The following is an 86,617-nucleotide window of genomic DNA, read 5'->3' on the forward strand; positions in this document are numbered from 1 at the left end:
GGGCGCGCCGCGCGGAGGTCGCGGGCCGCCCCGCGGGCGCCGCCTCCCCCCCCCCCGCCTGCCACGACGCCTCCTCCCGCCCCCACCGCGATCACGGCCAGCGCGCCGGCCGTCAGACGCACAGAGCGTCGCTTCGAAACTGACATCGTCGTCATCCTTCTGTCGGCGCGGACACCGTCCGCCGAGAGGCGGGCCGGCCGGGGCTCGTCCGCGAAGCCCCGGCCTCGAGGGTCAGGCGGAGACGGACACCGCCTCTCGGCGGACGAGCCGCCCGCCGTCCCACCGCACCGGCATCGGATCGGTGATGCCACCCACGAACCGTCCGTCCTGGCCGATGTTGCGGAACGCGAACAGCAGCCATTGACCGTCCGAACGGCGCTGCAGCAGGCGCCCGACGTACAGGTCCTCATCGGTCAGCGGATACGCGGCGTCGATGTCGAACGGTCCGAGGAGGCTCTCCGCCGGAACCGCCCAGGTGCCGGCGCCTGCGGCGCGCCGGGAATCGGTGCTCTGCTCCTTCAGGCAGGAGAAGATCACCACCGGACGCCCGTCGACGATCTCTGCCTGCAGAACCTCCAGCTGCCCGAAGCCCTCGACGCTGGGCGCACTGAGCGGTCCGCGCAGCTCCCAGGTGCGCAGGTCCGCCGACCAGGCGTGCCCGATGACGCCGCGCCCGTCCACCGGTCCCTCGGGGGAACGGGCCGTGATCAGCATGTGCCAGCCGTTTCCGTCCGGGTCGGCGAACACCCACGGATCGCGGAAGGCCTCGTCGTGCCACGCGCCGCTCGAGAGCTTCTCGTACCAGGGCCCCTGCGCCTCGAGCACCGGTCCGCCGGCCTTCGTCCACGTGAAGAGGTCCGGAGACGTCGCGTAGCCGATCCGCTGGACGTTCTGCCCGCCGGGGGCGAGAGTGGCGCCCGTGTAGAACATGAACCACGTGCCGTCCGGGTGGCGCACCACCGATCCGGTCCAGGTGGCGAGCTCGTCGAAAGCGGGGGCGTCGCTGCGGACCAGCGCATCCGCGACCTGCGTCCACTCGACGAGGTCCGTCGAGACCGCGTGCCCGATCGAGGCGCGGTAGTGGCGGGCTTCCGGGTCGTGGAGCGCCCGCGAGGCGTAGAGGAAGAAGAGGTGGTAGCGCTCGCCGTCGTCGGCGAACCAGTAGTCCCATACCCAGGAATCGGGGAGGTCGAACACGCGAATTCCTTCAAGAGTCGTGCGCGGGAGATCGCGCGATGGTGTGCCCCTCCGCCCGGCGGGCGGGGAGAGCGAGTGTGCGAGTTCGGCTTACCGAGCCGTCGCCGGTGCGGCGAGCTCGGCGCGGCGGGGCGGGTCGGCCCCCGGTCGCGAGACGGTGATCGCCGCGGCGAGCGCTGATCTCTGCAGGAGCGATTCGACGGCAGACGACGGGATGCTGCCACCCGCCGTCGCGAGCGACGCCCGCAGACCGTCGCTGTCGACGATGCCGTCGATGAGCACGCCCATGAACGTGTCGCCGGCGCCGACCGTGTCGACCACTTCGGTCACGACCGCGGGCACGGTGACCTCGCCATCGGCGGTCACGCCGATCGCACCGTCCGACCCGAGGGTGACCACGACGAGTCGCGGGCCCCGAGCGACCCACTCCCGGGCGACTTCCACGGGATCCCGCGCCGGGTGGAGCCAGCGGAGGTCTTCGTCGCTCGCCTTCACGACGTCGGCGAGCTCGACCACCTCGGCGACACGCTGCCGCACGCGGTCCTCGTCGTCGACGAGCGACGGACGGATGTTGGGGTCATACGTCACGATCGCCCTCCCCCGCGCCGACCGCACGAGCGCGAGGACATGGTCCGCGCCGGGTTCGAGCACAGCGGCGACGGAGCCGACGTGCACGACGTCGGCGGCGCTCGCGAGTTCCTCGAGGCGGGCGGTGTCCGCCCCGAGGTCCCACTCGAGGTCGAAGTCGTACGTGGCGGCACCGCTCGCATCGAGATGGGCGGCGGCCGTCGACGTGCGCGCCGACGCGACGGCGATCACCTCGACATCCGACTCCCCGAGCCACCGTCGCACACGGCCGCCCCGGTCGTCCTCCGCCAGGCAGGTGATCAGCGTCGGGCATCGTCCCAACCGTCCCAGCGTCAGCGCGGTGTTGGCGGGGCTGCCGCCGGGCGCCTCTTCGACACGGCCATCCGCGCGATGGACGATGTCGACGAGGGCCTCGCCGACGACCACGAGGCGCAGCATCCCATCCGTCATCCCTTCACCCCGCTCGCCGCGATGCTGCTGACGAACGCCCGCTGGAACACCAGGAAGACGATGAGCACCGGGATCGTGATGAGCGAGGTGTAGGCCATCACCTCGCCCCACGCGGTGTTCAGCTGGAAGAAGTACTGCATGCCGACCATGACCGGCCGCAACTCCTCCTTCTGCACCACCATGAGGGGCCAGAGGTACTGGTTCCACGCCGGCAGGAAGGTGAGGATCGCCACGGTCGCGAAAGCCGGACCCGACAGCGGCACGAGGATGCGCCGGTAGATGGTGAACCAGCTCGCGCCGTCGATCCGGGCCGCCTCGTCGAGCGACTTCGGGATGGTCGAGAAGTACTGCGTGAACAGGAAGATCGAGAACGCGTTCGCGATGAACGGGACGATCTGCACCTCGTACGTGTTGAGCCAGCCGAAGTCGTACTTCAGCACGCCGCCCTCCATCACGAGCGTCGGAAGCTGGGCGACCCAGTAGACCATCGGCACCGCGATCGTCTCGAACGGGACGATCAGCGTCGCGATGATCAGCGCGAGCACGACGATCCGGCCCTTCCACGCCAGCCGGGAGAGCGCGAAGCCTGCCATCGAGTTCACGATGAGCCCGAGCCCCACCGTGAGCACCGTCACGAGCACCGAGTTGAACAGGAACTGCGCGACGGGTACGCGGTCGAACACCCCGAAGTAGTTGTCGAGGCTGATGTCGCCCACCGGGAGGAAGGCCGCGGGCGAGTCGATGTCCTGCAGGATCTGGCTGTCGGGCTTGAGGCTCGACACGAACATGAACACCAGCGGGAACAGGAAGATGATCCCGAACAGCGACAGGGCGATGTAGAGGAACACCTTGCCCCTGATGCGCTGCGCCTTCTCGCTGCGAGCCGGCGCCGGGCGCGCGGCACGGCGCGAGTCGGCAGGTGCCGTCGTCAGAGTCTGGGTGGCGGTCATGTCAGTCCTTCTCTCGCGTGAGCCGGCGCTGGATGAGCGCGATGGCGAGGACCGCGACGAAGAAGATCAGCGAGATCGCAGCGGCGTAGCCGATCTCCTGCTGCTCGTAGCCCTTGCGCACGGCGTGGAACACGATGGTCGAGGTCGAGTTCACCGGGCCGCCCTGGGTCATGACGTCGACCTGCACGAACAGTCCGAGGGCGGCGATGGTGATCGTGACGAGGACGAACACCATGGTGGGCCTGAGGCCCGGCCACGTCACGTTCGTGAACTGGCGCCACGGGCTCGCGCCGTCCATCTTGGCGGCTTCGTAGAGCTCCTCGGGGATCGTCTGCAGGCCCGCGAGCCAGATGATCATGTGGAACCCGACGGCCTGCCAGATCGACAGCACGATGATCGCGCCGAGCGCCGTCTTCGGGTCGTTCAGCCAGTCGACGTTCGACCACGCCCCGAAGGTGAGCGCATCGAACATGGCGTTGATGAGGCCGTCCTTCTGGTACATGAACTTCCACAGGATCGAGACCACGACGATCGAGGTCACGACGGGGACGAAGAAGATCACGCGGAAGGCGGTCACGCCGCGCATGCGCCGGTTGACGAGCACCGCGAGGAGCAGTCCGAGCGCCGCCTGCACGGGCACCACGACGAGTGCGAACACCGCGGTGTTGCCGACCGACTGCACGAACACCGGGTCGGCGGTGAAGGCTCGGATGAAGTTGTCGAAGCCGACGAACCGCGGAGGGTTCGGCGAGATGAGACGCGCGTTCGTGAAGGACAGCCCGAAGGCGAGGAACACGGGGATCACGAGGAACAGCACGAGGAGGACGGCCGCGGGGGCGATCATCCCCAGTCCTGCCCAGGTCTCGCGACCCTTGATGGAGCGGAAGCGACGGTAGGCGCGCCGAGGCTCTTCGGCGGCGACCGTCGGAGGAGTGACAGTCATGACAGATCTCTCGGGGAGTGCGCCGGCGAGGGCTCGAGGCCCTCGCCGGCACGATGGATCACTGGAAGCCGTAGCCGTCGTTCGACTCGATGTTGGCGTCGATCTCAGAGACGGCACGGTCGAGCGTCTCCTGGACGTCGGCGCCGTTCATGATGTCCTTCGCCGCCGTCTCGAACGTCGTCGAGATGACTGCGTACGCGGGCGTCTCGGGGCGCAGCACCGCGTACTTCTGCGAGAACTCGACGAACGGGCGCAGGGCGCCGTCATCGCCGAAGTACTCCGACGCCTGGGCGGCGGCATCCGTCGCGGGAATGACGACCTGCTTGTCGGCGAACTCGGTGATGTACTTGTCCTGGAAGCTGAACTCGAGGTACGCACGCGCGCCGTCGGCGTCGTCGCATTCGGATGAGATCGCCCACTGCCACGAGCCGCCGCCGATCTTGGGGCCGTTGCCGAGGTCCGGCGGGGGCAGGATCAGCAGGTCGTCGCCGACCTCGTCGAGCGCGGCCACCGCGTTCCAGACGCCGGTGTAGCTGAGCGCCACGTCGTCGTCGATGAACTCCTGATTGCCGACGGTGCCGCTGTTGCCGGCGTAGCCGTCGGCGAAGAGGCCGGCGAACCAGTCGCCCCACGCGACGGCGTCGGGTCCGTTGAGGGCGCCGTCGGCCGACAGCATGGTGTCGCGATCGATGAGGTCGCCGCCGAAGCTCTGCAGGAACGGCGAGTAGGCGTACGGCCACCACTCCCCGGTGTCCTCCGCCCCGATGTCGATCGGCGTCTCGTAGCCGTCGTTCTTCAGCGTGGCGAGCGCCGCGTCGAACTCGTCCGCGGTCCACGGCTCGTCGACCGTCGGGATGCGGATGCCGCTGGCGTCGAGCACCGATTTGCGGGCGAAGATGCCGAGTGCGGCGTCCCAGTAGCCGGCCGAGTAGATCTCGTCATCCCACACGCCGACGGCCGTGGGCAGCAGGGAGTCGGTGATCTCGGTGGGAAGGTCGAGCGGCTGCAGGTAGCCCGCCCAGGCCCAGTTCGGCATGATCGGGCCGTCGAGGTCGAGAAGGCACGGAAGATCACCGGATGCCGCGGCCGCGACGATCGCGTCGTTGTAGGCGCCCTGCGGGAACGACTCGTGCACGACCTCGTAGTCGTCCTGCGACGCGTTGAAGTCGGAGATGATCTGCTCGTAGACCTCGAGCTCGGCCGGGTTGCCCGCCGAGTGGGTCCACATCGTCAACTGTGTGCGGCCGTCCGCGGTGGTGGTGTCACCTTGGCCGGCTTGCCCGCACCCGGTCAGGGCGATCGCCGTGACCAGGCCCGCGGACACGAGGATCGGGGTCCTTGTGCGCATTGTTGTGGTTTCCTTTTCTTGGTGACTCACGCCCGCGTGGGTCACCGATCGGGGGCCGCCTGCGGCGGCCGCTCGGTGTGTGAAGCCCGTCGCCGGTTCGGTTTGGCGACTTGCGCCGGCGGCGGGCCTACGGAGTCTCGTCGGATGACGGGACACTCCATCAGGTGCGTGGCGTCCTCATCCCCTTCCGCGCGGACGCCGAGCGCGACCTCCATCGCCCAGCGACCCATGGCGTAATGGGGCAGGGCGACGGTGGTGAGTGGGGGATCCTGTTCCGCGGCGATCAGCTGCTGGTCGTCGTAGCCGACGACGGACAGATCGCGCGGGATGTCGAGGCCGCGGCGGTGCGCGGCGATGTACACGCCGGCCGCCATACGGTCGTTGAAGCAGAAGATGCCGGTGGGGCGCTCGTCGTCGGGGAGATCGAGGAGGACCTCGGCCGCCGCGCGACCGCCGTGGGCCGAGGTGTCACCGGTGATGTGGAGCGCCGGGTCGGCCGGGATCCCGGCCTCCGCGAGCGCCTCGAGATAGCCCTCGTGGCGCAGCCGCGAGGCGATGGGGCCGTCGTCGGTGTCGATGTAGGCGATCCGCCGGTGGCCGGCGGCGACGAGCTCGCGCACCGCGGCCGCGCCTCCGGCGCGGTCGTCGGGGACGACGCTGCGGTAGCCCCCGTTCGCCGGGCGGCAGTCGAGCAGCACGGTCTGCGCCGAGACGCCCTGCGGGACGTCGACCACGCGGTGCCACATGCACGCGTAGATCATCGCGTCGACCTGCTGCGCGGTGAGCGCGTCGATGGCCTCGCGTTCGATCTCGGCGTCGCCGCCGGTGTCGATCAGATAGACGAGGTGGCCGTTGTCGCGTGCGGCGTCCTGCGCACCCGCGAGCATGCGACCGGCGAACGGCGTCGTCGCGATCTGGTCGGAGATGAGTCCGACCGTGCGCGTGCGCTGCGTGCGAAGCCCCCGGGCCACCGAACTCGGAGCGTAGCCGACCGCCCGGGCCGCCTCCCGGACTCGCTGACGCGTCTCCTCCGAGATGCGCGATTCGACGTCGTTCATGACGAGCGAGACCGTGGTCACCGAGACGCCGGCCGCTGCCGCCACGTCTGAGATCCGAGCCCTCGCCATCAGTGACACTCCCTCGTGCTAAATCGATTTATCGAGCGGATCCGATTATGGACCGAGCGACAGCGAGCCGTCAAGTGCGACGTTCCGGCGAAGTCCATGCGCCTGGATCCACATGTGCGTGTTCGACTTCCACATGCAACGATGAGTTCGCAATGCAAATCGATTTGCATTGCTGAGAATCCAAGGAGCGAATCAGAAATGCACACTCCCCCGAAGAAGGTCAGGCGCGTCCTGACCGGCGGCCTCACCGCCGCTGCGGTCGCGGCTTCCGTGCTCGTCGGCCTGCCCGCGGCAGCCCTTGCGGCACCTAACGCACCGGCGACGCCCGAGCTGCAGGACGGCCCCCAGCCGACGACGCACTCGCAGCAGGCGTACGCCCCCGAAGACGACTTCACCGCGAAGTGGACCCGCGCGGACGCCCGGCAGCTCAAGCGCCTGTCGGACCCGACCGCGGGATCGAAGCAGAACTCGATGCCCGCCGAGCTCACCATGCCCGCGGTTTCGCAGGACTTCCCCGACATGAGCAACGAGGAGGTGTGGGTGTGGGACTCGTGGCCGCTGACCGATGAGGACGCCAACCAGTACAGCGTCAACGGCCAGGAGATCATCTTCTCGCTCGTGGCCGACCGCAACCTCGTGTTCGACGAGCGCCACGTGTTCGCGAAGATCGGCTACTTCTACCGCCCCGCCGGCGTCCCCGCCGATGAGCGACCGGCGAACGGCGGCTGGACGTATGGCGGCCTCGTCTTCGACGAAGGGGTGACCGGCAAGATCTTCCCCGACCAGTCGTACAGCCACCAGACCCAGTGGTCGGGTTCGGCGCGCATCTCGAAGGGCGGCGAGATCAAGCTGTTCTTCACGGACGTCGCGTTCTACCGCAACGAGGACGGCAGCAACCGCAAGCCCTACGACCCGCGCATCGCACTGAGCGTCGGCAAGGTGCACGCCAACAAGAACGGCGTGAAGCTGACCGGATTCGACAAGGTCACCGACCTGCTGCAGGCCGATGGCACGTACTACCAGACCGGTGCGCAGAACGAGTTCTTCAACTTCCGCGACCCGTTCACGTTCGAGGACCCGGCCCACCCCGGTGAGACCTACATGGTCTTCGAGGGCAACTCCGCCATGCCCCGCGAGACCGCGACGTGCAACGAAGAGGACCTCGGCTACCGCGAGGGAGATCCCTTCGCAGAGACGGTCGACCAGGTGAACGCCTCGGGCGCCACCTACCAGATCGGCAACGTCGGTCTCGCGAAAGCGAAGAACAAGGACCTCACCGAGTGGGAGTTCCTGCCGCCCATCCTGTCGGCGAACTGCGTCACCGACCAGACCGAGCGTCCGCAGATCTACATGAAGGACGGCAAGTACTACCTCTTCACCATCAGCCACCGCGGCACGTTCGCGAACGGCATCGACGGCCCCGAGGGCGTCTACGGGTTCGTCGGCGACGGCATCCGCAGCGACTACCAGCCCATGAACTCCGGCTCGGGCCTGGCACTGGGCAACCCGACGAACCTGAACTTCGCGGGCGGACAGCCGTTCGCGCCGGACTACAACCAGCCGATCGGACACTTCCAGGCGTACTCGCACTACGTGATGCCTGGCGGACTGGTGCAGTCGTTCATCGACACGGTCGGCACGGAGGGCGACTTCCGCCGCGGCGGCACGCTCGCCCCGACGGTCAAGATCGACATCGACGGCGCCTCGTCGGCGGTCGACTACTCGTACGGTGACGGCGGCCTCGGCGGCTACGCCGACATCCCGGCGAACATCAACGTCAACAACGGCGGCAAGGTCACCCCGCTGCCGTGACCTGACGACCGTCGAGCGGATGCCTCGGCACGACCCCGTGCCGAGGCATCCGTTCGTCCCGTTCCGAGCCGAAGGAGACCGAATGCACACGCAGAACACCCGATCCGCGTCGCCCCGGCGGCGCCTCCTCGCCCTGCTCGCCGGCGCGGCGGCCGCGATCGTGCTCGTGGCGGCGATCGCCGTCGCGCTGTCGCAACGGAGCGGGACGGATGCCGCGCCCTCGCCGTCTGCGACGACCGACGGGTACGAGCGGCCCGCGGACTGGTCTCCGCACCGCCCGAGCGTGCACCTCACGCCCGAGGCGAACTGGATGAACGACCCGCAGAAGCCGTTCCTCCTCGACGGCATGTGGCACTACTACTACCTCTACAACGCCGACTACCCGGACGGGAACGGCACCGCGTGGTACCACGCGACCTCGACCGACCTCGTGCACTGGAAGGACGAAGGAGTCGCGATCGACAAGTACGCCAACGGGCTCGGCGACATCTGGACCGGCACGGCGGTCGTCGATGAGCATGGCACCGCAGGGTTCGGCGAGGGCGCCGTCATCGCACTCGTGACGCAGCAGGTCGACGGGGTTCAGAGGCAGTCGCTGTTCGTCTCGCGCGACGGCGGCTATCGCTTCGAGTCGTTCGACGGCAATCCCGTGATGGAGAACCCCGGTGTCGCGGACTGGCGCGACCCGCGCGTGTTCTGGGACGACGCGGCCGGGCGCTGGGTGATGGCCCTCGCCGAGCACGACCGGATCGGGTTCTACACCTCGCCGAATCTTCGCGACTGGACCTATTCCTCGGACTTCGTCACCACCGGCCTCGGCGTCCTGGAGTGCCCCGACCTGTTCCCCCTGGCGGTCGACGGCGATCCCGACGACGTGCGGTGGGTGCTCGTCGCGGGTGCGAACGGCGCCGCGGAGGGGATGACGACAGGCACCGCGTACTGGGTGGGCGCGTGGGACGGCGAGCGCTTCACCCCCGACGGCGCCGGCCACCAGTGGCTGGACCACGGCCCCGACTACTACGCGGCCGTCACGTGGGACGACCCACGCCTGGATGAGCACGATCGCCTCGCGTCGCGGTACGGCATCGGCTGGATGAACAACTGGGCCTACGCGGGCGGGTTCCCCACCGAGGACTGGCACGGCGGGTCGGACTCCCTCGTGCGCACGATCACCCTGAGCGACGACGAGGGGCGCGCGACGCTGCACTCGGAGCCGGCGGCCGAGCTGGGTTCGCTGGAAGGCGAGGCCGAGCACCTCGACGATGCGCGGCTCGCCGACGGCGAGACCGTGGACGTCGCTGTGCCCGCCTCGGGCGCGTATCGACTGCGATTGGATGCTGCGAGCCCGGCCGGCGAGCTTCGGGTCAAGGTCCTCACGGGGGACGGCGGCTTCGCGACGGTCGGCTACGACTTCGCGGCGCGGTCCGTGTTCGTCGCACGGGATGCCGACGCTGTCGCCGACACGATGCCTGAGGCGTACCGCGAAGTGCGCACGGCGGCGGTGGAGCCGGAAGATGGGCGCATCGCGCTCGACATCGTCGTGGACGCTTCCTCGATCGAGGTCTTCGCGGGCGGCGGTCGCGCGGCGCTGACGATGGCCACGTTCGGGACGAGCGGCGCGCGAGGGCTGCAGATCGAGGGCACGCGGGAGCCGGTCGCCGTCACGAGCGCCAGCCTCACCCCGTTGCGGGTTGCCCCGGTCGAACGGGAATCGCGCCGGTAGCGCCCCTAGCGAGCGAGCGGCACCCCGACGGACTCGCGCTCGACCAGCCACCCGCGGAGCAGGTGGATGCCGTCGCCGACCGGCGGCGCGGTCCCGTCGATCCGGTCGAGCAGGCGGGTCATGCCCCACCTCCCCATCTCGTCGTGGGGCAGCGCGACAGTGGTGAGCCCGGGGTCGAGAGCGTCGGCGACCGGATGCAGATCGTCGATCCCCACGACGCTGAGGCCGTGCGGGACGGGGACGCCGCGCCGCGCCGCGGCCTGCATCACGCCCATGGCGATCTGGTCGTTGAAGCAGATGACGGCTGTGGGCGGGACGAGCTGATCGAGGAGCCGTCCTCCCGCTTCTCGACCGCCTGCCGCATCGGAGGTGCAGAAGTCGAGGCGACCGTCGGCCAAGGCGATCCCCGTGTCGCCCAGAGCGGATCGCACGCCGATGAGGCGGCCGCGAGCGGCGCGGGACTCGTCGCTGGTCCCGACGTAGGCGATGTCGCGGTGCCCCTCACGCGTGAGCCGCTCGCAGGCGAGGGCCGCGATCTGCGCCTCATCGGGCACGACGGCGTCGACTTCCCAGCCGGGTTGCGGCGCAGCATCCACGAGTACGACAGGCACGTCCTCGGGGACGTCGGGCTGCTCGACGCGCTGGTGGTACATGCGGGCGATCAAGAGGCCGTCGACCCGCTGGGCGAGGAAGCGCGCGACGAGGTCGCGCTCCGCCTCGGCATCGCCGCCGCTCTCGGCGACCATCAGCAGCACGTCGCGTTCGAGCCCGGCTCGACGGGCACCCTCGATGATGCGGCCCGCGAACGGGGTCGCCGCGAGGTCATCGCCGATGAGCCCGACGACACCGGTGCGCCGGCGGCGCAGTCCGCTGGCCACCCGGTCGGGGACGTACCCGAGTTCACGGGCGACGGCGAGGATCCGCTCGCGGGTCTCGGCGTTCACCGCCCGCGCGCCGCTCAGCGCGTGCGAGACCGTCGTCGCCGAGACGCCCGCGGCGGCGGCCACGTCGCTGACGCGCGCGCGCCCGCCGGTCTTCCCAGACATACGCCCAGCCTATGGGCCGAGCCCCGGTCGGATGGGCTCTCAGCGCACGACGGCGGTCGCGGTCTCGAGTCGCGCGAGCACTTCCTGGCTGATGGAGCCGAGGAGGAAGCGCGCCAGCGCGCCGCGCCCGTGCGAGCCGACCACCGCGAGGCGTGCCGTGCCCGCGAGCTCGTTGATGATGTGCGACGGATACCCGCGCTCGACGCGGCGCACGATCTCCAGATCGGGGTAGCGCGAGGCGAGTCCGGCGAGCGAGAGCCCGAGCGCCTCGCCCGTGAGCTTCTCCATGTTCTCGAGGTACTGCACGGGGTATGCGCCCATGTTGCGCGGCACCTCGAGCGGCGTCCACACCGCCACGGCGATGAGCGGCTCGTGGAGCCGGTCGGCCTCGGCGGCGGCGAACGCCACGGCCTTCTCCGACACCGGCGAGCCGTCGACGCCGACCACGACCCCGGTGCGGCCTGCGACGTCGAAGTCCGGGATCACCACGACCGGCGAGTGCGCGCCCGCGGCGATGCGCAGGCCGTGGGCACCGCGGTGCGCCCGCGATCCCGACCCCTGGTAGTCGCTGCCGATGACGAGCAGCGCGGCGTCGTTAGAGGCATCCAACAGTTTCGCGACCGGGTTGCCCCGTTCGACGCGGGTGCGCACGTCGACACCTGTCGACGCGATGCGGGATGCCTCGGCCTCGGCGAGCTCGACCGCTTGGGCGAGTGCGGCGTCGACCAGGGAGTCCTCCCCCACCGCGCCGAACGCTCCTCCGACGACGGCGAACAGCTCGATCGGCTGTCGCCTCTCGACCGCGCGCTGCGCCGCCCAGTCGACTGCTCGACGCGTGACCGCAGCATCCGTGATTCCGACGACGATCGCTTCACCCACGATTGGCTCCTCTCGGATGCCCCCAGGCTAGCCCCGCCGCCGGTCCCGGCGCAGGGTGGCGGGCCGTGACAAACCGCAGGCCTGCATTCCTTTCGCGGAATATCGATGGAGGGGCGAAAGTCACCCGCGCACGGGCGGGAGCGAGCGCATCGCCCTCGGGCGCGTCACTGCGGCGCAACAGTCCGACACGATCCGGAAACACGCAGTTGAAAGGGTCGGAGCATCCGACCCCACCCCGCCCCGACGGCGCTGCGAGGAGGGCTGTCATCTCCTCCGAAAGGACGTGCTTTCGCATGCCTGAAACCATTCATCGCGCGCGGCCGGGGCGTGGCCGTGGCCGCGCGCTCGCAGTGCTGGTCGCGGCAGGGGCGCTCTTCGCCTCCGGCGTCGCGCTGGCCCCGGCCGCCGCTGCCGCACCGCCCACCGTCGGCGAGGCGACGATCGATGCTCCTGCCGACGTGGCGGTGGGCGACCCCGTCGTGGTGTCGGTGGCGCTCGCCGGTGCGGTGGACGTCTTCGCGTTCGATCTCGCCGTCGCGTACGACCCGGCGCTGCTCGCTTTCGACGAAGCGGCGACGACGTTCCCCGCTGGCGGCTTCGACGCGGTCGACGGCGACCCGGGGGCGTTGGAGATCACGCACACCCGCCTGGGCACGTCCCCCGGCCTTGCCGGCGACATCACGCTTGTGACCCTTCACTTCACCGCGCGGGCGTCCGGCTCTGCCACCGTGACGATCACCGCGGCGACCCTCGCGAGTTCGTCGACCGAGACGGCCTCGCTCGAAGAACCGCTCGTCACGACCACGGCCATCGCTGCCGCCCCCACCCAGGAGCCGAGCCCGGCGCCGAGCCCGTCTGGGACGACCGATCCGGGTCCGACCCCGAGTGCCACGGGCGCCGCGGCTTCGGCAGGATCGCTCGCTGTCACCGGCGCCGACGCCGCCGTGTGGGGCGTCGCCGCGGCCGTCGCTGCTGCGCTCGTCGCGCTCGGCGTCGTGTTCGTGCTCCGCCGCCGGGCGGGGGCGACCCGATGAGCGCTCCTGTTTCCCCCACCCGACCGACACCGTCCAGGAGGATTCTCACGGTGAAGACCCCCACCTTCCGCCTGATCGCCGGCGCCACCGCCGTGGGCACGGTCGCCGCGCTGACCGCGGCCCTTCCCGCCGCGGCGGAGTCCGCGGCGCCGGCGGCTGCCTTCCTGGCTCCGCACTACACCGAACTCGACCTCACGGGCGACGCACAGGTGACCACCGCTGATCTGGATGCCGCAAGCGACGCGCTCGGTGCGACTAGCGCGGACCCGTCGTGGAGCGACATCGCGCTGATCGATCTCGACGCCGACGGGGTGATCACGGTCTCCGACCTCGCTGGACTCTCACAGCGGATGATCTACGACGACGGACCCTTCGAGCTGCTCGAGGCCTCAGTGATCGACATGCAGGCGGCGATGAACGCCGGTGTGACGACCTCGGTCGAGATCACGCAGGACTACATCGACCGGATCGCAGCGTACGACCGCGTGAAGCAGGACCCGGCGGCCAACGGGCGGCCGCTGAACTCCATCGTCACCGTGAGCGACGTCGCACTGGAGGCGGCGGCCGCGGCCGACGCCTCGCGCGCCCAGAACGGACTGACGAGCATGCTGCTCGGCGTGCCGATCGCGGTGAAGGACAACTACAACACCTCCGACATGGTCACCACCGCAGGCTGCGGATGCTGGAACCTCAACCAGACCGACAGCGACGCGACGATGGTCGCTGGTCTGCGCGCGGAGGGCGCGGTGATCCTCGCGAAGGCGAGCCTCGACGAGTTCGCGTATGGATTCGTCTCGGAGTTCTCGTCGTTCCAGCAGCCCGGCTCGACGCTTCTCGTCGCCAGCCCCTACTCGACCTCCCGCTCCGCGGGCGGATCGAGCGGTGGGACGGGCGCGGCGATCTCCGCCAACCTGGCGGGAATCGGGTTCGGAACCGACACCGGCGGCTCGATCCGGGTGCCGTCGTCGTACAACCAGCTGGTCGGCATCCGGCCCACGGTGGGCCTCGCCAGCCGCGACGGTATCGTGCCGCTCGCCCTCAGCCAGGACACCGGCGGACCGATGGCGCGCAGCGTCGTCGACGCGGCCGTCGCCCTGGACGCCGTGGTCGGTGTCGATGAGAACGATGCCGTCACCGCACGCCAGCAGGGTCTCGTGCCCGAGTCGTACACCTCGTTCCTCGACGCGGACGCCCTCGACGGCGCCCGGATCGGCTACGTCGCCTCGATGATCGGCACCAACGCAACGACTGTGCGGCTGTGGAACGAGACGCGTGCGAAGCTCGAGTCACTGGGCGCGACCGTTGTCGAGGTGGCGGGTTCGCCTGCGTTCAACACCGTGCTCAACGAGGGCAGTGGAAGCACGAACGAGTTCAAGCACGATCTCGCCGAGTACGTGGACGCGCATCTGGGCGACCAGGTGACCCAGCGCACGATCCAGGACATCATGACCGGCGGCAACTACGTCACCTCGCGTCAGTCGGTGTACCGCTCCCGGGATGCCGTCACAGAGGAGGTCTACCAGGCCTGGGCCGGCCCCAGCGGCAGCCACACGAAGGTGCTCGCCGACGGCAAGGTGCTCGTCACCGGCATGCTGGACGCGAACGACCTCGATGCTCTCGTGTACCCGTCGGGCAACCCGTACGGCACGCAGGGCACGAACCTTCGGCTGAGCCCGAACACCGGGATGCCGTCGGTCACGGTTCCGATGGGTCAGGCGCTCGCGACCGAGGCCATCCCCGGTGCGAACGTGAACCTCGAACTGCTCGGCCGTGACTTCGATGAGGGCGGTCTGCTCGCCCTTGCCTACGCTTTCGAGCAGGCGACTCACGCGCGCACCGCACCCGCGCTGTACGGTCCGCTGCCGTAAGCACAGAGTGAGGAAGCCCCGGGCGTCTCTCGACTCCCGGGGCTTCCGTCGCGCGGACCCAACGGTCCGGAGTTACAGCGAGAGGCGCTCGCGCACGACGCCGGCGAGCTCGTCGGCGTGGCGGCGGGCTTCATCCTCGGAGGACGCCTCGACCATCACGCGCACGAGCTGCTCGGTGCCCGACGGGCGCAGCAGCACGCGCCCCGAGAGGCCGAGCTCTGCGGATGCGCGGGCGACAGCATCCTGAACTCCCTCGTCGGTGGCCGCGCGGGTACGGTCGACGTCCTTCACGTTCACGAGCACCTGCGGGTACACGGTCATGATCGACGCGAGCTCTTCGAGCGTCTTGCCGGTGCGCGCCATCTCGGCGACCAGGTGCAGGCCGGTGAGCAGACCGTCGCCGGTCGTCGCGTAGTCGCTCATGATGACGTGGCCCGACTGCTCGCCACCCAGCGAGAAGCCCTGCTCGTTCATGCGCTCGAGCACGTAGCGGTCGCCGACCGCGGTGGTCTCGACGTGGATGCCGTGGGTCGACATCGCGCGGTGGAGTCCGAGGTTGCTCATCACGGTGGCGACGAGCGTGTCGTCCTTGAGCTCGCCGCGGCCCTTCATCGACACCGCGAGAATGGCCATGATCTGGTCGCCGTCGACGACCTTGCCGGTCGCGTCGACCGCGAGGCAGCGGTCGGCGTCGCCGTCGTGCGCGATGCCCACGTCGGCACCGACGCGCACCACGTGCTCGGCGAGCTTGTCGAGGTGCGTCGAGCCGACGCCGTCGTTGATGTTCCAGCCATCGGGATCTGCGCCGATGACGGTGACCTTGGCGCCGGCATCGGCGAAGGTCTCGGGCGACACACCGGATGCCGCGCCGTGCGCGCAGTCGAGCACGACGTGGATGCCGTCGAGGCGATGCGGGAGTGACGCGAGCAGGTGGACGACGTAGCGGTCCTCGGCGTCGGCGAACCGGCGGATGCGGCCTACCTCAGCACCCGTGGGCTGCAGCTTCGGGCCGGCCATGGCAGCCTCGATGCGCTCTTCGACGACGTCGGGCAGCTTCACGCCGCCGCGGGCGAAGATCTTGATGCCGTTGTCAGGAGCAGGATTGTGGGATGCCGACACCATGACGCCGAAGTCGGCATCCATGTCGGCGATCAGGAACGCCGCCGCGGGGGTCGGGAGCACGCCGGCGTCGAGGACGTCGACGCCCGACGAGGCCAAGCCGGCTTCGACCGCGGCGGAGAGGAACTCGCCGGAGACGCGCGGGTCGCGGGCGACGACGGCGGTGAGCCGCTTGCCCGCGGCGCGGCGCGCCTCGGCGGAACGTCCCTGGCCCAGGACGACGGCGGTCGCCTGGGCCAGGGACAGTGCGAGATCGGCGGTGAGGGGGCCGTTGGCCAGCCCCCTCACCCCGTCCGTGCCAAAGATCGGCATACGGGATGGAAGCCGATCAGCGCTTCGAGTACTGCGGCGCCTTGCGGGCCTTCTTGAGACCGGCCTTCTTGCGCTCGATGACGCGGGCGTCGCGCGAGAGGAAGCCGGCCTTCTTGAGGGTCGGGCGGTTGTTCTCGACGTCGATCTCGTTCAGCGCACGGGCGATGCCGAGGCGGAGCGCACCGGCCTGGCCCGAGGGGCCACCACCCGAGATGCGGACGATGACGTCGTACGCACCCGTGAGGTTGAGGACCGTGAACGGGTCGGTGATGAGCTGCTGGTGGAGCTTGTTCGGGAAGTAGTCCTCGAACGCACGGCCGTTGACCGTGATCGTGCCCGAGCCGGGGATGACGCGCACGCGGGCGATGGCCTGCTTGCGGCGACCGACAGCGGCGCCCGAGACCGAGAGCACGGGGCGCTCGGCGGCGACGACGGTCTCGTCGACGGTGGACTCGGTGGAGTAGCTCGTGGGGGTTTCTTCGATGTTCGCCATCAGTGTGTCCTGTTCTGTGCGGCGCTTACTGGGCGACCTGGTCGAAAACGTACGCGGTGGGCTTCTGCGCGGCGTGCGGGTGCTCAGCACCGCGGTACACCTTGAGCTTCGACAGCTGGTTGGCGCCGAGGCTGTTCTTCGGGAGCATGCCGCGGACGGCCTTCTCGACGGCGCGGACCGGGTTCTTCTCGAGGAGCTCCGAGTAGGTGACCGACTTGAGGCCGCCCGGGTAGCCCGAGTGACGGTAGGCCTTCTTCTGCTCGAGCTTCTGGCCCGTCAGCGCGACCTTGTCGGCGTTGATGATGATGACGAAGTCGCCCATGTCGATGTGGGGGGCGAAGGTCGCCTTGTGCTTGCCACGCAGGAGCGCGGCAGCGTGCGAGGCGAGGCGGCCGAGGACGACGTCAGTCGCGTCGATGACCAGCCACTCGCGCTGGGCTTCGCCAGCCTTGGGGGTGTAAGTGCGCGTCACAGTAGTGCTGCTTTCTTGATTCGAACGGAGAGGTTCGTGAATCCCACTCCGGGGTGGTTCCCCTCTCGATAAGAGGAGGAACACGCCAGTGGAGGGCTCACGTTCGCGGCGCCGGGTCAGCTGAGCCGGACACCAAAGATCAATAATACGCGACGCGGGTGCCTCGTCCAAACCGGCCCTCTAGCCGCAGCTCTCCTCAGATCACAAGCGCCACGCCGAGACCACCGAAGATGTCCCTCTGTATAAGAGAGGAATGGATGCTGCGCCCCGCGGCCTCACCAGAGCAGCAGCGCCGCCCCGATCGCGTTGAAGACGACGTGGGCGATCACGGCCCCTGCGAGCCTTCCGGTCAACAGGGTCAGCGCACCGCAGCCCAGCCCCACGGCCACGGTGCCGATGAGCAGACCGACCGGCACGAACTCCCCCGCCGCGAGCACGTGCAGCCCGGTGAAGATCGCCGTTGCGACCAGCACGGCCACCACGCCCGCGACGAGCCGGCCCGCTCCCGCGAGCGCATCACCGAGCGCCCGCTGCAGCAATCCGCGGAAGAACAGCTCCTCTATCAAGGGAGTCACGAGCACGGCCCCTGCGAGAGCCACGATCGTGGCCACCATCGCGTCCGATGCACCCCCCAGGAACCCACCACCGGCGGAGGGCGCAACGAGCTCCACCAACCCTCGCGCCACCAGCCCGACACCCAGCCCCGCGACGAGGTCGATCCAGGAGAACCCACGGAGTCCCACCGCAGCGGCGAACCGGTCGCCCGACACCCGCACGGCGACGATGACCGCCGCGAGCAGCGGCGCCGACAGCAGCACGAGGTCGACGGCCCCGACCACCACCGCCGGCCACCGCAGCAGCGCCGAATGCAGGGACGGCAGCCACAGCATCACGACCGCGAGGAGGAGCGCTCCGACCGCGGCGACCGCGACGGCCACCCACGGGTGTCTCCACGCACGCGCGTCCGATTCCTCCACCATCACAACTCCCGAGGTGTCCGGCTTAAGACGAAGACCCCGGGCGGGAGCCCGGGGTCTTCGAGGAGTTGGTGATCAGCGATTGCCGGCCGCGCGACGACGGGCGACGGCCGCCGCGACCGCGATGCCGCCGAGGCCGATCGCGCCGACGCCGAGCCAGATGATCGCGCCGGGGACCTCGCCACCGGTCGCGGGGAGCTGGCCCGAGCCGCCGGTGCCACCCGAGCCGGAGCCCGCGGCGGCGACGTTCAGCGTGACCGAGCCGATCGTGGTCTCGCCGTCCGAGACGCTGACGACGTAGGTGCCGGCGGTCTGCGCAGTGAACGAGGCCGAGGCCGAGCCGTTCGTGACGGGCTTCTCAACCGAGCTGCCGCCGCTCGACGCGACGACGATCGACGCCAGCGTGGCGCCCGTGCTGGGCGTGACCGAGAAGAAGACGGTCTGGAGGTCACCGAGTTCGGTGAACGTGACGGTGACGGACTGCCCCACAGCCGGCGTCGTGTCACTGACGGTGCCGGGAACGCCGGCGGGGTAATCAGCGGAGGCTGCCCCAGCGCCTCCGAGGACGAGCAAGCCTGCCACGGCGAGCGCGGCTACGGTCTTCTTGAACATGGCGTAGATCTCCCGAGTTATGTGCGCGTCATCGGCGGATTCTTTGTCGGCAAACGTTCGCCCGAGGGGCCGACTTGGAACACCATATCCCATTCTGAGAGTTCGATGAGAGGTCGAGGCGTTTCCAGAAGGTAACAAGTTGTCGCATTTGTCCCCTCTTTGGGGGACAAAACCGAGCAGATTGCTAGCCCGCCTGCACTAAGACGCTCGCAACCGCCATGAGAGCGATGTAAGAGGCGTTGTAGACGAGGTGTACCAACACGGCGCCCCAGATGCGACCCGTGAGAAGCACGAGCAGCGCGCACACCAGCCCGAGCAGTGAGAGCGACACCACCCCGCTCACATCGGCGGCACCCGAGATCCCGTGCACCAGCACGAACAGCGCGGTCGACCCGAGCGCGCTCACCGTCCCCGCGGTGAGCTTCCCGAATGGCCGACGCAGCACCGTGTACAGCGACACCAGCACGACGGCCCGGAAGAAGAACTCCTCGATCACTGGCGCCACCACCACCGGCCCCACGACATCGAACAACACCGACGACAGCGGCACTGATCCACCCACCTGCACGAGGCCGGGCCACTCGGCCGGTGTCCCGTCGAGTCCTTCGATCCATCCCTGCGTCGTCCGCAGCAGCGCGCCGAGCACGAGTCCGTACAGCACATCCACCGCACGCAGGCGCAGCAGCCCGATCGGACGCGACCGGGTGAAGGCCCACACGATGGGCAGCAGCATCCCGATCCAGACGATGGCGGTGGCGGATGCCGCGGCCCATGGCGAATCCCACACCGCGGCCACGAGCGACCCGAGCAGCACACCGGCGCCGAGCGAGATCAGTGCGATCGCCAGCAGGCCTTCGCGCCACCGGAAGACGGTGCGTCCGCCGAGCCGCCAGTCCGTGCGGGCCTCGTGCGAGCTGCGCCTCGACCGACGCGGCGCCTCCTCTTCGACGGGCACTTCGTCCGAGGCGACAGCGGCCGAAGCCCATGCCGGCGGCTGCAGCGACCACAGGTCGACCGTGGGTGCGGCGTCGCTAGGCTGGTCGGGCACGCGCCTACGTTACCCCGCCGTGTGGAGGCACCTTCTTGTTCGACATCCTCACGGTGTGCACGGGCAACATCTGCCGCTCACCCCTCGCGGAGCAGCTGCTGCGGGCTCGTCTGGCCGATCTGGCACCCCATGTCTCGAGCGCCGGCACGCGTGGCCTCGCCGCCGCGCCGATGACTCCCGAAGCCGCGCACATCGCCGAGGCGCTCGGCGTTCCGGCGACCGACACCGCCGAGCACCGATCGCGGTTCCTCACCGAGCAGCACCTCGTGAAGCCCGACCTGATCCTCGCGATGACCCGCACGCATCGCCGTGCGATCGCCGAGCTGGCGCCGTCGCGCCTGCGCTCCACGTTCACGATCCGCGAGTTCGCGCGCATCGCCGCGGCCGTGCCCGACGACGAGATCAAAGCGGCGACGGATGCCGCCACCTCCCCTTCCGAGAAGCTCAGGGCGGCAGCATCCGTCGTCGCGTCCTACCGGGGTCTCGTTCCGCCTCCGGAAGACCCGGAAGACGATGACGTGATCGACCCGTACCGGCAGCCGTGGGAGACGTATCTGCTGTCGGCACGGCAGCTCGAACCGGCGGTGACTGCGGTCGCGGCGACGGTGCGGCTGGCCGTCGTGTAACGCTTTCCGGGCTCCGACCAGGGCCTGTGGAAGAATGCACGGAGCAATTGCCACCCCGCGAGAAGGGCGACATGGAGCTCACGGACTACATCCGGATCCTGCGCAAGAACTGGGTCATCATCGTGGTCGCCACCCTGGTCGGGATCGGGGTCGCCGCCGCATGGTCGCTCACCCGCACCCCTCAGTACGAGGCGCAGAGCACGGTTTTCGTGTCGACCCAGTCGGGTTCGACGATCCAGGATCTGCAGCAGGGATCGAACTTCACGCAGTCCCGCGTGCAGACGTACACGAACCTCGTGACGACGCCGATCGTGATGAACCCGGTGATCGCCGAACTCGGGCTCGGCATGACCGCGAGCGAGCTGTCGGCCGAGGTCGAGGCATCCGCAGCTCTCAACACGACCCTCATCACGATCACCGTGACTGGTCCGGATCCCGTGCAGGCGGCCGATGTCGCCAACGCCCTCGGCGCGTCGCTCAAGTCCGTGGTCGAGCGGCTCGAGACCCCGAACGGCACGGACACGAGCCCTGTGCGGGTCGAGCGCGTGAAGGATGCGCTGCCCCCGCTCAGCCCGTCGAGCCCGAACGTTCCGCTGAACCTGGCGCTGGGTGCGCTGGTGGGTCTCGCGATCGGCATCGGCACGGCCGTGCTGCGCGCGGTGCTCGACACGCGCATCCGCACGCCGCGCGACGTGGAGCAGGTCACCGACCGCCCGCTCATCGGCGCGATCGCCTTCGATCCGAAGGCGAAGGAGCGGCCGCTCATCGTGCACGCCGATCCGCTCAGCCCGCGGGCCGAGTCGTTCCGCGCGATGCGCACGAACCTCCAGTTCCTCGAGACCGACGAGGGCCGCGCGTCGTACGTCATCACCTCGAGCGTGCCGAGCGAGGGCAAGTCGACCACGACCATCAACCTCGCCATCGCCCTGGCCGACGCCGGCAAGCGCGTCGCGCTCCTCGACACCGACCTGCGCAAGCCCAAGATCGCCGAGTACCTCGGCATCGAGGGCGGCGCCGGCCTCACCGACGTGTTGATCGGGCGCGCCCGCCTGAGCGATGTGATGCTCCCGTGGGGCAACCGCAGCCTCTACGTGCTGCCCGCCGGCAAGATCCCGCCGAACCCGAGCGAGCTGCTCGGCTCGAAGAGCATGCTCCAGTTGCTCGAGGCCCTCGAGCGGGATGTCGACATCGTGCTCTGCGACGCTCCTCCCCTGCTTCCGGTGACGGATGCTGCGATCCTCGCGAAGGCGACCAGCGGGGCGATCCTCGTGGTCAGTGCCGGCCACACCAACCGCCACCAGCTGTCGGGTGCGGTCGACGCGCTGAACACCGCCGGTGCCCACATCGCCGGCATCGCGATGACGATGGTTCCGACGCGCGGCCCGGACTCTTACGCCTATGGCTACGGGTACGGCACGTACGGCTACGGGTACGTGGAGGAGAAGCCGGCCAAGAAGGCCAAGAAGGCCAAGGCTGCGCCCGCGGCGCCCGCTCCTGCGCCGACTCGGCCGGCGGCCGGCCCCGTGCGAGCCGCTGCACCGGCGGCGGCCCGGCAAGCGAAGGCGACGGCACCCGCTGCGAGCCCGTTCGCCCCAGCGGACACGACACGGTCGATCCCCGCGCCCGCAGACGAGGCTGGTTCGGACGCCGGGCTGACGATCGACGAGATCGTCCGCCAGGCGGGTGGAGCGTCGGCCACACCCGGTCGCAACGATCCCCTCCCCTGACCTGATGCAACGTCTCGGCGCCCCGAGGTGGATTCTCGGCGCCCCGAGGTGGATCGCGATCGCCGGGGTCGCCGTGCTCGTAGCGGCGGTCGTGGTCCTCGTCGGGGCCGCCCTGCAGCACGCGAACCCGGAGTCCGCCAGCGGCGAGGCCGAGCCGGTCCCGACCTTCACGCTCGGCGCGCAGACCCAGACACCGACCCCGACGCCGATCGCAAGCTCTGTGGCCCTCGAGCAGACCCGCTTCCTGTCGATCGGGTCCGAGGTCTGGTGGCGCGCGACGGCGGGTTCATGCGCCGGGCCCGCGCCGGTGGTGGAGCGCTCCTCCGACCAGGGCGCGACCTGGACCGACGTCACCCCGGCCTACCTCGGCATCGCCCAGGTGCAGACCCTCGAGGCCTTCTCGCCCCGCGACGCCGAACTGGTGGCCGCGGCGACGGGTTGTGAGCCCGCAGCGTCGCGCACCTACACGCGTGGCGAGTTCTGGGACTCGTATCCCGACGTGCTGGCGGCGTCGCGGTACATCGATCCCCAGGACCCGGGCTCGGTTCACCTCCCGGCGGGCCCCGTGCCCGCGCCCTGTCCGACAGCCCTCGGCCTTCACGCCATCGGAGACGTCGTCGCGCTGGTGTGCGATGCGCGCGCTTGGTCCTGGTCGGGCAAGGAGTGGGTCGCTTTGACGCCGGAGGGAGTGCTCGCCGTCTCAGTCGATGACTCCGACGTCCTCGTCGCTCATCGTGCCGACGATTGCGCTGGGGTTGCGGTGTCGCGGGTGTCGTCGGCCGAACCGGCCTCCACGACTTCCGCTGGCTGCGCAGAGGGGACGGATGCTGCGGCTCCCGCCTCAATTGACACCACTGGTGACGCAATTGTGGTATGGGCGGGAGACGCATTGGTGACCATCGGGCCCTGAGCCAATCCTGAGCCGGCGTGCCACAGGACGAAACATGGTCATGGGCATGATGAGGGGTCTCTCATAATGGGAAGGCGTTTCCTCCAACCCCAGGATTTGGATGCCGACCTCGTATATTCCCCCAACACGACCAACTGGTACTCTGCCCCTGGTGGCCGGGAAATCCACCACAAAGCGAGAAGGCATCGTGACGTCGAATCCCCAGATCGACGCGCCAACGGAGTCGCCGTCTAGTAACCAGGCTCGGGCAGCCGCTTCTTCGGCGAGCCCCGCCACGCCCTCGAACCCGACGTCTTCGCCGGTCGTCGAGCGAGCGAGGAACAAACGAGACGCAACGCCCGACCTATCCGAGCAAACCCTCACCGCGGTCAGTAAGCGCGCCGAACCGCGCCGCGCCTCCTGGCGCCGCAACTACGCCACCCGACTCTGGATCAGCGATCTCTTTGTCCTCGTCTGGGTGGCTTACGGTACACAGCTCCTCTGGTTCGGCTGGGGTAACGCGCAGGTGGCCATCCGCGAAGACTCCCGCTTGAACGAGGTCTCGTACTGGGCCTTCTCGGCGGGCTTGGTCATCGCCTGGATGTGGGCCCTGTCCCTGATCGACTCGCGCGACCACCGCATCATCGGCGCCGGAAGCACTGAGTATGTGCGCGTCGCGCGTGCGAGCTTCACCTTCTTCGGTGCGATCGCGATTCTCGCGTTCCTTCTCCGCGTCGACGTCGCTCGTGGGTATCTGCTCATCGCTCTGCCGCTCGGCATCTTCGTTCTTCTCCTCGAGCGCTGGTTGTGGCGTCAATGGCTCATCGCGGAGCGTTGGCAGGGCAAGTTCTCGGCCCGGGTGCTGCTCGTCGGGTCATCCGATTCCGTCGCCACGATCGCACGTGAACTGCACCGCTCCCCAACTGCGGGCTATCAGGTGGTGGGCGCGTGCGTTCCGTCCGGAAAGGTCACCGACACGGTCCCTGGCACTTCCGTCCCGGTGATGGGAAGCGTCGACAACGTGGAGCGTGCCATCGCCGCCACGCGCGCCGACACTGTGGCCGTCACCAGCACCGACGATCTGCCGCCCCTGAAAGTGAAGCAGATCTCGTGGGCCCTCGAGGCAGGCCGCCAACACCTCGTGCTCGCACCGAGCATCGTCGATATCGCTGGCCCGCGCATCCACACCCGTCCCGTTGCCGGCCTGCCGTTGATCCACGTCGAGACCCCGAAGTTCAGCCGCGGCCAGCGCATCGCGAAGCGAACGATGGACCTCGTTGTCTCGATCGTGGGGTTGATCCTGATCAGTCCGCTGGTCGCGTTCCTCGCCATCAGCGTTCGGCTGACCTCCGAAGGTCCGGTCCTGTTCCGACAGAAGCGGATCGGCCTGAAGGGACGGGAGTTCGAGATGCTCAAGTTCCGCTCAATGGTCGTGAACGCCGAAGAACTCCTGGCCGACCTCCGCGTGAAGCAGAATTCCGGCAACGAGGTCCTCTTCAAGATGGCCGACGATCCGCGCGTCACCAAAGTCGGCAAGGTAATGCGCAAGTACAGCCTCGACGAGCTGCCCCAGTTGTTCAACGTCCTCGCTGGGAATATGTCGCTCGTCGGCCCGCGCCCGCCGCTGGCGAGCGAGGTAGAGATGTACGACACGCATGTCCACCGCCGGTTCCTCATGAAGCCGGGGATCACGGGGGCGTGGCAGGTCGGCGGTCGTTCTTCGCTCTCGTGGGAGGACTCGGTGCGGCTGGACCTCGGATACGTGGAGAACTGGTCTCTGATCGGTGATTTTGTGATTCTTGCTAGAACCGCCCAAGCAGCACTCGCCCCCGGAGAGACAGCACATTGAGCAGCGAAGCTTCGATCCCCGTTGATAACGTCGGACGCATCCTGCACGTCGCAGAAAGTTTCGGTGGCGGGGTTGGGTCGGCGTTGCTCGACTATGTGGCGAGCACCCCAGAGTATGAACACCATCTGCTGTACGCCGAGCGCGCGGACGCACCGATTGCCGTTTCCGATCTGCAAGCATTCGCTGCCACGACCGTGATGCCGGACGGGCATCTATCGCGGGTGGCTACTGCGCGCCGAGTGGCGGAGCAGGGCGCCTTCCGATTCGTCCATGCCCACTCCAGCTTTGGCGGCCTCTACGCCCGTCTAGCGGTCCGCCGCTCTCGACGGCCGATCGTGTACACGCCACACTGCTACGCGTTCGAGCGCGCGGACCTGAGGGCACCAGCGCGCTGGCTCTACAAGTTCGTAGAGTTTGCGCTTTCGTTCAACACGACGACTTTCGCGGCGTGCTCACCGCGCGAAGCAGCCCTTTCGAGATGGACATCGTCGACCTCGGCTGTTTTTGTGCCCAATGTTGCTGCGCCCCTCGCTGCCGGGCGCCGACCATCGAGCAACTATCCGAGCACCATCCGCGTGGTCGGCGCGGGTCGGTCGGCGCGTCAGAAGGATCCGTCGTTCTTTGTTGAGTGCGTACGTGCAGCTCGAGCTCGCGGACTGGACATCGAAGCGACCTGGGTCGGGGGCGACGACAAGCTGCGCAGACAGGTCGAACGCGATGGGATATGGGTGACCGGTTGGCTGCCGCGAGCGTCCGCCGTGAGGGAAGTCGCCAACGCGGACCTATACCTTCACTCAGCGGCCTGGGAGGGATTCCCGATCGCTGTGCTTGAATCGCTCGCCCTGGACGTCCCAACGGTGGTGCGCGAGATCCCGGCGTTCGAAGGCGTGCCACTTCCCAAAGTATCAACGCCCGAGGAGTTCTCTGAGCTTCTGACCAATGCATCGCAGCAACGGACGCTCGAGCATCTTCTGAACCAAGGAAAGCACGCGGTCGCTGACTTTTCCGCGAGCGCCCAGCGGAGCGCGTTGCGTGCCGTCTACGGCACAGCGTTTCCGCGTGCGTGAATTGCTGGCCACCCACCTGCGACCGAGTTGAGATGAACAAAGAACCCAACGTCCTTCTGTCCGCACGTGTCTACGATCGCCAGGTAGGCGGCAACACACGTTACGTCCATAACGTCTACTCCCGAATTGAGCAGCATGGGGTGGGCTTCCAACTGGCACGCCCGGCCAATGCCAGCGGCTCAGGAAAGCTCCGCAGCGCGCAGTACGCGGCCCTGGAGGGAATCGGCTGGCCACTAGCTCCACGACCCGACGCCACCGTTCTTCATTTTCCTGCAGATACGGGGGCGGTCGCGCGTGGGCGACTGCCAATCGTCGGCACGATCCACGGACTGGCGACCCTCCATGTACCGGGGGTGCGCGGTTCTGCCTCAGACGCCCTATGGCGAGCTCGTGTACGACGGCTCGCACGCGTGAGTGACCAGATCATCACGGTGTCAGAGTCATCGGCAAGCGATATCGCCCATTTCGAACCAAGCGCGGCGAACCGGATCACGGTGATTCACCACGGCATTGACCACGACCGATTCAATCCGGTGCCTGTCGACGATTGGGAACAGGTGCGCGCCAGGCTGAATCTGCCCGCCCAATTCTTCTTCTATGCAGGCAATCTCGATCCTCGAAAGAACATCGTGGCACTGTGCGCGGCAGCTCAGGAGGTGCACGCCGCTACCGGGATCCCCCTGGTCGTCTCCGGCTCCGCTGCATGGGACAGCGCTGACTCGCTTCAGGCTGTCGAACATACGCCGGGTGTGATCTACCTGGGGCGGACCTCCGACACAGACATGATCTCGTTGATGCAAAATGCTCTCGCGTTCTGCTTTCCCTCGCTCTACGAGGGTTTCGGGTTTCCGGTTCTGGAGGCAATGGCCTGTGGGGCGCCTGTGATCTGTAGCGACCGCGGCTCGCTCCGGGAGGTCGCGGGCGACGCATGCCTCATGATCAGTGATGTCTCCGCGACCGGCATCGCGGAGGCGATGACCGAGCTCCTAGCGGACCCGCGTGAGAGAGAGTCGCTGACAAGGAGTGGCTTTGATCACGCGGCGAACTTCCGCTGGCAAGTGTCCGCTGAAGAGCACGCGCGTGTCTTCAAGGAGGTCAGCAATTGAAGATCGTGCTGATTCACGCATACAGCTCGTCTAATTCTGGCGACGGGCTCCTTGTGGCAGAAGCTCTTAAGCTCCTGCAGACCAAGTTTGCGGCTGCAGAGGTGCTGGTGCTCGCTCTCGACCCGGACAGCTTCCAGACCACAGCGTCCGTACGCTACCAACATCCCCTCACAGGCGAAACGTCGACGCCATCGACTCGCAAACTGCTACTCGCTTCGCTGTCCGGTCTCGCCCGAGGTAGCCGACTGCCGACCCCGACGCGCGACGCCATTAGAAGCGCCGACCTCGTCGTTGGCGTCGGTGGCGGCTACATGCGTGGGGCGAACCTCATCGAAGCCGTAAAGATGGTGCTGGTGCACGCGCCACAGGCGGAGGCCGCAACTCTCAACCCTTCTACCGTCTACCTCCCGCAGAGTGTTGGTCCGTTCCGATTCCAGTCGTCACGCTTCGTTCTCTCGCGGCTTTCGAGGGTTCCGATCTACTACGTTCGCGACGCACGATCTCTCGCTTCCCTCTCCACCGCTCCCGACGTTCGCCGTGTTCCTGACAACGCTTTGCTGGCAATCGGCGACGGGGAGCCCCCCGTTCGTCCGGCGTCGGCGACGCCTCATGTTGGACTAGTGGCCCGGAGCCTCGCGTCAACCCGACAACGTCGTGCCAGGTACATCACGCGAATACGTGACCTACGGGAGAAGACGAACGCCGAGCTACTTATACAGGCCCGAGCGCGCGGGAATGACGACGGTTCGTTCTATGAAGCGACGTTTGGTGAGACGGGGTCGCGGACGCTGTTGGAGGGCACCGCAGGCGCGAGCCCGGCGAGCGTGGTGATATCGGTGCGTCTGCACGGAGCGATCCAGAGCATCAGAAACGGGGTGCCGGCCATCCACCTCAGCTACGAACGCAAGGGGTGGGGCGCTTTCGAGGACCTTGGGCTTGGCGAATACGTCCACAACGCGTTTGACTTCGACCCGGGGTTGGTGAGCGAGCAAGCGATGTCCCTAAGCGAGAGTCCGGATGCCTACTGGGGCCGAGTCACCAACGCGGTTCCGCATCTGAGGCAAGCCCAGACGAGAATTTCGGATAGTCTGGCTGGCCTCGTAGCAAGTGTCGGAATCCCTAGATGACGGCACCAAGTGAGCCCGGACACCCTTTCATGGCTGTCGCGATTCAGGCGCGTATCGCGCCGCATGCGCAACGCGCCATTCTGGCCCTCCTCGATGTGACCAGCTTACGTGCTGGCGCGGCGCGGCTGCCGACGATGGCACCGTGATGTCGCAGTCCCGGCATGCGGCGATGTCGTCATTGGCGATGATCGGCGCAGGAGCAGCTGTTGCGATCGTTCCTGCCACCCTTCAAGCGGTCGGTGCCCGCTTGTTCACGACGGATCAGCAGGCTGGCATCGCACTCGCAATCGGAATCGGCGTGTTCGTGAGCGCGGTACTCAATGCGGTAACCCTCGAGGCCCGTCTTGCGGACCCGCTCATTGGAGTGAAGTCCTACCTGCCGCTATGGGCGACCGTTTCCGGCATCGTCGGCGGTCTCCTCTTGATTGTTGCACCGACGTCACCCGCGTTCGTGTCCGTCGCCGTCCCGCTGACCATGACGGGATTGCAGATTGGGCGAACTCATGCGATCACCGACCACCGCTGGGTGAGTGAGCTAGTTACAGCCGCAGTGCTGGGCGCGGGATGCCTCGCGGCCTTCGTCGTTTCGTCGAGCGCAGCAACCCTCGCGGTCGCGATCCTAGGAGTGGCCGTGATCCTCGCCCACGCGGTGCGCGCGGTCGGCGCACCCCACAAGGTGTCGAACAGACCCAGCGTGAGCCGAGCGTCGTGGGTGGGTGCAGAAACAGCGGTAGTCGCAATGATGCCACTCGCGCTGAATGCGATCGTTCTTCTGGCGATGTCGGCCGCGGACGCCGTCGCCTTCCGACTGGTACTCACGGTCCTCGGGATTCTCCAACCGCTACTCGGTTACCTCCGAACGCGGTTGCTCGGCCATCCGTCGGTTCCCCTAACCTTGGTGCTGTCCGGCATGACTGCGCTCGCGTTGGTTTCGGTTGTGGTCGCCGATCTAGCTGGGCTGTTCGAGTTCATCTTCAGCGACTCCTGGGACGCAGTTCCTTTGGGCGCTCTGGTTGCCGCGTGCGCGTGGAAAGCTGTGTCCATACCGTCGACGATCCCGTTCGCGAGCATGCGGCGAAAAGGCCTCGTGCGGGAGGTGTTCATTGCCAGGTCTGCCTCGACAGGCATCTACCTCGCATTGGGCAGCGCCGCCGCGTTCGGTACCCAATCGCTGACCTCGGTATACATCGCGTTCATGGTCGCAGAGTTGACAACCTTTGCGATTTACGCGATCAGCAATTCGCGCAACTAGGGTGCGCGACACACGCGACGCATTCCGCAGCCCGTTACGCTCATTGCACGGCCGGCCGGACCCCTTGGAGGACCCACAGCAAATGGCGACCTTCTTTGCATTTGCACCGGCGTGGGTACTGGCCGGCTATTGGATCGCGGCTGTCGTAACCATCTCATATACGATCTGGAAGCTCACGAATCGCAAGTATCTCGTCAGCCCATACATGATCGTGATCTTCACCTTCGCTTTCGCGCTCCTGATCGTCGCCCCGTTCCAGTACAACGACCGCGCTTTCCAGGTCATCAGCTCTACGCTCACCGCCGGTCCGTTCTACTCCTATCTGAGCCTGAGCATCGGCGTGAACTCTTACGGCTTCGCTCTCATCATGGCGACCCTGTGGTTCGTGGAGAGCCGGAATACCCCGCGCCGCTCTCCACCACTCGTACCTCGGCCACCTCTCATCGCGATCACGACCGTCGCGGTAGCGCTCTTGATCGGGATCGTGATCTTCGTGGGATGTCTGGCGGTGGTGCGCACGATCCCCGTGTTCGGCGACCGAACCGTGTTCAACGCGGCAGCGAGCCTGCGGCCGGTGTACAACTTCGCCAACTACCTAATCTTCTTCGCCACTTCGGGGCTCGTCGTGTGGAGCTTCATTTTGCGCTCTCGAAGGTACATCCTTCTTATTGTCGTCGGATTGGTCTGCATCTTCTTCACGGGTGGGCGAACGTCGCTGTTTGCGACCCTCGAGCTGATTGCTCTGATGTGGATCTACCGCCGCTTTCAGGGCCACACCATGCGGGCAACTGGTTGGATCGTCGGACTCCTCGGAGTGTTCGCCGTCGCTGGCCTATTCCTCGCCTCGTTCCGGGCAGGCGGCGAGTTCCAACTCAACGGCGTGCTGGACTCCGCGCTATACGGAAACACGTTCTCCGATGTGAGGGACGGCGCGTACGTAGCCGCAGGTTGGGACCAGCGGATGGCGGGAGCCTCACTCGGTGGCAACACATACCTCGCGGGTCTCATGTCCTTCATCCCGTCATCATTGTCAAGCTTCCGAGAGACCTGGTCGTGGGGATACTTCACGACGGCAAGCCTCTTCGGATGGGACGACCACTACGGATTCCGCGGCGGCTGGTCACTCGAGGTGTTCATGAACTTCGGAGTCTTCGGCGTGGTCCTCGCCGCGCTGGCGTGCGGCTGGCTTCTTGGCAGACTTGAAGCGATGTTCTACGCGGGCGTCGTCCAAGATCAGGGGGCTTGGTACCCGAACGCCTACCTTTGGAGCTGGGTCGGCTACGGCGTCTTCACCGTCCTGATCGCGTCGAGCGCGACCTATAATCTCTACTCACTGATCGGGATTATGGCCCTCCTCTGGGTGCTCACGCTGGTTCGTCGGGGCCTTCATCGCTCTCTCGGCATCGAACAGCGCGTTGCGGAGAGGGAAAGAGCTCGGTTCAGCGGGACCGGAAGGTGACAGCGAACAATCAGTTTCACCGCGAGGGACTAGAGGTTGTTGTCGAGGCACTCCTGGACTGCAGTGCGGCGTGAGGCCGTCTCTTCGCCTATTGCGTCACGAACGGTGGAGTCGGCGGGAGAACTTCGCAAGCCAGATCACGGTTGATGCGACGACCACGGCCGACGATATCACCGCGTGGCTCGCGGCCCCTCGGCGCACGGCGTGGAGCTGCCCCTCAGGTCTACGACGATCGCCGACAACATCGCACCGGAAGGTGATGTGGGGCGCACGCGTCTGAGTTGCGCTGTCACGGGAGGGTAGGTGAACGCGACGGCGACGAGGGCGAGCAGCACTGGGAAGGCTCGCCCCTGCGTCCAGTAGGTGAATCGCGAGAGCTCGAGCAGACCGACGAACAGCGTCGCAACGCCGAGCATCGCTGGCAAGCTGCCCTTGGTCATCCTCGTGAATACCGCGCCCACCATGACGCCGACGACGAGCCATATCAGCACGGCGAAGACAAGCCCGAACTCCGCATAGGAAACGAGAAACGATCCCGTGTTGTTGAACTCGGGGTTGGCGTTGATCTTGAGCGTTGTTGCCCACCACTCGGTGGGCTCCATGCCCATCCGGCCCGGATAGGGGAACAGCGACGAGATGACTGGCGCGTTCCAGAATCCGTCGATCGTGAAGTATGGCAAAGTGCTGGTGGTCGGCATGGCGTCGACCATCAGTGCCGAGTTGTTGAACGACGTCGTGTAGTATCCGGCGAGCCGCAGTGACACCCAGTCGGTGAAAGGCAGCGGCGTGATCCACTGGTAATAGACCCAGCTCCGGGTGTACTCGAACACGGCGAACACGCCCCAGATGACGGGCATCGCGAGCACTGGGGCAATGCGGACTAGCCTCGCGCCGCGGCGGCCCGGGTCGACGGTGAGCGCGGCGAGGATGATGAACGGGACGAGCACTTCGATGAGCGCGAGCCGCTCGGCGTAGAACATCGCGCGGACGGCTGCGAGAGCGAAGAACCACAGGTAGGAGCGACCGCCCACCCCGAGCTTCCGGAGAATGAAGCCAATCGCGACTGCGACCGGCCCGAACTGCGTCATCGTCGTGACGCCACCGATGGGTCGACTGTTCTCCTTGAGGGTGCCGATTGCGCCTTCCTCGCGGTTCAGCACGCCTATGAGTTCGGTGAGTGAGACGCCCTGAGCGATGGCGCTCGCGAACCAGAGCGCGTAGCCGACGAGCGTGAGGAAGACGAGCACTCGGTAGGCCGTGCGCAGGTACTGGACCCTGCGCGGCGTGAAGGTGATTATGGCCTCGCCGCCGCGGACGGCCATGCCGGAGCCGAGCAGAATGCCGACTAAGAACGTCAGCATCAGGACGGCGAGGATCGTGGGCAGGTCGCCGGTGAGGAACTTGGGCACGCGCCATTCGCTCATGTACGTCTGGTTGGGCACGACGACGGTCGCGACGAATGCCATCGAACCGGTAAGTAGGACGAACGCCCACGCGGGGTGCAGCCACCAGGGCCACCGGATCGTCAGGGATGCGTGGGTGAGCCGGTCTGTGGACATCATTCGTGTTCACCGTCTCCGACAGCGATCAGCTGGACCACAGCGCCAGCCGCTCCGCAGACGAGCGTGATCAGCAGGACGAGTCCCAACGGCGACTCGAGCCAATGCGCGAGGCCGACCGAGGCGCAAGCGCGGCTATGCCTGCGAACTGCCCGACGGAATTCCAACGCGATCCCATGGCAGCGATTCTACGGGCCATGGTGGCTCCGCCAATTGTCCAGAAAGTGTGGGTGTTAGGACGATGGTCCCCCGCCCGACCACATCGTGTCGCCGGAACGTTCCTTTCTCAGACGACGGTGGCGTTGTGCGTCTGTCTGTCATCGGCTGCGGGTACCTCGGGGCCGTTCACGCGGCAGCCATGGCGTCTATCGGCCACGACGTGGTCGGCATCGACGTCGACAAGCGCAAGGTCGCGTCCCTCTCGCGCGGCGAGGCGCCGTTCTTCGAACCCGGACTGCAGGACATCCTCACCGAAGGCATCGCCTCCGGACGCCTGCAGTTCACGACCGACATGTCGCAGGCCCAGGGCGCGAAAGTGCACTTCGTCGGCGTCGGAACCCCGCAACAGAAAGACGGCTACGCCGCCGACCTCACCTACGTCAACGCCGCGGTCGACGGACTCCTCCCGTACCTCTCACCCGGCGACATCGTCGCCGGCAAATCCACCGTCCCCGTCGGCACCGCCGCCGATCTCACCCCCCGCGTTGAGGCGACCGGCGCGACGCTGGTGTGGAACCCCGAGTTCCTCCGCGAAGGGTTCGCCGTCAAGGACACAATCGACCCCGACCGGCTCGTCGTGGGTGTGCCGGCAGGCGAAGCCGGTGAGGCGGCCGCCGACCTGCTGCGCGAGGTCTACCACCCCTCCGTCGCGAAGAACACGCCGTTCATCGTCACCGACCTCGCCACCGCAGAATTGGTCAAGGTCGCCGCCAACGCGTTCCTCGCGACCAAGATCTCGTTCATCAACGCGATGGCGGAGATCGCCGAGGTCACCGGCGCCGACGTCACCCAGCTCGCCGACGCCATCGGACACGACGTGCGCATCGGCCGCCGCTTCCTCGGTGCCGGCATCGGGTTCGGCGGCGGCTGCCTCCCCAAAGACATCCGCGCGTTCTCCGCCCGCGCCGAAGAACTCGGCCGCGGCGAATCGGTCGCGTTCCTCCGCGAGGTCGACGCGATCAACCTGCGCCGTCGCGAACGCGCCGTGCAACTCGTCCTCGAAGCCTTCGGCGGATCCGTCTTCAAGAAGAACGTGACCGTGCTCGGCGCGGCGTTCAAGCCCTACAGCGACGACATCCGCGACTCCCCCGCACTCGACGTCGCCGTGCGCCTGCACGGCCTCGGCGCCTGGGTCACCATCACCGACCCGGCCGCGCTCGAGAACGCGCAGCGCCTGCACCCACAGTTGAACTACGTCGCCGACCGCGACGAAGCGCTCCGCGCAGCCGACGCCATCATCCTCGTCACCGAGTGGGACGAATACCGCCGCGAACTTACCCCCGAGCACGCATCAACGCTCACGGACGGCCGGGTCGTCATCGACGGCCGCAACGGGTGGGACGCCGCCGCCTGGCGCAACGCCGGATGGAGCTACTACGGCATGGGGCGGCCGTAAGCGTCAGAGCTCGTACACGCCGAGCAGCTGCCAGCCCTCCGGCACCTTCGCCTCGAGCGCGGCCATGTCGTCCGCTTCGATCTGCTCGACACCGTCGCGGCGGGCCATCGTCGCGGTCGACGTGAGCAGCTGCGATCCCTTGGGCATCGCCGCTGGGACGTCCGTCACAACCCACCCTGCGGCCAACTCCGCCCTGACGGCGGTGCTGAGGGCCTCGAGCGAGGCACCCTCCACATCGACGGTGCGGGTTTCGACGGGGCGGATGCGGCCGATGAGCATGCATCGATCCTATGAGCGCGTTCCGCCCGGCGATCGGAAGGCAGCCTGTTTTCCGCGGGCAGCCTGCGGTATCGTCACTCTATTCTCGACGGTGAGACAGATCCCGACAGGATCACCCGAGCCTGGCTGCCCGCGTCGCGGAATCCGTGACTGCGCGGAGACGGCCGTACGACCTCCGCGTGTCGCTGGGGGACGGAGTACGACGTGAAGCGTGCACTCATCACCGGGATCACCGGTCAGGATGGCTCCTACCTCGCCGAGCTGCTGCTCGGCAAGGGTTACGAGGTCCACGGCCTCATACGCCGGGCGTCGACCTTCAATACGCAGCGCATCGACCATCTCTACGTCGATCCGCACGATCCGAGCGCGAAGCTCTTCCTTCACTACGGCGACCTCAGCGACGGCGCCGGGCTGGTGAGCCTCCTCGTGAAGATCCATCCGCACGAGGTCTACAACCTCGCCGCCCAGTCGCACGTGCGGGTGTCGTTCGACGAACCCGTGCACACCGCCGACACGACGGGGATCGGCACGGTCCGCCTGCTCGAGGCCGTGCGGTCGTCGGGCATCGACACGAAGTTCTACCAGGCCTCGACGTCGGAGCTCTACGGCGCCACGCCCCCGCCCCAGAACGAGCTGTCGCCCTTCTATCCGCGCTCACCGTATGCGGCCGCCAAGCTGTACAGCTTCTGGATCACGAAGAACTACCGCGAGGCGTACGACCTGTTCGCCGTGAACGGCATCCTTTTCAACCACGAGTCCCCGCGGCGCGGCGAGACCTTCGTCACGCGCAAGATCACGCGCGCGGTGGCCCGCATCCAGGCGGGTGACCAGAAGGACCTCTACCTGGGCAACCTGGACTCGATTCGCGACTGGGGGTATGCGGCCGAGTATGTAGAAGGAATGTGGCGGATGCTGCAGGTCGACGAACCCGAAGACTTCGTGCTCGCGACCGGCCGGGGTTATACGATCCGCGATTTCCTCGAGGCATCCTTCGGCCATGTGGGGCTGGATTGGCAGGAGTTCGTGAAGTTCGACGAACGCTACCTGCGTCCGACCGAGGTGGACGCACTCATCGGTGACCCGGCAAAGGCCGCGGAAAAGCTCGGGTGGAGAGCCACGCTCGACGGTAAGGACCTCGCCACGCTGATGGTCGACGCCGACATCGAGGCGCTCGACAAGAAGCCAGAGTGGATCGACTCGGTCAACCTCGCATCGTGGACGCCCGAGCCATCGCTGGTCGGTCGATGACTGCAGCGACCGATGGCGTCGAGTACGCGCCGGGCGAGCTGGACCGCGACGCGACGTTCTACGTGGCAGGGCATCACGGACTCGTCGGCTCGGCCATCGTGCGCCGGTTACAGGCGGCGGGCTTCACGAACATCGTCGGCCGGACGTCCGCTGAACTGGACCTCAAGAACCGCGATGAGGTCTTCGCCTACCTGGCCGGGATCAGGCCGCGGTACCTCGTGCTCGCTGCGGCCAAGGTGGGAGGCATCCTGGCGAACAGCACGTATCCGGTCGACTTCTTGAGCGACAACCTGCGCATCCAGTCGAATGTGCTCGACGCGGCGCTCGCGAACGAGGTCGAGCGGGTCGCCTTCCTCGGTTCGTCGTGCATCTATCCCAAGTTCGCGGACCAGCCGATCAGCGAGAACGCGCTGCTCACCGGACGCCTGGAACCGACGAACGACGCGTACGCGATCGCCAAGATCGCCGGCATCCTGAACATCCAAGCCGTGCGGCGCCAGTACGGGCTGCCGTGGATCTCGGCGATGCCCACCAACCTCTACGGGCCGAACGACAACTTCTCACCGACGGGCTCGCACGTCCTCCCGGCACTGATCCGCCGCTACGACGAAGCCGCGCGGGCGGGCGCATCGTCGGTCACGAACTGGGGCACCGGAACACCTCGGCGTGAGTTCCTTCATTCCGACGACATGGCGGATGCTGTGCTCCACCTGCTCGAGCACTACGACGGGCCAGAGCAGGTCAACGTGGGCACGGGGTCAGACCTCACCATCCGCGAGATCGCCGACATGATCGCCGGGATCGTGGGCTTCGAGGGCGAGACCGAGTGGGACACGTCCAAGCCCGACGGGACTCCGCAGAAGCTGCTCGACGTGTCGAAGCTCGCCGAGGCCGGCTGGACATCGAAGATCCCGCTGGAGGAGGGACTCGAGCGGACGGTCGCCTGGTATCGGGACCACGTCGGCGCTGTACGCGCCTAACCCGCGACGGGCCTCAGCTGTACGGCTTCTCCGCCTCCCAGCCCGGGTGCAGACGCATGTCGGGAGGGACGTCGGCGCCCACCTCCTGGGCGAGCCAGACGAAGTAGCTCCACATCCTGACGCCGTTCGCGTTGTCTCGACGCCACCGGAGGAATCGCTCGAGTTCCGGCCAACTGTTCTTGATCGGGCCCGCCCAGTGCGCGAACGCCTCATCGCGACCGACGTATCCCCGGTGGACGTAGATCCCCAACGTGTTGTAGAGGCCCAGCGTGCGGTTGACGAGATCGAACTCGCGCGGGCTCACGCGGAAGATCAGCGAGATCTGCCACGGATGCTTCATGCGCGTATGCAGGATCCGACGTCCCGCTTGGGAATCGGGGGATGTCAGGAGGTCGTGGAGGTGAATGAAGAGCTGGCGCTTCTCGGAGTGACGCACGAACCAGATCGCCGTTGCCGAGAGGATGAGCGCCAGGATCGCGGCGACGGCGGCGATCAGTTCGGCGGTGTTTCCGTTGATCGTCGCGTTCGCGGTCGCAGCGAGGAACAGCATGCGCTCATCGTAGGGGCGCTCGGGCAACGCTCCGCTACGTTGGACGCAATAGCCGACTTCTGTCTCGCCACGGAGGACACGAAATGTCTCAGCGCCCGCTCGGCGTCACCCTCGTCGCCATCATCGCCTGGATCTCGGGCTTTCTGCAGATCATCGGCTCGATCTTCGTGATCATCGCCGGCCTCTTCATCACGTGGCCCGCGATCGTCGGATGGATCAGCCTCATCATCGGCATCGTCACGCTCGCCGTCGGCGTCGGACTCTGGCGTGGCAACCACACCGCTCGCACCATCGCGACGATCGTGTTCGTCGCCAACATCGTGCTCGAGGTGCTCGGGATGTTCAACGGCGAGAGCCTCTGGTCGGCCATCGGCGGCAGCATCCTGTCGATCATCGGCTTGATCCTGCTCTACACGCGGTCGGCGCGGCAGTACTTCGGGAGCTGAGACCTCCGGGGCTACTTCGCGAGCTTCGCGAGCAGCTCCTTGAAGAGCACGTCGAAACTCTTGTCGGTCGCCTCCACGGGCTTCTCGGCAGCAGGTTTGCTCTCCGTCATCACCTTCGGAACCAGCACTGTGCCCCGAACCGATGTCATCTCGGGGTCCACCGGGAACCACTCCCGCAAGGATTCGCTGAGAGCGGCGACGGCGAGCAGTTCGTCGACCTCTGTCAGGTGCGGCTCGCTCGAGACCTTCGTCCGTACCGCAGCATCCACCTCGCCCAGGGCATCCGTGACCTTCTTGTATGCGGCGGTGAGGCCTTTGAGCTTCTCCGGGTTCAGGGCGAACTCGTCAGCGGCCTTCTCGAGGTCGCGCGACCCCGTGCCGACCTTCTCCGTCGCCGCCACGAGAGGGTCTGGGTGGCCGGCCCGCTGCGCGATCCTGATGGACGCTCTCGTCGCATTGCGCATGACGGTGCGCCCCCTTCTCCCGCCCATATTGCTGGCCCCGGAGTTGCTCATCACGGACTCCCTTGCGTCGAAGTGAACTGGACCGCTCGATAGCACGCGAGCGAGTACGCGACGATCGGATCGCGATCGAAGTCGCCGCTCGCAGCGAGGGCAGCGCGTTCGCACGCGTTGCGGGCGGCAACCGTCGGAAAGCCGCTCGCTCGCTCGGATGCCTCCTCCCATGCCCGGAGCTCTGAGCGGAACCTCCGAGCGGTGAGCACCTGCGGCGGATCGAGCGAAAATGGCGCTCTGGCCGCCACCCGGAACTCGTCGAGCAGCAGCAGTTGGCGTCTGCGGATTGCGGTCTTGGGCGGTTCGCGCTTCGTCAGCGGACCACCGAAAGTCTCGCGCCGAAGCCTCATGTACTCGGCGTCGATCACCGCCTGCTGATGGATGAGGCTCCTGCGGCGCAGGGTTCCGGCTGCCTTATAGGCGGCCTCCGCGTTCACCGCCGCGACGACGCGGGTCTGCAGGAGCCGGACCAAGAGGCCGTTGCGCCGCATGCGCCACTTGCGCACACCGTATTGCGCGACGACGAAGTCGGACTTGCCCTCATCGCGGGGATGAGGCCCGCCCGAGAGGTTCGTGCGCATCCACTCGGCCGCACCGTCCCAGCGATTACGCCCGCGCCGAAGTTCCTCGAGAATCGCTCGATCGAGGAAGTCGCGATATGTGACGTGAGGTCGCGGGTTCTTCGGGTCGTGGAATGTCGGATCGCGGTAGGCGAAGTTGGCGAGCGTCGTCCAGGCTGCGCGGTTCTGCGGATCGAGTTCAACGGAGCGGGCGAGAATCGGGATGCCCTTCGCCCGAGTTCCACGGTTCGTCGAGAGCGCGCTGCTGGCAACGTAGTGAAGCGCGATGGATTCGCCGTCGGTGGCACCCGAGAGGTCGGCGTCGTACTCGGAGCGATACCGGGAGCGGAGCGAGGCGATGAGCTCTCCGGCGATGCGCGCAGCGAGCAGCTCAGCGGCGGTCAGCTCGGTGACGTCTGCGAGTTCCTCACCGAGCTTGATCCTCTTCGCCTTGATCAGCGCGCCATTGCGCGAGATCGTGACCGATGCCGACTTGTCGCCCATGTTCTCGACGGCGACGCGCCACGGGGTGGACCCGAGGATGGCGGTCACCGCAACCTGGAGCGTCGCCACGAACTTGTTCTCGGAGAGTTCGCTGACCGCGTTCGCCGCGCTTGTCAGGTCGGTGCCTACCGGGAACTCGAGCCCGCGATTCGTGCTCCCCGCCATGCCGTCCATGGCCGCCATCACGTGGGCGGTGTCGAGGCCCGTTCCGTCGCTGCTGCTCTCGAGCTTGATCGTGACGCCTGCGCGCGTCGCGAACGCGAAAGTCAGGGTCGCCACCGTGATCAACAACAGCGCCAACATCAGCCACCAGAATGGCGAGCGCCAGGTGACTGCCTGGAGGAACGCGGCAAAGCCGAAGTCTTCGCCGTCTACCCGTTGACCCTTGTACGGGCCGTCCTGGGCGATTACCCACATTCCTCGCAGCGCAACGAGCGCGGGAGCGATGACGGCGAGCGACAGGCCCACGATCCACGCGAAGATCCGCCATCCGCGCAGCGATCGCGGGTTGCGCAAGCCCGGAACCAGTGCCAGCAACCGCCCGAGTGCCAACAGCACGAGTGCGAAGACCCCGACAAAGGTGACGATCGGCACGAGCAGATCGAGGTTCTTGCTGAACAACGTCCATAGTGCCCCGAGGCTGACCTCGTAGTACTCCGGGTCCGGCGCACCCGCTGGCGCGAGGCATGTGGCGATCTGCGCGGCGCTCCAGCCCTGGTTCTCGAGCAGCTCGGCGGCGATGCGCAGTGCGTCGTCGCCGCCGCCTTTCGCGAGAGCTACGGCGGCATCGCACATGCGCTCAGCCGCGAACGCGGGCGTCGCAGGGCCGAACGCCAGCACCGCGGCACCCACGATGGCACCGACGCCGGCCTTCCCCGAACCACGTCGCCAACCAGGCATGACGGCCCCCACCGCTTCCCGGAAATCCCCGAATAGCGCATATCGTGGCCCTGCCCCGGGCGGCGCGTCAAGACCCTCGTCGACCGAAGGGGCAGCATCCGTCAATCCGGAATCTTGCGCCGCTCCATCAGGTGCACGATCGCGAGGCCGATGGCGGCACCCAGCACATTGGCGACGATGTCGCGCAGGCTCGGCGTGCGCTCCGAGAGGAGCAGCGCCTGTCCCGACTCGATGACGAGCGTCGTGGCGAGGGCCATCGGCACGACGAGTCCGCGGTGCAGCGGAAGTACGAGCGCCAGCAGCACCCCGAACGGCACGAACAGGGCGACGTTCGCCGTCGTCTCGATGAGGTCGTACGTCAGCCACGGAACCGTCCGCGTGATCGCGGCCAGGAGGGCTGAACCACCCCGATCCACTGGTACCGGCCAGAACGCGATGAGTGCGAGCAGCACGCCATAGATGACGAGCAGACGGATGCCTCGCCCCTGCGTGCGACGCAGGTGCAACGTTGCGACGGCCGCGGTGGAAGGCTGCGCGGGCGCGAGGGTAGGTGCGTCGGTGATGGCGAACTCCCCTCGGTCGGGCGCCGCGACGCTGCCGCGCAGTGCGGCGATTCTACTCGGCACCGGGTGCGGGCGAGAGTGGGTGCAGATGTATAGAAAACACGTTCGATTATTGGATGAAGGCTCTACGTGAAGTCCGTGGACGCTCGAGAGGCGTCGGAAGTGGATGCTCGCCCACTGGCCCCAGCGCAACTGGCGACGTGGAGGCTGAGAGACTGCGGCCGGGGTGGTGTCTGTCGTCTTCTGCAACAGCCTCTCCTGGACTCGACCGAACAGTCGGATGAGCAGATTTACTCGAACAAATCTTTGACACTCGGACCTACGTCCGATACGCTGAGTGCATGACCAGCGCACTGTCGTCCCTCGCCGAGGCGATCGACGTTGCGCGGGGAATCCTGCCCGACGGGCGCGACATCGCATCGCTCGCCCCGGCCGAGCTCATCGCCCTCAACGAGCAGATCGGGCGGGGCAAACGTCTCGCCGAGAGCGTTCAGGCGCTGGTGGCATCCGAGATCCAGCGGCAGTCCCGGCCCGAGCTCGGGCCCGACAGCCTCGCGAAGATCCAGGGCTTCCGCAATCCCACGCAGTTCATCGCGGCGACGATGGGCACGACGACCGGCGACGCAGCCCGCCTCGTGAAGGTCGGTGAGGCCACGACTCCGCGCATGCTGCTCTCAGGCGACAAGGCACCCGCGCGGCACCCGCACGTCGGGCAAGGTCTGAGCGACGGCCGGATCGGAGCGCAGGCGGCGTCGGCGATCATCGCCATGCTCGACCGCGTCGCGATCCGCGCCGGCGCCGAGAAGGTCGACGAGGCCGAGAAGCTCCTCGTCGAGCAGGCCGCCGGACTCCCCCTCGACGCCCTGTCGAAGCTCATCCTCCGCGCCGAGGCCTGGCTCGACCCCGACGGTGTCGCGCCCCGCGAAGCCGACCTGGCCGCCGAGACCGCGCTGACGATCCGCCGCGATCGCTCGGGCATGATCATCATCAACGGCAAGTTCGACCCTGTGAGCGGCGCGCCGGTCGTGACCGCACTCGAAGGCATGGTCACCGCGAAGCTCCGCGCCCAGCGCGACGCCGAGAACGCCCGAGTCACGCCGGCCCCCGATGCGCCCGCGGCGCCTCTGCTCGATGAGACGACGGATGCTGAGCGCCGCACGATCCCGCAGATGCAGGCCGATGCGTTGGTGAGCATCTGCGAACACGTCCTCGGGTGCGACGAGAAGGACCTCCCCCTCAACGGAGTGACGGTGGTCGTGCGCATGGACCTCGAGACGCTCCGCGAGGGCATCGGCACCGCCGAGATCGACGGCATCGACGCTCCGATCTCGGCCGCCGCGGCCCGCAAGCTCGCGTCGAGCGCCTCGGTGATCCCCGTCGTGCTCGGCGGCGACAGCGAGATCCTCGACTGGGGTCGCGAACGACGGCTCTACTCGAAGTCCCAGAAGCTCGCCCTCGGCGAGCGCGATGGTGGGTGCGCCGGGTGCGGGCTTCCCCCACAGTTCACGAAGGTGCATCACATCCGCTGGTGGGCGCGAGACGCCGGCCGGACAGACCTCGACAACGGGGTACTGCTCTGCGAATCGTGCCACCACCGGATACACGACAACGGGTGGGACGTTCAGGTCTCTGGGACCGGCCGAAAAGCGAAGGTGTGGCTCATCCCACCCGTCTACGTCGACCCCGCACGCACTCCGCGCATCGGCGGGCGCGCTCGCTACGACTTCGCCGCCGTCTGACCGTCGAGCGGACGAGCCGTGCGCGCCTCCGGGATCGCGGCCGCCCCGCCCCGCGAAGCGCGGGAGGGAGCGCCCGTTATCGTGGGCCCGTGCCCACCGATGTCTCGACCGACGCGACGGTTCTGCTGCGCCTCGACGAGGCCGACGAGCTCGCCGCCGCCTGGGTGTGCGCGCTCGCCGAGAGGCGAGGCATCCGTGCCCTCCTCATCAAGGGGCCCGCGCTGCACCTCCACGGCCTCCGCGAGGAGCGGGTGTCGGCCGACGTCGACCTGCTCGTCGAGCCGGCACGATTCGAGGAGCTGTGCGAGGCGATTGTCGAATCGGGGTGGGCGACACGACCCTCGGGATTGATCGGCGAGCTGACGACCCTGCATTCAATCACCTTTATGCGTGACGGGTGGCCGTGCAATCTGGACGTGCACAGCTTCTTTCCGGGCTTTCTCGCGGATCCGGCCGACGTGTTCAAGGCGCTCTGGCGGCACCGGTGGACGATTCCGCTCGCGCATCGCAACTGCCTCACGCTCGACAAAGTCGCCGGCGCTCTCGTGCTGGGGCTTCACTCCATGCGTGGCACGACAATGCAGGCTCGCCACGCCGAGGAGCTCGAGCAACTGATTCGCACGCCGTTTACCGCCGATGAACGCACCGACCTCGGTACCCTGGCCCGCGAGACAGGATGCCTTGCGACGCTCGAGATCGTCCTCCGCCGCATCGGGGTGGATCTGGAGCCATCTGCTGCAGAGCTTGCCTCACCCGATCTTCGAGAATGGCGCGAGCTCGTCAGCGCGGGGTCCCACGGCTCGTATCTCTGGTTGCGGGCACTTCGGAAGTCGCGTTGGCACGATCGTCCGCGCCTCCTGTGGCGCGCGTTTTGGCCCTCCCGGCGCGACCTCCTGATCGCCCGGCCCGAGACAGTCGACACGCTTCGCGGACGGACACGCGCGCGGCTCGCCCGATGGGGTCGCGGCATCCGTTCCGCCCCTGCGGGAGTGCGGGCAGTCTGGACCCACCGCCGCGGCGTCAGCCGATAACGAGCCAGAGCACGCAGACCGCCGCGAGGAACGCGGCCGCCACGCAGATGAGCCACATGGGCGCCCCGCCGTACTCGCGGAGCAGCCACGGCTCCTGCCCGATCTCGTAGCGCCGCCGCCGACGTCGCGATTTCACCATCCCGCACCTCTCCCCTTGGTACGCGACGCCGTCGTCACGAGCACAACGTATCCGCGTGCGGTTGCCGATCGGCGACGTGGATGTTTCGTACTCGCCGCCGGACGCTCAGGATCGCGTAAAGAAGCGGATGCTGTTACCCAGCGTTAACGGGGCCCCTCGGCCATTCCGCTAGGGTGAGGGTCACGTCGGTTGCCTGGGGCGACCGCACGGCGGGCGAGGGGTCGCCCGTTCTGTTCACGGCTGTGGGAGCCCGAACGCCCGTCAGCCACGACTGTTCTCTGGGGGAACACAGTGACCGACACGCTCGCGCGCGCCATCGCATCTGCCGACGACCACACGATCGACCGCCGCAAGCTGCTCAAGGTCGGTGCCTGGGCCGCTCCCGTCGTAGTGCTGGCCGCCGCTGTACCTGCTGCGGCCGCGTCGGGCACCACCCAGTTGAGCGTCACTGCGGGCGCGACGCTCTTCTACACCTGGACCGACACCACGCCGACCGGTATTGGCGGCGCCGTCACTCTTGGCCTGGCACACACAGCCGGGTCGGGCGGCTCAGCGACACCCGTGTCGATCGTGGTGAGTGTTGACGCCTCCGGCCTGGCCGCCGCAAATGCCCCGACCGTAGTCTCAGGCGCGGGATGGACACCAGCTGGCGTGTCTGGTCCCACCAACGGACGACTGAACTACACCTTCACCTACGCTCCTTCCCTTGCCGCTGGAGGGTCGACCGCCACCCTTGTGTTCGTGGTCCCGGCCGCCACCGGCTTCTCGCAGATCTCCACGCGATCGTGGACGATCGCGGCCTCTGGCACGGGCGTTAACGCCACCGTCAGCGGGGCAACGGCGACTGGGACTGTGGTGAGCTCGATCGCCGCCGTCACGGGCACACCGAACCCCAACCCGTCGGGTAAGACAGCCACCATCTCGGCGTCAGCGACCGCCGCGATCAGCGTCAGGCCTCGCCTTTCCGTCAAGCGCACTCATCAGAGCGATCGATTCGACGGGAAGGCGGACTGGTCTCTCTCGACCGAAGGCACCGGAAAGACCGCCACCGACATCGCCGTTGGGCCGGCCTTCTCTGGTGCCGACACCCTTCACTTCCCCACATACGTAACGCAGAGCGGGCTCGGCGGCCACGACTACAAGATCGACTTCCTTCTGGGCACCCATCCTGTCGGGTACTACAAGCCCGGAGTTCTCTAGCCCGTCGTTATGCCCGGACCGGTCGCCCCACCGCGGCCCGCGTGGCAACGGGTCCTCGGCAGCACGTGGTTTCACCTCGCCGCCGCATTCGTTGTCGCAGGGCTCTTGCTCTCGTTCGTCGTGAAGCCGTACTGGGTGCCCTCGGGATCGATGGAGACCACCCTCGAACCCGGTGACCGCATCCTCGTGAACCGACTCGCCTACGTGGGTGCGGAGCCGGGCGCCGGCGATGTGATCGTGTTCGATGCGGGCGAGGGGTGGGGCGAGGCATCCGTGCCGACTTCCCATCCCCTCCGGTGGGTGGGCGAAGTCACCGGCTTCGGACCCTCAGGACCGCACACCCTCGTCAAGCGGGTCATCGGTGTGCCCGGGCAGACCGTGGAATGCTGCAGCGCCGATGGGCGCGTCGTCGTCGACGGCGAACCGATCGACGAGCCGTACGTGACGAACGACCTGGCATTCGAACCGGGCGGGCTCGACTGCGACAGCGCGCCTCGCTCGACTCGTTGCTTCGCCCCAGTGCTGGTGCCGGCGGACTCTTATCTCGTACTCGGCGACAACCGCGCGGGATCATCGGACTCGGCCGCACAGTGCCGCATCGAGGATCCGAACGTGGCCTGCTGGCGGTGGGCAACACGTGACGGCGTCGTCGGCAAGGCCGCCGTGATCCTGTGGCCCATCAATCGCTGGGCGGGTCTGTGAACCGCCTGCTCAGCCGGTGAAGACGAGGTCCTGATCGCGGAGGGTTCCGAGGAAGGACTCGACGTCGTCGCGGATCGCGTCGCCATCGACCTCGGCTGACGCGGCCACGCGCGCCACGATGTCGTCGGAATGACCCGGACCGGCGGTGAGCGCGATCCAGATCAGCGCAGCAGAGCCCTCGAGTGCCAGCGGCGAGGCCGCGGGATCCGCGAGAGCCAGCACGACCACGCGCGAGGACTCGCCCGTCCAGGCGACGTCGTCGTGGATGCGCCAGAGCGCCGGGTCCGCAGCCTCGGCCGGCGACGAGACCTTCAGGACGCCGGCCGCGACCAGCTCATCGACGGCGGCTTCGACGGCGACTGTGGCGTCCTTATCCTCAGGAGCGCCGTGGGCGGAAACCGCAGCAGCTGTCAACGCCTCGAGGCCGACGCCATCGGCGGCGCGCCACAGCGCGGGAGCGATGCCCGCCAGCACCCGCACCGTGCCGACGTGCTCGGCGTCGACGTGGAACAGGGCCACGCGATCGGGATCGGCGAGCGGCAGTTCGTCCAACGGGGCGACGCGATGGAACACCCGATCCGCGGGCGAACCGGCGATCGCCGGCTGCCCCGGAGACACCGGCTTCGACACGCGCGGCTCCGACGGCGAGGCCGCGGCCAGCTCGGGGAGGACTGCGACGAGGGCCGCAGCATCCGTGTAGGACACCCGACGCACGCCACCGACCGACGCGACGTGCGCGGCGATCGTGCGCAGCGACGCGGGCAGGTTGGTGAGATAGCTCGACTGGGCCACGAGCTCCTCGAGCGCATCGCCGAGGTCGACATCCGAGATGATTGCGCCCGAGACGTCCTCGCGTCGGTCGAGCAGCACAACCCCGGCGAGCCGCAGGGAGGCGTCGGGCAACGAGCCCAGCCCCAGGGCCGAGGGCGGGCGCTGCGCCTTCTCGGACTCGCCCGGCTCGATGATCGACAGCGGCTTGCGGTACGGGTGCACGCGACCCGACGAGTCGATCGCCACCGTCTCGTCCGACACGTATCCGTACGCAGAGCCGAGTACCCGCGACGCCGTCGTCTTGCCCCGACCACTCGGACCCACGAGAGCGACCACACGGCCGTCCGGCAGGGCGATGCCGGCGGCGTGCAGCATCCACAACCGTCCGCGTCGGGCCTCGATCGCCGCAAGCGTCACGCGCTGGGACAGCGACGACAGCAGAGAGCGGATGCTGCCACCCGGCTCCGCCACCACCTCGATGTCGGCGACGCCCGCGGTCGCAGCATCCGTCCATGCCTCTTCGACAGCAGCCCGCGATTCCGCGTCCAGGTCGTCGCACACGATGCCCACCCGCACCCCGAGGGCAGCGATCACGAGGTTGCCGGTCACACGCGGTAGTGTACGGGGGACTGGGAGGGGGCCCATGGAGCTGCGGGATTACCTGCGCATCTTGCGAGCGCATTGGCTCGCCATCGTGATCCTCACCCTCCTGGGCGTGGCCGTGGCGTGGGGGTGGACCGCCCTGCAACCCAAGGTCTACACGGCGAACGCCAGCGGGATCGTCACGGCGACCAACGCTGGCTCCGACACCGGCTCATCCCTCGTCGGCGACCAGCTCGCTCGCAGCAAGGTCACCTCGTACGTCGAGCTCGGCTCATGGCGCGCCGTCGCCGAGTGCGCGATCGACGAGCTCGGCCTCTCCACGACCCCCGAGTCCCTCGTCACCCGCGTGGATGTGTCGAACCCGCTCGACACCGTCATCGTGCGCGTCACCGCGAGCGCGTCGAGCCCCGAAGAGGCCCGCGACCTCGCCGAGTCGTGGCTCGGGTGCATGGTCGAGCAGATCAACACCGTAGAGGGCACCGACGAGACCGGCACCGCCGCCGTCACGCTCGTCACGGGCGACTCCGCCCGCCTGCCCACGGCACCCTCGTCGCCGAACGTGCGGCTCGCGCTCGCCCTGGGTGCCCTCGTCGGGCTCGCCCTCGGCATCGGCTACGCGGTTGTGCGTCATGTGCTCGACCGCCGCCTTCGAGACCCGCGCGACATCGAACGCGAGACCGGCGTGCCCGTCGTCGGAACACTCCCGGTCGACAAGGGCCTCAGCGTCGAGCGCGGCATCGCCGACTTCGAGAGCCAGCACTCCTCCTCCGCCCCGCTCGCCGAGGCGATGCGCGAACTGCGCACGAACCTGCAGTTCATGGACGTCGACAACCCGCCCCGCGCGATCGTCGTCACGAGCCCGCTGCCCGGCGACGGCAAGTCGACGATGGCCGCCAACCTCGCGGTGAGCCTCGCCGCCGCGGGCCGCCACGTCGTGCTGCTCGACGCCGACCTCCGCCGCCCCATGGTCTCGACGGTGTTCGGCCTGCCCGACGGCGCCGGTCTCACCGACGTCCTCGCCGGACGCGCCGAACTGAACGACGTCGTGCACAACGTCGGCGCGAGCCGCAACCTCGCCGTCATCACCGCCGGCCGCGTCCCGCCGAACCCCAGCGAGGTGCTCGGCTCGAACCGCATGCAGGCGCTCGTGCGCAGCCTCACCGAGCATGCCCTCGTCATCATCGATTCACCGCCCCTTCTCCCGGTGACGGATGCTGCGGTCCTCACGACCGCCGCAGACGGAGCGCTCGTCGTGGTCAGCGCCGGCAAGACGACGTACGACATGCTGCACAAGGCGCTCGCCAACCTCGGCAAGGCCAACGCGCGCGTGCTCGGCGTCGTACTGAACCGCGTGCCGCGCAAGAACGGCGGCTACTACGGCTACCAGTACCAGGGCGACTACGCCGGAGCCGATACCCGCTGAGCTCGGAGCGGTTGTTCGGACCGGCCCCGTAGGGTGGAGCGGTGACCGACTCTCCCCTGCCCCGCTCCGTGCGCCGCGGGGGCGTCGTCTTCGCCGCCGTCCTCGGCGGCCTGCTCATCCTCGCGGTGGTCGCCACCGTGTGGATCGCGGTGCGCGGAGCTCTCGCCTACAGCCATCTCCTCGACGCCCAGCAGACCGCGGCCGCGGTGCGGGAGAACCTCGCCGATCCCGCCGCCGCGAGTGACGCGATCGCCGCCCTCGCCGCCGACACCGGTGCCGCGCACGCGATGACCTCCGACCCGGTGTGGAATATGGCCGAGGGCCTTCCCTGGGTCGGCCCGCAGCTGGCCGCGGTCGCGACGGTCGCGGAGTCACTCGACGGCATCACGAGCACAGCGCTTCAGCCGCTCTCAGAAGTCGCCGCTTCATTCAACGTCGATGCGCTGAAGCCCCAGGATGGCCGCCTCGACCTCGCGCCCCTGCAGCAGATCAGCGGCGCCGCGCAGACCGCGAGCGACGGGGTCGGGGCGGCGGGAGCATCCGTCTCCTCCATCGATCGCACCGCGCTCGTCGCACCCGTCCGCGAAGCCGTGGACGAGGTCGACGCACTCCTCGTCGAGGCCGGCACCGCCACCGACGCCCTCGCCCGGGCGACGCAGCTCATCCCCTCGATGCTCGGCGCAGACGCCCCGCGCGACTACCTCGTGCTGTTCCAGAACAACGCCGAGTGGCGGTCGCTGGGAGGCATCCCCGGCGCGATGGCACTGATCCACACCGAGGGCGGGGCGATCAGCCTCGCCGCGCAGGAGTCCTCGAGCGACTACCCCCGCTACGACGGCGCCGTGCTGCCGCTCGGCGACGAGATCACGGCGATCTACGGCGAGCGCCCGGGCCGCTGGATCCAGAACGTCACGCAGGTGCCCGACTTCGCGGTCAGCGGCGCGCTCGCCCGCGAGATGTGGGCACGACAGCACGGCGGGCAGCAGGTCGACGGCGTGATCACGCTCGACCCTGTCGCGCTCTCGTATCTGCTCGAGGCGACCGGCCCGATCACCCTCCCCACGGGAGACGTGCTCGCCCCCGATAACGCGGTGCAGCTCCTCCTGAACGACGTCTACTCGCGCTACACCCGCCCCGCCGACCAGGACGCCTTCTTCGCCATGGCGGCGGCCGCCGTGTTCGCGAAGCTCTCGGGGGGCGACGTCGACCCGGCCGCGCTCGTCGGCGCGCTCACCCGCGCGGGCGACGAGGACCGCCTGCTGCTGTGGAGCACGCACGAGAACGAGCAGAGCGTGCTCGCCGACACGACCCTTGCGGGTGGCCTGCCCGTCTCGGACGACGAGGCCGCGCGCTTCGGCGTCTACGTCAACGACGGCACCGGCTCGAAGATGGACTTCTACCAGAACGCGACGACCGCGCTCGAGTGGTCGAGCTGCACCCTCGACCCCGCGGGCACCGCGACGGGCGACGCCGTGCTCACGGTCACGATCGGCAACACGGCGCCGGCGGATGCCGCCTCCCTCCCCGCGTACATCACGGGCAACGGCGGCTTCGGGGTGCCCGCAGGCATCACCCGCACCATCGGCTACCTGTACCTGCCCGAGGGCTTCGAACTGGTCGACGCGACCATGTCGGACGGCACCGGATTCGGCGGCGGCACCCACGACGGGCGCCGGGTCGTGAGCTTCGCGATCGACCTGCCGCCGGGCGGATCCACGACGGCGACGCTCACCGCACGGGCGAGCGAGCCGGTCGCCGCGACGCTCGAGGCGGTGACCACGCCGACGCTCACTCCGCCGGCCGCAGTTGCCGCGGTGTGCGGCGGTTCGTAGACTGCTCCCGATGCCCCACATCACTCGATCGACCACGCCCCGGCTCCTCCCCCGAGCCGCCCTCGCTGCGACGCTCGCCCTCGGAGCGGTCCTCGCGGTACCCGCCGCGGCCAACGCCTCGACCATCTACCCGCCCTCAGGCTCGTGCACCGCCACCCCCACGGCGCAGGCCGGCGGCACCATCGCTTTCGAGTGCAACGCCGAGACCTTCTCCCCCGACGAGGCCATCACGATCACCGTCACCGGTGAGAACGGCGCCGCCTCGCGCATCGGCATGCTGAAGTTCGCGATCACCACCGCGAGCGGCAACGCCTCGTCGGAGGCCGACGGCTCGCTCGCGGCTGTCGACATCACGCTTCCCTCGAACGCCACGGGCACGTACAACATCGCCGCGGTGTCGTCGACGTCCGCCGGCGGCACCGCCGCCGTCACGATCACCGGCGCCGACGGACTGCCCGCGACGGGCCTCGACCAGGGCCAGACCCTCGGCCTGTGGATCGGCGGCGGAGCGCTCCTGCTCGCCGGCGCCGCACTCGCGGTCGTCGCCGCAGTACGCCGCTCCCGCGACTCGCGCTGACCCGCGACTCCGGTCCGCGCCGCCGTCGGGGCCGACGACTATCGTGATCGCCATGTCATCCGCTGCGTCGACGTCGCTCGAGCGCACCTACCGCTACCTGCGGGTCGGGCTGGCCGGCACCGTCATCGCGATCTTCGTCGCCATCGCCCAAGCGGCGACGACGTACGGCTGGCTGACGTCGATCAGCGACTACTTCTACACGCCGGCCCGCGATGTGTTCGTCGGAGCGCTGATCGCGGTCTCCCTCGCGCTGTTCGCCCTGTCGGGGCGTGGCTCGGAGCGGGCGCTCCTCGATGCCGCGGCGCTGTTCGCGCCGCTCATCGCCCTTGTGCCGACGACTCTCGCACCCGGCGCCGTACCCGGTGTCGACGTCCCGTGCACGGGACGCTGCTTCCCACCCGCGTATGAGGCGGACGTCGCGAACGGCGTCGTCGTCTACCTCGTGCTCGGGATGCTGCTGCTCCTCGTCGCGCTGCTGCTCGGCGCGCTCGGCCAGGTCTCGCTCGCGGCGGTGTGGCCGTCACTGCTGATCGCGGCCGTCGTGATCGCCGTCACGGGACTGACGTGGGCATTCGCACGGGACGCGTTCCTGCAGAACGCTCATTTCATCGCGACGACGGCCTTCTTCGCGCTCTTCGCGGCGGTCGCCGTGCGCAACGCGTTCCCCCGGCAGGGTCCGCCCCCGACCCCGGTGTTCCGCGTGCTGTACACCGCGATCGCGGTGGGGCTCGTGCTGGTGCTCGTGGCGTACGTCGTGCTGCTGCCGCAGGCGAGCGGCTCCGGCATCCCCATCGTCCTCATCGTCGAAGCGATCGCGCTCGCGCTGTTCTTCGTGTTCTGGGTGGTGCAGGGTATCGAGAAATGGAGCGATCCCGACCCGTCGATCATCGCGGAGTAGGGACGAAACGCCCCCGGGGGTTCGGGAGGGTCCGGGAACGTTTCGTCGTCTGGTCCGCGCTGCGTCACCCTCCGGACGCAGCGGGGAAGAGTGCACTGCAGCTCGCGTCGATCGTGACCGGCGTTGAGCCGGCAGTCGGGGTGTGACGCAGGTGCAGCGGTCCCAGGTCGCCGGCGGGCAACGCGGCGGTGAACGAGACGGTCTCGGTCTCCCCCTTGCCGATGAACACGGTCTTGCTGACTGCCGTGTTGCCCTTCTCTACGCCGCTCCGCTCCCAGCGGGCGACATCGCCGCGCGCCGGCACGGTCTGGGTGATCTGCGCGCCCGGGGGCGCGAAGAACAGCACGTCGAGGATCATCGTCGTGCGTGGGACGCCCAGCTGCCGGTTCCGGTACCCCAGCGTGTAGTTGCTCCTGATGTCGTCGGTGATCCCGTTGTGCATGGTCATCGTGGTCGTGATGGTGCGGGCGGCGGCGTCGCACGTCGCGGTGACAGCCGTGGCGAGGTGGTAGTCGAGCTTGCTGACGGCCGAGTCGTTCAGGTAGATCCCGACCTGCGTCTGCGTCGTCGTGTCCGCGGCGAGCGCACCGTCGAGACCGAACTCGACGGCGAGAGCCTGAGCCGCCGGATCGGTGAATGCGAGGTTGATGCGCTGCTCGGCGGCGGCCCGCTCGAGCGCCTCGAGCATCTGGAGCGGATCCCACGACGACGACGTGAGATGGTCGAACACCTGGCGCGCCGCATCCGCGAAGAACGCGTCGGAGTCATGTCCCTCCGGGTACCGCTCGTATGCGTCGCTCAGCAGCACCTTGACGGCGTTGTCGGCGGTGAGCTGCTCCCCCGTGCCGAGCGTCACCGGCCCCGCCACCCCGAGCATGTACGAGAGCACCACGGGATCGATGGAGATGACGCCGTCGAACGTCGCGCCCGTCGTGTGCGTCCACAGCGCCTGGAAGAGCTGCGCCGTCGTCGGGAAATCGGGGGTGAAGGTGAAGTCCTGCGAGTTCCTGGTCAGTGTGGGCAGGTACAGCCCCGTCGTCTCGCCGGGCAGGGGCACGTACTCGTTGCCCTGCGTGCCCGCGTCGTAGAACGTCTGCGAGCTGCCCTGATCGACGTATCCGAGCTTGCCGTCGGTGAGCGTCACGATCATGCTCGCGGCGGGATTGCCGCCCGTGGCACGGATCTCGGCGTTGTTCTGGAACATCAGCAGGTATGTCTTGGTGCCCGCGGACCCGGCCATTTCGAGCAGCGTCGGCAGATACTTCTCGGCGACGCCGAGTGCCGGGGTCGCCAGGTCGATGAAGTCGAGGATGTCGGAGATCGACTCGCCGACCTCGGGCAAGAGCGTCGACGTGTCGATCGGCGCCACGATCGCCTGCGCATCGGCGAAGGCCGAGGCGATCTCGGGGATCGAGCTCTGCACCTGACGGAACGGCTCGAGGTCGATCCCGCCGCCCGCCACGGCGAGCCGGTCGAGGTCGGCGGCCGTCATGAACTGCAGCCCCGCCGGCAGCGCGCGGTCGACGAGGATGTCGACGGCATGCGTCACGCGCCGCACCGCGTCGACGTTCTGCCCGATGAACGGCACGCGGGTCGCGATATCCCACAACGGCCCGTCGACGGTCCGGACGGCGAGCGTGACGTTGGCCTGGATCTCGTCGGTCTCGGCACGGACCTGCGCCGTGTCGGCATCGGCGAAATCGGTGCGCAGCGCCTCGATCCCCGCCGCCGCCCGCTCGACGGCGGCGCGGGCGCGCTGGGCCTCGGACCAGAACTGCAGCGCGAAGGCGCCGACGATGACGCCGCCCACCAGCAGAACGGTGAGCAACGCGACCACGATCCACGGCCACGCGCGCCGGCGGCGCGACGGAACAGGCGTCGCCTCAGCTTCGAGAACGGCCCCAGTTTGCGCACCCTCGGGTTCGGAGCGCGTGACGATCCCCCTCGTCACGCGCCCAATGGTACTCTTCGCGCCCCCGGATGTCAGGGGTGAAGAGCGAGGAGAGGGCTCAGGCGGCGCCGGTTCCGGCGGGGGGCGGCGCCCCCGCGGCACACCGGCCCGCCCCCCGGCGCCCCCCCCCCCGGGGGGGGGGGGGGGGAAGAGGGAGGAGGGGGCCCGGGCGCCCCGGGCCCGGGCGGCGCCCCCCGCCTCGGGATCAGCGATCTCGACCACGCGGCGCACACCCGGGGCGGGGTGGGCGGTCACGAGGATCGGCAGGTGGTCGCTGAGGCCCTGCGGCAGCGTCCGCACGCGGTCGATCTCGAAGCCGATCGACGTCGCGAAGTCGTAGTGGCCCCGGAAGAAGCGGTAGCGCGTGTACGTGCGCGAGTCCGACAGATTGAGCTCGTATCCCTGCTCGCGAATGTGCTGGCCCAGCCGTTCCTTGAACACCGGGTAGTTGTAGTCGCCGACCATCAGCGCCGGCAGACCTTCGCCCAACTGCTGCAGTTCACCGAGCGCCGTGCGGATCTGGTGGCGTCGCAGCGAGTTCAGCGCAGTGAGCGGCGCGGCGTGGAACGAGGCCACGATGAGGTCGGTGTTCTCGTCGATGTCGTGCAGCCGGACGCCGAGCAGCCGCTCCTCCGCGGGCTTGAGCACGCGGTCGTGCAGCGACTTCTTCAGCGCCAGCGCCCGCACCTCGACGGCGCGGTAGGTGTTCTCGCGGTAGTACACGGCGAGCCCGAGTCGATTGCGCTGTGTGGAGTCCGCGAGCCGCAGCCCCGAGATCTCCTCGGGGATGTCGGATGTGTCCGCTTCCTGCAGGCACAGCACGTCGGCGCCATGGCGCTCGACCAGGTGGGCGAGCTCCCCCGCCGCCCGATGCTTGCGCAGGTTGTACGAGATGACCTTCATGACGACCACAGCCTATGCCGTGGACGTTTCGAACGGATGGCCTTGACAGGAAGCTCGTATGTACGAAAACCGGATGCTGCGGCTCTTGAGTGGTGTGCCGGTTCACGGCATCCGAGCGTGAACCCGCACCCCGATCCTGGAGGACCCCATGACCGCTGCATCCCCGAAGACCGTCCGCGCCGAGCTCGCCGACGCCCTCGACGCGAGCCGGCTCGCCCGTGAGACCGCCGAGCGCGAGCTGCACCGCAGCATCGCCCTGCGCTCCCGCGCCGCCGAGACGCTCGAGCGCACCGCGCGGCGACCCGGGCTCGACGAGTCCGAGCGTGCCCGCCTGAGGGCCGAATACGCCGCCGCCGACCGCGTCGTCGCCGAGCGCCGCGCGGCCGTGGAGAAGGCGCAGGAGTTCGAGCGCGCAGCATCCGTCGTCGCCGGCGCGTTCGAGGCCGAAGCGACGTCGGCGAGCCCGCTGGCGGCCGCCCTGCTCCAGCTCGTCGGTTCGAAGCGCGGCGGCACGGCCCGCCGGGGCGCACTCGCGTCCGGACGCACCGCACCCGCTGCACGAGTTCGCAGCCCGCGCCCGCGCACGGCCTGACGCGACACGCCGCGACGCCTCGCCGCGGCGCCGGTCTCGTAGGCTCGCCTTCGTGCCCACTTCGCGACGGACCATCACGATCCTGGCGATCACGGGCGTCATCACCGTCGTCGGTGTCGTCGCAGCCGTCGTGCTCCTGCGCGGGCAGTCGCCCGAGCCGCCCGCGCGCGGCACGAAGATCGTCGCCTCCGCGCTCTCGAAGGCGACGGATGCTGCGACCCACGCGGCCGACGGCAGCCCCGAGCAAGCCGCGGCGAAGTACCTGAGCGCACAGCCGACGGCCGTCTGGCTCACGCCGGAGGGCGACCCCGTCGACGTCGTGGGAGAGCGCATCGCCGGCCTTGCCGCCGAGGCGCGCGACCAATCCGCACGCGTCGCGGTCGTCGTGTACGGCCTGCCCGAACGCGACTGCGGCGGACACTCCGCAGGCGGCCTCGACGGCGACGCCTATGTCGAGTGGACGCGCGCGATCGGCGACGCCCTGCGCGCGGCCGCCGACACCGCGCCGATCGTGATCCTCGAGCCCGACAGCCTCGCTCTCGCACCCGAGTGCGGAAACGTCGACGAGCGGGTCGAGCAGTTGAGCGACGCGGTCGAAGGGCTCGCCGCCGAGAGCACCTGGATCTACGTCGACGGCGGACACTCCGACTGGCTGGCCCCGGCTGAGATGGCCGACCTCATCGACCAGGTCGACCGGGCGTCGCGCGGAGAGGATCGTGGCATCCGCGGATTCGTCACCAACGTGTCGAACTTCGAGATGACCGACGACGAGGTGGCCTACGCGCACGACGTCGCCGGGTACCTCGAGGGCCTGCATGCGATTATCGACACCGGCCGCAACGGCGCAGGTTCGAACGGCGAATGGTGCAACCCGCCCAGGCGCCTCATAGGCGAGCCCGGCGGCACGATCGGCGACGACGTCGTCGACACGAACCTGTGGATCAAACCGCCGGGTGAGAGCGACGGCGACTGCAACGGCGGCCCGGCGGCCGGACGGTGGTGGCCGGAGGCCGCCGTCGAGCTCACCCGCGACGTCGTGTCGGATTGATCTCCGACCAGGCATTACCGGCGTTGTGTAGCATCGGGAGTACTTTGCGCATGCGTCGGGGGCCGCGGCTGGGGTCGGTAATCGGCGCATAACCGGTTCCACCCACGTCCGAGAAAGATCGCACGCATGAGCACCCCTTCTGACGAGCTGAAGACAGCGGTCATCATCGAGGACGACACGGAGATCCGCCACGTCCTGGCCGAGGTCCTGGAGTCGTCAGGGTTCTCGACGGTGTCGGTCGGCAACGGCATCGACGGCGTGCGGGCGGTGCTCACCTACAAGCCCGTGCTGACGACCATCGACGTCAACATGCCCGGCATCGACGGCATCGAGGCGGCGCGGCGCATCCGCGCGCAGTCCGACACGTACATCATCATGCTCACCGGCATGAACGATGAGGCCGACGTCATCGCGGGCCTCGGCGCCGGCGCCGACGACTATCTCCTCAAGCCGTTCCGCCCGCGGGAACTGCGCGCCCGCGTCGAGGCGCTCATGCGACGCCGGACCACCGAGACGGAGCGCGCCGTCGCCGCGCCCGCCGCGCCGTCGCAGGGCAGCGTCGGCCCGTCGTTCCCCGGGGTCCGACCGACGACCACCGCCGTGCCGACCGCACCCGCGATCGAGAGCCGTGACCTCGCGACACCCGCGACCGTGATCGTGCCCGCGGACGCGGCATCCGTCCCCGCCACCGTCGACACGGCCGGCGAGTGGCTGACGCATCGCGACCTGCGGCTGCACCCCGAGAACCGCATCGTGCTCATCGGCGACGAGGAGCTCGATCTCACGCGCACCGAGTTCGACCTGCTCGCGACGCTGCTCGAATCGAAGCGACGCGTGCGCAGCAAGGCCGACCTGACGCTGGTGCTGCGCGGCGAGTCCTACGTCACGAGCTACTTCGTGGGCGACGCCGACAAGCGTGCGGTCGAGGCCCATATGACGAACCTGCGGCGCAAGCTCGGCGAGAGCGCCGCGAACCCTCGTTATATCGAGACCGTCCGCGGCGTCGGGTACCGGCTGACCTCGGAGGGCTGACCCCGGCGACGCAGAAGAGGAGGCATCCGCTCGCCCCACGCGAGCGGATGCCTCCTCTTCCCCTTCGGCCGGGTGTCCGCCTCTCCCCTTGCGGACCCCTGCCTTTCCTCCCCCTGCGCCGTGCTCCCCAGCCGCGGCGCTTCCCCAGCGTTACGGCACGCTTCGGGTGCGTGCCGTACGGGCGGATGCCTCCCCGTGGACCGTGTGTAGTTTTCGGCGAGGGTGCCCGCCCTCCCCAGGCGGGCGCCCTCACCTCCTCCCCCGCGCCGTGCTCCCCAGCCTCGGCGCATTCCCCAGTTTCTGACCCGATTCGGGTTCGGGTCAGACCTTGTATCCGTGCTGACGACGGATGAGCTTGAAGAACATGGACAGCGTCTGCAGCACCGTGACGACGCCGACGATCGGCCAGCCGATCCACAGGATCGTCGACTGGACCATCGGGCCGAGCATCGACCAGATGACCGCCATCGCGACCACGACAGCGACCGCGACGATGAGCGGTGTCCAATGGCCGAAGCCGCCGCCACGTTCGGCCTTGGCCTGCATCGCCCAGTTGTCGACCTTCTTGCGCGACAGGAACCGCGTCCATGAGCGGGCGAAGTAGCTGAGACGCAGCCACATGTAGACCTCCGCAGGCACGAGCGTCACCGCGAACAAGAGATCACGCGCGGTGCGGTCCTGCATGGTCAGCGCCATCCGGGTGTTCAGCGCGATCGCGACCACCGGCGGCAGGAGCCACCACGGCGAGAACACGAAGGCGCCGAGCGACAGCGAGCCCGCAAGCAGGGCGACGAACGCCACACGCACGAACAGGTTCGTCAGCATGCCGAAGTTCTCGAGCCAACGCACCCGCAGGTTCGGGTGGAACGGCTGCCCCTTGGTGTCGCCGCGCTGGCCCGGCCACATCAGCTCGATGGCGCCGTACGTCCACTTGACCTGCTGCGCGTCGAGCGCCCGGAGGGTCGTCATGCCGCCGACGTCGGCGCGCGCGAACGGGCTGATCTTCGTGAGATAGCCGGCGCTCTTGATCTGCAGCGAGAGGAGAGAGTCCTCGACCTCGGAGTCCTTGACCCACGGCGTGGACTGGTGGTTCTCCTTCATGACGTCGCGCAGGGCTTGCGTCGAGAAGATCGAGAACTGGCCGCCGAGCACCGCCATGTTGCGGCCACGGAGCAGGTTGTGCATGTTGAACGCCGCGAACTGCGCGCGCTGCCCGGTGATGAGGAACTTGGCGATCGCGCCCTTGATGGGCTTCTCATCGATCGAGTAGATCGCCGAGATGCCGCCGATGCGGGAGTCGGAGGTCGCCTCCGACTCGAGGTATTCGACCGCTTTGGCATCCGCGACCGTGTCGCCGTCGACGCCGAGCAGGAAGTCGTAGCCCTCGACCAGCGTGTAGCCGTAGTTCAGTGCGCCGACCTTCTTGTCGGGGTTCTTGCCGATGTCGTGGACGAAGACCTCGGTGAACTGCTCGCCGAGCTCGGTGACGATCTCGTGCGCGCCGGCGTACTGCGATGCGATGCGCACCGTCGCATCGGACGAGTTGTTCACGACGACGTGGATGACGTCGGGGACACGAGTCTGGGCGAGGAGACCGCCGATCACCTGGGCGATCGACTCCTCCTCGTTGTATGCCGGGATGACGCAGCCGATGGTCGAACGGTGCACCGAGGTGTCGTCGAGCACGGCCTCGAAGTCATCGGCGAATCCCTGGGCGGGGTGGCCGGCGGCGAAGCCCTGCGAAGAGACCGTCGCCACGTCCTCCAGCGAGGCGGTCGCGTCACCGCGGTGCGTCCGCCGGCTGCGGGTGAGGGGGACGATGTCGGTCACGTTCGTCGCCTTTCGGATTCTCGGGCCGGTGTCTCCGGCACATGAAGAGCTTCTCCCACCGACCGCAAGGCCCCTCGGAGAGACCGCGAACAGAACCGCAAGGTTTGCGCAAGGCATCCGCAAGAGAGCGTTTGCCGGCTGTCGGCTCGGCGTCGAAATGCCAGGTGGCCGGGTCAATAGAATCGCCCTATGGCTACGGGGGCTGCGCGACGGACGCTCGTCGTGGGCGCGCCCGACGGCCGTACCCGGTCGATCTGGCTCACGCAGCTCGTGCTCGCCGCCAGCGTGCTCATCACCGCGATCCTCGTGATGGCGCTGCAGCCGGCGCTCTTCGGGCGCTGGAACTTCCTGGTGGGCACGTTCGCGGTCGTCGTCCTCACGATCGCCACCCTCGCCCTGCCGTGGTCGCGTCTGCCCGCGGCGGCGGTGCTCGTGATCCCCTTCGCCGATGCGCTCGCCATCGGCCTGATGTCCAGCGGTATGGAGCTGCGCCTCGGCTACCTGTGGGGATTCCCGGTGATGTGGGTCGCGATGCACTTCCGGGCGACGGCGCTGGCCGCGCTTCTCGCCACGATCGGAGTCATCCTCCTCGTCGAGTCGGCGGTCTCGACCGGCAACATCGCGGCGCTCCGCGCCTTCGTCGTACTGCTGTCGCTGACGTTCATCGGCATCACCGCGCACCTCGCCCTCCGCCGCACCCGATCGCTGCGCCGCCTGCTCAAGCGGCAGGCCGATCGCCTCACCGCGACGTACACGCGCCGTGCCGACCAGGAGCGCCGCACCAACGAGATCCTCAACGGCGTCGACACCGGCATCGCGCGCATCTCCGACGACGGCTCCGTGCTCGCCGTCAACGACGCGTACTCGCGCCTGTACGGGCTCGACCCGCTCGATGCGACGCTGCCCGCCCGCTCGGTCGAGTACACCGGGCGCCGCGGCATGCCGGTGCCGTTCTCCGAGCGACCATTCGCTCGCGCCGCACGCGGAGAGACCTTCACGGATGCCTCGGTGTGGCTGTTCACGGCGGAGGGCGAGTGGCGCGCGCTCTCGGTGACCGCCAAGCGCCTCGCCGCGGGCGGAGACGAAGGGTCCAGCATCCTTCTCCTCGTGCATGACGTGACCGCCCTCACTTACGCGCAGCGCGAGCGGGAGCGGTTCACCGCCATGGCGTCGCACGAGCTGAAGCACCCGCTCACCGTGATGATCGGCAATGCGGAGCTCGCCCTCGAGCTCGACGACCTCACCCCGCGCACGCGCGAGCGGTTCGAGTCGATCGTCGCGGCGAGCGACCGCATGCTGACGATGATCCAGAGCCTGGGCACCACCTCGAAGCGCGGCTTCTCGGCCCGCGACGAAGTCGACGACATCGACCTGCGCCAGATCCTGCTCGAGTCGGTCGCCTCGTTCCGCCCGACCGCGGTGTCGGGCGACATCTCGATCGACGTGCGCGCCGACGACGCGCTTCCGATCACGGCGGACGGATTCCGGCTGCGGCAGGTCGTCGACAACGTGGTGAGCAACGCGATCAAGTACACCCCGCGCGACGGGCGCGTGCGGATCACCGGAGCCGTCGAGGACCACCGCGTCGTGCTGTCGGTCGCCGACACGGGCATCGGCATCGCCGCGGACGACCTGCCCAACATCCTGACGCCATACTTCCGCACCGAGGAGGCGAAGAAGAAGTCCGGCGGCACCGGGCTCGGACTCGGCATCAGCAACGACATCGTGCTCGCCCACGGGGGCACCCTGACGATCGAGAGCGAGCCGGGCGCGGGCACCACCATCACGATCCGCCTGCCCCTGGCGGGCGAGCTGGCCGGGGATCCGGCCGCGCGGCCGGACGGACGGCGCGACACAGAAGGACGAGCATGACCGACCTCATCGCCGGAGCCGGCGTGGACCTCGGCATCGCCCAGGCGGTGATCACCACCCTGGCGACGATGCTCACCATCGGCATCGCGTTCCTCGTGCGGCCCGGACTCCCGACGCTCTACTGGAGCATCGCCTTCACCCTCGCGATGCTCGCCACGTACGGCGTCGTCGCGGGCGACGTCGCCGGCATCGAGCAGCTCCGTCGCGCGTCGCTCGGCGCACTGATGGGTGCGCCGGCATTCCTGTGGGCGGGCTTCCGCGCGGCGTGGGGGCTGCGTCCGCACGTCTGGGCGGGAGCGGCCATGGCCGCGGTGTCGGCGTTCTCGCTGGCGATCGTCGACGACCTGGCGTGGTTCACCGTGGCGTACCGCACCGTCTTCTTCGCGGCATCCGTGTTCGCGGGACTCTTCGTGCTCGACTGGGCGCGCGCCTCGTCGCGGCGCAACGACCGCTTGCTGCTGCCGCTCGTGATCGTGTCGATCGCGTTCTTCGTCACCGGTGTCGGCACCTTGATCGCGGGCCTCGTCTACCCGCCGTCCGGTGGCGACGACTTCGAGCTCGTACGACTGATCTCGTCGGTCGGGATGCTGGTGTACGTGGCGTGCGCTCTCATCGCGGTGGTCGGCACCACCGCTCGCGACAGCGGGCTCGGCCGCAGCGCGGCCGTCTCGACGGCGTGGCAGCAGTTCGAGCGGACCGCCGGCGACCGCCTCTCGCGGGCGCAGAAGACGTCGGAGCCGTGGTCGGTCGTGTATCTCGGGCTCGACGACGCCGCCGACATCCGCCAGACCGCGGGAGCCGCGGCGTTCGCGACGCTGTCGGAACGACTCGAAGAGGAGGTGCGCGCCGCCTTCCCGGCCGAGTCGGACGTCGGATCACCCTCGGCGGGCGCCGTCGTGGTGCTCGTGCCCCGCCCCGATGCGGTGGTGCGCGATCTGCTGCGTGCGACCCTCGAGCGCGTGACCCTCCTCGACGTGCACGGCGCGCTCCCCATCCGGCCCACCGCGAGCGCAGGCTGGGCGCCGGTCTCGGTGCTCGGGTACGACCTCGACACCCTGGTGTACACCGGCCGCGAGGCCGCGCGGGTCGCGAGCGGCAAGGGCGGCGACCGATGGGAGCGCGTCGGCGCCACCATCGTCAACCGCCTGATCAGTCAGTCAGAGCTACCGTGAGCGTGTCGGTCGCCGTCTGCTTGGCGTACTCGCTCGAGGTCGGCGTCGTCTGCACCAGGAAGTCGTAGCTGAACTGCAGCGTCACGTACGTCGCCTCGGCCGGCACCGGGCCGACGTTGAACGTTTGCGAGTAGCTGTAGGGGTCCAGCACAAGGTAGCCGGGGCTCACCGTCGCGGCGTCGACCTGCGGAGCGAGCGCGTCCAGCGCGCCCGTCGGTGACGACGGCACGGCGGTCATGGTGGCGCGCTGCAGGTAGACCTTCTGCCCGTCGTTCGGGGTGATGGTCGTGATCAGCGAGATGCTGACGGGCTTGACCGCCTCCGCGGTCCACTTGTCCATCGACAGCGTCGACCAGTAGTCGATCGTCGCGGCGACAGCACCCGCGGTGAGCTCGCGCTGCGTGGCCCCGCCCGAGAGGTCATTCGGCACGGGGGTCGGGACCGCCGTCGACGTGGGGGTCGGCGTGCTCCCGCCGGCGCCCTCCTCCCACGGGGCGGGCCCGCAGCCGGCGAGCGCCGCCATGCCGACGAGCGAGATCGTCACGACGCCGGCGAACCGGTTCCACCTGCGCATAAAACCCCCGAGTCGCGCCGGAAAACGTCCGGTCAGTCTAGCGGGGCGGTGTCACTCGCGGTCGCGCCGCGCGCGCGTCTGCTCGGCGCGCTGCGCGAGCAGATCGTCGGCCGGGTAGCCCACCTCGGTGAGCGTGAGACCGCGCGCCGCGAGCACCTTCACCTCGGGCACGCGCTCCTGCGCGTCGCGGATGTCGACGACGTCGTCCACGTCGAGCCGCCCCTCGCCGACGGCGACGCACGCGCCGACGAGCGCGCGGACCATGCTGTGGCAGAACGCGTCGGCCTTGACGTTCGCGACCAGCACGCCGGCGTCGTCGCGATGCCAGTCGAACTCGAGCAGCGTGCGGATCGTCGTGGCCTCTTCGCGCGGCTTGCAGTAGGCGGCGAAGTCGTGGAGTCCGATCAGTGCGCGGGCGGCAGCATCCATCGCCTCCGCATCGAGGGATGCCCGCACCGAAGTGGTGCGGTGGCGCTCGAGCGGGTCGTAGCCGGTCACGGTGTCGCCGATCCGGTACTCGTAGCGGCGCCACACCGCCGAGAAGCGGGCGTCGAAGCCCTCGGGCGCGATGCGCGAGCCCGTGACCGCGACGTCGGAGTACGCCCCCACCACGCCCGTCATTCGCGCGGCCAGCGCCGCCGCGCGGTCTTCGGCGGTGGCGACACCGGCGTCCGGACGCGCGTGCCGGGTGAGCATGCGCCGCTGCTGCGCCTCGTCGAGGTCGACGTGCGCCGCCTGGCCGGTGGCGTGCACCCCCGCATCGGTGCGGCCGGCGACCACGAGCCGCGGATCGCCGCCGAGAACGCGCGCGAGGGATGATTCGAGCGTCTCCTGCACCGTGCGCAGCCCGGGCTGACGCGCCCACCCGCGGAAATGCGTGCCGTCGTAGGCGATGTCGAGGCGGATCCGCACGGGCTCCAGCCTACCGAGGCGCCCTCACCCGACGACGAAGCGGCCTCGGGGCAGCGTCTCGCCGACCGCGGCGAGCGCCGCGCCGGCCTGGCGGAGCCGGTTCTCGCTCTCGCGGACGATCTCGCGCGCGACCACCGGGTGCGCCCGCACGATGTCGTCGAGTGCCGCGACCGGCACGACCACGACGTCGACCTCGCTCGTGGCCACAGCCCGCGAGATGGTCGGCGTGCGCGAGAGGGCGGTGAGACCGACGGCGTCGCCCTCAGCAAGGACCCCTACCTGCACGAACCCGTCGTCCTCGGTCGGGATGCCGAGCACGACCGAGCCGGCCAGGATGAAGCGCGTCTCCACGGGCACGATGCCGGGCCGCAGCAGCGACTCGCCCGCGCAGTACCGCTCGAGGCGCGCGTGGGCGGCGAGCGCCTCGGCCTCTCCGGGCGCGAGGCTCAGCGACGGCGCGATCTGCCGCAGCGCGTCCTGAAGTCGCGCCGATGTGCGCCAGTCGTCGGTGAGGTCGCCGTCCAGGTGCAGGTCGGAGCGCCGAGCGGCGTACCAGACCCGGGTCGCGAACGCGTCGAGGGCGTCTGCGCGGTCGCCGGGCGTGCGGAGCGGGATCGACACTTCGTACCGCGAGCCGCCCAGGGTGACGGCCGACGGTTCGAGGTCGGGAGACAGCAGCGGGATGTCCCGCGCCACCGCGACGAGCAGCTCGCGCACGCGCCCCGGCGGGTCGTCCGTCCCGAACTCGACCTCGAGGGTCGCGGCGTACGGTTCCGGGTTGCGCGAGAGGTTCACGAACGAGCCGCCCGCGAGTTCCGCGGTGGGGATGATCACCGTGCCGTTGCCGGTCTCGAGGTGCACGGCGCGCCAGTTCACCTCGACGATCTGCCCGCGCGTGCCGCCGGTCTCGATCCAGTCGCCGAGCTCGAACGGCGCCTCGAACACGAGGAAGAGGCCCGAGACGATCGACCCGACCGCGTTCTGCAGCGCGAGGCCGACCACGATCGAGGTGATGCCGAGTGCGGCGAACACGCCGGCGACGTCGGCATCCCAGACCCACCAGAACACCGCCGCGATGCCGAGGATGATGAAGACGAACCGGATGAGGTCGCTGAAGATCGTGGGGAAGCGGTCGCGCCACGACCCCTTCTCGGCGCGGTGGAACACGAGGTGGTTGACGGCGTTGATCGTGACGACGATCACGAGCAGGCCGAAGATCGTCCACACGACCTTCGGCCAGGTGCCCGAGCCCTCCCACGCACCCGGCTGGCTGAGCAGCACCAGGATGCCGGCGACCGGCACGAGGTAGTTGCGCACCATCAGCACGATCGGCGCAGCACGGCTGCCGCGGCGGGCGAGCGCGTTGTGGAACTCCGTCAGCCCGATGAGCGCGAGCGGCAGCCCCACCGAGACGACGACGGCGGGCCAGAACCACGGCTGCGAGACGATATCGGCCACGGATGCCTCACCCCTCGGCCACGACGACGCTCGGGGCCTGCACCTTCCAGACGCGCTGGCCGCCCGACTGCGTCTCGATCTCGCCCGCAGGCAGGGTCGTGATCGAATCGGGCAGTCGCTCGGCGACGCGCTGGGTGATGTAGATGCCGGGTTCGTCGGAGTCGCCCTGCACGCGGAACGCGAGGTTCACGGCATCCCCCCACATGTCGTACACGACGCGCGCGCGGCCGATCAGCCCGCTGGTCACCTTGCCGGAGTCGAGGCCCGCCCGCAGCGTCAGCGCGACGCCCTGCTGGGTCGAGTAGCGCTCGAGGATCGTGTCCAGCTCGAGGGCGAACTCGACGGCGCGGCGCGCATTGTCGACGCGCGGCGTGGCGAGCCCGCAGCTGGCCAAGTAGCTCTGCCGCGTCGTGCGGACGCGCTCGACTCCGTGCCGCTCGGCCGCCTCGTCGAACGCCCGGATGAGGTCGTTGAGGCGCGCGACCGCGTCGTCGGACGACATCGACAGCGCGAGTGCCTCGAAGCCCACGATGTCGGCGAAGACGACGGTGACGTCGTCGCTGTCCTGCGTGATCGCGTCGTCGCCGAGCTTGTAGCGGCTCGCCATGCCCTCGGGCATGAACGACAGGATGAGGTCTTCGTTGGCCTTCTCCTGCTGCGCGATGAGGTGCGACTTCACCTGCAGGCTGCGGCTCATGTCGTTGAAGGCGTTCGCGACGTCGGCGAGCTCGTCGCTCGAGCCGGCGTCGACCTGCACGCCCTCGTCGCCCGCGGCGATTCGCTGGGCCGCGGTCTTGAGGCGGCGCAGCGGCCGCACGAACACCTGCGCGAGCACCAGCGAGAGCACGCAGACGAAGATGATCATCGCCGCCGTCGACAGGATGAGGTTGCGCGTGAAGTCCTCGACGGGGACCATCGCCTCCTGCTCGGTCTCCTGCGCGACGATCACCCAGTCCAGACCGTCGACCTCGAGCGGCGCGTAGGCGGTGAGGCTGGCGCGGCCGAGGTAGTCGCTCTCCAGCAGCGTGCCCGAATCGCCGGCGAGAGCGCGGGTCACGGCGGTGCCCGCGATCGCCTGGCTGAGGAGCGTGTTTCCGTTGTTCACGGCGAGCGCAGCCGCGGCCGGCGCAAGACCGGCGGCCACAGCATCCGTCTCGTACGTCGCCGCGTCGTCGAGCAGCGCGCGGGAGACGGATCGCATCGTGCCGTCGGCGCCCACGAGGTACGTCTCCCCCGTCGCGCCGAGGCCGTTCAGCTCCCACTCGCCGGCGACGGTCATGACATCGTCGATGCGCTCGATCGGCAGCTCGATCGCGAGGGCGCCGAGCACCTCGCCGTCGTCGGCGATCGGCACCACGGCCCAGCCGGCCGGCGCGCCGAGGCTCGGACCGTACGACGCGAAGTCGGCGAGCACGACGTCGCCGACGATGTTGCGGTCCATCGCCTCGCGGTACGCGACGGCGAGGTTCGACAGCCGGTACGGCCCGTCGAAGAGGTTCGTGCCGAGGTCGACGCCCTTGTAGGCGCTGTAGACGACGTTGCCCTCGGTGTCGAGCATGAGCACGTCCTCGTACTCCTGCAGCTCGGTCATCGTGCGGTAGTAGTCGTGGTACTTCGCGTGCGCCGCCGACCACGCGCTGCCGTCGCCCGCGTCGTCGGCGACGATCGCGTCCTCCCAGCTGTCGTACGGGATCACGTAGTGGTTCTGCAGGTACGTCTGGGCGGCCCCGCGCGGGGCGAACGCCGAGCCGTCGACGTCCTCGCCGGTCGCCTCCTCGAGATCGGCGGCGAACGTGTCGCGATAGTAGGTGTTCACGGCGGCGGATGCTGCGGCATCCGTCTCTTGCGCGTTCAACTCGTCGAAGCCCTCGGTGAAGGCGCGCACGGCGGCCGTGCTGGTGTCGTTCAGCGCTGAAAGCCGCACCGAGTTCTCGATGGAGCGGAACAGCTGCGACACCTCGCGCGCACGGTTCTCGCGGATCTCGACGAGCTTCTCGTACGCGATCGCGCGCAGCGCCTCGGTGCCGTTGACGTACCCGATGATGCCGACGACGATGCTCGAGAGCACGCTCACCGACAGCAGCATGATGAGCAGGATCGAGTAGATCGACAGGCCCGCACGCGCGCGGACGCGTGGCGTGCCCACCCAATGCGCGGGTGTCGCCACGGGCGTCTCCGATCCGGACACGCTCTCTCCCCTCGTACGCCGCCGTTCGATCACGTGCAGCGGCGCTGGAAGCATCCCCAATGACCCCGGCCCGCCGAGGTTGGGGCCAAGAGTAGCGCTCGGCCTGCTTCTGGCATAGAGCCGCCACCGCGCGCCGTGATACGCCCAGACGCGCCGCGTATGATTGCCGTTTCCCCTCCTTCGTTCGTGAGAACCCATGACGTCGACTGCGCCCTCCCCAGCCCCGCCCGCCCGCTTCGCCGGGCTGGACGGCATGCGCGCGATCGCCGTCCTGCTCGTGGTCGTCTACCACCTGTTCCCGCCGGCGCTGCTGCCGGGCGGGTTCGTCGGTGTGGACGTGTTCTTCGTGATCAGCGGATTCCTCATCACGAGCCTGCTGCTGCGGGAGCAGCTCTCGACCGGACGCGTCGCCCTCGGCCGGTTCTGGCAGAGGCGCGCGCGGAGGCTCCTGCCCGCCCTCGCGGGGGTGGTCGTGGTCTGCTCGGCCCTCGCCTGGATCGTGGGCGGCGACGTGCTCGTCGACCTCGACGACCAGGTGCTTGCAGCCGCGACCTTCAGCTACAACTGGGTCTCGGTCGCGGGCGGCGGCGGTTACTTCGCCGCCGCGACGCCCGAGCTCTTCCGCAACTTCTGGTCGCTCGCGGTCGAGGAGCAGTTCTACGTGCTCTGGCCGCTGATCTTCCCGCTGTTCCTTCTGCTCCCGCGCACGTGGGCGCGCACGGCGGCCGCCTTCGCGCTGGCGGCGGCATCGGCCGTCTGGATGGGCGTCGCGGTCGCGGGCGGCGGCGACGTCACGCGCGCCTACTTCGGCACCGACACGCACGCGTTCGGCCTGCTGCTGGGTGTCGGCCTCGCGTTCCTGCTCGCTCCCCTGTTCCGGGCGGCGGATGCTGCGCCCGCCGCGCTCGTCGCGACCACCGGCGACGGCACCCGCGGGCCGCACTGGCGCGCGGTGCCGGGCGCCAGGCCGGTCGGCGTCGCCGCGGCCGTGCGTCCGCGCTGGGTCGAGTCGCGTGTCGCGCGGGACCTCACCGGAGCAGCCGGTGTGCTCGCCCTCGTCGGCCTGGCCGCGCTCGCCATGGTGCCGCAGACCTCCTCGGCGGCGACGTTCCCCGGTGCCCTCCTCGCCGCGAGCCTTCTCAGCGCCGTCGCGATCGTCGCGGGCGTGTGGCCCGGCTCGTGGTTCGGACGCGCGATCGACGTGCGGCCGATGCGCTGGATCGGCGACCGCTCCTACGGCATCTACCTGTGGCACTGGCCGCTCCTCGTGCTCGCGGTCGCGGCGTTCGCACCCGACGCGACCGTCGCCACGGCCCCGGTCTGGATCGGCCTGGGCGTCCTCGCGGCGACGGCCGCAGCATCCGCCCTGTCGTTCCGCTACATCGAGACGCCCGTGCGCCGGCACGGATTCCGCGCCTCGGTGCGCCTGCTCACCACGCGCCTGCAGACCGGGCCCGGCGCCCGGCTCCGCGCCGTCGGCGTGGCGCTCAGCGGCGCACTCGTGCTCGCCGGTGCGGGCACCGCCATCGCGGTCTCGCCCGACGAGACCAGCGCCGAGGCCGCGGTCGCGGCAGGTCGCGCCGCCCTGGAGAAGGCGCTGCGCGAGGCCCCCGCGCCGATCGCTCCCTCCCCTTCGGGAACGGATGCCGCGTCCTCCGCGGCTGCCGACATCACCGGCGACCAGATCAGCGCCGTGGGCGACTCCGTCATGCTGGCGTCGGCCGGCGGGCTCGTGGAGCGCCTGCCGGGCATCGACGTCGACGCCGAGGTCTCGCGCTCGATGTGGGCCGGGCCTGACATCGTCGACGACCTCGACGCCACGGGCCGGCTGCGGCCGTACGTGGTCGTCGCCCTGGGCACGAACGGCGCGGTCGACCTCTCGACGCTGGAGCAGCTCGCCGACACCGTCGGCCCGAAGCGCAACCTCGTGCTCGTGAACGCGTACGCCCCGCGCGACTGGATCCCCGGCGTCAACGCCGAGCTCGCCGCGTTCGCCGACGATCACCGCAACGTCATCGTCGCCGACTGGTCGGGTGCCATCGCGCCCCACGAGGACCTCCTCGCCGGCGACAGGATCCACCCCGGCGCCGCCGGCGGCCGCATCTTCGCCGACACCGTCGCGGCCGCCGTCGACGAGCTCGCCGACGAGCGCCGCGCCTACGCCGCGGACCGCGCCGACCGCCTCGCCGAGATCCTCAGCGCCGACCTCACCCCCTGAGCCGGGCTCCCCCGCACCCGGGCGTCAACGCTCGGGAACGCAGCGAGGCCCGTCACCCAGGGGGTGACGGGCCTCGCGGTGCAAGGGGTGCCGGGCTGCTGCGCCCGGCGGGATCCGATTTACTCGGACTTCTCCTCGGCGGGGGCCTCGACGGCCTCCTCGGCGGCAGCCTCAGCGGCGGCGCCCTCGTCCTGCGACTCGGCGCCGGCCTCGGCGGCCTCATCGGCGGCAGGGGTCTCCTCGGCGGGGGTCTCCTCGGCGGGAGCCTCCTCGGCCGGAGCAGCCTTCGCGGCGGCAGCCTTCTTGGCCGACGGCTTCTTCGTCACGGGCTCGAGGACGAGCTCGATGACGGCCATGGGCGCGTTGTCACCCTTGCGGTTGCCGACCTTGGTGATGCGGGTGTAGCCGCCGTCACGGTCCGCGACCAGCGGAGCGATCTCGGTGAAGAGGACGTGCACGACTTCCTTGTCACCGATGACCGACAGCACGCGGCGACGCGCGTGCAGGTCGCCGCGCTTCGCGAACGTGATGAGACGCTCGGCGAGCGGACGCAGGCGCTTGGCCTTGGTCTCGGTCGTCTTGATCGACTTGTGGGTGAACAGCGCAGCGGCCAGGTTCGCAAGCAGCAGGCGCTCGTGGGCGGGGCCGCCTCCGAGGCGGGGACCCTTGGTGGGCTTGGGCATTCTCATTTACTCCAGTGTGAAAAGTCGGTCGGGAAACGGATGCTGCGGCATCCGGTATCCGGCTGGCTCAGACGGTCTCGTCGTCGTAGCCGCCGTAGAAGTGCGCACCGTCGAACCCGGGAACCGAGTCCTTCAGCGACAGGCCGAGCGAGACGAGCTTGTCGCGCACCTCGTCGACCGACTTCTGACCGAAGTTGCGGATGTTCATGAGCTGCGTCTCCGAGAGGGCGACGAGCTCCGACACGGTGTTGATGCCCTCACGCTTGAGGCAGTTGTACGAACGCACCGAGAGGTCGAGGTCCTCGATGGGCATCGACAGCTCGTTCGACAGGACGGTCTCGACCGGCGCGGGGCCGATCTCGATGCCCTCGGCCTCGACGTTCAGCTCGCGGGCCAGGCCGAAGAGCTCCGTCAGGGTGCGACCGGCCGAGGCGACGGCGTCGCGCGGGGCGATCGAGGACTTGGTCTCGACGTCCAGCACGAGCTTGTCGAAGTCGGTGCGCTCACCCGCACGCGTCGCGTCGACGCGGTACGAGACCTTGAGGACCGGCGAGTAGATCGAGTCGACCGGGATCTGACCGGCCTCGGCGTACTCGTTGCGGTTCTGGGTCGCCGAGACGTAGCCGCGGCCACGCTCGATGGTGAGCTCGAGCTCGAACTTCGCGGTGTCGTTGAGCGTCGCGATGACGAGCTCGGGGTTGTGCACCTCGACACCGGCCGGAGCCGAGATGTCGGCGGCGGTGACCTCACCGGCGCCGGTCTTGCGGAGGTACGCGGTGATGGGCTCGTCGCGCTCGCTGGACACGACCAGCTGCTTGATGTTGAGGATGATCTCGGTGACATCCTCCTTGACACCGGGAATGGTGCTGAACTCGTGGAGGACGCCGTCGATGCGGATCGACGTCACGGCTGCGCCGGGGATGGACGACAGGAGGCTGCGACGCAGCGCGTTGCCGATCGTGTAACCGAAGCCGGGCTCCAGCGGCTCGATGACGAAACGGCTGCGGAACTCCCCGATCTTCTCCTCGGTCAGAGTGGGACGCTGTGCGATGAGCACTATGTGTTCCTTTCGATCACGTGCCCGCTATATGACACGTGCGGTGGGTGAGGTGTTGAGTTTTACTCGGGATGCTGCGGCCGCCGCTCGCGCGCCGGCCCGGGCATCCGTGAAACGTGCCGGAGCCGGGGCACCGACGAACGGTGCCCCGGCTTACGGGGTGTCAGACGCGGCGGCGCTTGGGCGGACGGCAGCCGTTGTGGGCCTGCGGCGTCACGTCCTGGATCGAGCCGACCTCGAGGCCGGCGGCCGTCAGCGAACGGATCGCGGTCTCGCGGCCCGAGCCCGGACCCTTCACGAAGACGTCGACCTTCTTGACGCCGTGCTCCTGCGCCTGACGGGCAGCGGACTCCGCGGCCATGCCGGCGGCGTACGGCGTCGACTTGCGCGAGCCCTTGAAGCCCACGCCACCCGACGACGCCCAGCTGATGACGGCGCCCGACGGGTCGGTGATCGAGACGATCGTGTTGTTGAACGTCGACTTGATGTGGGCCTGGCCCAGCGCGATGTTCTTCTTCTCCTTGCGGCGCGGCTTGCGCGCGGCGGACTTGGCCTGTGCCATGTGCTTGCTCTCCTAAACCCTGGGGGCCGCGCCTTAGCGCGCCTTCTTCTTGCCGGCGACGGTGCGCTTCGGGCCCTTGCGGGTACGCGCGTTCGTCTTCGTGCGCTGCCCGCGCACCGGGAGGCCGCGGCGGTGGCGCAGGCCCTCGTAGGAACCGATCTCGACCTTGCGGCGGATGTCGGCGGCAACCTCACGACGGAGGTCACCCTCGACCTTGTAGGTGCCTTCGATGTAGTCGCGGAGCGCGACGAGCTGGTCGTCGCTGAGGTCCTTGACGCGGATGTTCTCGTCGATCTCCGTCGCGGCGAGGATCTCGTTCGAGCGGGTACGGCCGACGCCGTAGATGTACGTGAGGGCGATCACCACGCGCTTGTCGCGCGGGATGTCAACGCCGGCAAGACGTGCCATGCGATTCTCCTGAGAGTTGGTGGAGGTGTGGAGCAGTGTCGGTGCCCGGGCCCCCAGCCCGAGGTGTCCCCTCCGGAGAGGTTCTGACGCTGCCTGTCGTCGTATTCAGTTGTGGGATGACGGATGCCGCGGCTCGCGGCATCCGTCCAGACCTGAGGTCAGCCCTGGCGCTGCTTGTGACGCGGGTTGCTCTTGCAGATCACCATGACGCGACCGTGGCGACGGATGACCTTGCAGTGGTCGCAGATGGGCTTGACGGAGGGGTTGACCTTCATGTTTTCTTCTCTTCGCTGTCTTCACCGGGCAGGCCGGAGCCTGGGGTGTTACTTCTCGACCGGTCTAGCGGTAGCGGTAGACGATGCGCCCGCGGGTGAGGTCGTAGGGCGACAGCTCCACGACGACACGGTCCTCGGGGATGATGCGGATGTAGTTTTGCCGCATCTTGCCGGAGATCGTCGCGAGGACCTTGTGGCCGTTGCTGAGCTCAACGCGGAACATCGCGTTGGGCAGCGCCTCGGACACGACGCCCTCGATCTCGATGACACCGTCTTTCTTCGCCATACGCTCGCTAACACTTGTGCAGACCGGTCGATCTGCGGTGGATGGGATTCGGTGCGGCGACACGCCAATACAGGCGCAACGCACCAAAGATCAAGCATACGTGATAGTGGATGCCTCGGCAACCTGGCCCAGGCCCTTCCCAGCACGCATGGAGAACGGATGCCGCGGCAGCGGCATCCGTTCCCCGGAAGGATTATCCGAACAGCGTCGCGAGCGACCCCGCGGGCGGGAGCGACGAGTTCGCGATGACCTGGCCGTTGACCGTGATGGTCGGGGTGCCGATTCCCGAGGAGCCCGGCTGGATCGGAGTCTCGGGCGTCATCGCGGTGACGTAGCCGGCGTAGGTGCCGTCGTTGACGCACGAGTCGATGCCCGTGACACCGACGCCCGACGCGATGTCGAGGATCTCATTGTTGGTGAGGCCCTTCGAACCCTCGGAGGGCTGGTTCTCGAACATCGCCTGGAGGAAGGGCAGCGACGCGTCGGCGTCGGCGACGGCGACGCAGTAGGCGGCGTTCGCGGAGCGGGTCGAGTACTGGGTGCCGCTGGACTGGCTGTCGAGGATCGAGATCGGGTGGATCTCGAGCGTCATGCTGCCGTCGTCGACCATGCTCTGGATCTCGGCGCCGTAGACCTGCTCGAACTGGTTGCAGACGGGGCACATGAAGTCGACGTAGGTGCCGAGGGTGTCCTCACCGGTGCCGACGACGATCGCGCCGGTCTCGCTGTCGATGTTCGACGCCGACGGCGTGTTCACCTCGGTCGGCAGCGGCTTGGGCGTCGCCGCGTTGTTCAGGGTGACCACGAGCACGGTGACGAGCACGAGCGCCACCACGACGCCCAGGGTCACCCAGATCGCGAACCAGTTGGTCTTGCGTGCCGTCTGTGCCATGTGGAGCCTCCTAGGCGATCTCGCGCGGGGTCACGCCGAAGGGCGCAAGGCCCGCGGCGCCGCCGTCGGGTGCGGTGAGCACCCAGATTCCGTCTTCGTGAACGGCGACGCTGTGCTCCCAGTGGGAGCCGGCGGTGCCGTCGATCGTGGAGACCGTCCATCCGTCGTCTTCGACGAACGTGGCCTGGTCGCCGATCACGACCATGGGCTCGATGGCGAGCACGAGTCCGGGCCGCACCTCGGGGCCTGGATCGGCGACGCGGTAGTTGAACACCGAGGGCGACTCGTGCATCTTCCGGCCGATGCCGTGCCCGACGTACTCGCGCAGGATCCCGTAGGTGCCGGACTCGGGCGAGTGCGCCTCGATGTGCGCCTGGATGGCGGTGCCGACCTCGCCGATGTGCTTCGCGGTCGCGAGCGCGGCGATGCCGGCCCACAGCGACCCCTCCGTCACGTCCGACAGGTGCTGCCGCTGAGCGACCACCTCAGGACGGCTGTCGTCGGGAAGGACGAACGTGAACGCGGAGTCCCCGTTCCAGCCCTTGTACTCGGCACCGGCGTCGACGGAGAGGATGTCGCCGGGCGCGAGCACCCGGTCGCCGGGGATGCCGTGCACGACCTCTTCGTTGACCGAGGCGCAGATGGTGTGTCGGTACCCGCGCACCATCTGGAAGTTGGACTTCGCGCCCCGGCCGGCGATGAGAGCGGATGCCGCGGCATCCAGCTCCGCCGTCGTCACGCCCGAAGCGATCAGGCTGCGGGCCGCGTCGAGCGCCGCAGCCGTGATGAGCCCGGGCTCCACCATCGCCCGCAGCTGGGCGGGCGACTTGTAGATCGAACGGCGGAGCGACACGGGATCAGGCGACGGGGACGCGGACGAGCCCGCGCGCCTCGAGGGCGGCGACGATCCGCCCGGTGATCTCGTCGAGGCTGCCCACACCGTCGACCGGCACGACGAGGTCGCGCGTCTCGTACACGCCGAGGATGGGCGCCGTCTCGCGCTCGTAGATCGCCAGACGGTTGGCGATGACCTCTTCGGTGTCGTCGCTGCGACCCTGCTCGGCAGCACGGCCCGCGATGCGCGAGATGCTCTCCTCACGCGGCACGTCGAGCAGGATGACGGCGTCCAGCGCCTCGTCGCGTCCTTCGAGGAACTCGTCGAGGTGCATGACCTGAGCCACGTTGCGGGGGTAGCCGTCGAGCAGGAAGCCGCCCTCGGCGTCGCCCTGCGAGAGGCGCTCGCGCACCACGGCGCTGGTCAGCTCGTCGGGGACCAGGTCGCCCGCCTCGATGATGGCCTTCACCTGGCTGCCGAGGTCCGAGCCGTCCGCGACGGCGGCGCGGAACACGTCGCCCGTCGAGATGGCCGGGACGCCGAACGCCTCGGCGATGCGGATGCCCTGCGTGCCCTTGCCCGAACCCTGCGGGCCGACGATCAGAAGTCGCGTCATCGGAGGAGCCCTTCGTAGTGGCGCTGCTGCAGCTGCGCGTCGATCTGCTTCACCGTCTCGAGACCCACGCCGACGATGATCAGGATCGAGGCGCCGCCGAACGGGAAGTTCTGGTTGGCGCCGACCGTCGCGAGGGCGATGAGCGGCAGGAGCGCGATCAGACCGAGGTAGATCGAGCCCGGCAGCGTGATGCGCGTGAGCACGTAGTCCAGGTACTCCGCCGTGGGGCGACCGGCACGGATGCCGGGGATGAAGCCGCCGTACTTCTTCATGTTGTCGGCGACCTCGACCGGGTTGAACGTGATCGCGACGTAGAAGTACGTGAAGCCGACGATGAGGAGGAAGTACAGCGCCATGTACAGCGGGTGGTCGCCGCGCACCAGGTACAGCTGGATCCATGCGACCCAGGCCGGAACCTCTTCGCCCGCCTGCGGCTGGTTGAACTGCGCGATGAGCGCCGGGATGTACAGCAGCGACGAGGCGAAGATGACGGGCACGACGCCGGCCATGTTGACCTTGATCGGGATGTACGTGTTCGTGCCGCCGTAGGTGCGGCGTCCGACCATGCGCTTGGCGTACTGGACGGGGATGCGGCGCTGTGACTGCTCGACGAAGACGACGAGCGCGACGACGACGATGCCGACGGCCAGGACGAGCAGGAAGACCTCGAAGCCCTTGGACTGCCAGATCGCCCACATCGAGGCGGGGAACGCTGCGGCGATCGAGGTGAAGATCAGCAGCGACATGCCGTTGCCGATGCCGCGCTCGGTGACGAGCTCGGCGAACCACATGATGAGGCCGGTGCCGGCGGTCATCGTGATGATCATGAGCAGCTGAGCCCACCACACGTCGTTCGTGAGGAGGTTCTCGCACTCGGGAACACCGGTGGTCCCGAAGAGCTGGCCGCTGCGCGCAACGGTGACGAGCGTGGTCGACTGCAGCAGTGCGAGCGCGATCGTGAGGTAGCGCGTGTACTGCGTGAGCTTGGCCTGGCCCGCCTGGCCCTCCTTGTAGAGGGTCTCGAAGTGCGGGATGACGACGCGCAGCAGCTGCACGATGATCGTCGCCGTGATGTATGGCATGACGCCGAGGGCGAAGATCGACAGCTGCAGGAGGGCGCCGCCGGAGAAGAGATTCACCAGCGAGAGGAGGCCCTCGGTGCCGGCGGACTGCCGCAGACACGACTGCACGTTCGGGAAGTCGACGAACGGCGCAGGAACGTGCGCGCCGAAGCGATACAGGGCGATGATCGCCAGTGTGAATGCGATCTTCCGCCGAAGGTCGGGTGTGCGGAAGATCCGCGCGATGGCGCTGAACAAGAGGATTCCTCCAGAGGGGGCGTCGGCACGCAGACGTACCGACGTCCAGGGTAACCCAGTGGGGGCCGGAGCAAGCTCCGACCCCCACTGTGTGCGTATTACTTGACGGCGCCGCCCGCGGCGACGATCTTCTGCTCGGCCGAAGCCGAGACCTTGTCGACCGACACGTTGAGCTTCACCGCGATGTCGCCGGTGCCGAGCACCTTGACCTTCTCGTTCTTGCGCACTGCACCCTTGGCGACCAGGTCGCCGATGGTGACGTCGCCACCAGCCGGGTACAGCTCCGCGAGCTTGTCCAGGTTCACGACCTGGTACTCGACGCGGAACGGGTTCTTGAAGCCGCGGAGCTTCGGGGTGCGCATGTGCAGCGGCATCTGCCCACCCTCGAAGCCGACCTTGACCTGGTAGCGGGCCTTCGTACCCTTGGTACCGCGACCCGCCGTCTTGCCCTTCGAGCCCTCACCGCGACCGACACGGGTCTTCGCGGTGTTGGAGCCGGGGACCGGACGAAGGTGGTGCACCTTCAGCACGCCCGGGCGCGAGGCCGGAGCGTCCTTCTTGGGGGCAGCCTTCTTCGCGGGGGCCTTCTCAGCCTTGTCCGCCTTGGCGGCGGCCGCCTTCGCGGGGGCCTTCTCGGCGGCAGCCTTGGGAGCAGCAGCCTTCTTCTCGGCGGCAGCCTTGGGAGCAGCAGCCTTCTTCGGGGCCTTCTCGGCCTCGACGGCGTCGTTCTTCTCAGCCATCAGTCGATCTCCTCAACCTTCACGAGGTGCGCGACGGTCCGGACGTAGCCGCGCGTCTGCGCGTCGTCGGGGCGGACGACCGAGTCGCCGATCCGCTTCAGACCGAGCGAACGCAGCGTGTCACGCTGGTTCTGCTTCTCGCTCACCTTGGACTTGACCTGCGTAACCTTCAGGCGCGCAGCCATCAGACACCTGCCTTCGCAGCGGCCGCGGCCTCAGCCTCGGCACGGACGAGACGGGCGGGGGCGACCTGGTCGAAGTCGAGACCGCGACGCGCGGCGACCGCACGGGGCTCCTCGAGCTGCTTCAGGGCCTCCACCGTCGCGTGGACGATGTTGATCGTGTTCGACGAGCCGAGCGACTTCGACAGCACGTCGTGGATACCGGCGCACTCGAGGACGGCACGCACCGGGCCACCGGCGATGACACCGGTACCGGCGGCGGCGGGGCGCAGCAGCACCACACCGGCAGCGGCCTCACCCTGCACGGGGTGCGGGATGGTCGAGCCGACGCGCGGCACGCGGAAGAAGTTGCGCTTGGCCTCTTCGACACCCTTCGAGATCGCCAGGGGCACCTCGCGGGCCTTGCCGTAGCCGACGCCCACCACACCGTTGCCGTCGCCGACGACGACGAGCGCGGTGAAGCTGAAGCGACGACCACCCTTGACGACCTTCGACACGCGGTTGATGGTGACGACACGCTCGAGGAACTGGCTCTCGTTGCGATCGCGACCACCGCGGTCACCGCGGGTCTGGTTGCGCTCGCGCCCACCGCGGCGCGGCTCGCGCTCGCGCTCGGCGGGAGCCGTCGCGGCGGCGTCGGCCGGAGCCTCGGCAGCAGCCTGCTCGGTCACGATGTTCTCCTTGTTGTCACTCACAGGTTCAGACCTCCCTCGCGGGCGCCGTCGGCGATCGCCGCGACACGGCCGGCGTAGCGGTTGCCGCCACGGTCGAACACGACGTCCGAGACGCCGGCGGCCTTCGCACGCTCGGCGACGAGCTCGCCGACCTTGCGGGCCTTGGCGGTCTTGTCACCGTCGAACGTGCGCAGACCGGTCTCGAGCGTCGAGGCCGAGGCCACGGTGTGGCCCTTGCTGTCGTCCACGACCTGCACGAAGACGTGGCGGGCCGAACGGGTGACGACGAGGCGCGGACGCAGCTCGGTGCCGACGACCTTCTTGCGGAGGCGGGCATGACGGCGCGAACGCGCCTGGGTCTTTGTCTTGACAGCCATGGTCACTTACCACTCTTTCCGGCCTTGCGACGAACGACCTCGCCGGCATACCGCACACCCTTGCCCTTGTACGGCTCGGGCTTGCGGATCTTGCGGATGTTGGCCGCGGCCTCGCCGACGGCCTGCTTGTCGATGCCCGCGACCGTGAGCTTGTTGTTGCCCTCGACGGTCAGGGTGATGCCCTCGGGCGCCTCGACGAGGACGGGGTGCGAGAAGCCGAGAGCGAACTCGACCGCCGTGCCCTTCTGCGCAACACGGTAACCCGTGCCGACGACCTCGAGACCCTTGGTGTAGCCCTGGGTGACACCGATGATGTTGTTGTTGATGAGCGTGCGGGTCAGGCCGTGCAGCGAACGCGAGGCGCGCTCGTCGTCGGGACGGGTCACGACGACCTGCGCCTCTTCGACCTTGACTTCGATGGGACGGGCCACGGTGAGCAGGAGCTCGCCCTTGGGGCCCTTGACGGCGACATCCTGGCCATCGACCGAAACGGTCACGCCGGCGGGGATGTCGATCGGAAGACGACCGATTCTCGACATGTCAGATCACCACACGTAGGCGAGGACTTCCCCACCCACGCCCTTCTGCTCTGCCTGACGGTCCGTGAGGAGACCGGAGGAGGTGGACAGGATCGCGACGCCGAGGCCGCCGAGGACGCGGGGGATCTCGGTCGACTTCGCGTACACGCGGAGGCCGGGCTTCGAGACGCGCTTGATGCCGGCGATCGACCGCTCGCGGTTCGGGCCGTACTTGAGCGTCAGGGTGAGGGTCGAGCCGACGCGGGCGTCGCTGACCTCCCACGCGGAGATGTAGCCCTCCTGCTTGAGGATCTCGGCGATGTGGGTCTTGAGCTTGGAGCTCGGCAGCGACACGGAGTCGTGGTGCGCCGAGTTCGCGTTGCGCAGACGGGTCAGCATGTCTGCGACCGGGTCTGTCATTGTCATTTCTTGATTCCTTTGTTCACGAGGTATCGGCAGGCGTTACACGCCGGACGACCTTCCATGATTGCCATGTTCAGTTATGGGATCCGGATGCCTCGACCCGCGCGCATGCGCCCGGGTCGAGGCATCCGATTCAGGAATTACGCCTGCGCCTCGTCCGACTTGAACGGGAAGCCCAGGGCGCGCAGGAGTGCGCGGCCCTCGGCGTCCGTCTTCGCCGTCGTCACGATGGTGATGTCGAAGCCGCGGACGCGGTCGATCCTGTCCTGGTTGATCTCGTGGAACACCGACTGCTCCTGGAGACCGAAGGTGTAGTTGCCGTGACCGTCGAACTGGGCGCCCGAGAGGCCGCGGAAGTCGCGGATGCGGGGCAGCGCCAGGTTGACGAGGCGGTCGATGAACTCCCACGCGCGGTCACCACGGAGGGTGACGTGCGCGCCGATGGCCTGGCCCTCACGCAGCTTGAACTGCGCGATGGACTTGCGGGCCTTGGTCACGACCGGCTTCTGACCGGTGATCTTGGTGAGGTCGTCGACCGCACCATCGATCACCTTGCTGTCGCGAGCTGCCTCGCCGACACCGGTGTTCACGACGACCTTGACCAGGCCGGGGATCTGCATGACGTTGGCGTAGCCGAACTCGTCCTGCAGAGCCTTCTTGATCTCGCCGTTGTACTTCTGCTTCAGGCGGGGCTGGATCTTGCCAGCCTCCACGGCAGTGGTGCTGCTCATGTTCAGAGGTCCTTGCCTGACTTCTTCGCGTAGCGCACGCGGACGGTGCGCTTCACGCCGTCCTTGGTCTGCTCCTCGACACGGTGGCCGACACGGGTCGGCTTCTTGGTCGAGGGGTCGACGACCTGGACGTTGGAGATGTGGATGGGGGCTTCCATCGTCTCGATGCCGCCCGTCTTGGTGCCGCGCTGCGACTGACCGACACGGTTGTGCTTCGTGACGAAGTTGACGCCTTCGACGATCACGCGGTTCTGCTCGGCGAAGATCTCGAGGACCTTGCCCTGCTTGCCGCGGTCGCCGCCCTTGTCCTGCTTCTTGCCCGTGATGACCTGAACCAGGTCACCCTTCTTGATCTTGGCCATGGGGTCAGATCACCTCCGGTGCGAGCGAGACGATCTTCATGAACTTCTTGTCACGAAGCTCACGACCGACCGGTCCGAAGATGCGGGTGCCGCGGGGCTCCCCGTCGTTCTTCAGGATGACGGCGGCGTTCTCGTCGAACTTGATGTACGAACCGTCGGGACGACGGGTCTCCTTCTTGGTGCGAACGACGACGGCCTTGACGACGTCGCCCTTCTTGACGTTGCCGCCCGGGATCGCGTCCTTGACGGTGGCCACGATGATGTCACCGAGACCCGCGTAACGGCGGTTCGATCCACCGAGAACGCGGATGGTGAGCAGCTCCTTGGCGCCCGTGTTGTCGGCGACCTTGAGGCGGGACTCGTTCTGAATCACTTGGCCTTCTCCAGGATCTCGACCAGACGCCAGCGCTTGGTGGCGCTGAGCGGGCGGGTCTCGTTGATGAGGACGAGGTCGCCGATGCCGGCGGAGTTCGTCTCGTCGTGCGCCTTCACCTTGGAGGTGCGGCGGATGACCTTGCCGTAGAGCGGGTGCTTCACGCGGTCCTCGACCTCGACGACGATGGTCTTGTCCATCTTGTCGCTGACGACGTAGCCACGGCGGGCCTTGCGGTAGCCACGGGCGTCGGCGTCGCGAACGTCGTGCTCGCCGTGCTCGACCTCAGCGGCCTGCTTCTTGTCAGCCATCACTCGGCCTCTTCCTTCGCGGCCTCGTCAGCGGCATCCGCCTTCTTGGCCTTCGTCTTCTTCGCCTTCGTCGCGGTCTCCAGCGGCGCGGGCGTGGCACGGATGCCGAGCTCGCGCTCACGGATCACGGTGTAGAGCCGCGCGATGTCGCGCTTGACCGCGCGAATGCGGCCGTGGCTCTCGAGCTGGCCGGTCGCCGACTGGAAGCGCAGGTTGAACAGCTCTTCCTTGGCCTTGCGCAGCTCCTCGACGAGGCGCTGGTCTTCGAACGTGTCGAGCTCGCTCGGGGCGAGCGTCTTGGTGCCGATCGCCATTACGCGTCGCCCTCCTCGCGCTTGATGATGCGTGCCTTGAGAGGCAGCTTGTGGATGGCACGGGTCAGGGCCTCACGAGCGAGTTCCTCGTTGACGCCGGCGACCTCGAAGAGGACGCGACCCGGCTTGACGTTTGCGACCCACCACTCGGGCGAACCCTTACCGGAACCCATGCGGGTTTCGGCCGGCTTCTTGGTGAGCGGACGGTCGGGGTAGATGTTGATCCACACCTTGCCGCCACGCTTGATGTGACGGGTCATCGCGATACGAGCGGACTCGATCTGACGGTTCGTCACGTAAGCGGGCGTGAGGGCCTGGATGCCGAACTCACCGAACGACACCTTGGTGCCACCGGTGGCCTGGCCCGAGCGGCCGGGGTGGTGCTGCTTGCGGTACTTGACCTTGCGGGGGATGAGCATTACGCCGACGCTCCTTCTGCCACGGGGGCCTCGTTGCGGCGGTCGCCGCCACGCTCGCCGCGGTCGCCACGCGGGCCGCCACGACGGTCGTCACGACGACGGTCCGACTTCGGCGCGTTGGCCTGCTCGCGAGCGAGCTCCTTGTTGGTGAGGTCGCCCTTGTAGATCCAGACCTTCACGCCGATGCGGCCGAAGGTGGTCTTCGCCTCGTAGAAGCCGTAGTCGATGTTCGCGCGCAGCGTGTGCAGCGGCACACGACCCTCGCGGTAGAACTCCGAGCGGCTCATCTCGGCGCCGCCGAGGCGGCCGGAGACCTGGATGCGGACACCCTTGGCGCCGGCGCGCTGAGCGCCCTGCAGGCCCTTGCGCATCGCGCGACGGAACGCCACACGAGCGGTGAGCTGCTCGGCGATGCCCTGCGCGACGAGCTGAGCGTCGGCCTCGGGGTTCTTGACCTCGAGGATGTTCAGCTGGATCTGCTTGCCGGTGAGCTTCTCGAGGTCGGCGCGGATGCGCTCGGCCTCGGCGCCGCGGCGACCGATCACGATGCCCGGGCGGGCGGTGTGGATGTCGACGCGAACGCGGTCACGGGTGCGCTCGATCTCGATGTTGCTCACGCCGGCCCGGTCGAGCTGGGTCTGCAGGAGCTTGCGGATGCGGATGTCCTCGGCGACGTAGTCGGCGTAACGCTGGCCGGGCTTCGTCGAGTCCGAGAACCAACGCGACACGTGGTCGGTCGTGATGCCGAGGCGGAAGCCGTACGGGTGGACTTTCTGTCCCATTACTTGCTCGCCTTCTTGCTCTTGGCAGCCGGCGCCGTCTCAGCGACCTCGGGGGTCGAGAGCACGACGGTGATGTGGCTGGTGCGCTTCTTGATCTGGAAGGCACGACCCTGCGCGCGGGGCTGGAAACGCTTGAGCGTCGTGCCCTCGTCGACGTACGCGTTCTTCACGTACAGGTCCTGCTCGTCCAGGTACTCGCCGTTCTTGTCTGCCGTGACGCGAGCGTTCGCGATGCCGGCGGCGACGAGCTTGTAAATCGGCTCGCTCGCACCCTGCGGTGCGAACTTGAGGATGGCCAGGGCCTCCTCAGCCTGCTTGCCCTTGATGAGCGCAACGACACGACGAGCCTTCTGAGGGGTCACGCGGATGTGTCGCACGCGTGCGATGGACTCCACCATTTCTCTCTCCTCTGCCCCCGCGTCAGCGGCGGCGGCCCTTCTTGTCGTCCTTCACGTGGCCGCGGAAGGTGCGGGTGGGCGCGAACTCGCCCAGCTTGTGGCCGACCATGGTCTCGGACACGAACACGGGGATGTGCTTGCGTCCGTCGTGCACGGCGATGGTGTGACCCAGCATGGCCGGGATGATCATCGAACGGCGCGACCAGGTCTTGATGACGTTCTTGGTGCCGGCTTCGTTCTGGACGACGACCTTGCGAAGCAGGTGCTCGTCGACGAAGGGGCCCTTCTTAAGGCTGCGAGGCATCTTCCTCTACTCCTACTTCCGCTTCTTGCCGGCGTTGCGACGACGGACGATGTACTTGTCGCTTTCCTTGTTCGCGTGACGGGTGCGGCCTTCGGCCTGACCCCACGGCGAAACCGGGTGACGACCACCGGAGGTCTTACCCTCACCACCACCGTGCGGGTGGTCGACCGGGTTCATGGCGACACCGCGGACGGTCGGGCGGATGCCCTTCCAGCGGTTGCGGCCGGCCTTGCCCCAGTTGATGTTCGACTGCTCGGCGTTGCCCACCTCACCGACGGTCGCGCGGCAGCGCGCGTCGACGTTGCGGATCTCGCCCGAGGGCAGACGCAGCTGGGCGTACGGGCCGTCCTTCGCCACGAGGCGAACCGACGCACCGGCCGAGCGGGCCAGCTTCGCGCCGCCGCCGGGGCGGAGCTCGATCGCGTGGATCACGGTACCGGTGGGGATGTTCTTCAGCGGCAGGTTGTTGCCCGGCTTGATGTCGGCCGACGGACCCGACTCGACGATGTCGCCCTGCGACAGCTTGTTCGGCGCGATGATGTAGCGCTTCTCGCCGTCGAAGTAGTGCAGGAGCGCGATGCGCGCGGTGCGGTTGGGGTCGTACTCGATGTGAGCGACCTTGGCGTTGATGCCGTCCTTGTCGTTACGACGGAAGTCGATGACGCGGTACTGACGCTTGTGGCCACCACCGATGTGACGCGTGGTGATGCGGCCCTGGTTGTTGCGGCCACCGGTCTTGCTGAGCGGGCGGAGGAGCGACTTCTCAGGCGTCGATCGGGTGATCTCGGCGAAGTCGGCCACCGACGAGCCGCGGCGACCCGGGGTCGTGGGCTTGTACTTGCGAATAGCCATATCTCTAGTCCTCTATCCCGACCGTCAGCCGACTGCCGTGAAGATGTCGATGGTGCCCGACTTCAGGGTCACGATGGCGCGCTTGGTGTCCTTGCGCTTGCCCGTGCCGAAGCGGGTGCGACGGGCCTTGCCCGTGCGGTTGAGCGTGTTGACCGCTGCGACCTTGACGCCGAAGATCTTCTCGATGGCGAGCTTGATCTCGGTCTTCGAGGCACGGGGGTCGACGAGGAAGGTGTACTTGCCCTCGTCGATGAGCCCGTAGCTCTTCTCCGAAACGACCGGCTTCAGGATGATGTCGCGCGGGTCCTTGTTGACGTTCGTCATGCCGAGACCTCCTGGGTGGCGGCGCTCTTCGACGCGACGAACGCGTCGTAGGCGGCCTTGGTGAAGACGATGTCGTCAGAGACGAGCACGTCGTAGGCGTTGAGCTGGTCAGCCGGCAGCACGTGCGCGAACGCGATGTTGCGGACGCTGAGGACGCTGATGTCGTCCGAGCGGTCCACGACCACGAGCACGTTCTTGGTGGCGCCGAGTGCCGTCAGGACCGCGACAGCGGCCTTGGTCGACGGGGCACCCTCGATCGCGAACGACTCCACGACGTGGAGGCGCTCACCGCGAGCACGGTCGCTGAGCGCGCCCAGCAGGGCGGCCGCGATCATCTTCTTGGGGGTGCGCTGCGAGTAGTCGCGCGGCTTCGGACCGTGGACGATGCCACCACCGGTCATGTGCGGCGCGCGGATCGAGCCCTGGCGGGCGTTACCCGTGCCCTTCTGCTTGAAGGGCTTGCGGCCGGCGCCCGAGACCTCACCGCGACGCTTGGTCGAGTGGGTGCCCTGGCGAGCCGCCGCGAGCTGCGCGACGACGACCTGGTGGATGAGCGGGATGTTCGTCTTGACGTCGAAGAGCTCGGCGGGAAGCTGGACGGAACCAGCCTTCTTGCCGTCTGCCTTCACGACGTCGAGCGCGAGAGTCGAGTCAGCCATGAGATCAGGCACCCTTCACTGCGTTGCGGACGTAGACGATGCGGCCGCGAGCACCGGGGACGGCGCCCTTGACGAGCAGCAGACCCTTCTCGGCGTCGATGGCGTGCACCTTGAGGTTGAGGACGGTCACGCGCTCGCCACCCATACGGCCGGCCATGCGCATGCCCTTGAAGACGCGGCTCGGGGTCGACGAGGCGCCGATCGAGCCGGGCTTGCGGTGGTTGCGGTGCGCACCGTGCGAAGCGGAGACACCCTTGAAGTTGTGGCGCTTCATGACACCCGCGGTGCCCTTGCCCTTGCTGGTGCCGACGACGTCGACCAGCTGGCCGGCCTCGAACGTGCCGTCCACCGTGAGCTCCTGACCGAGTGAGTAGTCAGCGGCGTCCGCGGTGCGGATCTCGGTGAGGTGACGGCGCGGGGTGACACCCGCGGCCTCGAAGTGGGCCGTGAGGGGCTGGTTCACCTTGCGGGGGTCGATCTGCCCGTAGCCGATCTGCACGGCCTTGTAGCCGTCCTTCTCGGGGGTGCGAACCTGGGTGACCACGTTCGGGGCGATCTCGATGACGGTGACGGGAACGAGCTTGCCGTTCTCATCCCAGACCTGGGTCATGCCGAGCTTGGTGCCCAGCAGGCCCTTGGAAACCTTGTTGTTGATGTCAGCCATGTCGAACCTCAGAGCTTGATCTCGATGTTGACATCGGCCGGGAGGTCGAGGCGCATGAGCGAGTCGACAGCCTTGGGCGTCGGATCGATGATGTCGATCAGACGCTTGTGGGTGCGCATCTCGAAGTGCTCGCGGCTGTCCTTGTACTTGTGGGGAGAACGGATCACGGCGATCACGTTCTTCTCCGTCGGAAGGGGCACGGGGCCCACGACCGTCGCGCCCGCACGGGTCACGGTGTCGACGATCTTCCGGGCCGACGAGTCGATGACCTCGTGGTCGTACGACTTCAGGCGAATGCGGATCTTCTGTCCCGCCATTGTCTGCTCACTCTCTTTCTCGCGTCATACCCCTGTGGCATTGGACGCACGTGGCGCAAAGCGCCATGGCACTTCTGCACCGCTTGCGCAGTGCGTGCTGCACCGCTGTTCTGCTGTCAATCCCGGGTGCCGCGCCGAAGCGCCGCGTCCCGGCATCCGTCCTCCCCCGCGCGCGAAGCAAAGCTCCGCCCGAGGTGGAATCGTGATGTGGTGGTTCTGCTGCCCGCGGCCTAGGACCCTGCGCTTATGCGCTGCCTATGCACTGCCCTGGCAGTGATCCGACGCACGCCAAGAGGGGCGTCGGAATGTGGAACCTCACTAGTCTACGTGCAGCCCGGGCGTGTCGCAAACTCGGGCGTGTCGCGACGCGGGTATGCTCGGTCGTTTCTCAGGAGGGTTCGCAGGATGGATGCTGCACCCCCATGCGAAAGGGCGGTCGCGCTGTGCGCGACCGCCCCCTCCCACCCTCCTATTTT

Annotated in this window: 89 protein-coding genes and 1 pseudogene; 31 read left to right on the forward strand and 59 right to left on the reverse strand. The window is 68.4% G+C overall.

All coding sequences use genetic code 11. The annotated features are described in order from the left end of the window. Nucleotides 1–231: 231 nt before the first annotated feature. The 6 genes from ACLBXX_RS12835 to ACLBXX_RS12860 form a co-directional block, all read right to left on the reverse strand. Nucleotides 232–1,197 carry a family 43 glycosylhydrolase gene (locus tag ACLBXX_RS12835; RefSeq protein ID WP_447658336.1) on the reverse strand — a complete coding sequence of 322 codons (966 nt, stop codon included), beginning with the start codon at nucleotides 1,195–1,197 and terminating at the stop codon, nucleotides 232–234. A 90-nt stretch (nucleotides 1,198–1,287) separates the two neighbouring features. Then, nucleotides 1,288–2,235 (reverse strand): carbohydrate kinase family protein, encoded by a 948-nt coding sequence (locus tag ACLBXX_RS12840; protein ID WP_447658337.1) that lies wholly within the window; start codon nucleotides 2,233–2,235, stop codon nucleotides 1,288–1,290. Next, complete coding sequence (locus ACLBXX_RS12845) at nucleotides 2,232–3,185, reverse strand: carbohydrate ABC transporter permease (RefSeq protein WP_310288524.1); 954 nt, start codon at nucleotides 3,183–3,185, stop codon at nucleotides 2,232–2,234. Before ACLBXX_RS12845 ends, ACLBXX_RS12840 begins: the two co-directional genes overlap by 4 nt. 1 nt (nucleotide 3,186) lies before the next feature. Next, nucleotides 3,187–4,128 (reverse strand): carbohydrate ABC transporter permease, encoded by a 942-nt coding sequence (locus ACLBXX_RS12850; RefSeq protein WP_447658338.1) that lies wholly within the window; start codon nucleotides 4,126–4,128, stop codon nucleotides 3,187–3,189. Between the two features lie 58 nt (nucleotides 4,129–4,186). After that, on the reverse strand, nucleotides 4,187–5,476 hold the full coding sequence (locus ACLBXX_RS12855; protein WP_447658339.1) for a sugar ABC transporter substrate-binding protein: 1,290 nt from the start codon (nucleotides 5,474–5,476) through the stop codon (nucleotides 4,187–4,189). 41 nt (nucleotides 5,477–5,517) lie between these two features. Next, nucleotides 5,518–6,579, reverse strand: a complete 1,062-nt coding sequence (locus ACLBXX_RS12860) for a LacI family DNA-binding transcriptional regulator (protein ID WP_447658340.1) — start codon at nucleotides 6,577–6,579, stop codon at nucleotides 5,518–5,520. Between the two features lie 222 nt (nucleotides 6,580–6,801). Between ACLBXX_RS12860 and ACLBXX_RS12865 the strand changes: the two genes are divergently transcribed. Beyond that, on the forward strand, nucleotides 6,802–8,415 hold the full coding sequence (locus tag ACLBXX_RS12865; RefSeq protein ID WP_447658341.1) for a glycoside hydrolase family 68 protein: 1,614 nt from the start codon (nucleotides 6,802–6,804) through the stop codon (nucleotides 8,413–8,415). Nucleotides 8,416–8,497: 82 nt separating this feature from the next. Further along, the gene (locus tag ACLBXX_RS12870) at nucleotides 8,498–10,138 is read left to right on the forward strand and encodes a glycoside hydrolase family 32 protein (protein WP_447658342.1); all 1,641 of its coding nucleotides are present in this window, start codon (nucleotides 8,498–8,500) and stop codon (nucleotides 10,136–10,138) included. Between the two features lie 5 nt (nucleotides 10,139–10,143). On the opposite strand, the gene ACLBXX_RS12875 is transcribed toward ACLBXX_RS12870, so the two are convergent. Then, the gene (locus ACLBXX_RS12875; protein WP_447658343.1) at nucleotides 10,144–11,184 is read right to left on the reverse strand and encodes a LacI family DNA-binding transcriptional regulator; all 1,041 of its coding nucleotides are present in this window, start codon (nucleotides 11,182–11,184) and stop codon (nucleotides 10,144–10,146) included. A 39-nt stretch (nucleotides 11,185–11,223) separates the two neighbouring features. Further along, on the reverse strand, nucleotides 11,224–12,063 hold the full coding sequence (locus ACLBXX_RS12880; RefSeq protein ID WP_447658344.1) for a universal stress protein: 840 nt from the start codon (nucleotides 12,061–12,063) through the stop codon (nucleotides 11,224–11,226). A 293-nt stretch (nucleotides 12,064–12,356) separates the two neighbouring features. On the opposite strand from ACLBXX_RS12880, the gene ACLBXX_RS12885 reads away from it, so the two are divergent. Then, complete coding sequence (locus tag ACLBXX_RS12885) at nucleotides 12,357–13,097, forward strand: cohesin domain-containing protein (RefSeq protein WP_447658345.1); 741 nt, start codon at nucleotides 12,357–12,359, stop codon at nucleotides 13,095–13,097. A 50-nt stretch (nucleotides 13,098–13,147) separates the two neighbouring features. Continuing rightward, nucleotides 13,148–14,965 (forward strand): amidase family protein, encoded by a 1,818-nt coding sequence (locus ACLBXX_RS12890; RefSeq protein WP_447658346.1) that lies wholly within the window; start codon nucleotides 13,148–13,150, stop codon nucleotides 14,963–14,965. Between the two features lie 72 nt (nucleotides 14,966–15,037). Here the strand turns inward: ACLBXX_RS12890 and glmM are convergent, their stop codons facing one another. From glmM to ACLBXX_RS12920, 6 genes are all read right to left on the reverse strand, one after another. Continuing rightward, on the reverse strand, nucleotides 15,038–16,396 hold the full coding sequence (gene glmM / locus ACLBXX_RS12895; protein ID WP_387144397.1) for a phosphoglucosamine mutase: 1,359 nt from the start codon (nucleotides 16,394–16,396) through the stop codon (nucleotides 15,038–15,040). A gap of 16 nt (nucleotides 16,397–16,412) precedes the next feature. Next, on the reverse strand, nucleotides 16,413–16,889 hold the full coding sequence (gene rpsI, locus ACLBXX_RS12900; RefSeq protein WP_203582317.1) for a 30S ribosomal protein S9: 477 nt from the start codon (nucleotides 16,887–16,889) through the stop codon (nucleotides 16,413–16,415). Between the two features lie 25 nt (nucleotides 16,890–16,914). Then, a complete protein-coding gene (gene rplM / locus ACLBXX_RS12905; RefSeq protein ID WP_447658347.1) occupies nucleotides 16,915–17,361 on the reverse strand; it encodes a 50S ribosomal protein L13 in 447 nt (148 codons plus the stop codon). A 275-nt stretch (nucleotides 17,362–17,636) separates the two neighbouring features. Then, complete coding sequence (locus ACLBXX_RS12910) at nucleotides 17,637–18,299, reverse strand: CPBP family glutamic-type intramembrane protease (RefSeq protein ID WP_447658348.1); 663 nt, start codon at nucleotides 18,297–18,299, stop codon at nucleotides 17,637–17,639. Between the two features lie 114 nt (nucleotides 18,300–18,413). Continuing rightward, complete coding sequence (locus ACLBXX_RS12915; RefSeq protein ID WP_447658349.1) at nucleotides 18,414–18,950, reverse strand: LPXTG cell wall anchor domain-containing protein; 537 nt, start codon at nucleotides 18,948–18,950, stop codon at nucleotides 18,414–18,416. A gap of 184 nt (nucleotides 18,951–19,134) precedes the next feature. After that, nucleotides 19,135–19,998, reverse strand: a complete 864-nt coding sequence (locus tag ACLBXX_RS12920) for a CPBP family intramembrane glutamic endopeptidase (protein ID WP_447658350.1) — start codon at nucleotides 19,996–19,998, stop codon at nucleotides 19,135–19,137. Between the two features lie 35 nt (nucleotides 19,999–20,033). Here ACLBXX_RS12920 and ACLBXX_RS12925 point away from each other — a divergent pair, with 35 nt between their 5' ends. The 9 genes from ACLBXX_RS12925 (at nucleotide 20,034) to ACLBXX_RS12965 (ending at nucleotide 31,100) form a co-directional block, all read left to right on the forward strand. Next, nucleotides 20,034–20,624 carry an arsenate reductase/protein-tyrosine-phosphatase family protein gene (locus ACLBXX_RS12925; RefSeq protein WP_447658351.1) on the forward strand — a complete coding sequence of 197 codons (591 nt, stop codon included), beginning with the start codon at nucleotides 20,034–20,036 and terminating at the stop codon, nucleotides 20,622–20,624. 71 nt (nucleotides 20,625–20,695) lie between these two features. Continuing rightward, entirely contained in the window at nucleotides 20,696–22,351 is a 1,656-nt protein-coding gene (locus ACLBXX_RS12930; protein ID WP_447658352.1) for a polysaccharide biosynthesis tyrosine autokinase, read from the forward strand. A gap of 4 nt (nucleotides 22,352–22,355) precedes the next feature. Beyond that, nucleotides 22,356–23,261 (forward strand): hypothetical protein, encoded by a 906-nt coding sequence (locus ACLBXX_RS12935; RefSeq protein ID WP_447658353.1) that lies wholly within the window; start codon nucleotides 22,356–22,358, stop codon nucleotides 23,259–23,261. A gap of 151 nt (nucleotides 23,262–23,412) precedes the next feature. Beyond that, nucleotides 23,413–25,089, forward strand: a complete 1,677-nt coding sequence (locus ACLBXX_RS12940; RefSeq protein WP_447658354.1) for a sugar transferase — start codon at nucleotides 23,413–23,415, stop codon at nucleotides 25,087–25,089. Next, entirely contained in the window at nucleotides 25,086–26,156 is a 1,071-nt protein-coding gene (locus ACLBXX_RS12945) for a glycosyltransferase family 4 protein (protein WP_447658355.1), read from the forward strand. Before ACLBXX_RS12940 ends, ACLBXX_RS12945 begins: the two co-directional genes overlap by 4 nt. Before the next feature lie 32 nt (nucleotides 26,157–26,188). Then, complete coding sequence (locus ACLBXX_RS12950) at nucleotides 26,189–27,262, forward strand: glycosyltransferase family 4 protein (protein WP_447658356.1); 1,074 nt, start codon at nucleotides 26,189–26,191, stop codon at nucleotides 27,260–27,262. Nucleotides 27,263–27,267: 5 nt separating this feature from the next. Continuing rightward, nucleotides 27,268–28,389, forward strand: a complete 1,122-nt coding sequence (locus ACLBXX_RS12955; RefSeq protein ID WP_447658391.1) for a polysaccharide pyruvyl transferase family protein — start codon at nucleotides 27,268–27,270, stop codon at nucleotides 28,387–28,389. Nucleotides 28,390–28,531: 142 nt separating this feature from the next. Next, nucleotides 28,532–29,641, forward strand: a complete 1,110-nt coding sequence (locus ACLBXX_RS12960) for a hypothetical protein (RefSeq protein ID WP_447658357.1) — start codon at nucleotides 28,532–28,534, stop codon at nucleotides 29,639–29,641. Between the two features lie 82 nt (nucleotides 29,642–29,723). Next, nucleotides 29,724–31,100: an O-antigen polymerase gene (locus ACLBXX_RS12965; protein ID WP_447658358.1), complete on the forward strand. Its 1,377-nt coding sequence runs from the start codon at nucleotides 29,724–29,726 to the stop codon at nucleotides 31,098–31,100. Nucleotides 31,101–31,270: 170 nt separating this feature from the next. Here the strand turns inward: ACLBXX_RS12965 and ACLBXX_RS12970 are convergent, their stop codons facing one another. After that, nucleotides 31,271–32,662, reverse strand: coding sequence for a hypothetical protein (locus ACLBXX_RS12970; RefSeq protein WP_447658359.1), 1,392 nt, complete (start codon nucleotides 32,660–32,662; stop codon nucleotides 31,271–31,273). A 301-nt stretch (nucleotides 32,663–32,963) separates the two neighbouring features. Between ACLBXX_RS12970 and ACLBXX_RS12975 the strand changes: the two genes are divergently transcribed. Continuing rightward, the gene (locus ACLBXX_RS12975) at nucleotides 32,964–34,274 is read left to right on the forward strand and encodes a UDP-glucose dehydrogenase family protein (RefSeq protein WP_447658360.1); all 1,311 of its coding nucleotides are present in this window, start codon (nucleotides 32,964–32,966) and stop codon (nucleotides 34,272–34,274) included. A 3-nt stretch (nucleotides 34,275–34,277) separates the two neighbouring features. On the opposite strand, the gene ACLBXX_RS12980 is transcribed toward ACLBXX_RS12975, so the two are convergent. Next, on the reverse strand, nucleotides 34,278–34,553 hold the full coding sequence (locus ACLBXX_RS12980; protein ID WP_447658361.1) for a hypothetical protein: 276 nt from the start codon (nucleotides 34,551–34,553) through the stop codon (nucleotides 34,278–34,280). Between the two features lie 204 nt (nucleotides 34,554–34,757). On the opposite strand from ACLBXX_RS12980, the gene gmd reads away from it, so the two are divergent. Beyond that, on the forward strand, nucleotides 34,758–35,801 hold the full coding sequence (gene gmd, locus ACLBXX_RS12985) for a GDP-mannose 4,6-dehydratase (RefSeq protein ID WP_447658362.1): 1,044 nt from the start codon (nucleotides 34,758–34,760) through the stop codon (nucleotides 35,799–35,801). Beyond that, entirely contained in the window at nucleotides 35,798–36,781 is a 984-nt protein-coding gene (locus tag ACLBXX_RS12990; RefSeq protein WP_447658363.1) for a GDP-L-fucose synthase family protein, read from the forward strand. Before gmd ends, ACLBXX_RS12990 begins: the two co-directional genes overlap by 4 nt. A 13-nt stretch (nucleotides 36,782–36,794) precedes the next feature. On the opposite strand, the gene ACLBXX_RS12995 is transcribed toward ACLBXX_RS12990, so the two are convergent. Then, nucleotides 36,795–37,331 (reverse strand): DUF4760 domain-containing protein, encoded by a 537-nt coding sequence (locus ACLBXX_RS12995; protein WP_447658364.1) that lies wholly within the window; start codon nucleotides 37,329–37,331, stop codon nucleotides 36,795–36,797. Between the two features lie 83 nt (nucleotides 37,332–37,414). On the opposite strand from ACLBXX_RS12995, the gene ACLBXX_RS13000 reads away from it, so the two are divergent. Next, the gene (locus ACLBXX_RS13000; protein ID WP_447658365.1) at nucleotides 37,415–37,777 is read left to right on the forward strand and encodes a hypothetical protein; all 363 of its coding nucleotides are present in this window, start codon (nucleotides 37,415–37,417) and stop codon (nucleotides 37,775–37,777) included. Between the two features lie 11 nt (nucleotides 37,778–37,788). Here the strand turns inward: ACLBXX_RS13000 and ACLBXX_RS13005 are convergent, their stop codons facing one another. The 3 genes from ACLBXX_RS13005 to ACLBXX_RS13015 form a co-directional block, all read right to left on the reverse strand. Beyond that, nucleotides 37,789–38,178, reverse strand: coding sequence for a hypothetical protein (locus ACLBXX_RS13005; RefSeq protein WP_447658366.1), 390 nt, complete (start codon nucleotides 38,176–38,178; stop codon nucleotides 37,789–37,791). A gap of 113 nt (nucleotides 38,179–38,291) precedes the next feature. Further along, nucleotides 38,292–40,208, reverse strand: a complete 1,917-nt coding sequence (locus ACLBXX_RS13010; RefSeq protein WP_447658367.1) for a hypothetical protein — start codon at nucleotides 40,206–40,208, stop codon at nucleotides 38,292–38,294. Nucleotides 40,209–40,357: 149 nt separating this feature from the next. Further along, complete coding sequence (locus ACLBXX_RS13015; protein ID WP_447658368.1) at nucleotides 40,358–40,882, reverse strand: VanZ family protein; 525 nt, start codon at nucleotides 40,880–40,882, stop codon at nucleotides 40,358–40,360. A gap of 278 nt (nucleotides 40,883–41,160) precedes the next feature. Here ACLBXX_RS13015 and ACLBXX_RS13020 point away from each other — a divergent pair, with 278 nt between their 5' ends. Both ACLBXX_RS13020 and ACLBXX_RS13025 read left to right on the forward strand, forming a co-directional pair. Then, nucleotides 41,161–42,558 carry a DUF222 domain-containing protein gene (locus tag ACLBXX_RS13020; RefSeq protein WP_447658369.1) on the forward strand — a complete coding sequence of 466 codons (1,398 nt, stop codon included), beginning with the start codon at nucleotides 41,161–41,163 and terminating at the stop codon, nucleotides 42,556–42,558. Nucleotides 42,559–42,647: 89 nt separating this feature from the next. Further along, complete coding sequence (locus ACLBXX_RS13025) at nucleotides 42,648–43,589, forward strand: nucleotidyltransferase family protein (protein ID WP_447658370.1); 942 nt, start codon at nucleotides 42,648–42,650, stop codon at nucleotides 43,587–43,589. Here the strand turns inward: ACLBXX_RS13025 and ACLBXX_RS13030 are convergent. Beyond that, entirely contained in the window at nucleotides 43,579–43,728 is a 150-nt protein-coding gene (locus ACLBXX_RS13030) for a hypothetical protein (protein ID WP_447658371.1), read from the reverse strand. The genes ACLBXX_RS13025 and ACLBXX_RS13030 overlap by 11 nt on opposite strands. Nucleotides 43,729–44,019: 291 nt before the next feature. Here ACLBXX_RS13030 and ACLBXX_RS13035 point away from each other — a divergent pair, with 291 nt between their 5' ends. Beyond that, on the forward strand, nucleotides 44,020–44,928 hold the full coding sequence (locus ACLBXX_RS13035; protein WP_447658372.1) for a hypothetical protein: 909 nt from the start codon (nucleotides 44,020–44,022) through the stop codon (nucleotides 44,926–44,928). 9 nt (nucleotides 44,929–44,937) lie between these two features. After that, entirely contained in the window at nucleotides 44,938–45,630 is a 693-nt protein-coding gene (lepB, locus tag ACLBXX_RS13040; protein ID WP_447658373.1) for a signal peptidase I, read from the forward strand. 9 nt (nucleotides 45,631–45,639) lie between these two features. Here lepB and ACLBXX_RS13045 read toward each other — a convergent pair whose 3' ends face one another. Continuing rightward, nucleotides 45,640–47,010, reverse strand: a complete 1,371-nt coding sequence (locus tag ACLBXX_RS13045) for a PqqD family peptide modification chaperone (protein ID WP_447658374.1) — start codon at nucleotides 47,008–47,010, stop codon at nucleotides 45,640–45,642. Nucleotides 47,011–47,044: 34 nt separating this feature from the next. Here ACLBXX_RS13045 and ACLBXX_RS13050 point away from each other — a divergent pair, with 34 nt between their 5' ends. Genes ACLBXX_RS13050 through ACLBXX_RS13065 form a run of 4 tightly spaced genes read left to right on the forward strand, consistent with a single transcriptional unit; the run spans nucleotide 47,045 to nucleotide 51,734 of the window. Continuing rightward, on the forward strand, nucleotides 47,045–48,427 hold the full coding sequence (locus tag ACLBXX_RS13050) for a polysaccharide biosynthesis tyrosine autokinase (RefSeq protein WP_447658375.1): 1,383 nt from the start codon (nucleotides 47,045–47,047) through the stop codon (nucleotides 48,425–48,427). A 41-nt stretch (nucleotides 48,428–48,468) separates the two neighbouring features. Then, nucleotides 48,469–50,259, forward strand: a complete 1,791-nt coding sequence (locus tag ACLBXX_RS13055; protein ID WP_447658376.1) for a DUF4012 domain-containing protein — start codon at nucleotides 48,469–48,471, stop codon at nucleotides 50,257–50,259. Between the two features lie 10 nt (nucleotides 50,260–50,269). Further along, nucleotides 50,270–50,836, forward strand: coding sequence for an LPXTG cell wall anchor domain-containing protein (locus ACLBXX_RS13060; RefSeq protein WP_447658377.1), 567 nt, complete (start codon nucleotides 50,270–50,272; stop codon nucleotides 50,834–50,836). Nucleotides 50,837–50,888: 52 nt separating this feature from the next. Next, nucleotides 50,889–51,734 (forward strand): hypothetical protein, encoded by an 846-nt coding sequence (locus tag ACLBXX_RS13065; RefSeq protein ID WP_447658378.1) that lies wholly within the window; start codon nucleotides 50,889–50,891, stop codon nucleotides 51,732–51,734. Between the two features lie 64 nt (nucleotides 51,735–51,798). Here ACLBXX_RS13065 and ACLBXX_RS13070 read toward each other — a convergent pair whose 3' ends face one another. Next, nucleotides 51,799–53,226: a DUF4012 domain-containing protein gene (locus ACLBXX_RS13070; RefSeq protein ID WP_447658392.1), complete on the reverse strand. Its 1,428-nt coding sequence runs from the start codon at nucleotides 53,224–53,226 to the stop codon at nucleotides 51,799–51,801. A gap of 699 nt (nucleotides 53,227–53,925) precedes the next feature. Beyond that, a pseudogene (locus ACLBXX_RS13075) lies at nucleotides 53,926–54,588 on the reverse strand (endonuclease/exonuclease/phosphatase family protein); the annotation flags it as partial. A gap of 148 nt (nucleotides 54,589–54,736) precedes the next feature. Between ACLBXX_RS13075 and ACLBXX_RS13080 the strand changes: the two are divergent. The 3 genes from ACLBXX_RS13080 to ACLBXX_RS13090 all read left to right on the forward strand — a co-directional run bounded on the left by ACLBXX_RS13080 (nucleotide 54,737) and on the right by ACLBXX_RS13090 (nucleotide 57,260). Next, the gene (locus tag ACLBXX_RS13080) at nucleotides 54,737–55,180 is read left to right on the forward strand and encodes a hypothetical protein (protein ID WP_447658379.1); all 444 of its coding nucleotides are present in this window, start codon (nucleotides 54,737–54,739) and stop codon (nucleotides 55,178–55,180) included. A 52-nt stretch (nucleotides 55,181–55,232) separates the two neighbouring features. After that, nucleotides 55,233–56,228, forward strand: coding sequence for a glycoside hydrolase family 6 protein (locus ACLBXX_RS13085; RefSeq protein WP_447658380.1), 996 nt, complete (start codon nucleotides 55,233–55,235; stop codon nucleotides 56,226–56,228). A 126-nt stretch (nucleotides 56,229–56,354) separates the two neighbouring features. After that, nucleotides 56,355–57,260, forward strand: a complete 906-nt coding sequence (locus ACLBXX_RS13090; protein ID WP_447658381.1) for a response regulator — start codon at nucleotides 56,355–56,357, stop codon at nucleotides 57,258–57,260. A 321-nt stretch (nucleotides 57,261–57,581) separates the two neighbouring features. On the opposite strand, the gene ACLBXX_RS13095 is transcribed toward ACLBXX_RS13090, so the two are convergent. Then, nucleotides 57,582–59,018, reverse strand: coding sequence for a glycosyltransferase family 2 protein (locus ACLBXX_RS13095; RefSeq protein WP_447658393.1), 1,437 nt, complete (start codon nucleotides 59,016–59,018; stop codon nucleotides 57,582–57,584). A 261-nt stretch (nucleotides 59,019–59,279) separates the two neighbouring features. Here ACLBXX_RS13095 and ACLBXX_RS13100 point away from each other — a divergent pair, with 261 nt between their 5' ends. Further along, nucleotides 59,280–60,962: a sensor histidine kinase gene (locus ACLBXX_RS13100; protein WP_447658382.1), complete on the forward strand. Its 1,683-nt coding sequence runs from the start codon at nucleotides 59,280–59,282 to the stop codon at nucleotides 60,960–60,962. Continuing rightward, a complete protein-coding gene (locus ACLBXX_RS13105) occupies nucleotides 60,959–62,134 on the forward strand; it encodes a hypothetical protein (protein WP_447658383.1) in 1,176 nt (391 codons plus the stop codon). Before ACLBXX_RS13100 ends, ACLBXX_RS13105 begins: the two co-directional genes overlap by 4 nt. Here ACLBXX_RS13105 and ACLBXX_RS13110 read toward each other — a convergent pair. From ACLBXX_RS13110 to ACLBXX_RS13125, 4 genes are read right to left on the reverse strand one after another with little or no spacing between them, the layout of a single operon-like run. Then, the gene (locus ACLBXX_RS13110) at nucleotides 62,112–62,708 is read right to left on the reverse strand and encodes a hypothetical protein (RefSeq protein WP_447658384.1); all 597 of its coding nucleotides are present in this window, start codon (nucleotides 62,706–62,708) and stop codon (nucleotides 62,112–62,114) included. The genes ACLBXX_RS13105 and ACLBXX_RS13110 overlap by 23 nt on opposite strands. A gap of 51 nt (nucleotides 62,709–62,759) precedes the next feature. Continuing rightward, nucleotides 62,760–63,620, reverse strand: coding sequence for a tRNA pseudouridine(38-40) synthase TruA (truA, locus tag ACLBXX_RS13115; protein ID WP_447658385.1), 861 nt, complete (start codon nucleotides 63,618–63,620; stop codon nucleotides 62,760–62,762). A 24-nt stretch (nucleotides 63,621–63,644) separates the two neighbouring features. Further along, nucleotides 63,645–65,078 carry a mechanosensitive ion channel domain-containing protein gene (locus ACLBXX_RS13120; protein WP_387144637.1) on the reverse strand — a complete coding sequence of 478 codons (1,434 nt, stop codon included), beginning with the start codon at nucleotides 65,076–65,078 and terminating at the stop codon, nucleotides 63,645–63,647. A gap of 7 nt (nucleotides 65,079–65,085) precedes the next feature. Further along, nucleotides 65,086–67,245, reverse strand: coding sequence for an adenylate/guanylate cyclase domain-containing protein (locus tag ACLBXX_RS13125; RefSeq protein ID WP_447658386.1), 2,160 nt, complete (start codon nucleotides 67,243–67,245; stop codon nucleotides 65,086–65,088). Nucleotides 67,246–67,462: 217 nt separating this feature from the next. Between ACLBXX_RS13125 and ACLBXX_RS13130 the strand changes: the two genes are divergently transcribed. Beyond that, entirely contained in the window at nucleotides 67,463–69,484 is a 2,022-nt protein-coding gene (locus tag ACLBXX_RS13130; protein ID WP_447658387.1) for an acyltransferase family protein, read from the forward strand. 119 nt (nucleotides 69,485–69,603) lie between these two features. On the opposite strand, the gene rplQ is transcribed toward ACLBXX_RS13130, so the two are convergent. From rplQ to rpsJ, 30 genes are all read right to left on the reverse strand, one after another. Beyond that, entirely contained in the window at nucleotides 69,604–70,167 is a 564-nt protein-coding gene (rplQ, locus tag ACLBXX_RS13135) for a 50S ribosomal protein L17 (RefSeq protein WP_447658394.1), read from the reverse strand. Nucleotides 70,168–70,234: 67 nt separating this feature from the next. Continuing rightward, complete coding sequence (locus ACLBXX_RS13140; RefSeq protein ID WP_116194480.1) at nucleotides 70,235–71,224, reverse strand: DNA-directed RNA polymerase subunit alpha; 990 nt, start codon at nucleotides 71,222–71,224, stop codon at nucleotides 70,235–70,237. A 163-nt stretch (nucleotides 71,225–71,387) separates the two neighbouring features. Further along, nucleotides 71,388–71,786, reverse strand: coding sequence for a 30S ribosomal protein S11 (gene rpsK, locus ACLBXX_RS13145; protein WP_018171470.1), 399 nt, complete (start codon nucleotides 71,784–71,786; stop codon nucleotides 71,388–71,390). A gap of 33 nt (nucleotides 71,787–71,819) precedes the next feature. Beyond that, nucleotides 71,820–72,194 (reverse strand): 30S ribosomal protein S13, encoded by a 375-nt coding sequence (rpsM, locus tag ACLBXX_RS13150; RefSeq protein WP_387144648.1) that lies wholly within the window; start codon nucleotides 72,192–72,194, stop codon nucleotides 71,820–71,822. A gap of 158 nt (nucleotides 72,195–72,352) precedes the next feature. Next, the gene (gene rpmJ, locus ACLBXX_RS13155; RefSeq protein WP_005050492.1) at nucleotides 72,353–72,469 is read right to left on the reverse strand and encodes a 50S ribosomal protein L36; all 117 of its coding nucleotides are present in this window, start codon (nucleotides 72,467–72,469) and stop codon (nucleotides 72,353–72,355) included. 64 nt (nucleotides 72,470–72,533) lie between these two features. Continuing rightward, a complete protein-coding gene (infA, locus tag ACLBXX_RS13160; RefSeq protein ID WP_018171468.1) occupies nucleotides 72,534–72,755 on the reverse strand; it encodes a translation initiation factor IF-1 in 222 nt (73 codons plus the stop codon). A gap of 193 nt (nucleotides 72,756–72,948) precedes the next feature. Further along, nucleotides 72,949–73,647: a DsbA family protein gene (locus ACLBXX_RS13165; RefSeq protein WP_387144654.1), complete on the reverse strand. Its 699-nt coding sequence runs from the start codon at nucleotides 73,645–73,647 to the stop codon at nucleotides 72,949–72,951. 10 nt (nucleotides 73,648–73,657) lie between these two features. Beyond that, entirely contained in the window at nucleotides 73,658–74,500 is an 843-nt protein-coding gene (map, locus tag ACLBXX_RS13170) for a type I methionyl aminopeptidase (protein ID WP_447658388.1), read from the reverse strand. Between the two features lie 4 nt (nucleotides 74,501–74,504). Then, nucleotides 74,505–75,098, reverse strand: a complete 594-nt coding sequence (locus ACLBXX_RS13175) for an adenylate kinase (protein ID WP_447658389.1) — start codon at nucleotides 75,096–75,098, stop codon at nucleotides 74,505–74,507. Continuing rightward, nucleotides 75,095–76,417, reverse strand: a complete 1,323-nt coding sequence (secY, locus tag ACLBXX_RS13180) for a preprotein translocase subunit SecY (protein ID WP_045301508.1) — start codon at nucleotides 76,415–76,417, stop codon at nucleotides 75,095–75,097. The genes ACLBXX_RS13175 and secY overlap by 4 nt, the downstream gene beginning before the upstream one ends. A 98-nt stretch (nucleotides 76,418–76,515) precedes the next feature. Next, entirely contained in the window at nucleotides 76,516–77,157 is a 642-nt protein-coding gene (gene rplO, locus ACLBXX_RS13185; RefSeq protein ID WP_387144662.1) for a 50S ribosomal protein L15, read from the reverse strand. Next, entirely contained in the window at nucleotides 77,157–77,342 is a 186-nt protein-coding gene (gene rpmD / locus ACLBXX_RS13190) for a 50S ribosomal protein L30 (protein WP_018171461.1), read from the reverse strand. Before rpmD ends, rplO begins: the two co-directional genes overlap by 1 nt. Then, on the reverse strand, nucleotides 77,342–78,010 hold the full coding sequence (rpsE, locus tag ACLBXX_RS13195) for a 30S ribosomal protein S5 (RefSeq protein WP_396821076.1): 669 nt from the start codon (nucleotides 78,008–78,010) through the stop codon (nucleotides 77,342–77,344). Before rpsE ends, rpmD begins: the two co-directional genes overlap by 1 nt. Before the next feature lie 20 nt (nucleotides 78,011–78,030). Continuing rightward, on the reverse strand, nucleotides 78,031–78,390 hold the full coding sequence (gene rplR, locus ACLBXX_RS13200; RefSeq protein WP_056371381.1) for a 50S ribosomal protein L18: 360 nt from the start codon (nucleotides 78,388–78,390) through the stop codon (nucleotides 78,031–78,033). Nucleotides 78,391–78,392: 2 nt separating this feature from the next. Next, entirely contained in the window at nucleotides 78,393–78,929 is a 537-nt protein-coding gene (gene rplF / locus ACLBXX_RS13205) for a 50S ribosomal protein L6 (protein ID WP_387144667.1), read from the reverse strand. Nucleotides 78,930–78,935: 6 nt separating this feature from the next. Then, a complete protein-coding gene (rpsH, locus tag ACLBXX_RS13210; protein WP_045301501.1) occupies nucleotides 78,936–79,334 on the reverse strand; it encodes a 30S ribosomal protein S8 in 399 nt (132 codons plus the stop codon). A gap of 137 nt (nucleotides 79,335–79,471) precedes the next feature. Then, nucleotides 79,472–80,062, reverse strand: a complete 591-nt coding sequence (rplE, locus tag ACLBXX_RS13215; protein ID WP_447658390.1) for a 50S ribosomal protein L5 — start codon at nucleotides 80,060–80,062, stop codon at nucleotides 79,472–79,474. A 2-nt stretch (nucleotides 80,063–80,064) separates the two neighbouring features. Then, nucleotides 80,065–80,424: a 50S ribosomal protein L24 gene (rplX, locus tag ACLBXX_RS13220; RefSeq protein WP_310288358.1), complete on the reverse strand. Its 360-nt coding sequence runs from the start codon at nucleotides 80,422–80,424 to the stop codon at nucleotides 80,065–80,067. Nucleotides 80,425–80,428: 4 nt separating this feature from the next. Beyond that, a complete protein-coding gene (gene rplN / locus ACLBXX_RS13225; protein ID WP_056371389.1) occupies nucleotides 80,429–80,797 on the reverse strand; it encodes a 50S ribosomal protein L14 in 369 nt (122 codons plus the stop codon). Then, a complete protein-coding gene (gene rpsQ / locus ACLBXX_RS13230) occupies nucleotides 80,794–81,108 on the reverse strand; it encodes a 30S ribosomal protein S17 (RefSeq protein ID WP_056371390.1) in 315 nt (104 codons plus the stop codon). Before rpsQ ends, rplN begins: the two co-directional genes overlap by 4 nt. Next, nucleotides 81,108–81,422 (reverse strand): 50S ribosomal protein L29, encoded by a 315-nt coding sequence (gene rpmC, locus ACLBXX_RS13235; RefSeq protein WP_045301493.1) that lies wholly within the window; start codon nucleotides 81,420–81,422, stop codon nucleotides 81,108–81,110. The genes rpsQ and rpmC overlap by 1 nt, the downstream gene beginning before the upstream one ends. Beyond that, nucleotides 81,422–81,841 carry a 50S ribosomal protein L16 gene (rplP, locus tag ACLBXX_RS13240; protein WP_018171451.1) on the reverse strand — a complete coding sequence of 140 codons (420 nt, stop codon included), beginning with the start codon at nucleotides 81,839–81,841 and terminating at the stop codon, nucleotides 81,422–81,424. Before rplP ends, rpmC begins: the two co-directional genes overlap by 1 nt. Beyond that, complete coding sequence (rpsC, locus tag ACLBXX_RS13245) at nucleotides 81,841–82,623, reverse strand: 30S ribosomal protein S3 (protein ID WP_045301490.1); 783 nt, start codon at nucleotides 82,621–82,623, stop codon at nucleotides 81,841–81,843. Before rpsC ends, rplP begins: the two co-directional genes overlap by 1 nt. Further along, the gene (gene rplV, locus ACLBXX_RS13250) at nucleotides 82,623–83,021 is read right to left on the reverse strand and encodes a 50S ribosomal protein L22 (protein WP_310288351.1); all 399 of its coding nucleotides are present in this window, start codon (nucleotides 83,019–83,021) and stop codon (nucleotides 82,623–82,625) included. The genes rpsC and rplV overlap by 1 nt, the downstream gene beginning before the upstream one ends. 22 nt (nucleotides 83,022–83,043) lie before the next feature. Continuing rightward, nucleotides 83,044–83,325 (reverse strand): 30S ribosomal protein S19, encoded by a 282-nt coding sequence (gene rpsS / locus ACLBXX_RS13255; RefSeq protein WP_045275479.1) that lies wholly within the window; start codon nucleotides 83,323–83,325, stop codon nucleotides 83,044–83,046. Between the two features lie 12 nt (nucleotides 83,326–83,337). Continuing rightward, nucleotides 83,338–84,177: a 50S ribosomal protein L2 gene (gene rplB / locus ACLBXX_RS13260; protein ID WP_045301487.1), complete on the reverse strand. Its 840-nt coding sequence runs from the start codon at nucleotides 84,175–84,177 to the stop codon at nucleotides 83,338–83,340. Between the two features lie 24 nt (nucleotides 84,178–84,201). Continuing rightward, entirely contained in the window at nucleotides 84,202–84,501 is a 300-nt protein-coding gene (gene rplW / locus ACLBXX_RS13265; protein ID WP_310288349.1) for a 50S ribosomal protein L23, read from the reverse strand. Continuing rightward, nucleotides 84,498–85,160 carry a 50S ribosomal protein L4 gene (gene rplD / locus ACLBXX_RS13270; protein ID WP_387144677.1) on the reverse strand — a complete coding sequence of 221 codons (663 nt, stop codon included), beginning with the start codon at nucleotides 85,158–85,160 and terminating at the stop codon, nucleotides 84,498–84,500. Before rplD ends, rplW begins: the two co-directional genes overlap by 4 nt. Before the next feature lie 4 nt (nucleotides 85,161–85,164). Beyond that, complete coding sequence (gene rplC / locus ACLBXX_RS13275; RefSeq protein WP_045301481.1) at nucleotides 85,165–85,824, reverse strand: 50S ribosomal protein L3; 660 nt, start codon at nucleotides 85,822–85,824, stop codon at nucleotides 85,165–85,167. Nucleotides 85,825–85,832: 8 nt separating this feature from the next. Further along, on the reverse strand, nucleotides 85,833–86,141 hold the full coding sequence (rpsJ, locus tag ACLBXX_RS13280; RefSeq protein WP_018171443.1) for a 30S ribosomal protein S10: 309 nt from the start codon (nucleotides 86,139–86,141) through the stop codon (nucleotides 85,833–85,835). Nucleotides 86,142–86,617: the final 476 nt, after the last annotated feature.

The sequence above is a fragment of the Microbacterium sp. C23T genome (assembly GCF_053345975.1).

Coding starts and splice junctions, on each gene's coding strand:
- ACLBXX_RS12840 (WP_447658337.1), bottom strand. CDS start 2,235: ATGACGGATGGGATGCTGCGCCTCGTGGTCGTCGGCGAGGCCCTCGTC.
- ACLBXX_RS12845 (WP_310288524.1), bottom strand. CDS start 3,185: ATGACCGCCACCCAGACTCTGACGACGGCACCTGCCGACTCGCGCCGT.
- ACLBXX_RS12850 (WP_447658338.1), bottom strand. CDS start 4,128: ATGACTGTCACTCCTCCGACGGTCGCCGCCGAAGAGCCTCGGCGCGCC.
- ACLBXX_RS12855 (WP_447658339.1), bottom strand. CDS start 5,476: ATGCGCACAAGGACCCCGATCCTCGTGTCCGCGGGCCTGGTCACGGCG.
- ACLBXX_RS12865 (WP_447658341.1), top strand. CDS start 6,802: ATGCACACTCCCCCGAAGAAGGTCAGGCGCGTCCTGACCGGCGGCCTC.
- ACLBXX_RS12870 (WP_447658342.1), top strand. CDS start 8,498: ATGCACACGCAGAACACCCGATCCGCGTCGCCCCGGCGGCGCCTCCTC.
- ACLBXX_RS12875 (WP_447658343.1), bottom strand. CDS start 11,184: ATGTCTGGGAAGACCGGCGGGCGCGCGCGCGTCAGCGACGTGGCCGCC.
- ACLBXX_RS12885 (WP_447658345.1), top strand. CDS start 12,357: ATGCCTGAAACCATTCATCGCGCGCGGCCGGGGCGTGGCCGTGGCCGC.
- glmM (WP_387144397.1), bottom strand. CDS start 16,396: ATGCCGATCTTTGGCACGGACGGGGTGAGGGGGCTGGCCAACGGCCCC.
- rpsI (WP_203582317.1), bottom strand. CDS start 16,889: ATGGCGAACATCGAAGAAACCCCCACGAGCTACTCCACCGAGTCCACC.
- ACLBXX_RS12915 (WP_447658349.1), bottom strand. CDS start 18,950: ATGTTCAAGAAGACCGTAGCCGCGCTCGCCGTGGCAGGCTTGCTCGTC.
- ACLBXX_RS12930 (WP_447658352.1), top strand. CDS start 20,696: ATGGAGCTCACGGACTACATCCGGATCCTGCGCAAGAACTGGGTCATC.
- ACLBXX_RS12935 (WP_447658353.1), top strand. CDS start 22,356: ATGCAACGTCTCGGCGCCCCGAGGTGGATTCTCGGCGCCCCGAGGTGG.
- ACLBXX_RS12950 (WP_447658356.1), top strand. CDS start 26,189: ATGAACAAAGAACCCAACGTCCTTCTGTCCGCACGTGTCTACGATCGC.
- ACLBXX_RS12965 (WP_447658358.1), top strand. CDS start 29,724: ATGGCGACCTTCTTTGCATTTGCACCGGCGTGGGTACTGGCCGGCTAT.
- ACLBXX_RS12970 (WP_447658359.1), bottom strand. CDS start 32,662: ATGATGTCCACAGACCGGCTCACCCACGCATCCCTGACGATCCGGTGG.
- ACLBXX_RS12980 (WP_447658361.1), bottom strand. CDS start 34,553: ATGCTCATCGGCCGCATCCGCCCCGTCGAAACCCGCACCGTCGATGTG.
- ACLBXX_RS12990 (WP_447658363.1), top strand. CDS start 35,798: ATGACTGCAGCGACCGATGGCGTCGAGTACGCGCCGGGCGAGCTGGAC.
- ACLBXX_RS12995 (WP_447658364.1), bottom strand. CDS start 37,331: ATGCTGTTCCTCGCTGCGACCGCGAACGCGACGATCAACGGAAACACC.
- ACLBXX_RS13000 (WP_447658365.1), top strand. CDS start 37,415: ATGTCTCAGCGCCCGCTCGGCGTCACCCTCGTCGCCATCATCGCCTGG.
- ACLBXX_RS13020 (WP_447658369.1), top strand. CDS start 41,161: ATGACCAGCGCACTGTCGTCCCTCGCCGAGGCGATCGACGTTGCGCGG.
- ACLBXX_RS13030 (WP_447658371.1), bottom strand. CDS start 43,728: ATGGTGAAATCGCGACGTCGGCGGCGGCGCTACGAGATCGGGCAGGAG.
- lepB (WP_447658373.1), top strand. CDS start 44,938: ATGCCCGGACCGGTCGCCCCACCGCGGCCCGCGTGGCAACGGGTCCTC.
- ACLBXX_RS13050 (WP_447658375.1), top strand. CDS start 47,045: ATGGAGCTGCGGGATTACCTGCGCATCTTGCGAGCGCATTGGCTCGCC.
- ACLBXX_RS13060 (WP_447658377.1), top strand. CDS start 50,270: ATGCCCCACATCACTCGATCGACCACGCCCCGGCTCCTCCCCCGAGCC.
- ACLBXX_RS13065 (WP_447658378.1), top strand. CDS start 50,889: ATGTCATCCGCTGCGTCGACGTCGCTCGAGCGCACCTACCGCTACCTG.
- ACLBXX_RS13070 (WP_447658392.1), bottom strand. CDS start 53,226: ATGACGGCCGCCGACCTCGACCGGCTCGCCGTGGCGGGCGGCGGGATC.
- ACLBXX_RS13080 (WP_447658379.1), top strand. CDS start 54,737: ATGACCGCTGCATCCCCGAAGACCGTCCGCGCCGAGCTCGCCGACGCC.
- ACLBXX_RS13090 (WP_447658381.1), top strand. CDS start 56,355: ATGAGCACCCCTTCTGACGAGCTGAAGACAGCGGTCATCATCGAGGAC.
- ACLBXX_RS13100 (WP_447658382.1), top strand. CDS start 59,280: ATGGCTACGGGGGCTGCGCGACGGACGCTCGTCGTGGGCGCGCCCGAC.
- ACLBXX_RS13105 (WP_447658383.1), top strand. CDS start 60,959: ATGACCGACCTCATCGCCGGAGCCGGCGTGGACCTCGGCATCGCCCAG.
- ACLBXX_RS13110 (WP_447658384.1), bottom strand. CDS start 62,708: ATGCGCAGGTGGAACCGGTTCGCCGGCGTCGTGACGATCTCGCTCGTC.
- ACLBXX_RS13130 (WP_447658387.1), top strand. CDS start 67,463: ATGACGTCGACTGCGCCCTCCCCAGCCCCGCCCGCCCGCTTCGCCGGG.
- rplQ (WP_447658394.1), bottom strand. CDS start 70,167: ATGCCCAAGCCCACCAAGGGTCCCCGCCTCGGAGGCGGCCCCGCCCAC.
- rpsK (WP_018171470.1), bottom strand. CDS start 71,786: ATGGCACAGGCCAAGTCCGCCGCGCGCAAGCCGCGCCGCAAGGAGAAG.
- rpsM (WP_387144648.1), bottom strand. CDS start 72,194: ATGGCACGTCTTGCCGGCGTTGACATCCCGCGCGACAAGCGCGTGGTG.
- rpmJ (WP_005050492.1), bottom strand. CDS start 72,469: ATGAAGGTCAACCCCTCCGTCAAGCCCATCTGCGACCACTGCAAGGTC.
- infA (WP_018171468.1), bottom strand. CDS start 72,755: ATGGCGAAGAAAGACGGTGTCATCGAGATCGAGGGCGTCGTGTCCGAG.
- ACLBXX_RS13165 (WP_387144654.1), bottom strand. CDS start 73,647: ATGGCACAGACGGCACGCAAGACCAACTGGTTCGCGATCTGGGTGACC.
- ACLBXX_RS13175 (WP_447658389.1), bottom strand. CDS start 75,098: ATGACGCGACTTCTGATCGTCGGCCCGCAGGGTTCGGGCAAGGGCACG.
- rplO (WP_387144662.1), bottom strand. CDS start 77,157: ATGGCTGAGAAGAACGACGCCGTCGAGGCCGAGAAGGCCCCGAAGAAG.
- rpmD (WP_018171461.1), bottom strand. CDS start 77,342: ATGGCTGCGCGCCTGAAGGTTACGCAGGTCAAGTCCAAGGTGAGCGAG.
- rplR (WP_056371381.1), bottom strand. CDS start 78,390: ATGGCTGTCAAGACAAAGACCCAGGCGCGTTCGCGCCGTCATGCCCGC.
- rplF (WP_387144667.1), bottom strand. CDS start 78,929: ATGTCGAGAATCGGTCGTCTTCCGATCGACATCCCCGCCGGCGTGACC.
- rpsH (WP_045301501.1), bottom strand. CDS start 79,334: ATGACAATGACAGACCCGGTCGCAGACATGCTGACCCGTCTGCGCAAC.
- rplE (WP_447658390.1), bottom strand. CDS start 80,062: ATGAGCAGCACCACTGCCGTGGAGGCTGGCAAGATCCAGCCCCGCCTG.
- rplX (WP_310288358.1), bottom strand. CDS start 80,424: ATGGCCAAGATCAAGAAGGGTGACCTGGTTCAGGTCATCACGGGCAAG.
- rpsQ (WP_056371390.1), bottom strand. CDS start 81,108: ATGGCTGACAAGAAGCAGGCCGCTGAGGTCGAGCACGGCGAGCACGAC.
- rpmC (WP_045301493.1), bottom strand. CDS start 81,422: ATGGCGATCGGCACCAAGACGCTCGCCCCGAGCGAGCTCGACACGTTC.
- rplP (WP_018171451.1), bottom strand. CDS start 81,841: ATGCTCATCCCCCGCAAGGTCAAGTACCGCAAGCAGCACCACCCCGGC.
- rpsC (WP_045301490.1), bottom strand. CDS start 82,623: ATGGGACAGAAAGTCCACCCGTACGGCTTCCGCCTCGGCATCACGACC.
- rplV (WP_310288351.1), bottom strand. CDS start 83,021: ATGGTGGAGTCCATCGCACGCGTGCGACACATCCGCGTGACCCCTCAG.
- rpsS (WP_045275479.1), bottom strand. CDS start 83,325: ATGCCTCGCAGCCTTAAGAAGGGCCCCTTCGTCGACGAGCACCTGCTT.
- rplB (WP_045301487.1), bottom strand. CDS start 84,177: ATGGCTATTCGCAAGTACAAGCCCACGACCCCGGGTCGCCGCGGCTCG.
- rplW (WP_310288349.1), bottom strand. CDS start 84,501: ATGACGAACGTCAACAAGGACCCGCGCGACATCATCCTGAAGCCGGTC.
- rplD (WP_387144677.1), bottom strand. CDS start 85,160: ATGGCTGACTCGACTCTCGCGCTCGACGTCGTGAAGGCAGACGGCAAG.
- rplC (WP_045301481.1), bottom strand. CDS start 85,824: ATGGCTGACATCAACAACAAGGTTTCCAAGGGCCTGCTGGGCACCAAG.
- rpsJ (WP_018171443.1), bottom strand. CDS start 86,141: ATGGCGGGACAGAAGATCCGCATTCGCCTGAAGTCGTACGACCACGAG.